At 65.7% G+C, this 110,845-nt stretch carries 107 protein-coding genes, 1 other RNA gene, 3 pseudogenes and 1 riboswitch (2 of these 112 cut by a window edge); of the genes and pseudogenes, 48 read left to right on the forward strand and 63 right to left on the reverse strand.

Annotated elements, in window-relative coordinates; all coding sequences use genetic code 11:
* The 6 genes from I6F28_RS01015 to I6F28_RS01040 all read right to left on the reverse strand — a co-directional run.
* On the reverse strand, positions 1–673 hold the 5' end (the start) of the coding sequence (locus I6F28_RS01015) for a methyl-accepting chemotaxis protein (protein WP_036038279.1). 1,016 nt of this gene lie to the left of the window's left edge; 673 of the gene's 1,689 nt are visible here — the first part of the coding sequence; it begins with the start codon at positions 671–673; its stop codon lies beyond the left edge, outside the window.
* 256 nt (positions 674–929) lie between these two features.
* A complete protein-coding gene (locus tag I6F28_RS01020) occupies positions 930–2,666 on the reverse strand; it encodes a methyl-accepting chemotaxis protein (RefSeq protein ID WP_225139075.1) in 1,737 nt (578 codons plus the stop codon).
* A gap of 200 nt (positions 2,667–2,866) precedes the next feature.
* Complete coding sequence (locus I6F28_RS01025) at positions 2,867–3,112, reverse strand: DUF6894 family protein (protein ID WP_036003604.1); 246 nt, start codon at positions 3,110–3,112, stop codon at positions 2,867–2,869.
* A gap of 162 nt (positions 3,113–3,274) precedes the next feature.
* Complete coding sequence (locus I6F28_RS01030) at positions 3,275–3,862, reverse strand: hypothetical protein (RefSeq protein WP_128263696.1); 588 nt, start codon at positions 3,860–3,862, stop codon at positions 3,275–3,277.
* A gap of 114 nt (positions 3,863–3,976) precedes the next feature.
* Positions 3,977–4,963 (reverse strand): acrylyl-CoA reductase (NADPH), encoded by a 987-nt coding sequence (gene acuI / locus I6F28_RS01035; RefSeq protein ID WP_225139076.1) that lies wholly within the window; start codon positions 4,961–4,963, stop codon positions 3,977–3,979.
* 42 nt (positions 4,964–5,005) lie between these two features.
* Positions 5,006–6,259: an MFS transporter gene (locus I6F28_RS01040; RefSeq protein ID WP_225139077.1), complete on the reverse strand. Its 1,254-nt coding sequence runs from the start codon at positions 6,257–6,259 to the stop codon at positions 5,006–5,008.
* 349 nt (positions 6,260–6,608) lie between these two features.
* On the opposite strand from I6F28_RS01040, the gene nadA reads away from it, so the two are divergent.
* The 3 genes from nadA to nadC are packed head-to-tail and all read left to right on the forward strand — an operon-like array spanning position 6,609 to position 10,220.
* Positions 6,609–7,715: a quinolinate synthase NadA gene (nadA, locus tag I6F28_RS01045; protein ID WP_225139078.1), complete on the forward strand. Its 1,107-nt coding sequence runs from the start codon at positions 6,609–6,611 to the stop codon at positions 7,713–7,715.
* A gap of 11 nt (positions 7,716–7,726) precedes the next feature.
* On the forward strand, positions 7,727–9,331 hold the full coding sequence (locus tag I6F28_RS01050; RefSeq protein WP_225139079.1) for an L-aspartate oxidase: 1,605 nt from the start codon (positions 7,727–7,729) through the stop codon (positions 9,329–9,331).
* A 10-nt stretch (positions 9,332–9,341) separates the two neighbouring features.
* Positions 9,342–10,220, forward strand: a complete 879-nt coding sequence (gene nadC / locus I6F28_RS01055) for a carboxylating nicotinate-nucleotide diphosphorylase (protein ID WP_225139080.1) — start codon at positions 9,342–9,344, stop codon at positions 10,218–10,220.
* A gap of 108 nt (positions 10,221–10,328) precedes the next feature.
* Here the strand turns inward: nadC and I6F28_RS01060 are convergent, their stop codons facing one another.
* From I6F28_RS01060 to rsmH, 21 genes are all read right to left on the reverse strand, one after another.
* The gene (locus I6F28_RS01060) at positions 10,329–11,777 is read right to left on the reverse strand and encodes a cell wall hydrolase (RefSeq protein WP_225139081.1); all 1,449 of its coding nucleotides are present in this window, start codon (positions 11,775–11,777) and stop codon (positions 10,329–10,331) included.
* A 310-nt stretch (positions 11,778–12,087) separates the two neighbouring features.
* Entirely contained in the window at positions 12,088–14,241 is a 2,154-nt protein-coding gene (ligA, locus tag I6F28_RS01065) for an NAD-dependent DNA ligase LigA (protein WP_225139082.1), read from the reverse strand.
* Positions 14,242–14,405: 164 nt separating this feature from the next.
* Complete coding sequence (gene recN / locus I6F28_RS01070; RefSeq protein ID WP_225139083.1) at positions 14,406–16,079, reverse strand: DNA repair protein RecN; 1,674 nt, start codon at positions 16,077–16,079, stop codon at positions 14,406–14,408.
* Between the two features lie 13 nt (positions 16,080–16,092).
* Positions 16,093–16,983 carry an outer membrane protein assembly factor BamD gene (gene bamD, locus I6F28_RS01075; RefSeq protein WP_036003576.1) on the reverse strand — a complete coding sequence of 297 codons (891 nt, stop codon included), beginning with the start codon at positions 16,981–16,983 and terminating at the stop codon, positions 16,093–16,095.
* Between the two features lie 241 nt (positions 16,984–17,224).
* A complete protein-coding gene (gene lpxC, locus I6F28_RS01080) occupies positions 17,225–18,187 on the reverse strand; it encodes a UDP-3-O-acyl-N-acetylglucosamine deacetylase (RefSeq protein WP_109144668.1) in 963 nt (320 codons plus the stop codon).
* 364 nt (positions 18,188–18,551) lie between these two features.
* On the reverse strand, positions 18,552–20,339 hold the full coding sequence (gene ftsZ / locus I6F28_RS01085) for a cell division protein FtsZ (protein ID WP_225139084.1): 1,788 nt from the start codon (positions 20,337–20,339) through the stop codon (positions 18,552–18,554).
* Between the two features lie 87 nt (positions 20,340–20,426).
* A complete protein-coding gene (gene ftsA, locus I6F28_RS01090) occupies positions 20,427–21,749 on the reverse strand; it encodes a cell division protein FtsA (RefSeq protein ID WP_036003557.1) in 1,323 nt (440 codons plus the stop codon).
* A complete protein-coding gene (locus I6F28_RS01095; RefSeq protein WP_036028353.1) occupies positions 21,746–22,774 on the reverse strand; it encodes a cell division protein FtsQ/DivIB in 1,029 nt (342 codons plus the stop codon). The genes ftsA and I6F28_RS01095 overlap by 4 nt, the downstream gene beginning before the upstream one ends.
* A 350-nt stretch (positions 22,775–23,124) precedes the next feature.
* The gene (locus I6F28_RS01100; RefSeq protein WP_225139449.1) at positions 23,125–24,111 is read right to left on the reverse strand and encodes a D-alanine--D-alanine ligase family protein; all 987 of its coding nucleotides are present in this window, start codon (positions 24,109–24,111) and stop codon (positions 23,125–23,127) included.
* 150 nt (positions 24,112–24,261) lie between these two features.
* On the reverse strand, positions 24,262–25,179 hold the full coding sequence (murB, locus tag I6F28_RS01105) for a UDP-N-acetylmuramate dehydrogenase (RefSeq protein ID WP_225112586.1): 918 nt from the start codon (positions 25,177–25,179) through the stop codon (positions 24,262–24,264).
* A 4-nt stretch (positions 25,180–25,183) separates the two neighbouring features.
* On the reverse strand, positions 25,184–26,587 hold the full coding sequence (gene murC, locus I6F28_RS01110; RefSeq protein WP_036003548.1) for a UDP-N-acetylmuramate--L-alanine ligase: 1,404 nt from the start codon (positions 26,585–26,587) through the stop codon (positions 25,184–25,186).
* A gap of 148 nt (positions 26,588–26,735) precedes the next feature.
* On the reverse strand, positions 26,736–27,836 hold the full coding sequence (gene murG / locus I6F28_RS01115; protein ID WP_074447533.1) for an undecaprenyldiphospho-muramoylpentapeptide beta-N-acetylglucosaminyltransferase: 1,101 nt from the start codon (positions 27,834–27,836) through the stop codon (positions 26,736–26,738).
* Between the two features lie 116 nt (positions 27,837–27,952).
* A complete protein-coding gene (ftsW, locus tag I6F28_RS01120) occupies positions 27,953–29,104 on the reverse strand; it encodes a putative lipid II flippase FtsW (RefSeq protein ID WP_036003534.1) in 1,152 nt (383 codons plus the stop codon).
* 101 nt (positions 29,105–29,205) lie between these two features.
* On the reverse strand, positions 29,206–29,499 hold the full coding sequence (locus I6F28_RS01125) for a hypothetical protein (RefSeq protein ID WP_036003531.1): 294 nt from the start codon (positions 29,497–29,499) through the stop codon (positions 29,206–29,208).
* Positions 29,500–29,529: 30 nt separating this feature from the next.
* Complete coding sequence (gene murD / locus I6F28_RS01130) at positions 29,530–30,930, reverse strand: UDP-N-acetylmuramoyl-L-alanine--D-glutamate ligase (RefSeq protein WP_057026926.1); 1,401 nt, start codon at positions 30,928–30,930, stop codon at positions 29,530–29,532.
* A 7-nt stretch (positions 30,931–30,937) separates the two neighbouring features.
* The gene (gene mraY / locus I6F28_RS01135; RefSeq protein WP_036003524.1) at positions 30,938–32,041 is read right to left on the reverse strand and encodes a phospho-N-acetylmuramoyl-pentapeptide-transferase; all 1,104 of its coding nucleotides are present in this window, start codon (positions 32,039–32,041) and stop codon (positions 30,938–30,940) included.
* Between the two features lie 139 nt (positions 32,042–32,180).
* Entirely contained in the window at positions 32,181–33,563 is a 1,383-nt protein-coding gene (locus tag I6F28_RS01140) for a UDP-N-acetylmuramoyl-tripeptide--D-alanyl-D-alanine ligase (RefSeq protein WP_225139085.1), read from the reverse strand.
* A complete protein-coding gene (locus I6F28_RS01145) occupies positions 33,560–35,032 on the reverse strand; it encodes a UDP-N-acetylmuramoyl-L-alanyl-D-glutamate--2,6-diaminopimelate ligase (RefSeq protein ID WP_225139086.1) in 1,473 nt (490 codons plus the stop codon). Before I6F28_RS01145 ends, I6F28_RS01140 begins: the two co-directional genes overlap by 4 nt.
* A gap of 86 nt (positions 35,033–35,118) precedes the next feature.
* The gene (locus I6F28_RS01150) at positions 35,119–36,885 is read right to left on the reverse strand and encodes a peptidoglycan D,D-transpeptidase FtsI family protein (RefSeq protein WP_225128327.1); all 1,767 of its coding nucleotides are present in this window, start codon (positions 36,883–36,885) and stop codon (positions 35,119–35,121) included.
* Positions 36,882–37,274 (reverse strand): cell division protein FtsL, encoded by a 393-nt coding sequence (gene ftsL / locus I6F28_RS01155; protein ID WP_036028375.1) that lies wholly within the window; start codon positions 37,272–37,274, stop codon positions 36,882–36,884. Before ftsL ends, I6F28_RS01150 begins: the two co-directional genes overlap by 4 nt.
* Before the next feature lie 3 nt (positions 37,275–37,277).
* On the reverse strand, positions 37,278–38,267 hold the full coding sequence (rsmH, locus tag I6F28_RS01160) for a 16S rRNA (cytosine(1402)-N(4))-methyltransferase RsmH (protein WP_225128329.1): 990 nt from the start codon (positions 38,265–38,267) through the stop codon (positions 37,278–37,280).
* A 517-nt stretch (positions 38,268–38,784) separates the two neighbouring features.
* On the opposite strand from rsmH, the gene I6F28_RS01165 reads away from it, so the two are divergent.
* Positions 38,785–39,567 (forward strand): N-acetylmuramoyl-L-alanine amidase, encoded by a 783-nt coding sequence (locus I6F28_RS01165; RefSeq protein WP_425248852.1) that lies wholly within the window; start codon positions 38,785–38,787, stop codon positions 39,565–39,567.
* A 123-nt stretch (positions 39,568–39,690) separates the two neighbouring features.
* Here the strand turns inward: I6F28_RS01165 and I6F28_RS01170 are convergent, their stop codons facing one another.
* Both I6F28_RS01170 and I6F28_RS01175 read right to left on the reverse strand, forming a co-directional pair.
* Positions 39,691–40,920 (reverse strand): RNA polymerase sigma factor, encoded by a 1,230-nt coding sequence (locus I6F28_RS01170; RefSeq protein WP_225128333.1) that lies wholly within the window; start codon positions 40,918–40,920, stop codon positions 39,691–39,693.
* A gap of 139 nt (positions 40,921–41,059) precedes the next feature.
* The gene (locus I6F28_RS01175; RefSeq protein WP_225139087.1) at positions 41,060–41,413 is read right to left on the reverse strand and encodes a YciI family protein; all 354 of its coding nucleotides are present in this window, start codon (positions 41,411–41,413) and stop codon (positions 41,060–41,062) included.
* A gap of 149 nt (positions 41,414–41,562) precedes the next feature.
* Here I6F28_RS01175 and rnpB point away from each other — a divergent pair.
* Positions 41,563–41,993, forward strand: an RNA gene (gene rnpB / locus I6F28_RS01180) — RNase P RNA component class A.
* Between the two features lie 202 nt (positions 41,994–42,195).
* Here rnpB and I6F28_RS01185 read toward each other — a convergent pair.
* Entirely contained in the window at positions 42,196–42,909 is a 714-nt protein-coding gene (locus I6F28_RS01185; RefSeq protein WP_036028380.1) for an alpha/beta fold hydrolase, read from the reverse strand.
* Between the two features lie 67 nt (positions 42,910–42,976).
* Positions 42,977–43,417: a DUF983 domain-containing protein gene (locus I6F28_RS01190; protein WP_518513069.1), complete on the reverse strand. Its 441-nt coding sequence runs from the start codon at positions 43,415–43,417 to the stop codon at positions 42,977–42,979.
* Between the two features lie 79 nt (positions 43,418–43,496).
* Here I6F28_RS01190 and I6F28_RS01195 point away from each other — a divergent pair, with 79 nt between their 5' ends.
* Both I6F28_RS01195 and I6F28_RS01200 read left to right on the forward strand, forming a co-directional pair.
* On the forward strand, positions 43,497–44,867 hold the full coding sequence (locus I6F28_RS01195; protein WP_225128338.1) for an aminotransferase-like domain-containing protein: 1,371 nt from the start codon (positions 43,497–43,499) through the stop codon (positions 44,865–44,867).
* 364 nt (positions 44,868–45,231) lie between these two features.
* Positions 45,232–45,975 carry a sulfite exporter TauE/SafE family protein gene (locus tag I6F28_RS01200; RefSeq protein WP_036038352.1) on the forward strand — a complete coding sequence of 248 codons (744 nt, stop codon included), beginning with the start codon at positions 45,232–45,234 and terminating at the stop codon, positions 45,973–45,975.
* A 31-nt stretch (positions 45,976–46,006) separates the two neighbouring features.
* Here I6F28_RS01200 and I6F28_RS01205 read toward each other — a convergent pair whose 3' ends face one another.
* From I6F28_RS01205 to I6F28_RS01220, 4 genes are all read right to left on the reverse strand, one after another.
* Positions 46,007–47,401: an MATE family efflux transporter gene (locus I6F28_RS01205; RefSeq protein ID WP_225139088.1), complete on the reverse strand. Its 1,395-nt coding sequence runs from the start codon at positions 47,399–47,401 to the stop codon at positions 46,007–46,009.
* A 55-nt stretch (positions 47,402–47,456) separates the two neighbouring features.
* Positions 47,457–49,256, reverse strand: a complete 1,800-nt coding sequence (locus tag I6F28_RS01210) for an ABC transporter ATP-binding protein (protein ID WP_225139089.1) — start codon at positions 49,254–49,256, stop codon at positions 47,457–47,459.
* 350 nt (positions 49,257–49,606) lie between these two features.
* Positions 49,607–51,193: a DHA2 family efflux MFS transporter permease subunit gene (locus tag I6F28_RS01215; protein WP_225139090.1), complete on the reverse strand. Its 1,587-nt coding sequence runs from the start codon at positions 51,191–51,193 to the stop codon at positions 49,607–49,609.
* A 90-nt stretch (positions 51,194–51,283) separates the two neighbouring features.
* On the reverse strand, positions 51,284–52,597 hold the full coding sequence (locus tag I6F28_RS01220; RefSeq protein ID WP_225139091.1) for an HlyD family secretion protein: 1,314 nt from the start codon (positions 52,595–52,597) through the stop codon (positions 51,284–51,286).
* Positions 52,598–52,787: 190 nt separating this feature from the next.
* Between I6F28_RS01220 and I6F28_RS01225 the strand changes: the two genes are divergently transcribed.
* Together I6F28_RS01225 and I6F28_RS01230 are read left to right on the forward strand one after the other, a co-directional pair.
* A complete protein-coding gene (locus I6F28_RS01225) occupies positions 52,788–53,423 on the forward strand; it encodes a TetR/AcrR family transcriptional regulator (protein WP_057026938.1) in 636 nt (211 codons plus the stop codon).
* A 41-nt stretch (positions 53,424–53,464) separates the two neighbouring features.
* Entirely contained in the window at positions 53,465–53,806 is a 342-nt protein-coding gene (locus I6F28_RS01230) for a DUF6665 family protein (protein WP_225139092.1), read from the forward strand.
* 18 nt (positions 53,807–53,824) lie between these two features.
* Here the strand turns inward: I6F28_RS01230 and I6F28_RS01235 are convergent, their stop codons facing one another.
* Entirely contained in the window at positions 53,825–54,406 is a 582-nt protein-coding gene (locus tag I6F28_RS01235; protein ID WP_225112566.1) for a histidine phosphatase family protein, read from the reverse strand.
* 100 nt (positions 54,407–54,506) lie between these two features.
* A complete protein-coding gene (locus I6F28_RS01240; RefSeq protein WP_225139093.1) occupies positions 54,507–55,724 on the reverse strand; it encodes an extensin family protein in 1,218 nt (405 codons plus the stop codon).
* A gap of 95 nt (positions 55,725–55,819) precedes the next feature.
* On the opposite strand from I6F28_RS01240, the gene I6F28_RS01245 reads away from it, so the two are divergent.
* The gene (locus I6F28_RS01245) at positions 55,820–55,999 is read left to right on the forward strand and encodes a hypothetical protein (RefSeq protein WP_225139094.1); all 180 of its coding nucleotides are present in this window, start codon (positions 55,820–55,822) and stop codon (positions 55,997–55,999) included.
* A gap of 198 nt (positions 56,000–56,197) precedes the next feature.
* Here I6F28_RS01245 and I6F28_RS01250 read toward each other — a convergent pair whose 3' ends face one another.
* Positions 56,198–57,097: a DUF2147 domain-containing protein gene (locus I6F28_RS01250; RefSeq protein WP_225139095.1), complete on the reverse strand. Its 900-nt coding sequence runs from the start codon at positions 57,095–57,097 to the stop codon at positions 56,198–56,200.
* Between the two features lie 195 nt (positions 57,098–57,292).
* Between I6F28_RS01250 and I6F28_RS01255 the strand changes: the two genes are divergently transcribed.
* The gene (locus tag I6F28_RS01255; RefSeq protein ID WP_225128356.1) at positions 57,293–58,063 is read left to right on the forward strand and encodes a DUF2147 domain-containing protein; all 771 of its coding nucleotides are present in this window, start codon (positions 57,293–57,295) and stop codon (positions 58,061–58,063) included.
* Between the two features lie 273 nt (positions 58,064–58,336).
* Positions 58,337–59,668 carry a FecR family protein gene (locus I6F28_RS01260; RefSeq protein WP_225139450.1) on the forward strand — a complete coding sequence of 444 codons (1,332 nt, stop codon included), beginning with the start codon at positions 58,337–58,339 and terminating at the stop codon, positions 59,666–59,668.
* Between the two features lie 186 nt (positions 59,669–59,854).
* Here the strand turns inward: I6F28_RS01260 and I6F28_RS01265 are convergent, their stop codons facing one another.
* Positions 59,855–60,436: an NUDIX hydrolase gene (locus I6F28_RS01265; RefSeq protein ID WP_225139096.1), complete on the reverse strand. Its 582-nt coding sequence runs from the start codon at positions 60,434–60,436 to the stop codon at positions 59,855–59,857.
* 68 nt (positions 60,437–60,504) lie between these two features.
* Positions 60,505–61,368 carry an archaetidylserine decarboxylase gene (gene asd, locus I6F28_RS01270; protein WP_225139097.1) on the reverse strand — a complete coding sequence of 288 codons (864 nt, stop codon included), beginning with the start codon at positions 61,366–61,368 and terminating at the stop codon, positions 60,505–60,507.
* A gap of 35 nt (positions 61,369–61,403) precedes the next feature.
* Between asd and I6F28_RS01275 the strand changes: the two genes are divergently transcribed.
* Positions 61,404–63,068, forward strand: coding sequence for an aminotransferase class III-fold pyridoxal phosphate-dependent enzyme (locus tag I6F28_RS01275; RefSeq protein ID WP_225139098.1), 1,665 nt, complete (start codon positions 61,404–61,406; stop codon positions 63,066–63,068).
* Between the two features lie 306 nt (positions 63,069–63,374).
* Here I6F28_RS01275 and I6F28_RS01280 read toward each other — a convergent pair whose 3' ends face one another.
* The 3 genes from I6F28_RS01280 to I6F28_RS01290 form a co-directional block, all read right to left on the reverse strand.
* Positions 63,375–64,034 (reverse strand): hypothetical protein, encoded by a 660-nt coding sequence (locus I6F28_RS01280; RefSeq protein ID WP_225139451.1) that lies wholly within the window; start codon positions 64,032–64,034, stop codon positions 63,375–63,377.
* A gap of 120 nt (positions 64,035–64,154) precedes the next feature.
* Complete coding sequence (locus I6F28_RS01285; RefSeq protein ID WP_036003432.1) at positions 64,155–64,844, reverse strand: class I SAM-dependent methyltransferase; 690 nt, start codon at positions 64,842–64,844, stop codon at positions 64,155–64,157.
* A 33-nt stretch (positions 64,845–64,877) separates the two neighbouring features.
* Positions 64,878–65,930, reverse strand: a complete 1,053-nt coding sequence (locus tag I6F28_RS01290) for a glycosyltransferase family 4 protein (RefSeq protein WP_225139099.1) — start codon at positions 65,928–65,930, stop codon at positions 64,878–64,880.
* A 273-nt stretch (positions 65,931–66,203) separates the two neighbouring features.
* Between I6F28_RS01290 and I6F28_RS01295 the strand changes: the two genes are divergently transcribed.
* Both I6F28_RS01295 and I6F28_RS01300 read left to right on the forward strand, forming a co-directional pair.
* Positions 66,204–66,932 carry a L,D-transpeptidase gene (locus I6F28_RS01295; protein ID WP_225139100.1) on the forward strand — a complete coding sequence of 243 codons (729 nt, stop codon included), beginning with the start codon at positions 66,204–66,206 and terminating at the stop codon, positions 66,930–66,932.
* A gap of 97 nt (positions 66,933–67,029) precedes the next feature.
* Positions 67,030–67,461 carry a c-type cytochrome gene (locus I6F28_RS01300; RefSeq protein ID WP_036003413.1) on the forward strand — a complete coding sequence of 144 codons (432 nt, stop codon included), beginning with the start codon at positions 67,030–67,032 and terminating at the stop codon, positions 67,459–67,461.
* Positions 67,462–67,500: 39 nt separating this feature from the next.
* On the opposite strand, the gene I6F28_RS01305 is transcribed toward I6F28_RS01300, so the two are convergent.
* Positions 67,501–67,779, reverse strand: coding sequence for a hypothetical protein (locus I6F28_RS01305; protein WP_109144694.1), 279 nt, complete (start codon positions 67,777–67,779; stop codon positions 67,501–67,503).
* Positions 67,776–68,570: a DUF899 domain-containing protein gene (locus I6F28_RS01310; protein ID WP_225128364.1), complete on the reverse strand. Its 795-nt coding sequence runs from the start codon at positions 68,568–68,570 to the stop codon at positions 67,776–67,778. Before I6F28_RS01310 ends, I6F28_RS01305 begins: the two co-directional genes overlap by 4 nt.
* A 90-nt stretch (positions 68,571–68,660) precedes the next feature.
* Here I6F28_RS01310 and I6F28_RS01315 point away from each other — a divergent pair, with 90 nt between their 5' ends.
* The 7 genes and pseudogenes from I6F28_RS01315 (at position 68,661) to I6F28_RS01345 (ending at position 77,190) form a co-directional block, all read left to right on the forward strand.
* A complete protein-coding gene (locus tag I6F28_RS01315) occupies positions 68,661–69,881 on the forward strand; it encodes a helix-turn-helix domain-containing protein (RefSeq protein ID WP_225128366.1) in 1,221 nt (406 codons plus the stop codon).
* A 29-nt stretch (positions 69,882–69,910) separates the two neighbouring features.
* Entirely contained in the window at positions 69,911–70,549 is a 639-nt protein-coding gene (locus tag I6F28_RS01320; protein ID WP_057026952.1) for a Vgb family protein, read from the forward strand.
* Between the two features lie 241 nt (positions 70,550–70,790).
* On the forward strand, positions 70,791–72,359 hold the full coding sequence (locus I6F28_RS01325; RefSeq protein ID WP_225128367.1) for a DUF4403 family protein: 1,569 nt from the start codon (positions 70,791–70,793) through the stop codon (positions 72,357–72,359).
* A gap of 314 nt (positions 72,360–72,673) precedes the next feature.
* On the forward strand, positions 72,674–73,783 hold the full coding sequence (locus I6F28_RS01330; protein ID WP_225128368.1) for an ABC transporter ATP-binding protein: 1,110 nt from the start codon (positions 72,674–72,676) through the stop codon (positions 73,781–73,783).
* A 65-nt stretch (positions 73,784–73,848) separates the two neighbouring features.
* Positions 73,849–74,898: an ABC transporter substrate-binding protein gene (locus tag I6F28_RS01335; protein WP_225128369.1), complete on the forward strand. Its 1,050-nt coding sequence runs from the start codon at positions 73,849–73,851 to the stop codon at positions 74,896–74,898.
* A 207-nt stretch (positions 74,899–75,105) separates the two neighbouring features.
* Positions 75,106–76,367 (forward strand): annotated as a pseudogene (locus tag I6F28_RS01340) (ABC transporter permease).
* A pseudogene (locus I6F28_RS01345) lies at positions 76,364–77,190 on the forward strand (ABC transporter permease). Before I6F28_RS01340 ends, I6F28_RS01345 begins: the two co-directional pseudogenes overlap by 4 nt.
* Positions 77,191–77,269: 79 nt before the next feature.
* On the opposite strand, the gene I6F28_RS01350 reads toward I6F28_RS01345, so the two are convergent.
* The gene (locus tag I6F28_RS01350) at positions 77,270–77,797 is read right to left on the reverse strand and encodes a PRC-barrel domain-containing protein (RefSeq protein WP_225128371.1); all 528 of its coding nucleotides are present in this window, start codon (positions 77,795–77,797) and stop codon (positions 77,270–77,272) included.
* A gap of 211 nt (positions 77,798–78,008) precedes the next feature.
* Positions 78,009–78,548 carry a hypothetical protein gene (locus I6F28_RS01355; protein ID WP_225139101.1) on the reverse strand — a complete coding sequence of 180 codons (540 nt, stop codon included), beginning with the start codon at positions 78,546–78,548 and terminating at the stop codon, positions 78,009–78,011.
* A gap of 179 nt (positions 78,549–78,727) precedes the next feature.
* Between I6F28_RS01355 and I6F28_RS01360 the strand changes: the two genes are divergently transcribed.
* Positions 78,728–79,498, forward strand: a complete 771-nt coding sequence (locus I6F28_RS01360; protein ID WP_225139102.1) for a response regulator — start codon at positions 78,728–78,730, stop codon at positions 79,496–79,498.
* Between the two features lie 11 nt (positions 79,499–79,509).
* Positions 79,510–80,831 (forward strand): annotated as a pseudogene (locus I6F28_RS01365) (HAMP domain-containing sensor histidine kinase).
* On the opposite strand, the gene I6F28_RS01370 reads toward I6F28_RS01365, so the two are convergent.
* Positions 80,832–81,032, reverse strand: coding sequence for a hypothetical protein (locus I6F28_RS01370; protein WP_036013259.1), 201 nt, complete (start codon positions 81,030–81,032; stop codon positions 80,832–80,834).
* A gap of 230 nt (positions 81,033–81,262) precedes the next feature.
* Between I6F28_RS01370 and I6F28_RS01375 the strand changes: the two genes are divergently transcribed.
* The 6 genes from I6F28_RS01375 (at position 81,263) to thiC (ending at position 86,921) form a co-directional block, all read left to right on the forward strand.
* Positions 81,263–81,826, forward strand: coding sequence for a lytic transglycosylase domain-containing protein (locus I6F28_RS01375; RefSeq protein ID WP_225139103.1), 564 nt, complete (start codon positions 81,263–81,265; stop codon positions 81,824–81,826).
* 170 nt (positions 81,827–81,996) lie between these two features.
* Positions 81,997–82,125, forward strand: a riboswitch (TPP riboswitch).
* Positions 82,113–83,123 carry an FAD-dependent oxidoreductase gene (locus I6F28_RS01380; protein WP_225139104.1) on the forward strand — a complete coding sequence of 337 codons (1,011 nt, stop codon included), beginning with the start codon at positions 82,113–82,115 and terminating at the stop codon, positions 83,121–83,123. It overlaps the preceding riboswitch by 13 nt.
* Positions 83,114–83,311 (forward strand): sulfur carrier protein ThiS, encoded by a 198-nt coding sequence (thiS, locus tag I6F28_RS01385; RefSeq protein ID WP_225139105.1) that lies wholly within the window; start codon positions 83,114–83,116, stop codon positions 83,309–83,311. Before I6F28_RS01380 ends, thiS begins: the two co-directional genes overlap by 10 nt.
* Before the next feature lie 169 nt (positions 83,312–83,480).
* Entirely contained in the window at positions 83,481–84,263 is a 783-nt protein-coding gene (locus I6F28_RS01390) for a thiazole synthase (protein ID WP_109145910.1), read from the forward strand.
* Entirely contained in the window at positions 84,250–84,858 is a 609-nt protein-coding gene (locus tag I6F28_RS01395) for a thiamine phosphate synthase (RefSeq protein ID WP_036013245.1), read from the forward strand. Before I6F28_RS01390 ends, I6F28_RS01395 begins: the two co-directional genes overlap by 14 nt.
* 164 nt (positions 84,859–85,022) lie before the next feature.
* Complete coding sequence (thiC, locus tag I6F28_RS01400; protein WP_225139106.1) at positions 85,023–86,921, forward strand: phosphomethylpyrimidine synthase ThiC; 1,899 nt, start codon at positions 85,023–85,025, stop codon at positions 86,919–86,921.
* 102 nt (positions 86,922–87,023) lie between these two features.
* On the opposite strand, the gene I6F28_RS01405 is transcribed toward thiC, so the two are convergent.
* Entirely contained in the window at positions 87,024–87,509 is a 486-nt protein-coding gene (locus tag I6F28_RS01405) for a DUF4262 domain-containing protein (RefSeq protein ID WP_225139107.1), read from the reverse strand.
* Between the two features lie 97 nt (positions 87,510–87,606).
* Between I6F28_RS01405 and I6F28_RS01410 the strand changes: the two genes are divergently transcribed.
* Together I6F28_RS01410 and I6F28_RS01415 are read left to right on the forward strand one after the other, a co-directional pair.
* Positions 87,607–88,116, forward strand: a complete 510-nt coding sequence (locus I6F28_RS01410) for a mismatch-specific DNA-glycosylase (RefSeq protein ID WP_225139108.1) — start codon at positions 87,607–87,609, stop codon at positions 88,114–88,116.
* 214 nt (positions 88,117–88,330) lie between these two features.
* Positions 88,331–88,978, forward strand: coding sequence for a glutathione S-transferase family protein (locus I6F28_RS01415; RefSeq protein WP_225139109.1), 648 nt, complete (start codon positions 88,331–88,333; stop codon positions 88,976–88,978).
* A 15-nt stretch (positions 88,979–88,993) separates the two neighbouring features.
* Here I6F28_RS01415 and I6F28_RS01420 read toward each other — a convergent pair whose 3' ends face one another.
* Complete coding sequence (locus tag I6F28_RS01420; RefSeq protein WP_225139110.1) at positions 88,994–89,539, reverse strand: HD domain-containing protein; 546 nt, start codon at positions 89,537–89,539, stop codon at positions 88,994–88,996.
* A gap of 248 nt (positions 89,540–89,787) precedes the next feature.
* Here I6F28_RS01420 and I6F28_RS01425 point away from each other — a divergent pair, with 248 nt between their 5' ends.
* Entirely contained in the window at positions 89,788–90,483 is a 696-nt protein-coding gene (locus I6F28_RS01425; protein ID WP_225139111.1) for a glutathione S-transferase family protein, read from the forward strand.
* 144 nt (positions 90,484–90,627) lie between these two features.
* On the opposite strand, the gene I6F28_RS01430 is transcribed toward I6F28_RS01425, so the two are convergent.
* A complete protein-coding gene (locus tag I6F28_RS01430; protein ID WP_036013234.1) occupies positions 90,628–91,062 on the reverse strand; it encodes a hypothetical protein in 435 nt (144 codons plus the stop codon).
* Between the two features lie 483 nt (positions 91,063–91,545).
* Between I6F28_RS01430 and I6F28_RS01435 the strand changes: the two genes are divergently transcribed.
* The 3 genes from I6F28_RS01435 (at position 91,546) to I6F28_RS01445 (ending at position 92,850) form a co-directional block, all read left to right on the forward strand.
* Positions 91,546–91,929 carry a RidA family protein gene (locus I6F28_RS01435; RefSeq protein WP_036013230.1) on the forward strand — a complete coding sequence of 128 codons (384 nt, stop codon included), beginning with the start codon at positions 91,546–91,548 and terminating at the stop codon, positions 91,927–91,929.
* A 171-nt stretch (positions 91,930–92,100) separates the two neighbouring features.
* Positions 92,101–92,361, forward strand: a complete 261-nt coding sequence (locus I6F28_RS01440; protein ID WP_057026969.1) for a hypothetical protein — start codon at positions 92,101–92,103, stop codon at positions 92,359–92,361.
* Positions 92,362–92,598: 237 nt separating this feature from the next.
* Positions 92,599–92,850, forward strand: a complete 252-nt coding sequence (locus I6F28_RS01445) for a hypothetical protein (RefSeq protein ID WP_036013225.1) — start codon at positions 92,599–92,601, stop codon at positions 92,848–92,850.
* 79 nt (positions 92,851–92,929) lie between these two features.
* Here I6F28_RS01445 and I6F28_RS01450 read toward each other — a convergent pair whose 3' ends face one another.
* Positions 92,930–93,415 carry a J domain-containing protein gene (locus I6F28_RS01450; RefSeq protein ID WP_225139112.1) on the reverse strand — a complete coding sequence of 162 codons (486 nt, stop codon included), beginning with the start codon at positions 93,413–93,415 and terminating at the stop codon, positions 92,930–92,932.
* A gap of 111 nt (positions 93,416–93,526) precedes the next feature.
* Here I6F28_RS01450 and I6F28_RS01455 point away from each other — a divergent pair, with 111 nt between their 5' ends.
* The 3 genes from I6F28_RS01455 (at position 93,527) to I6F28_RS01465 (ending at position 95,421) form a co-directional block, all read left to right on the forward strand.
* Positions 93,527–94,294 carry an SDR family NAD(P)-dependent oxidoreductase gene (locus I6F28_RS01455; protein WP_225139113.1) on the forward strand — a complete coding sequence of 256 codons (768 nt, stop codon included), beginning with the start codon at positions 93,527–93,529 and terminating at the stop codon, positions 94,292–94,294.
* Positions 94,295–94,475: 181 nt separating this feature from the next.
* Positions 94,476–94,724, forward strand: coding sequence for a helix-turn-helix domain-containing protein (locus I6F28_RS01460; RefSeq protein WP_225115104.1), 249 nt, complete (start codon positions 94,476–94,478; stop codon positions 94,722–94,724).
* A gap of 172 nt (positions 94,725–94,896) precedes the next feature.
* Complete coding sequence (locus I6F28_RS01465; RefSeq protein ID WP_036013214.1) at positions 94,897–95,421, forward strand: collagen-like triple helix repeat-containing protein; 525 nt, start codon at positions 94,897–94,899, stop codon at positions 95,419–95,421.
* Here I6F28_RS01465 and I6F28_RS01470 read toward each other — a convergent pair.
* Positions 95,418–95,633: a hypothetical protein gene (locus I6F28_RS01470; protein ID WP_036013212.1), complete on the reverse strand. Its 216-nt coding sequence runs from the start codon at positions 95,631–95,633 to the stop codon at positions 95,418–95,420. The genes I6F28_RS01465 and I6F28_RS01470 overlap by 4 nt on opposite strands.
* A gap of 93 nt (positions 95,634–95,726) precedes the next feature.
* Positions 95,727–95,996 (reverse strand): DUF2277 domain-containing protein, encoded by a 270-nt coding sequence (locus tag I6F28_RS01475; RefSeq protein WP_036013210.1) that lies wholly within the window; start codon positions 95,994–95,996, stop codon positions 95,727–95,729.
* A 254-nt stretch (positions 95,997–96,250) separates the two neighbouring features.
* Between I6F28_RS01475 and I6F28_RS01480 the strand changes: the two genes are divergently transcribed.
* Together I6F28_RS01480 and I6F28_RS01485 are read left to right on the forward strand one after the other, a co-directional pair.
* Positions 96,251–96,604, forward strand: coding sequence for a hypothetical protein (locus I6F28_RS01480; protein WP_036013289.1), 354 nt, complete (start codon positions 96,251–96,253; stop codon positions 96,602–96,604).
* Positions 96,605–96,681: 77 nt separating this feature from the next.
* Complete coding sequence (locus I6F28_RS01485) at positions 96,682–97,284, forward strand: MSMEG_1061 family FMN-dependent PPOX-type flavoprotein (RefSeq protein ID WP_225139114.1); 603 nt, start codon at positions 96,682–96,684, stop codon at positions 97,282–97,284.
* Positions 97,285–97,379: 95 nt separating this feature from the next.
* Here the strand turns inward: I6F28_RS01485 and bfr are convergent, their stop codons facing one another.
* From bfr to I6F28_RS01500, 3 genes are all read right to left on the reverse strand, one after another.
* Complete coding sequence (gene bfr / locus I6F28_RS01490; protein ID WP_036013205.1) at positions 97,380–97,868, reverse strand: bacterioferritin; 489 nt, start codon at positions 97,866–97,868, stop codon at positions 97,380–97,382.
* A gap of 133 nt (positions 97,869–98,001) precedes the next feature.
* Positions 98,002–98,274, reverse strand: a complete 273-nt coding sequence (locus I6F28_RS01495) for a (2Fe-2S)-binding protein (protein WP_036013202.1) — start codon at positions 98,272–98,274, stop codon at positions 98,002–98,004.
* Positions 98,275–98,434: 160 nt separating this feature from the next.
* On the reverse strand, positions 98,435–98,749 hold the full coding sequence (locus tag I6F28_RS01500; RefSeq protein WP_225126036.1) for a hypothetical protein: 315 nt from the start codon (positions 98,747–98,749) through the stop codon (positions 98,435–98,437).
* Between the two features lie 125 nt (positions 98,750–98,874).
* On the opposite strand from I6F28_RS01500, the gene I6F28_RS01505 reads away from it, so the two are divergent.
* Positions 98,875–99,195 (forward strand): hypothetical protein, encoded by a 321-nt coding sequence (locus I6F28_RS01505; RefSeq protein WP_057026972.1) that lies wholly within the window; start codon positions 98,875–98,877, stop codon positions 99,193–99,195.
* 211 nt (positions 99,196–99,406) lie between these two features.
* On the forward strand, positions 99,407–99,688 hold the full coding sequence (locus I6F28_RS01510; RefSeq protein WP_036013199.1) for a hypothetical protein: 282 nt from the start codon (positions 99,407–99,409) through the stop codon (positions 99,686–99,688).
* Between the two features lie 178 nt (positions 99,689–99,866).
* Here the strand turns inward: I6F28_RS01510 and I6F28_RS01515 are convergent, their stop codons facing one another.
* Together I6F28_RS01515 and ettA are read right to left on the reverse strand one after the other, a co-directional pair.
* On the reverse strand, positions 99,867–101,093 hold the full coding sequence (locus tag I6F28_RS01515; protein ID WP_225126037.1) for a lytic murein transglycosylase: 1,227 nt from the start codon (positions 101,091–101,093) through the stop codon (positions 99,867–99,869).
* A gap of 7 nt (positions 101,094–101,100) precedes the next feature.
* Positions 101,101–102,750 carry an energy-dependent translational throttle protein EttA gene (gene ettA / locus I6F28_RS01520; protein WP_225126038.1) on the reverse strand — a complete coding sequence of 550 codons (1,650 nt, stop codon included), beginning with the start codon at positions 102,748–102,750 and terminating at the stop codon, positions 101,101–101,103.
* A gap of 236 nt (positions 102,751–102,986) precedes the next feature.
* Here ettA and I6F28_RS01525 point away from each other — a divergent pair, with 236 nt between their 5' ends.
* Complete coding sequence (locus tag I6F28_RS01525) at positions 102,987–103,202, forward strand: hypothetical protein (protein ID WP_036013194.1); 216 nt, start codon at positions 102,987–102,989, stop codon at positions 103,200–103,202.
* A gap of 130 nt (positions 103,203–103,332) precedes the next feature.
* Positions 103,333–104,295, forward strand: coding sequence for a D-2-hydroxyacid dehydrogenase family protein (locus I6F28_RS01530; RefSeq protein ID WP_225134538.1), 963 nt, complete (start codon positions 103,333–103,335; stop codon positions 104,293–104,295).
* Positions 104,296–104,350: 55 nt separating this feature from the next.
* Here I6F28_RS01530 and I6F28_RS01535 read toward each other — a convergent pair whose 3' ends face one another.
* Positions 104,351–105,547 carry a L,D-transpeptidase family protein gene (locus I6F28_RS01535; RefSeq protein ID WP_225139452.1) on the reverse strand — a complete coding sequence of 399 codons (1,197 nt, stop codon included), beginning with the start codon at positions 105,545–105,547 and terminating at the stop codon, positions 104,351–104,353.
* Between the two features lie 367 nt (positions 105,548–105,914).
* Between I6F28_RS01535 and I6F28_RS01540 the strand changes: the two genes are divergently transcribed.
* Positions 105,915–106,685: a hypothetical protein gene (locus tag I6F28_RS01540; RefSeq protein WP_225139115.1), complete on the forward strand. Its 771-nt coding sequence runs from the start codon at positions 105,915–105,917 to the stop codon at positions 106,683–106,685.
* A 179-nt stretch (positions 106,686–106,864) separates the two neighbouring features.
* Here I6F28_RS01540 and sseA read toward each other — a convergent pair whose 3' ends face one another.
* The 3 genes from sseA to I6F28_RS01555 all read right to left on the reverse strand — a co-directional run bounded on the left by sseA (position 106,865) and on the right by I6F28_RS01555 (position 109,579).
* Positions 106,865–107,722: a 3-mercaptopyruvate sulfurtransferase gene (gene sseA, locus I6F28_RS01545; RefSeq protein ID WP_225139116.1), complete on the reverse strand. Its 858-nt coding sequence runs from the start codon at positions 107,720–107,722 to the stop codon at positions 106,865–106,867.
* A gap of 138 nt (positions 107,723–107,860) precedes the next feature.
* Positions 107,861–108,274, reverse strand: coding sequence for a rhodanese-like domain-containing protein (locus I6F28_RS01550; RefSeq protein ID WP_028179894.1), 414 nt, complete (start codon positions 108,272–108,274; stop codon positions 107,861–107,863).
* Positions 108,275–108,403: 129 nt separating this feature from the next.
* Positions 108,404–109,579: a vWA domain-containing protein gene (locus I6F28_RS01555; protein ID WP_036028524.1), complete on the reverse strand. Its 1,176-nt coding sequence runs from the start codon at positions 109,577–109,579 to the stop codon at positions 108,404–108,406.
* Positions 109,580–109,702: 123 nt separating this feature from the next.
* Between I6F28_RS01555 and I6F28_RS01560 the strand changes: the two genes are divergently transcribed.
* Complete coding sequence (locus I6F28_RS01560) at positions 109,703–109,948, forward strand: GlsB/YeaQ/YmgE family stress response membrane protein (protein WP_008559660.1); 246 nt, start codon at positions 109,703–109,705, stop codon at positions 109,946–109,948.
* Between the two features lie 107 nt (positions 109,949–110,055).
* Positions 110,056–110,845, forward strand: partial view of an AAA family ATPase gene (locus I6F28_RS01565; protein WP_225139117.1) — the 5' portion only. The gene runs 53 nt beyond the window's last position; 790 of the gene's 843 nt are visible here — the first part of the coding sequence; its start codon is at positions 110,056–110,058; its stop codon lies beyond the right edge, outside the window.

Consider the following 110,845-nt stretch of genomic DNA (forward strand, 5'->3'; position numbering starts at 1 on the left):
GGCGGATGATCGAAGCGATGCCACGCGAGACGTCGCGCACGAGATAGTAGGCGGCGCCGATCGCGATCACGACGGAGGCCACGATGATCCCGACCAGCACACGGAAGATCGTAGCGTAGCTGTCGGCGGCCTGCTTCGTCTCCAGCTCGGCGCCCTGATTGTTCATTTCGATGCCCTTCTGGAGCAGCGGATCGGCGGCCTGAGCCATCTTCGCGACCTTGGTCTGCAACATCTCGTTGGCATCGGTCGGGAAGCGGCCGACACTCTTGCGCGACAGCGCCATTACATCCTGCACGCCGTTCAGGTACTCGGCCCAGGCCTTGGTCCATTGCTCGTAGAGCGAACGCTCCTCTGCGCGCGTGATCAGCGGCTCGTAGATCTTGCGGGTCTTCTCGATCCGTTCGCGCAAACCTGCCAGGCGCTTCTCGGCAGCCTCCTTGCCTTCGGCAGTATCCTGCATCAGGTGCAGACGCAGCGCGACGCGGAGCTCGTTGATGTCAGCACGCATCGAGCCGAGCGCACGCACGCTCGGCAACCAGCCCTGCGCGATCTCGACCGTATGGGCGTTGATGTTCTGCATCGTGCCGATCGCCATCACGCCGACGCCGGCGAGCGAGAGCACGAGGACCGACAGCACGGTCAGCAGCTTGAAGACGATCGACAATTTCGACATCACGACAATCCCGATGATTACCCGGCAACGCGCACATCATCTGCGCCGCAGACGTCACGACGGACGACCCGGGCGAAGGTCAGTTCAACAATGCTGGCTGGTTCTTTTCCCGAAGGATTGCGCGCATAATCGCAAACAGGCGTTAACAGGAGGCTACGTAAAAATACGGCTCGTGCGCAGCGATCGTGGTTCGCTGCAACTCTCTGTTGCAGCCGCACCGGCATCTCCCGTTACGATGCGGACGCAAAGGCACGTGTCAGGCCGCGCGGACGGTATCGAGGAACTTTCCGACTTCGAGCTTCAGCCGGTTGCTGTCGCCTGACAGCGATTGCGCGGCGCCCAACACCTGCGAGGATGCCGAACCGGTCTCACTCGCGCCGCGCTGCACGTCGGTGATGTTGGACGACACCTGATGGGTGCCCGTCGCCGCCTGCTGCACGTTGCGGGAGATCTCCTGCGTTGCGGCCCCCTGCTCTTCCACCGCGGCTGCGATGGTCGAGGAGATCTCCGACAGCTTCTCGATGGTGTGGCTGATGTCCTTGATCGCGCCGACCGAATGCTCGGTGGCGGTCTGGATGCCGGCGATCTGCTGGCCGATCTCGCCGGTCGCCTTCGCCGTCTGCTCGGCAAGCGCCTTGACCTCCGAAGCGACGACGGCAAAGCCGCGGCCTGCCTCGCCGGCGCGCGCGGCCTCGATGGTTGCATTGAGCGCCAGGAGATTGGTCTGGCCGGCGATGGTGTTGATCAGCTCGACCACGTCGCCGATCCGCGCCGCAGCAGCGGAGAGCTCCCCGACGCGATCGGTCGTGGTGCGAGCCTGGTTCACCGCATCGCCGGCGACGCGGGCGGATTCCTGCACCTGCCGGCTGATCTCGGTGATCGACGACGACAGCTCTTCGGTCGCCGACGCGACCGACTGCACGTTGGTGGACGCTTCCTCGGAAGCGGCAGCAACCATGGTCGTGAGCTCCTGGCCGCGCGCCGCGGTCGCGGTCAGCGTCGAGGCGGAAGCTTCCAGCTCGGTCGCGGCCGAGGACACGGTATCGACGATCTCACCGATCGCGGCTTCGAAGCTGTCAGCCAGCTTGTGCATCTCGGCCTTGCGCTGCGCGGACGCAATCTGGTCCTGCCTGATCTTGGCTTCGGCGTCCTCGCGCGCCTTCTGCTCCGACACGACCTTGAACTTTTCGACGGCCGCCGCGACGCCGCCGACCTCGTCCTTGCGGCCGAGACCGGGCAGAACCACGGAGAAATCGCCGCCGGCGAGCTTGTCCATGGCGACCGTGAGCGCACGGATCGGCCGCGCGATGGTCAGGAACGACATCAGCCAGGAGCCGACGAGGACGAGCATGGCGAGTGCGCCGACCAGGATCGCAAGCTGCTCGCTCGATCTCATTTGTGCCGCGGCCGCGGCATTCTTCTCCTCGGATTTGTGCCTTGCGTAGTCGGCGATCTGGCTGATCAGCACGTCGAGCTCGCCGGCAATCGGCAGGGTCACCTCGCGTGCGATGCGAACGACGTCTTCATTGAGCTTCGCAGCGCGGGCCGCTCCGTCTGCACCGCTGGCGGCCAGGGCTTCGCCGCGCACGCCGGCGATCTGCTGCGCGGCCTTTTCGTAATTCGCAGCCAGCGATCTCAGTTTCTCCATCCGAGCGCGGTTCTCCGCCTCGTGAGAAAGCTTCAGCATTTCATCGACCAGCGCATTCGTCGATTTTTGCCGCTCGCCCAGATTCTGGACGGCCTTCTGAATGTCAGCCGGGCTATTGGCAAGACGAAGGTCTCGTACCGCGAGCTGCATGCCGCGAACCGCAGCCTCGGCCTTGACTGCGTCGCGCGCGATCTGCTGCTGCGCAAGCGCGCTCTGGCTGCTCTCGCGAATTCCCGCATTGCCGAGCATCTGGCTTGCAATCATGGCCCCAACCAGGAGCACACCGAGCGCCGACGCAATCGCCAGCTTGGTCCCGATCCTCAGATTCTGAACTAGGCTCAACATGGGCATGCTTCCCCCGAAGGAACGCGCAGCCGAGTCATTGTCGGCTTCCCCTGACTGCGCCATTGCCCAAAAAATGAGCTTCTCACATTCCGATTTGGTTAACGAAATCCCTCGCAGAAATACTGACTTTGCACGCTAAATGATTGAGCGCGAAAGGAAACGATCCCGTCATAGTTGTAAATTGCAGCTTCAAGTCGGAGCTAGGACGCTTTACATCCGATGGCCTCGCCGACGAGGCTGATTCGAAAGACCGGCTGCTTGTCCTCATCGAGCAGCTCCATGCACCATTCGGCGTTCGGCTTCAGGCCGCGCGCGATGCCGCTGAGCAGATTGGCGCACACCTCGGTCATCTCGGTCCAGGCGGCTGCGCGATCCTCGAACTCGTACGGCAGGTCGGCGGCGCCGGAATAACGGCCGGTGCTGATGCGGAAGAAATAGAGCGACATGATTGAACCCTTGCGTGGGACCGCCCCCCGGCGCGCGCAAACTGCGGCCCGAACAGCTACCAAGGCATGAAAGCCGCCGTCCGTATGACTACGGCGCAGGCGGCTTGATGTTCGATGATGCCTTCGACGATCAATGGCGCGGGTTGTCTCGCGCAGGCGAGCTCACTGCGTGGAGCGGCGCAGCTCCAGCGGTCCCTCGTTCTTCGCCGGCTCGGACTTCACCGGCTCGAGCCGGCTGCCCTCGACACGCGGCGTCTCGACGCGCGCGGCAACCTCGGTGTTCGACGCGGCGACCGTACCGGTGTGCTCCGGTCGGTGCAGCGAGCGCGGCCGCGCTGCAGCGCGCGCCATCAGCATTTGGTTGCCGCCCTGGTGACGGAAGTCGCAATAGGCGAAGCCCATGCCCGACACCGAGCCGCGGAAGCTGCGATCGTCGGTCTTTTCGAGGTTGAAACAGGGCTCGAACGGAATGCCCTTGATCGAGGCGCAAACATTCTGGCCGCGGATCTGGAGCGTATTGCCGGGAAGTCGGAGGTGCTTGACCGGGCCCGAGCCCGAGAATTGCACCGCACCGGCCGCGCCGAGATCGTCGAGGATGCGGCCTGCACCGCGGGTGCCGTCGAAACAGGTGAAGGCGAACACCTTGCCAGCCACGAAGCGGCGCGCCTCGTCGGCATTCATGCTTCCAGCGATGGCCGGCGCAAACGTCGCTGCCGCCGTGACAGCCCCCAACACAATACGCGCAAGCATGCTCAACTCCGAACCAACCCCCGCAGCGGGCGATGCCTTTATCTCTTTACCCGCTGCTTACCATACGAACCATGGCGAGATTGAAGCAGCTTGGTTGGTAAAGTCTGAACGCCGTCAGACAATTTTTACCACGACGCGGCCGCGAACCTGGCCGGCGAGGATTTTCGCGCCCCAGCCCTGAACCTCGCCGAGCGAAATTTCCTCTGTGATTTCAGTCAGTTTGGTCCGATCCAGATCGGAGGCCAACCGCTGCCAGGCGGCCTTCCTTGGCTCGATCGGGCACATCACCGAATCGATGCCGAGAAGGCACACTCCGCGCAAAATAAACGGCGCCACCGAGGACGGCAGGTCCATGCCGGCGGCCAGGCCGCAGGCCGCGATCGCGCCGCCATATTTCGTCATCGAGAGCAGGTTGGCGAGGGTGGTCGAGCCGACGCTGTCGACGCCGGCGGCCCAGCGCTCCTTGGCGAGGGGTTTTGCAGGGGCCGACAATTCATTGCGATCGATGATCTCGGCAGCCCCCAGCTGCTTCAGGTAGTCGGCCTCGGAGGCCCGCCCGGTCGAAGCGATGACGTGGTAGCCGAGCTTCGAGAGCACGGCGATCGCGACCGAGCCGACGCCGCCGGCAGCGCCCGTCACCACGACCGGGCCGCTCTTCGGCGAGATGCCATGCTTCTCCAGCGCCAGCACCGAGAGCATCGCCGTGAAGCCGGCGGTGCCGATCGCCATGGCATCGCGCGCCGATAGCCCTTGCGGAAGAGCGACCAGCCAGTCGCCCTTCACCCGCGCCTTCTCCGCATAGGCGCCGAGATGGGTCTCGCCCATGCCCCAGCCGGTGCAGACGACCTTGTCGCCCGCCTTCCACTGCGGATGCGAGGAGGCTTCGACCGTGCCGGCGAAATCGATACCGGCGATCATCGGGAAGCGGCGCACCACCGGCGCCTTGCCGGTGAGCGCAAGGCCGTCCTTGTAGTTCAGCGTCGACCATTCGACGCGGACGGTGACGTCGCCCTCCATCAGCTCGGTTTCGTCGAACTGCGCGAGCTGCGCGGTGGTGCCCTTGTCCGCCTTGTCGATCCTGACAGCCTTGAATGTGGCCACGACTGAACTCCCTGACTTTGTTTGTCGCGGATGTTTAGCCGATCAGGCCGGCTGCGCAACCACCCGCTGGACCGGTTTCTCGACGATTGGAAGATTGATCAGCGCCGAGAGCACGCCGAACAGGATCGAGAGCCACCAGATCGGCGTGTAGGACCCGAACTTTTCGAACACGATGCCCCCGAGCCAGACGCCGAGGAAGCCGCCTACCTGATGGCTGACGAAGGCAAAGCCGTAGAGCGTCGCGAGCCAGCGCGTTCCGAACATCAGCGCCACCAACGCCGAGGTCGGCGGCACCGTCGACAGCCAGGTCAGGCCGGAGATTGCACCGAACGCGATCGCCGAGAACGGCGTGATCGGGAACGAGATGAAAGCGAGGATCGCCAGCGCGCGCGTGAAGTAGATGGCCGAGAGGATGTAGCGCTTGGGAAGGTAGTTCTGGAGATACCCCACGCTCAGCGATCCGATGATGTTGAACAGGCCGATCGCCGCGATCACCCAGCCGCCGGTTTGTGCGGTGATGCCGCGATCGACCAGGAACGCCGGCAGATGCACGGTGATGAAGGCGAGCTGGAAGCCGCAGGTGAAGAAGCCGAGCACCAGGAGCACGTAGGAGCGATGACCGAAAGCTTCGGCAAGCGCCTTGGTGATGGTCTGGTCATGCGCGGGCGTTGCGCTGTTCACGCTTGTCACCGGCGGCGTCGAGAGCGCCAGCGACAGCGGGATGATCAGCAGCATCAGGAAGCCGAATACGGAGAGCGCCTGCTGCCAGCCGAAATTGTCGATCAAGGCGACACCGATCGGTGCGAACAGGAACTGTCCGAACGAACCCGCCGCCGTGCCGGCGCCGAGCGCGATGCCGCGCTTCTCCGCGGGCAAGAGCTTGGTGAAGGCCGACAGAACCAGATTGAACGAACAGCCGGCGAGGCCAAAGCCGATCATCACCCCGGCGCCGATGTTGAGCGACAGCGGCGTCGAGGAATAGCGCATCAACAGCAGCCCGCCGGCATAGAGCAGCGCGCCGACGCACATCACCCGGAACAGGCCGAAGCGATCCGCGACCGCACCGGCGAACGGCTGGCCCAGTCCCCACAACAGATTCTGCACGGCGATGGCGAGGCCGAACACGTCACGGCCCCAGCTGAATTCGTGACTCATTGGCTGCACGAAGAAGCCGAGCGCCGAGCGCGGACCGAAGCCGAGCATGCCGATGGCACAACCGCAGAGGATGATGACGGCCGGGGTACGCCAGTTGGAGGAACGCGAGGCCGGAGCGAGCTCGCCGATCTGTGTCGACATGGTTGTCCTCGTCTGTCCTTGGCGGAGCCGCAAATCAGCAGCCGCGGGACAGCCCGTTTAATGCATATGCATGAAAATCCCAAGGCCAAAACGATTGCATTCCACGAAGAGCTGACGCGGGAGCATTGCGTTTCAATCTGACCTCGCCTGGCAGGCGCGCAGTGACGGGAATGTGTGCGGGCAGGCCCTAGCGGCAAGCAGCGACGCGTGCTATGTTCGATCTACTCAGGTTGAGCATATGCCGACCGCAGCGACGTTCGCCCGGCCTCCTAGGCCGGATTTCTCGGGTCCCATATATTCTCAAACTGAGCATAATGCCACGCATAATGGCCACACTTGGGAGGCTTCAATGCCGATCACTGCAATTTACGGTCCCGACGACTTTGCCAACCGGCCGCAAGGCCAACCCACCGCCTCCCCGCGCGCCGCGCCGGTGCGTCCGGGACCGACATGGCTGATGCCCTCCCTGGAATGGACGCCGGCGGTCGAACGCGCCACTGCGCCGCTCTATGACCGCGTCAAGCACGTGATCCCGTCGATCGAATGGCCGCTGATGGCGCCGACGATTCACGCGATCAACGAGCTCAAGCGCGCGCGGGGCGCGGTCATCCTCGCCCACAACTACCAGGCTCCGGAGATCTTCCACTGCGTCGCCGATATCGGCGGCGACTCGCTCCAGCTCGCGGTCGAAGCCACCAAGGTGAAGGCCGACATCATCGTCCAATGCGGCGTGCACTTCATGGCGGAGACCTCGAAGCTGCTCAATCCGGACAAGACCGTCTTGATCCCGGATTCGCGCGCGGGCTGCTCGCTCGCCGCCAGCATCACCGGTGCGGACGTGCGGCTGCTGCGGGAGAAATTCCCCGGCGTGCCTGTTGTTGCCTATGTCAACACCTCGGCGGAGGTGAAGGCCGAGGTCGACATCTGCTGCACGTCCTCGAACGCGGTGCAGGTGGTCGAGAGCCTGAACGCCCCGACCGTGATCTTCCTGCCCGACCGATACCTCGCCACTTACGTGGCGTCCAAGACCGACGTGAAGATCATCGCCTGGAAAGGCGCCTGTGAGGTGCATGAGCGCTTCACGGGCGAAGAGCTGCGGAGCTTTCGCGAGGCCGATCCGTCCGTGCAGATCATCGCGCATCCGGAATGCCCGCCGGACGTGCTGGCGGAAGCCGACTTCACCGGTTCGACCGCGCACATGATCAACTGGGTGCGGGCAAAGCGGCCGCGGCGGCTCGTCATGATCACGGAATGCTCGATGGCCGATAATGTCCGGGCCGAGCTGCCCGACGTGGAGATGCTTCGCCCCTGCAATCTCTGCCCGCACATGAAGCGCATCACGCTCGCCAACATCCTGGAAAGCCTGCTGACGCTTGGCGAGGAGGTGACGATCGACCCCGCGCTCGCGGAACGCGCGCGGCACTCGGTCGAGCGCATGATCAATCTGAGAAATTGAGGGCGAGTAACATGCAACACGACATCCACGACCTCGCCAGCACCGACGACGTCGTCATCGTCGGCGGCGGCCTTGCCGGACTGTTCTGCGCGCTGAAGCTCGCGCCGCGGCCGGTGGCCTTGATCTCGGCGGCACCGCTCGGGCGCGGCGCGTCCTCGGCATGGGCGCAAGGCGGCATCGCGGCGGCCGTCGCCGAAGGCGATACGCCGGAGGCACACGCTGCCGACACCGTCGCGGTCGGCGGCGGCCTCGTCGACGAAGCCGTTGCGCTCGGCATTGCGCGGGAGGCTGCGCCGCGCATCCACGATCTTCTCGCCTATGGCGTGCCGTTCGACCGCGATCTCGACGGCAGGCTTGCGGTCGGACGCGAAGCTGCGCATTCCGCGAGTCGCATCGTGCATGTGCGCGGCGATGGCGCCGGCGCCGCGATCATCGCGGCCTTGAGCGAGGCCGTGCGCCGCACGCCCTCGATCCGCCTGATGGAAGGCTTCGTCGCCGAAGCACTGTTGACCGAGGACGGCGCGGTCACCGGGCTTCAATTGCGCGAGGCCGGCAATCCCGCGGCACGGCCGCTCGTGCTCACCTCGCGCGCGGTCGTGCTTGCGACCGGTGGGCTCGGCCATCTCTACGCCGTCACCACCAACCCGTCGGAAGCGAGCGGCTCGGGCCTTGCGATCGCCGCCCGCGCCGGCGCCGTGATTGCTGATCCTGAATTCGTTCAGTTCCACCCGACCGCCATCATGGTCGGCCGCGACCCGGCACCGCTCGCCACCGAAGCCCTGCGCGGCGAAGGTGCAACGCTGATCAATGGCAACGGCGAGCGCTTCATGAGCGCCCGCCACCCGCTCGCGGAGCTCGCGCCCCGCGATATCGTGGCCCGCGGCGTGTTCGCCGAGATCGCGGCCGGGCGCGGCGCCTTCCTCGATGCGCGACAGGCGCTGGGCGCGCGTTTCGCGACGAGTTTTCCGACCGTGCATGCGAGCTGCATCGCTGCCGGCATCGATCCCGCGACGCAACCGATTCCGATCGCGCCAGCCGCGCATTACCACATGGGCGGCATCGCGGTTGACGCACGCGGCCGCAGCTCGATCGACGGTCTCTGGGCCGCCGGAGAAGTCTCCTCCACGGGCGCGCATGGCGCCAACCGGCTTGCCTCGAATTCCCTGCTCGAAGCCGTCGTCTATGCCGCCCGCATTGCCGACGACATCGCCGGCCGCACTGTGCCCCCGCCGGCACGCCTTCCCGAGTCTTTGGTGACACCACGCGCCGGCACGCCGGATGCTGCGGAGGTGAAGCGGCTGCGCGCAATGATGAGCGCGCATGTCGGCGTGATCCGCGACGGTGATGGGCTTGCGCAAGCCGTGCGCCATTTCGTCAGGCTCGAGCGCGAGGCCGGACGCAGCGTCCTCGGCAACATGGCGATTTCGGCCCTGCTCGTCGCCGCTGCGGCCTGGACGCGGCGCGAAAGCCGCGGTGCGCATTACCGTTCCGATCACTCGGCCGAGAACCCAGCGCTGGCGCAGAGAACGATGACCACGCTCGCCGCGGCGCGCGAGGTCGCGGAGAGCCTCGACGAGCGCCCGCGGCCACGCCTTGTGCAATCCATGATCGCCTGAAGGAGGCCCCATGATCACCCCGACCTCACTGCTCTATCCCGATGCCTTCCTTTCGCCGCTGGCCATCGAGACCGCCGTTGAGCGCGCGCTCGACGAGGATCTCGGCCGCGCCGGCGACATCACCTCGCTGGCGACGATCCCGGAGGCGACGCGCGCGCAAGCCATCCTGGTCGCGCGCCAGTCCGGCGTGATCGCCGGATTGCCGCTGGCGCTCGCGACCTTGCAGAAGCTTTCGCCCGAGATCGAGGTGCGCGCACATGTCCGCGATGCCGCGTGGGTTGCGCGCGGCCAGCACGTGCTGACGATCTCGGGCCCGGCGCGCGCCATTCTCACGGCGGAGCGCACCGCGCTGAACTTCGTCGGCCGGCTGTCGGGCATCGCCACGCTCACCGCGGACTATGTCGCCCGCACCGAAGGCACCAGGATGCGCATCTGCTGCACGCGCAAGACCACGCCGGGATTGCGGGCGCTGGAGAAATACGCGGTGCGCTGCGGCGGCGGCTTCAACCACCGCTTCGGGCTCGACGATGCGATCCTGATCAAGGACAACCACATTGCGGTGGCCGGCGGCATCCGCCCGGTGCTGGAGCGCGCCCGCGCCCATGCCGGCCATCTCGTCAAGATCGAGATCGAGGTCGACACGCTGGCGCAGCTGCGCGAGGTGCTCGAGAGCGGGATGGCCGATGCGGTGCTGCTCGATAATATGGACCTTGCGGCGCTGCGCGAGGCGGTGAGGCTCAACGCGGGCCGCCTCGCGCTGGAGGCGTCCGGCGGCGTCACGCTGGACTCGATCGCCGCCATCGCGGCCACCGGCGTCGACTATGCGTCGGCCGGCGCCCTGACGCATTCTGCGCCGAATTTCGATTGTGCGCTGGACATCGAGGCGTGATGGCACCTCTCGCGTCATGGCCGGGCTTGTCCCGGCCATCAACGTCATGCGTTACGAAGAACGTGGATGCCCGGGACAAGCCCGGGCATGACGATCAACTTGTAGGCGCTACCGCCGCTCGCCCAACTCCGCGGAGCTCTTGGCTTCCTGCGCGAGCGCGGCGGAGAGCGCGGCGGTTTGCGCCGGCGTGCCCCAGCTCGGCAACTCGCTGCCGTCGCCCCAGTTGCGCGGCCGATAGAAGGTGTGCACGCCGGTCTTGTACAGCTTCTTCATCTCGGCGACCCAGGACGGGCGCACCCAGTAGGCGTGATAGTGCGTGGACTTGCCGACCTCGGGCAGCCAGATCTGTCCGTCGAGCATCGCCTTGGAGATCTTCTTGGCGCGCTCCCACATTTCGGGCTCGCGGATCACGTCGGCATTGTTGTCGCAGGCGAAGGTGAACTGGCAGGCCAGGTGACGGTGCTTGTTCTGGTAGACCGCGCCGCACACGGTGTCGGGATATTTGCCGGAGAAGACGCGGTTCATCACCACTTGCGCCACCGCAATCTGGCCGCGCACGGCTTCGCCGCGGGCCTCGAAATAGACGGCTTCGGCAAGACACTTCTCGGACTTGGCGCGCGACTTGTCGTCGAGCGCGAGTCGCTCCGCCGGCGACTTGCCGCGCTGGTTGTCGGCGTTGACCTCGCCCTTCGGCGCGACGCTCTCGCCGCTCTCGATGTCCTTGGCGATCTCCGCCGTCGGCGGGGTCAGCGAGGCCGTCACCTTCATGTCGGGGTCGGGCATCACGATCAGCGGCTCGGCGCCGGGCTGCCAGCTCTCGATGGTCTCGATCTGGCCGCCCAGCGAGGAGCTGCCGAAGAAAAGGCTCGATGTCTTGACGCTGAAAGGATCGCGCGCGGGAGCAGCCGGCGCCGTGGCGTGCTTCAGCGCTTCCAGCGGCTGCACCGCGAACGCGCGCGCAGCCTCGCTCGCCTGCGGCGGATTGGAATATTGCGGCAGCGGCGGCGCGCGCATCGCCTCCTGCAGCTCGGGATCGAGCGGGGCCGCGGATTCCGGCGACATCGCCGGCGGCAATGCGGCGGTCTTGGCGCCGAACACCGAGCTGTTCGAGGTAGCGGGATCTTCCTTGGCCGGTGCTGCAGCCGGCGCGGCCGTCTCAGGCGACTGCGTCGGCGCGACGATTGCGAGGCGATCGCCCTTCAGGGCGCGATCGACCTTGGGAAAGTCGGATGCGTGGTAGCGCGGCGGTGCCTGAAGCGCCGGATTGCGGCGGATCGCGCCGGTGACGTCGCCGCCGTCGAGGCTCGCGAGCCGAACCATCGCGCTCTGCGGAACCGAGGTGCCGATGGGGCGGGAAAAACTGTAGGTGGCAAGCTGGATCGAGGACGCAGCGGAGAACACCTGCTTCTGCCACCGCTCGGCGACGCCGGGTTGGCGCGCCAGCAACGAGGCAATGTCCTGATAGCCGGTCTCTCTCGGCATCAATGCGAAGATGCAGAGACCGATGCCGAAGGACGCGAACCGCGCGCCCTTCGGATGGTTACGCAACACAGACATCGATACGCTCACGCTACGCTTACGCTGGTTCGATCGAACTCAGTACATCCGTGCAATTCGATCTTTATTGTGAGTATCTAATTTAGGTTGCCGGGGCGTTAATCGGCGTTGCGCAGGCGGCACACTCAAGCGAATGCAGGTGTTTTCACGGGGCGACGTCGCGCATTGGTAAATGCGGCCTCACGTGAAGCGGTAAACATCGGGTCAACGCGAATGGTGAAGGAACTCTTGCGCCCCCGCGTACCATCACGGGAAGCTGTTGGGGGAGCGCCTGTGCGATGACGACGGTTGCGAGGGGCCAACGCGCCCCTCACTCGGCGATCAGCTTCAACCACTCGTCTTCGGTCAGCACCTTGACGCCGTGCTTGTTGGCGTCCGCGAGCTTCGAGCCGGCGCCGGGGCCCGCGACGACGAGATCGGTCTTTTTCGAAACCGAGCCCGACACCTTGGCCCCGAGCCGCTCGGCCGTCGCCTTGGCTTCATCCCGTGTCATCTTCTCCAGCGAGCCCGTGAACACCACGGTCTTGCCGGCGACGGCCGAATTGCTCTTCGGCTTCTCGGCGTCGACGATCTCGACCTCCTTGGTCAGGCGTTCGACAATGCCGCGATTGTGACTCTCGCCGAAATAATCGGCGATGCTCTTGATCACGGTGTCGCCGATCTGGTCGAGCGCGTCCATGTCCGCGATCGCCTCCTCGTCGCCCTTGGCAACCTTGAGGCAGGCATCATGGAAGGCGTCCCACGAGCCGTAGCCGCGCGCCAGCGCCAGCGCCGTGGTCTCGCCGACATGGCGCATGCCGAGCGCGAAGATGAAGCGCTCCAGCGCGATTCTGCGCCGGCTCTCGATGGCGCCGAACAGGTTGCGCACGGAGGTCGCGCCGTAGCCTTCGATCTCCTCGAGCTTGAGTTTTGCGTTGCGCTTCTCCAGCGTGAAGATGTCGGCGGGCTCCTTCACCCAGCCCTCGTCGAAGAAGTACTGGAGCTGCTTCTCGCCGAGGCCGTCGATGTCGAAGGCCCGCCGCGACACGAACAGCTTCAGATGCTCGATCTTCTGATAGGGACATGCGAACTCGCCAGTGCAGCGGGCGCGCGAGCCCTCCTCGCCCGTCGCCGTCTCCTCGCGCACGACGTCGGTGTGCAGCGGACACGGGCACTTCTTCGGGAAGTGGAATTCCCTGGCGGTCTTCGGCCGCTTGTCGAGGACGACGTCGACCACCTGCGGGATGACGTCGCCGGCGCGCTGAATCACCACGGTGTCACCGATCCTGATCTCGCGCCCCTCGCGCAGCACCTCGCCCTTGTTGCCGATGCCCTTGATGTAGTCCTCGTTGTGCAGCGTGACGTTCTGCACGATGACGCCTCCGACGCCCACCGGCTCGAGCTTGCCGACCGGCGTGAACGAGCCGGTGCGGCCGACCTGGATCTCGATGTCCCGCAGCACCGTCATGGCGCGCTCGGCCGGGAATTTGTGCGCGATGCCCCAGCGCGGCGTGCGCGAGACGAAGCCGAGCCGCTCCTGCCAGTCGATGCGATCGATCTTGTAGACGACGCCGTCGATGTCGTAGTCGAGCCGCGCGCGCTGCTCCTCGATCGCATGATGAAAGGCGAGCAGTTCCTCGACCGAGTGACAGAGCTTGGTGAGCGGATTGGTCTTGAAACCGCAGCGCTCGAACCAGCCGATCATGCCGCTCTGCGTGTCTTCCGGCATCGCGCTCATCTGCCCCCAGGCATAGGCGAAGAACCCGAGCGGACGGGAGGCGGTGATGGTCGGGTCCTTCTGGCGGAGCGAACCCGCGGCCGAATTGCGCGGATTGGCGAAGATGGTGTCGCCTGCCGCCTTCTGCCGTTCGTTGAGCGCCAGGAACGCCTTCTTGGTCATGTAGACTTCGCCGCGCACCTCGCAGATGTCGGGGATGTTGCGGCCCTTCAGCTTCTGCGGCACGTCTTCGAGCGTGCGGATGTTGGCGGTGACGTCCTCGCCAACCGCACCGTCGCCGCGCGTCGCGGCGGTGACGAGCTCGCCACCCTCGTAGCGCAGCGACATCGAGAGGCCGTCGATCTTCGGCTCGGCGGAGAAGCCGATCTTGTCGTCGTCGAGCTTCAGGAAGCGCACGATGCGGCCGACGAAGTCGCGCACGTCCTCCTCCGCAAAGGCGTTGTCGAGCGACAGCATGGGCACGGCATGCGGGACTTTCTTGAAGCGCCCTGACGGCGCGGCGCCGACCTTCTGCGAGGGCGAGTCCGCGGTGACGAACTCGGGAAAACGCGCCTCGATCGCGTTGAGGCGCTGGCGCAGCGCGTCGTATTCGGCGTCGGTGACGGTGGGCGCGTCCTCCTGATAGTAGCGATCGTTGTGCCCCTCGATCTCGAGGGCGAGCCGCTTATGCTCGACCTTGGCCTGCGCCTTGGTGAGCTCGGCGACGTCGCGTAGCGGTGTTGCTTTGGATTTTGCTGCTCTGGCCATGGCGCTTGGATACGACGGAGCGGGCGGGAGGGTAAAGCCTTGTGGAAATCTCGTGCCCCGGGCGCAGCGCAGCGCTCCTTCAGCGGTGCGCTGCAGAGCCGGGGCCCATGTCGCGGCAGGCATTCTGGGTCCCGGCTCGCGCTACGCGCGTCCGGGACACAAGCCTAAGCCGTCGCCGCCTTGAGCAGCCGTTCCGCCGCAGCCCTCGCCTCGGCCGTGATCTCGGCGCCGGCGAGCATGCGGGCGATCTCCTCGCGGCGGTGGTCGGCGGCGAGCGCATTGACGCGGGTGGCGACGCGCTTGCCCTTGTCGAGGGCGTCCTTGGAGATGAGCAGGTGCTGGTCGGCGCGGGCGGCGACCTGCGGGGCGTGGGTCACGGCCATGACCTGGACCTTGCCGGCAAGCCGCGCCAGGCGCCCGCCGATGGCGTCCGCGACCGCGCCGCCGACGCCGGTGTCGATCTCGTCGAAGACGAGCGTCGGCGCCGAGCCGCGGTCGGACAGCACGACCTTGAGCGCGAGCAGGAAGCGCGACAGCTCGCCGCCGGAAGCGACCTTCATCAAGGGCCCCGGTCTGGTGCCCGGATTGGTCTGCACCCAGAACTCGACGCGATCGAAACCTTGCGGCCCGGGCGCAGCCTCGTCGGTCTCGACCTGGGTCATGAACCTCGCGCGTTCGAGCTTGAGCGGGGCAAGCTCGGCATTGACCGCCTTGTTGAGCTTCTCGGCCGACTTCTGCCGCGCCAGCGACAGCTTCTTGGCGGCCGCCGCATAGCGGCTGTCCGCCTCGATCGCGGCCTGCTCCAGCTTCTTCAAGCGCGAGGCGCCGGCATCGATCAGGACGACGTCGGCGGCGTATTTGGCGGCCAGCGCGGCGAGGCCGTCAACCGGGGTCGAATATTTGCGAGACGCCGCACGCAAAGCAAAAAGCCGTTCCTCGATGCGCTCGAGCTCGGCCGGATCGAAATCAGTTGCGGCCAGCGCCGCCTGGAGATGCTGATCGGCCTCCTCCAGCGCGTTGATCGCCGCGTCGATTGCCTTTACCGCGGGCTCGACCAGCGCCGGCGAGTTGACGCCGCGGCGCTCCAGCCGGCGCACCGCCGCCGAGAGCGCGGCAACCGGCGAATGATTGCCGCCGACCGCCTCCTGCGCCTCGCGCAGGTCGGAGGCGATCTTCTCGCCCTGCATCATGGTGGTGCGGCGGGAAGCCAATGCGGTTTCCTCGCCGTCCTTGGGCGCGAGCTGCTTCAGCTCGTCGGAGGCGTGGCGCAGATAATCGGCCTCGCGCGCCGCGCGCTCCATGGCGGCGCGATGCTCCTCCAGCGCGGTGTTGGCGGTGCGGCGCGCATCCCAGAACGCTTCGACGGCCGCGACGTCCTTCTCGAGGCCGGCAAAAGCGTCGAGCAGGCGGCGGTGGGTGGCGGCATCGACCAGCGCGCGCTCGTCGTGCTGGCCGTGGATCTCGACCAGGGCGGTGCCGACCGCCTTCAGCGTCTGCACGCTGATCGATTGGTCGTTGATGAAGGCGCGGGTGCGGCCGTCGGCGAGCTGCACGCGCCGGAGAATCATCTCGCCGGTGTCGTCGAGGCCATTCTCGGCCAGTATCTTCGTCGCAGGGTGATTCTTCGGGACATCGAACACGGCCGTGACCTGCCCCTGCTCCGCGCCGTGACGCACGAGGCCGGCGTCGCCGCGGCCGCCGAGCGCCAGCGCAAAGGCATCGAGCAGGATGGATTTGCCCGCACCGGTCTCGCCGGTCAAAACCGCGAGGCCGGAGGCGAATTCGATATCGAGCCGTTCGATCAGGACGATGTCACGGATCGACAGACGCGCCAGCATGGAACCAAATTTCCTAGCCGAGACCCATCTTCTTGAAGGTCCGGCTGATCCAGGACCCCTGATTCTCGCTCGGCTCGAGACCGCCGGATTTTACAAGATTATAGGCGTCCTTGTACCAGCGGCTGTCAGGAAAATTGTGCCCAAGCACCGCCGCCGCGGTCTGCGCTTCGCCAACGATGCCGATCGCCATATAGGCCTCGGTGAGCCGGAACAGCGCCTCCTCGACATGGCGAGTGGTCTGGTACTGCGTCACGACGGTCTTGTAACGATTGATGGCGGCCGTGTAGTCGCGCTTCTGGGCGTAGTAGCGGCCGACATTCATTTCCTTGCCGGCGAGCTGGTCGCGCGCGCCCTCGATCTTGGCCTTGGCCGAGGTCGCATATTCCGAGTTCGGATATTTGCGCACCACCTCTTCCAGCGCAGCGATCGCCTTTTCGGTGCGGGTCTGGTCGCGGCTGATGTCCGGGATCTGGTCGTAATGGGAGGCGGCGATCAGGTATTGCGCATAGGCCGCATCCGGGCTGCCGGGATGCAGCGTGACGTAGCGGGTGGCGGCACCGATGCAACCGTCATAATCGCCGCCCTGATAGGACGCATAGGCCGACATCAGCAGCGACTTGCGGGCCCAGTCGGAATAAGGATGCTGGCGGTCGACCTCTTCGAACTTCTTGTTCGCCGCCTTCATGTCCTTCTTCTCGTTCATGAGGTACAGGCCCTCATTGTAGATCTTGTCGGCGGGCTCCTCGACGAAGGTGTCATCCTTGGCGGTGAACTTGTCCCAGAGCGCGCCCGTGCCGCATCCGGCGAGCGGCAGCGCAAGAACGATGAAGGTGACGGCCTGAATCAGCCCGCGGGCTCGCGACGAGACCGAAAAAAATCCGCGCGTCATACGCTGTGCCGACATGAGTTTAAGCCCTGACGCCCTATGATGCGGTGTCCGCCAGCCCACGAACCCCTCATGGGCGCGAAATGTAACCGTGGTGCCTGCCACGCGACCACGCCGATGTATCCGAAAACGATCGTTAACGAACCGGATAGGGAGGCATTTCGCCCGGATTAAGGCGAACCTGCCGCAATGCTAGCCGATCATGGTTACCAGGAGTTTCCCGGGGCCGCCAACCACGTTCCGAAGGCGACAGGCCGCGTCAGGACACATCCGGTCCGAAGGCCGCAGCGACCCGGCCGCCGACGATGCCACGACCGACCTCGCCCACGGCACGCGTGGTGCGGCGGGCAGCCTCGCCCTCGACCACCCGCCAGGCGGTCCGGTCGGCGAGCAGCGCCGTCAAGACGGCGTGGTTGAGCTTATGACCGCCACGCACCGAGCGGTAGGCGCCAAGCAGCGGCAGGCCGGCCAGCGAGAGGTCGCCGATCACGTCCAGCACCTTGTGACGGGCGCATTCATCGGCGTAGCGCAGGCCCTCGGTGTTGAGCAGCCGCTCGTCGTCGAACACGACGGTGTTGTCGAAGGAGGCGCCGAGGGCATAGCCGGCGCTCCAGAGCCGCGCGACGTCGCACATCAGGCCGAAGGTCCGGGCCCGGCCGACTTCACGGCGGAAACCTTCCGGATTGAGGTCGAAGGCGTAAGCCTGCTGGCCGATGACGGGATTGGTGAAATCGATCTCGACCTCGACGCGGAACCCGTTGGTGTGGGGCCTGACCTCGCCGAAGGAGTCGCCGATCTTGACCGAGATCGGCTTCAGAACCTGGATGAAACGGCGCTGCGCCGGCTGGGTGACGATGCCGGCCTGGTCGATTGCCGCGATGAAGGCGGCGGCGCTGCCGTCCATGATCGGGACTTCGGGACCGTCGATCTCGATGGTGGCGTTGTCGACACCCATTCCCCGCAGTGCAGCAAGCACATGCTCGGCAGTGGACACCAGCGGACCGTTGCGGTCGCCGAGGACCGTGGCAAAGTCAGTCGCAATCACTTGCTCGGCGGTGGCCTGAACTTCGCGGTCACTTCCCTCAAGTCCGGTCCGGACAAAAATAAAACCCGCGTCGACAGGCGCAGGCCCAAGCGTGAGAGTGACGGGAAGACCGGAATGAACGCCCACGCCTGCCACAGAGGCTTGCGCACGAAGCGTTGTTTGCCGGCTAAATTTCATCAGGAACCCGCCCCACTAAGACCCACTGCGACTTATACGAGACCTGCTTGGCCGGCCAGAGCCGACGCTTCCGAATCTCCGTATCCCCAAGTCACGGCAAACCATAGTTGCAGCCTCAAACAGCGCCAACTCACGCTTTTTTACCGATTGTTACCCCAAACCTGCCGTATTCGCGCCAAGGCTTAACCAAATTGCGCCGGGTTTCGGGACCGCTATCGGCAGTTCTACTGAACCACCGAAGCCGTAATTAATCATTTAAAATCAGTTGTTTGGCTGCTCAATCCGGACATGCCCGGGACAAAAGGAAAGGTCCCGGCGAGCTCCTCGCCGGGACCTTTTTTCGTCTGCCTTATTGTAACAATCCTCAGGTCGCCTGCCGCCGCAGGAAGGCCGGGATATCAAGATGGTCGTCACCCTGTGGCGCCGGCGCAACAGCCGCGGGGCGGCCATGGACGTCCAGGCCCTGCGGCGCGGGACGGCGGGCATACTCCGATACCGGCTCGTTGGACGCGATCTGCTGCGCCACGGTCTTCTGCGGCCGGCGTTCGGGCAGCGGCGGCATGGCGGGACCGGCGGTGCGGGCCGCGACCGGTGGCTCGCTTTCCTCGTCGCGACGGCCGAGGCCGACATTGGCGAGGCGCTGCAGCAGCGACAGGCGGGTCTTCTGCGGGGTCTCCTCCTCAGCCTCGCCGCGGGCCTGCCGAATCTCGGCTTGCGCCGGCATCGGCAGCTCCTCGATTCGCGGCATGCGCGGCGCGCGGGCCGGACGCTCGGCCTGCGGCGGGATGAAGGTATCAGGCGTCATCGGCTCCTGCACCGCGACCGGGGCCATGTCGGCCTCCGGGAACAGGGTCGGCTTCTGCGCGATCGGGCGCACGGTGACGTCGCCATAGGTCTGCGGCGCGGGCGGCTGCGGCACCTCGGAAACGGCAGCGGCGATCGCGGCGAGCGCAGCACGCTCGACGTTCGGACGGGGCGCGGCGGCAATCGGAGCCGGCGCGGCGGCCGGGGTTTGAGCTTCCAGCTTCTGGGCACGCTCGGCCAGACGCTGATTGTCGGCACGCAGCCGGGCGGTCAGGTCGGCGAGACGGCTCTCGGCGGCGGCGGCCGGGGCGGCAGCCTGCTGCATCTGCGGTGCGGGGTTGGCGACGGGCGCAGAGGTGGCCTGGCTGTTGCGGGCGATCGCGGCCTGCTCGATGCCGGTGGCGACCACCGAGACGCGGATCAGACCGTCGAGCGCTTCGTCGAAGGTGGCGCCGACGATGATGTTGGCGTCCTGGTCGACTTCCTCGCGGATGCGGGTCGCGGCCTCATCGACCTCGAACAAAGTGAGGTCCTTGCCGCCGGTGATGGAGATGAGGAGGCCCTTGGCGCCCTTCATCGACGAGTCGTCGATCAGCGGGTTGGCGATCGCGGCTTCCGCGGCGGTCAGCGCCCGCTTGTCGCCGGAGGCTTCGCCGGTGCCCATCATCGCCTTGCCCATCTCGCGCATGACGGCGCGGACGTCGGCGAAGTCGAGGTTGATCAGGCCTTCCTTGACCATCAAATCGGTGATGCAGGCGACGCCCGAATAGAGCACCTGGTCGGCCATCGCGAAGGCATCGGCGAAGGTGGTCTTCTCGTTGGCGACCCGGAACAGGTTCTGGTTCGGGATGATCAGGAGCGTATCCACGACCTTGTGCAGCTCGGCGATGCCGGCTTCGGCCGTGCGCATGCGGCGCTGGCCCTCGAAGTGGAACGGCTTGGTCACCACGCCGACGGTGAGGATGCCCATGTCGCGCGCGGTCTTGGCGATGACGGGAGCTGCACCCGTGCCGGTGCCGCCGCCCATGCCGGCGGTGACGAACACCATGTTGGCGCCCGAGAGATGGTCGCGCAACTCGTCGATCACCTCTTCCGCGGCCGCGGCGCCGACGTTCGGCTGCGAGCCGGCGCCGAGGCCTTGCGTGACGGCCGTGCCCATCTGCACGATGCGCTGCGCTTTCGACATCGTCAGCGCCTGCGCGTCGGTGTTGGCGACCACGAAGTCGACGCCCTGCAGGCCCGCCGTGATCATGTTGTTGACGGCGTTGCCGCCGGCGCCACCGACGCCGAACACGGTGATCCGGGGCTTCAGTTCGTGAATATCAGGAACATTGATGCTGATGGTCATGGTTGCCTCTCGATCACGCGCGCGTGGGTTCGCCCCGGCCGGTGGCCGCGGGAGTTGGTGAAAATCGAAGATTGCGGAAAGCGGTCATCAGAAGCCCTCGCGTAGCCATCGTCCGACCTTTCCGAAATATCCGCCGGTCCCTGTCTTGATCTGCTGCCGCGTATGCCGCGGTTCGACATGTTCGAGGTGAACATATTGCGGGTAGACCAGAAGTCCGGCCGGCACCGCGAACGCGGCGTTCTTCGCCTCGTTGGGAAGCCGGCCGAAACCGAGCGGACGACCGACCCGCACGGGCCGGCCGAGAATCCGGGTGCCGAGATCGACGAGGCCGGTCAGCTGCGAGGCCCCGCCCGAGAGCACGACGCGGCCGTTCGGCTCTGCGGCGAAGGGCGAATCCTTCAGCTTGTCCCGAACCATTTCGAAGACTTCCTCGGCACGGTGCTTGACGATGTTCGCGATGGTGGCGCGGGAGACGATCTGCGGCAGATCCTGCTCGTCACCGGCTGTCGGCACAGACATCAGCTCACGCGAGTCCGATCCGCCGGTGATGACGGTGCCGTATAAGGTCTTGATTCGCTCGGCATCGGCAATGGTCGCCGAGAGTCCGCGCGCAAGATCCATCGTGATGTGTTGCCCGCCGACCGCAAAACCCGCCGCATGCACGAAGCGGCCGCCCGAATAAACGGCAATCGTGGTGGTGCCGGCGCCCATCTCGACGACAGCGGCGCCGAGATCGGCCTCGTCGTCGGTCAGCACCGAGAGTCCGGCCACATAGGGGCTCGCTGCCATGGCTTCGACATTGATGTGGCAGCGCTCCACCGCCAGCATCAGGTTCCGCGCCACGGTGGCGTCGCAGGTGACGACGTTCATGTCGACGCCGAATTGGTGCGCGACCATGCCGCGGGGATCGCGGATGCCTTTGACACCGTCGAGCGTGTAGCCGACCGGCAGGGCGTGCAGCACGGTGCGGCCTTCGCCGGTGGCGTGGCGCATGCCGGTGGAGGTGACGCGGCTGACATCGGCCGGCGTCACGGCGCCGCCACGAATGTCGGCGGCAGCCTCGACCAGCTGGCCGGCGAGCCGGCCGCCGGAGACCGACAACAGCACGGACTCGACCCGCACCTTGGCCATCTTCTCCGCAAGCCCGACGGCCTGGCGCACCGCCTGCTCGCATTCGCCGAGATCGATCACCGCGCCGGCCTTCATGCCGCGCGCCTGGATCTGGCTGTAGCCGATCAATTCCACCGCATGGGTGCGGCCGCGCAGCGCATCGCTCGGCGGCGACGGCTTCAGCCGCGCGATCATGCAGGCGATCTTGCTGGTGCCGATGTCGAGGCAGGCGACGATGCCGCCGCGCTTGTGCGGCATCGGGCGCGTCTTCGGCGTCTGGGTGCGATCGAGACCGGTCATGCGGAATCCCCGGCCTTCTTTTTCTTCTTGTCCTTGAACAGCTCCTCGCGCGCCTTGGCGGCGTCCTCGGAGAGCTGCACCACCAGCCGGTCCGGCAGGCGCATGTCGACGGCGACGATATCGCGCGAGAACAGCCTGTCCTCCTTGTCGAGCTTCGACAGCATCGCAAGCGCGTTGCCGACGTCCTGCTCGGGCAGGCGAATGTCGAGACCGTCCTTGAGCCGCAGGTTCCAGCGCCGCTCGCCGACGTAGATCGCGGCCTTGGTCACCGAATGGACCTGCGGGTAGCGCGCCAGCAGCGCCAGGAAATCGCGGGCCTGGGTCTCGGCGCCCTTGCCGACCACGAGCGGCAGCGACAGGAAGCGGCGCGAGACATAGGGCTCGAGCACGGCGCCGTCGTCGGCGATGACGGAGAGCCGGCCGGCCTCCTGCCACAGCGCGAACGCCTTGCGCTCGGTGAGCTCGATCATGAGCTGGCCCGGATAGAGCTTCAGCACGGTCGCATCCGCGATCCAGGGATTGGCCTTGAGCTTGTCGCGCACCGCCTCGGCATCGAGGAACAGCAGCGAGGAGCGGCCGCTGACGCCGCCGATCGCGAGGATCTCGTCCTGGGTCAGCTGCTTGCGGCCGTTGATGACGACGGAGGTGATGCGGAAGCCGGCGGAATTGGCCAGCGCATTGCGGGCATCGCTGACCGCGGTGACGAAATCCTGGAGGTGGCCGCCCTTGACAATGCCGAAGCCGCAGCTGCCGATCAACAGCAGCACGGTCATGCTGAGGCCGACCCGGCGCGGCAGATAGCGCTCGACCAGCGCGACCAGGCGCGGCGGCGGCTCGCGCTCGACGGCGGCCTTGGCCTGGGCTTTGGCTTTGGCCTTGTCCCTGGCGGCAGCGCGCGCCTCTTCGCGCTTGACCTGCGCCCACTCGCGCAGAAGCACGACCGCTCCGATAGCGGCCGCCTTCAGGTCAGCTTGGGGCCTCAGCGATCCGAAAAGCGATCGGGTGAGGCGTCCTGCACCATCCATTGCACGAGCTCGTCAACAGTTTGCCCGCGACATCGCGCGGATCCTGGCGAACATGACGTCTCGGACTTGCCGGGCCGGGTGCTGGTCTTCAGCAGAAGAAAACCTCTCCCCTTCAAAGCGTTCGCTGGAGGTGACATCACCCGCGACAGCTCACGCGCCGGCAGCCAAAGCGCCATATGCGCCGCCAGCGTTAACCTTCGGACGTCCTGGTAAACAAAAGGTAAAATTCGTTAACGACCTGCGCATTTTGCCTCGCGATATCTGGCATTTGCGCCGCCATGTCCGGCATTTTACCGGTTTTGGCTACCAAACCGGCCCGTTTCGCCGGTCCGGCCGTTAACCAGTCCTGACTATTTCCGCACGCGCTGGCAGGCGAGCTCGACCAGGCCGCGCAGGAAGTCGACGAACTCGATGCCTTCGGCTTTCAGCGCCTTGGGGTAGAGCGAGGACTTGGTCAGCCCGGGCAGCGTGTTGGTTTCGAGATAGACGAGGCCCTTGTCCGAGACGATGAAGTCAGAGCGGGAGTAGCCGGTGCAGGACATTGCGCAATGGGCCAGCATCGCCTGCTCCTTAAGCGCGGCGGTGATCTCGGGTGCGAAGCGGCCGGGGCAGATCTCCTGGGTCGATTTCAGAAGATATTTCGCCGCGTAGTCGAAATTGCCCTCGCCCGGAATGATCTCGATCGGCGGCAGCGAGATGATCGAGCCGTCGGTGCGCTCCAGCACACCGCAGGTCGCCTCCACGCCGACGATGTAGGGTTCGATGACGTACTCTTCATGCTTCGCTGCGTTGCGGACAGCGACGAGGTCCTGCTTGGCATTGACGAAGATCAGGCCGTAGCTCGACCCGTCGCGCGCGGGCTTTGCGATCAGCCTTTCATACTCGGCGAAAGCCTCGTCGATATCATCGAGCGCAAGATTTTCCGGCGGCGTCACGCCGCCGAGCGCGGCGAAGCGCTTGGCTGCGATCTTGTCGAAGGCCAGATGCGACGACGCCGAGCCCGAGCCGGTGAAGGGCACGCCGCGCGCCTCGCACATCACCTGCAATTCGCCGTTCTCGGCCCGCCCGCCGTGCAGGCCGAGCACCAGCACGCGATCCTCAGCCTTGGCCCGGTCGAGCGCCTGCGCGAGCGGGACGCCGCGCGTGCCCGGCTTGAATTCGTCCTCGAACGGGCGGGCATGCTCGAGCAGCTGCTTCGACTGCACGACGTGCACCTTGTCCTCGACGTCCCACCACCAGAGGTCAGCCTCGGGCAGCGCCTGATGCAGCGCCTGGGCTGTGGCAACCGAGACGAGACGCTCGCGGTTGGAGCCGCCGAAGAGGATGGTGATGCGCATGTTCATAGTCTCTCTCGTTCCGTCATTCCGGGGCGCGACGTAGTCGCGAACTACGGTGCGCAATTGCGCACCTGAGAATCCATTCATCCACGAACTCCGCCGCCCTATGGATTCCGGGCTCTCGCTTCGCGAGCCCCGGAATGACGGTGATCATGAAACCCCGATCCGCTTGATTTCCCAGTGTAGCTCGATTCCGGAATTCGCCTTCACGCGTGCACGTACCGTCTCGCCCAGCGTCTCGATGTCGTGCGCGGTGGCCTCGCCCGTGTTGATCAGGAAGTTGCAATGCATCTCCGAGACCTGCGCGCCGCCGACGCGCAGGCCGCGGCAGCCGGCGGCGTCGATCAGCTTCCAGGCGGAATGGCCGGGCGGATTCTTGAAGGTCGAGCCGCCGGTTTTCTCGCGGATCGGCTGCGCGGTCTCGCGATGGCTCTGCACCTCCGCCATGCGCGCGCGGATCGCCTCCGCGTCCCTGATCTCGCCGCGAAAGCGCGCGGAGGTGAAGATGATGGAGGGATCGACGCCGCTGGAGCGGTAGACGAACTTCATCTCGGCGTTGGAGAAGACGTGCTTGGTGCCGTCGCGCCCGATGCCCCTCGCCTCGATCAGCACGTCCTTGGTCTCGTCGCCATTGGCGCCGGCATTCATGCGCAACGCACCACCGATCGTGCCGGGAATGCCGAAATAGAATTCGAGCCCACTGATATTGGCGGAGGCCGCAACTTCGGCCACGCGCTTGTCGAGCGCAGCCGTGCCGGCCGTGACGATGTCGCCGCTCGCAGTCGCCTCGCCGAAGGCGCGCGGCGCGAGACGAATGACGACGCCGGCAATGCCGCCGTCGCGCACGATCAGATTGGAGCCGACCCCGATGACGTAGACGGGAATGGCGGAGGCGAGATGCGCCAGGAAGTAAGCGAGATCGTCCTCGTCCGCCGGCGTGAACAGCACCTGCGCGGGACCGCCGACGCGAAACCAGGTGAGCTCGGCCAGCGACTGGTTCGCCAACAGCCGCCCGCGAAGCTCGGGCATCGCGGCTTTGAGTGAAGGGGTGATGTCGGGAAATCCCACCGCGCTACCCCAGCGCCTTCAACTGGTCCGGCAGCGCATACGCCCATTGCGTGATGTTGCCGGCGCCGAGACACACAACGAGATCGCCGCTCTTGGCGATGCCATGAACGATTTTGGCTAGTTCGCCGGCATTGGGCAGCGGGATCACCTCGCGATGGCCGTGGGCGCGCAGGCCGGCGACGAAATGATCGCGGTCGATGCCTTCGATCGGCGCCTCGCCGGCAGCATAGACGTCGGCGACGACGACCGCATCGGCATCGTTGAAGCAGGTGCAGAACTCCTCGAACAGCGATTGCAGGCGGGTGTAGCGATGCGGCTGCACCACCGCGATCACCTTGCCGGTGTAAGAATCGCGCGCGGCCTTCAGCACGGCTGCGATCTCCACGGGGTGATGGCCGTAATCATCGATCACGGTGACGCCGTTCCACTCCCCGGTCTTGGTGAAGCGGCGCTTGACGCCGCCGAAGCCGGCCAGCGCCTTGCGGATCGCCTCGTCCGACACGCCGAACTCGTGCGCGACCGCGATCGCCGCCGTCGCATTCGAGGCATTGTGCCGGCCCGGCATCGGCAGCGCGAGATCGGCGATCTCGTGCGTGGTGCCGTTCTTGCGGTCGCGGATCACGACCTTGAACTTCGAGCCGCCGCCGCCGGCGGTGAGATCGACCAGCCGCGCATCGGCCTGCGGATTCTCGCCATAAGTGATGATGCGGCGGTCCTCGATCTTGCCGACGAGGCTCTGCACGACGGGATGATCGATGCACATCACGGCAAAGCCGTAGAACGGCAGGTTCTCGACGAAGTGACGAAACGCGTCCTGCACCGCCTCGAAGGTCTTGAAGTGATCGAGATGCTCGGGGTCGACATTGGTGACGATCGCGACATCGGTCGGCAGCTTCAGGAACGTGCCGTCGCTCTCGTCGGCCTCGACCACCATCCAGTCGCCTGCGCCAAGCCGCGCGTTGGAGCCGTAGGCGTTGATGATGCCGCCGTTGATCACGGTCGGATCGAGCCCGCCGGCGTCGAGCAGCGTGGCGACCATCGTCGTCGTGGTGGTCTTGCCGTGGGTGCCGGCGATGGCGACGCAGCTCTTCAACCGCATCAGCTCGGCCAGCATCTCGGCGCGGCGCACCACGGGAATGCGCCTCTCGCGCGCCGCCATCAGTTCCGGATTGTCGCGCTTGATCGCGGAAGACACGACCACGACCTCGGCGCCGTCGATATTCTCGGCCTTGTGGCCGACCGAGACTTTCGCGCCCTTCTTGCGCAGACGGTCGAGATTGTAATTGTCGGCGGCGTCCGAGCCCTGCACGGCATAGCCGAGATTGGCCAGCACCTCGGCGATGCCACTCATGCCGATCCCGCCGATCCCGACGAAGTGGATGGGTCCGATCTCGCGCGGCAGTCTCATATGGTTTCCTTGGGGTCATCGTCCGCGAAGGCGGATGATCCAGTACTCCGCGACGCCAGAGATTCAAATCAACTGCGTCGGATACTGGATGCCCCGCTTTCGCGGGGCATGACAAGTGGCTTTTTGGCCATTCGGGCCGGAACAGGCGTCAGATTCCCGCGGTCTTCACCACGAGATCCGCCAGCCGCTCGGCCGCATCGAGCCGCCCCGCCCCCTTCGCCGCCGCCGCCATGGCGGCAAGCCGTGCCGGCTCGGCGGCGAAGCCGGAAATTTCGGATGCCAGCCGGTCGGAGCTGAACTCGGTCTGCGGGATGCGGATCGCGCCGTCGACCTTGGCCAGCACGCCGGCATTGGCGAACTGGTCCTGGTCGATCGAGCCCGGCAACGGCACCAGGATGGAGGGGCGACCGATCGCGGCGAGCTCGGCCACGGTCCCCGCACCGGAGCGCGATACCACGAGATGATTGGAGGCAAGCCGCGCCGGCAGATCCGTGAAGAACGGCGCGAGCTCGGCCTTGATCTTGAGCTTGTCGTAGACGGCGCGCACGCGGCTCATGTCCTCTTCGCGCACCTGCTGGGTGAGGACGAGACGGCTCCACAGCGCAGGCTCGAGCCGCTCGATCGCGCTAGGCACGATGTCGGCCATGATGCGCGCGCCCTGGCTGCCGCCGACGACGAGCAGACGCAGCGGACCGTTCGGCTCGGGCGCGGCATACTTCACCGCGGCGGCCGCGAGGATCGCCGGACGCATCGGCGTGCCGACGGTCGTCGTCTTGCCTGCCAGCGCAGGATCGCGATCGAGCACACCGGGCAAGGACGTCGCGATGGCGCGCACGCGGCTCGACAGGAACCGGTTGGCGCGGCCGAGCACGGCGTTGGCGTCGTGGATGATGCCGGGCACGCCGGCGAATTTCGCCGCGACCAGCGGCGGCAGCGTCGGATAGCCCCCGAAGCCGACGACGGCGACGGGCTTCAGCCGCTTGATCAGCGCGTAGGCGGACAGCGTGCCGGCGGCAAGCGTGAGGCCGGCATAGGCCAGCTGAAGCGGATTGCGGCCGCGCGCGGTCTCGCTTCTGACGACGTCGATCATGTCCTTGCTGAATAGCCCGCTATAGCGCAGCGCGCGCTCGTCGGTGACGAGGCGGACGCGATAGCCGCGCCGGATCAATTCGACGCCGAGCGCCTCGGCCGGGAACAGATGGCCGCCGGTGCCGCCCGCGGCGAGAAGAATCAGGGGGGACGTGTCCATAATGAGGGAGTTTTACAGGGTCTTTCTCGTCATTGCGAGCGAAGCGAAGTAATCCAGACCACCTCCGCGGAGACAGCCTGGATTGCTTCGTCGCTTCGCTCCTCGCAAATGACGGCTCACGCGTAACTGCGCATCGCCTCGGCGTGGCCGCTCGCCTCGACCTCGGTGCGCGGGCGCAGCCGCGTCAGCGCCAGCATCATGCCTATGCCATAGGCGAGCGAGACCATCGAGGAGCCGCCATAGGAGATGAAGGGCAGCGTCATGCCCTTGGCGGGGATGAGCTGCAGGTTCACCGACATGTTGATCGCCGCCTGCACGCCGAACAGGATCGCGAGCCCGGAGGCCGCAAAGCGCGAGAACATGTCCTCGTTGGCATAGGCGCGCGACAGCGTGCGCATGACGACGAAGGCGAACAGCGCCAGCATCGCAAGGCACAGGATGATGCCGAACTCTTCGCCCGCGACCGCGAAGACGAAGTCGGTGTGGCTGTCCGGCAGGCTGCGCTTGGCGATGCCCTCGCCCGGTCCGAGCCCGAACCAGCCGCCGTTGTAGAAAGCCTCCATGGCGGTATCGACCTGGAAGGTGTCGCCGGAGGCCGGGTTCATGAAGCGCTTGATGCGCCCCGCGACGTGCGGAACGAACAGATAGGCGCTGAACAGGCCGGCCGCGCCGAGACCTGCGAGGCCGAACACCCAGATCATCCGCATGCCCGCGATGAAGAACAGCGAGCCCCACACCATCAGGACCAGCATGGTCTGGCCGAAATCCGGCTCCATCACCAATAGCGCGACCAGCATCAGCAGCAGCACCACCGCCATCGAGGTCGCCGGCATCTCCGGGCGCCTCGTCGATTCCGCGAACAGCCAGGCCGCGATCACGACGAAGGACGGCTTTGCGATCTCGGAGGCCTGGATGTTGACGCCGAGCAGCGTGATCCAGCGGCGCGAGCCCTTCACCTCCGGGCCGAAGGCGAGCGTGAGCACGATCAGGACGATGCTCGCGGCGAAGATGATCAGCGCCGAGCGGCGGATCGCGCGCGGCGACAGGAAGGACACCCCGAGCAGCACGATGCAGGACGGCACCAGGAACAGCACGTGGCGGCTGAAGAAATGGAAGGCATCGAGCCCGATGCGGGTCGCAACCGGCGGGCTCGCCGCCAGCGACAGGATCACCCCGGTCAGCATCAGCCCCAGGATGGCGCCCATCAGCGGCTTGTCGACGGTCCACCACCACTCGGAAAAGGGGGTGCGTTCTTCACGGGAGAGCATGGGCGGCCGCTTTCGGACAGAGGTCCGTTCATTGGTCGCCGAGGTTGGTTACCGGGAGGTTAAAGGGACGGGTAACTTTTGAGCGAAGCGTTGGTGCCGGGCTACGAACCGGGAGCCCTGACGAATCGATAGGGTATGCCGCCAAACGCCAGAGTGAGAACGCCATCCTCGGCGAATGAGAACTGGGTTCGTTCAACTTGTGGAGCTGAGGGCTGGTCGGTGACAATCGTCGAGCCCTCCACCCGATATCGAAGATTGATGATTTGTCGCTTGTCGTGCTCACGAATTGTGTAGCGCAGCCCACCGCTCTCATCGAACTCGAGCAGGACATTTCCCAGGCGGGCTAGCGCCAGTTCATCGGTCTCGTCTACAAGCCAGGCGCCTACCAGAGTCATTATGTCATTCAATCGTTGGTGTCGGTGTCCTCACACCACCGGCTCCACACCCGGCAGCGCTTGCACCAGCTCGCGGAACTTGGTGCCGCGGATCTCGAAGTTGCGGTACTGGTCGAAGGAGGCGCAGGCGGGCGACAGCAGCACGACGGCATCGGTGAGGCCAGAGGCTTCCGCATCGCGGGCCGCGTGTTCGACCGCAACGTCCAGGGTCTGGCTGATCTCGTGCCCGACCTGTGTGCCCAGCGTGCCCGAAAACTCCTGCGCGGCTTCGCCGATCAGATAGGCTTTGCGGATGCGCGGGAAGAACCCGGTCAGGCTCGTAATGCCGCCGGCCTTCGGCTTGCCGCCGGCAATCCAGAAGATGTCGGCGAAGGACGACAGCGCATGGGCGGTGGCGTCCGCGTTGGTGCCCTTGGAATCGTTGACGAACAACACGTTGCCGCGGCGCCCGACCTGCTCCATGCGATGCGCCAGCCCCGGAAAGCTGCGCAGGCCGTTCTGCAGCACGTCCTGGCTGATGCCCATCGCGAGCGCGGCAGCAGCCGCGCAGGCCGCGTTTTGCGCGTTGTGCTGGCCGCGCAGCGAGCCGATGCCACCGAGCGCGGCGACCTCGCTGCGGGCGCCGCCCGCGGCGCGCACGATGGTGCCGTGCTCGACGTAAATGCCCGACGCGAGCGGATTCTTGACCGAGATGCGCACGACGTTCTTGCCGGCGCGGTCGAGCCGGTCGGCAATATCGCGGCAATAGCCGTCATCGACGCCGACGATCGAGGTGCCGCCGCCTTGCACGCCGGCCACGAGGCGCTCCTTCACCGCGGCGTAATGCTCGATCGTGCCGTGGCGATCGATATGGTCCTCACTGACGTTGAGCAGGATGCCGACGGAGGGATCGAGCGAGGGCGTAAGGTCGATCTGGTAGGACGACATCTCGATGACGTGGACGCGGCCCATGCGCGGCGGCTCCAGCGACAGGATCGCGGTGCCGATATTGCCGCCCATCTGGGTGTCGTAGCCGGCGACCTTGGTCAGATGCGCAATCAGCGCCGTCGTGGTCGACTTGCCGTTGGTGCCGGTGATGGCGACGAACGGCGCGTCCGGCGCATGGCGGCGCCGCTCACGGCAGAACAGCTCGATGTCGCCGATCACCTCCACCCCTGCCTCGCGCGCCTTCAAGACGCTCCAGTGCGGCACCGGATGGGTGAGCGGCACGCCGGGCGCGAGCACCAACGCGGCGAACTTCGCCCAGGAGACGTTGCGCAAGTCCGCGGTGATGAAGCCGGCCTGCGCGGCCTTGGCGACGTTCTCGGCATTGTCGTCGGCGGCTATCACGTCGGCGCCGCCGGCCTTCAACGCATGGCAGGAGGTGAGCCCCGAGCCGCCGAGGCCGAACACCGCGACCGTCTTGCCGGCGAAGGACGTGACGGGGATCATCGATCGGTCACCGCAGCTTCAGCGTCGAGAGGCCGGCGAGCGCCAGCATCACCGAGATGATCCAGAATCGGATCACGATCTGCGGCTCGGTCCAGCCCTTCTGCTCGAAGTGATGGTGGATCGGCGCCATCGCGAACACGCGCTTGCCCGTGAGCTTGAAGGACACGACCTGCACGATGACCGAAACCGCCTCGAGCACGAACAATCCGCCGATCACCGCGAGCACGATCTCGTGCTTCACCGCGACCGCGATCGCGCCGAGCATGCCGCCGAGCGCGAGCGAGCCGGTGTCGCCCATGAAGATCGAGGCCGGCGGCGCGTTGAACCAGAGGAAGCCGAGGCCGGCGCCGAGCAACGCGCCGCAGAGCACCGCGAGCTCGCCGGTGCCTGCGACATATTTGATCTGGAGGTAGTCGGCGAACACCAAGTTGCCGGTGAGATAGGCGATCATCGCGAAGCTCGCGGTGGCGATCATCACCGGCACGATGGCGAGGCCGTCGAGGCCGTCGGTGAGGTTCACCGCATTGCCGGCGCCGACGATGACGAAGGCGCCGAAGACGACGAAGAACCAGCCAAAATGCAGCACGGTATCCTTCAGGAAGGGAATCGTCAGCGCGGTGGAGGCGGGATCGCGGTTGAGCCGCACCAGCGCATAGCAGGCGACCAGCGCAATCACGGCTTCGATCAGGAGGCGCAGCTTGCCGCCGAACCCGGTCGTGGTCTGCTTGGTCACCTTGAGGTAATCGTCATAGAAGCCGACGAAGCCGAAGCCGAGCGTCACCGCCAGCACGATCCAGACATAGGGGTTGAGCGGATTGGCCCACAGCACGGTGCCGACCGTGAGCCCGGACAGGATCATCAGCCCGCCCATGGTGGGCGTGCCCTTCTTGGAAAGATGCGATTGCGGACCGTCGGTGCGGATCGGCTGGCCCTTGCCCTGACGGATGCGCAAATGATCGATGATCCAGGGGCCGAACAGGAACACGAACAGCGCGCCGGTCACGATGGCGCCACCGGTGCGGAAGGTGATGTAGCGGAAGACGTTCAGGAAGGTGCGAAAGGCACCGAAGCCCGGAAATGTGTTGGAAAGCTCGATCAGCCAGTAAAACATTCAGACGGTCCTATGGCGCCTTTGCACGTCCAGGTGCTTCACGCGCATTCGCTGGTCTTCGTCATGGGCCGCGCGTTTCGGGAAACGGGCGGCTTCCGCCGCAAAGTGTGGGATTCGGGAACGGCGCCTTCCAAGCAGTTTACGCCTTTGCCTGCAAGGCGGCCACCAGCCCCGGCACAAACTTGTTGACCCAGAACATCTTCTTGCTGCCCTTGACAACCACGACGTCGCCTGCCTTCAGCAGGTTTGCGACCTCGGCCGGCTTCAGCGTGGCGGGATCGTCGTGCCAGCCAAGCGCCTTGCCTGGTGGTAGCGTGTCGAACAGGTGGCGCATCAGCGGCCCGACGCAATAGACGCCGTCGATGCCGTCGAGATGGCCGGCGAGGCCGGTGTGATAGCTCGGCGCATCCTCGCCGAGCTCGAGCATGTCGCCGAGAATCGCGATGCGGCGGCCGCCGCTCATGTTGCGCGCCTGCAGGCTCTGCAGCGCCGCGGCCACGCTGGCCGGATTGCCGTTGAAGCTGTCGTCGATCACGGTGATGTCGCCGACCGCCTGCTCGACGCCGCGGCCGGTCATGATGCCGACGCGGTCGAGCTTGACCGCGAGCGTCGCGACGTCGAGATGCGCGGCATGCACGGCGGCGAGCGCGGCCAGCGCATTGTGCACCCGGTGCGGCGCGCCGGGGGTGAGGCTGAAGGCGATCTCCTTCCTGCCGATCGCGGCCACGACCTGCCAGCTCTCGCCGTGCGGCGCGTGCGCGACCTCGTGCACCTCGGCATGCTCGCCGCCGAAGCGCACGACCTTGCCCTTCCACTCGGAAGCCTTGATTCCGGCGGGCAGCACCAGCACGCCGTTCTCGGGCAGTCCGAGCGCGATCGATACCTTCTCGCGCCGGATGGCTTCGAGCGAGCCGAGCTTTTCCAGATGCACCGGCTGGACGTTGACGACGAGCGCGACGGTTGGCTGCGTGAGCTCGCTGAGACGGGCGATCTCGCCTTGCTGGTTCATGCCCATCTCAACGACCCAGAGGCTGGCGTCCCGCCTGGCATTGCACAGCGTCAGCGGCACGCCCCAGAAATTGTTGAAGCTCGAGGGGCTGGCATAGGCGTTCGGATAGGCGGCGAGAAATTCCTTGGTGCTGGTCTTGCCGGCGCTGCCGGTGAGCCCGATCACCGGGCCGCTGAAGCGCGCGCGTGCGGCGCGCGCGAGGCCCCAGAGGCCGTCGATCAGCGTGTCCTTGACCACGATCTGGGGGATGCGGATGCCCGCGATCTCGTGCGGCACGATCATCGCCACTGCGCCTGCGGCTTCCGCCTTGTCGGCGAACTCCCAGCCGTCGCGCGCGCTGGCGAAAGCCGAGATGAAGCCGCCGCTCGGCGTGCCGCTCAGCGCAACGAACAGGCTGCCCGGCTTCACCAGCCGGCTGTCCTGGGTGACGAGATCGATTGCCGTCTCCGGGAACGATCCGGCCACGCCCAGCGCGCGCGCGACCTCGGCAACCGTCCATAATGGCCCGCTCATGCAACCCTCGACTCTAATGCGGCGGCGACCGCCTCGTGATCACTGAAAGGCAGCACCTCGCCGCCGACGATCTGCCCGGTCTCGTGGCCCTTGCCGGCGATGAGCAGCGCATCGCCCTCCTGCAAGTCCTCGATCGCGGCGCGGATCGCCTCGGCGCGGTCGCCGATCTCGCGGGCGCCCATGGCGGCGGCGAGAATCGCGGCGCGGATCGCTTCCGGCTTCTCGCTGCGCGGATTGTCGTCGGTGACGATGACGGCGTCGGCGTTCGCCGCCGCGATCTCGCCCATGATCGGACGCTTGCCGGCATCGCGGTCGCCGCCGGCGCCGAATACGACGACCAGCTTGCGCTTCGCATAAGGCCGCAGCGCCTGCAGCGCCTTCGCGAGCGCATCGGGCTTGTGCGCATAATCGACGAAGATCGGCGCGCCATTGCGCTCGCCGACGCGCTCGAGCCGGCCCTTGGCGCCTTCGAGATGTTCGAGGCTCGCAAACACGTTTTCAGCATCGCTGCCCGTGCCGATGGCGAGGCCGGCCGACACCAGCGCATTCTCGATCTGGAATTCGCCGACCAGCGGCAGCCGGATCGCGTAAGCCCTGCCGCGATGTTCGACCGTAAGCTTTTGCGAGAAGCCTTCGACTACGGCCTCCGTGAGGCGAATGCCCTCGCCGGCGCCATCGCCGTTGCGGCCGACCGCCATGACGCGCAGGCCGCGCGATGTTGCCGCATCGATCGCCTCCGCCGAGCAATCATGATCGGCCGAGATCACCGCAGCGCCATCAGGCGGGACCAACTCGCGGAACAGGCGGAGCTTGGCCGCGAGATAATGCGCAACGGTCGGATGGTAATCCATGTGGTCGCGCGAGAGATTGGTGAAGCCGCCGGCCGAGACGCGCACGCCGTCGAGGCGATATTGGTCGAGCCCGTGCGAAGACGCCTCGAAGGCGAGATGCGTGACGCCCTCGCGCGCGATCTCGTCGAGCTGCCGGTGCAGCGCGACCGGATCCGGCGTGGTCAGCGAGCCATAGACCGTGCGCTTCTGCGATACCAGACCGATGGTGCCGATGCTGGCGGAGGCGTGCCCAAGCCGCTCCCAGATCTGGCGCGTGAACGCGGCGACCGAGGTCTTGCCGCTGGTTCCGGTCACCGCAGCAATCGTCGGGGGCTGTGCCGGGAAAAACCTCGCTGCGGCCAACGCCAACGCGCGGCGCGGATTGGCGCTCGTGATGAACGGCACCTTGCAGGCGGCCGGTGCGTGGTCGCCGACGACGGCCACCGCGCCCGCCGCAATCGCGGCATCGACGAAGCGGGCGCCGTCGGTCTTGCTGCCTGCGAGCGCGAAGAAGAGATTGCCCGGCTGGACCACGCGGCTGTCGAGCGCAACGCCGCTCACCTCGAGCGCCGCAGCGGCGGGCTCGATCGCGGCATCATTGCCCTTGACATCCTGACCCAAGAGGTCGCGCAGCTTCATGGTGTTCCAGTCGACATGCCGTGCCGGAAAGCCGAATCCTCCGGGGAAAATCCCGACTCAGCAGCGGCGATGGCCCACCCGGTTGATTACTGGGTTGTCCTGGATGCTGCAAGAATAAGGCGCTCCGCAGGCGGCAGCTCGAACCGCGGCTCGACCCCCAGAAGCGGCGCGATCCGCTCGATCACCTTGCCGCCGGTCGGCACCGCGTTCCAGCCCGAGGTGATGAAACCATGCGTTTCCGGCAGTGCCTGCGGCTCGTCCAGCATGATCAGGACGTGATATTTGGGATCATCGCAGGGCAGGATGGCGGTGAAGGAATTGAGCACGCGCTTCTTGGCGTAGCGGCCGTTGACGACCTTCTCGGACGTGCCGGTCTTGCCGCCGACGTAATAGCCCTTGACGTCCGCCTTTCTCGCCGAACCGACTTCGGCATTGAGCCGCATCAGGAACCGCATCTTGTCGCTGGTCTCCGGCTTGATGACGCGCTTGGCCATCGCCTGGGCTTCGGATTCGCTGCGCTTCAGGAACGTCGGCGGAATCAGATAGCCGCCGTTCACCAGCGCGTTGATGCCCATCACCGCCTGCAGCGGTGCCACCGACAGGCCCTGGCCGAACGCGGCGGTGACCGTGTTCAGCTCGCTCCAGCGCCGCGGCAGCAGCGGCGCCGCGCTCTCCGGCAATTCGGTGCGCAGCCGCGTCGTCTGGCCCAGCTTGGCGAGGAATGCCTTGTGCGCCTCGACCCCCTGGTTGAGCGCAATCCGCGCCGCGCCGATGTTGGAGGAATAGGTGAACACTTCCTTGGTGTTGATGAAGCGCCCGACCGGATGGCTGTCGTGGATCGTGAACTTGCCGTAATGCAGGTTTCCGCGCGCGTCCCACATCGAGTTCAGATTGATCTTGCCGGAATCGAGCCCCATCGCCAGCGTAAACGCCTTGAAGGTCGAGCCCATCTCGTAGACGCCGGTGGTGAGGCGGTTGATGCGATCGGGGTCGTGCGCTTCCTTCGGATTGTTGGGATCGAAGTCCGGCAGCGAGACCATCGCCACGATCTCGCCGGTCTTGACGTTGGAGACGATGCCTGAGGCGGCCTTGGCGCGGAACTTGTCCTTGGCCTTCAACAGCTCGTCGCGCAGCGCATGCTCGACCCGCAGATCGACCGCGAGCTCGATCGGCTTCTGCAACCGGTCGGTGGCAAAGCCGGCGCGGTGGAGGTCGGCGAGCCCTTGATTGTCGAGCCACTTCTCGAGGCCGGCGATGCCCTGGTTGTCGATATTGACGAGACCGATGAGGTGAGCGACCTCGTTGCCGGTCGGATAGACGCGCTTGTTCTCGCGCAGGAATCCGATACCAGGAATGCCGAGCTTGTGGACGGCCTGCTGCTGCGCCGGCGTGACCTCGCGCTTGAGCCAGACGAAGCCCTTGCGTGTCCTCAGGCGCTCGCGCACCTCGGCCTCGTCGAGGTCGGGAATGGTCGCGGTGAGGAGCTCGATCGCCTCGTCCTTGTCGATGATGCGGCGCGGCTCGCCGAACAGGCTCGCCGCCTTGACGTCGGTCGCAAGGATGGCGCCGTTGCGATCGACGATGTCGGGCCGCGCGGTCGCAACCACCTCTTGCGCTGCGGCGCGGCGCGCGCTGTGGGCGTCGGCGCCGATCGCGAACATCACGAGCCGCCCGCCGATCAGGGCATAGACCGAAGCGAAGGCGAGCATGGCGAGGCCGACACGCGCGCGCGCCTTCGCGGCGCGATCGACGTTGCGCCCGTAGAGCAGGCTTCGGATCAGCCGCCGCCGCCACGGCTCAGTCGGCTTTTCGGCCAGCTTTTGGGCGGGTTTTGCAGGCGTTGCCGGGCTCATTGCTTGTCCTCGCGCTGAGGCACGGAGCCCGTCACCGCATCAGGGTCGCTCGCGGCTTCGATGGTCTTGAGCATGGCCCCGATCGGATCGGGCTCGCCCGGCCTGAACATCCGGGGCGGACGCTCCGGCAGGCTCTTCAGCGAATCATATTGCGTGCCGTTGACCGGCTTGAGGTGCAGATGCCGGTCGGACAGGCCCTGCAGCCGATGCGGCGCATCGAGCTTGGCCCATTCGGCCCGCAGCCCTGCGATCGCATCGCGCTGCTCGCGGATTTCCGCACGCAGCCGCAGCACCTTCTCGGTACGCGCCGTGGAGTCCATCTTGATCCGGTAGACATGAGCGGCTGCGAAGATCAGCGCCCCGATGACGAGGAGGTGAATGATGCGCATGCGCTAGCCGCCCCTCATCACGTCGGCGAGCTTCGGCCAGGACGATGCCTCATTGGTCTCATGCGCCGGCGCCGAGCTGCGCTCGGCCGCGCGCAGCTTTGCCGAGCGCGCGCGCGGATTGTGCGCAACTTCGTCCTCGCCGGCGACGACCGGTCGCCGCGTCAGCAGCTGGAAGCTCGGCGCAATTTGCGCGACTTCCGGCAGATGCCGCGAGCCACCGCCGGTCTTCGAACGCTCGGAGAGGAAATTTTTGACGATGCGGTCTTCCAGCGAATGGAACGAGACGACGACGAGGCGGCCGCCGGGCTTGAGCACGCGCTCGGCCGCAGCGAGCGCGGTCTGGAGCTCCTCGAGCTCTTCGTTGACGAAGATGCGCAGCGCCTGGAACGTCCGTGTCGCCGGGTGAATGTCGCCGGGCTTCGATCGCACCACCCTGCCGACGAGATCGGCGAGCGCGCGCGTGGTCGTGAACGGAGTTTCCTGCCGGTCCGCCACGATGGCGCGGGCGATGCGACGCGAATGCCGCTCCTCGCCGAAGAGATAGATGATGTCGGCGAGATCGCCTTCCGAGGCGCGCGCGACGATTTCGGCCGCGGTCGGACCTGTCTGTCCCATCCGCATGTCGAGCGGACCGTCGAGGCGGAAGGAGAAGCCGCGGCCGGCCTGGTCGAGCTGCATCGAGGACACGCCGACATCCATTACGACGCCGTCGACGCCATCGACGCCTTGCGCCGCGCAGACTTCGGCGAGGTTGGAGAAGCGGTCCTCGACCAGCGTCAGCCGGCCCGCGGCGCGTTCGACCAGCTCGGCACCGCCGGCAATCGCGGTGCGGTCGCGATCGATGGCAATCAATCGGGTTCCCGGCACGTCCAGGATCGCGCGGCTATAGCCGCCGGCGCCAAAAGTGGCATCGACGTAGACGCCGCCCTCGCGCGGGGCGAGATGCGCGATGGCCTCACGGCCAAGAACGGGGATGTGCGGAACCGAACTCATGCGCGACGCCTGCCGGCCGCCGGCCGAGATACCCAAGCGGAATCGAGGCCGAACAAGCCCATAACGCCTCGAATCATTGCGCGTCGCGGCGGTTCCACGACAAAGCCCTCGTCCAGCATGGTTACCGAGCCCGATCGTCCCGGGCCACAAACCCAGTGTTCCCAGCGGAATTTGTCGGGCAGCCATGGGATTTCGAGCCAAAATACGCTTTGGCCGCCTCCGGACGCGGGTCGGCTCTTCATCCCTCAGTAACGGCCCTTAGCGTTAAGAAAGCGTTGCTCGGTTCGTGACAAGTGGAAAAGGTGACGATGGAGTGATGCGTCATCCACACACATTGCCAAAATGAATCCGTTAACCGCGCCGCGCAATTGCGCGCGATGGAGGGTAAAGGAATAGTAAAGAGAAGGGCTTGCCCCACTCTCCGTCCATTGAGCTGCTCATGCCCTCGGGTTCGTCCACGCCTGGATCTGATTCGAAGCGTCACCGCGTTCTCCCGGTTCCCAAGACCGTGGCGGGCCTGCGCACCTTCGAGCCCGATTCCTCGATCGTCTCCGACATCATCCCCTCCCCGAACCATGGCGAGCGCAGCAAGGGACGGCAGCCGGACATGATCGTGCTGCACTACACCGGTATGCCCGATGTCGAAGGCGCGCTGGCGCGCCTCTGCACCGCCGGCACCGAAGTGTCGGCGCATTATGTCGTGCTGGAGGACGGCCGCATCGTGCAATGCGTGCCTGAGGCCAAGCGTGCCTGGCACGCGGGCGTCTCCTCCTGGGCCGGCGAGGACGACATCAACTCCTGTTCGATCGGCATCGAGATCATCAATCGCGGCCATGACTGGGGCTATCCTGAGTTTCCGCTGCGCCAGATTGCCGCCGTGATCGCGCTGTGCCGCGGCATCATGCTCCGCCGCAAGGTGCCGGCGCACCGGGTGCTCGGCCATTCCGACGTCGCGCCCGCCCGCAAGAAGGATCCCGGCGAGAAATTTCCGTGGCATTCGCTGGCCAATTCCGGCGTCGGCCACTGGGTGACGCCCGCGCCGATTGTCCGCGGCGAGACTCTCATGCTCGGCACCATCAGCGACGCGGTGCTGAGCATGCAGCAGGCGCTGGCAAGATACGGCTATGGCGTGCCCCTGAACGGCAAGTACGACGCTGCGACGATGGAAGTCGTCACCGCCTTCCAGCGCCATTTCCGCCCGGCGCGGCTGGACGGCGTCGCCGATCACTCGACGCTGTCGACCTTACAGGCGCTGCTGTCGAGCCTGCCGGCGGAAGGAACGCCGGTGGCGTCGACATAGCAGACGTCTTCCGAGAATGTGACCTCTTGCTCCGTCATGCCCGGGCTTGTCCCGGGCATCCACGTCCTGCCTCCACGCATGACGAACGTGGATGGCCGGGACAAGCCCGGCCATGACGGAAACTCAATCCATCTCCCTCATCCTTCGCGCATAGAGCCTTCGCAACGGCTCGAGCTGCGTCGCCACCGTCGCCGCACGATAGGCCTCGCGCGCCTCCTCCGTCCTGCCGAGCCGCCGCAACAGATCCGCGCGCACGGCGGGCAACAGCTCATAGCCGCGAAGCCCGCCGCGCGCGGCGATCGCATCGACGAGATCGAGCGCTCGTGCCGGCCCATCGACCATCGACAGCGCCGCGGCGTGATTGAGCTCGATCACGGGCGACGGATTGATGCGCAGCAGCACCTCGTACAGCCCCGCAATCTGCGGCCAGTCGGTTTCCTCGAAGCTCGGCGCACGCGCATGCAGCGCCGCGATCGCGGCCTGCACCGCATAGGGTTGTGGCCGGCCCGGCACGCGCAGCGCGTGCTCCACCAGCCGCAGCCCCTCGTCGATCTGCGCGCGGTGCCACAGCGAGCGGTCCTGCTCTTCGAGCAGGACGATGTCGCCGGCCGGCGTCTGTCGCCCGGCGCGGCGCGCGTCGTGCAGCAGCATCAGGGCCAGCAGGCCCTTGATGCCGGCGCGGTCGGGCATCAGCCGGTTCAGCAGGCGGCCAAGCCGGATGGCTTCGCTCGCCAGATCAGGCCGCATCAAGTCCGCGCCCTCGGTTGCGACATAGCCTTCGGTGAAGACGAGATAGACCACGGCGAGCACGCCATCGAGCCGCGGCGCCAGCATCTCGCGTTCCGGCACCTCATAGGGGATGCCGGCAAGCCTGATCTTCTGCTTGGCACGGACGAGCCGCTGCGCCATCGCCTCCTCGCCGACGAGGAAGGCGCGTGCCACCTGCGCCGTCGACAGTCCGCACACGGTGCGCAGCGTCAGTGCGACCTGGACCTCGGGCGCGAACGCGGGATGGCAGCAGGTGAAGATCAGCCGCAGCATGTCGTCGTCGAGCGTTGCGGTCGGCTCGTCCGGGCCCAGCGCGTTGAGCTCGAGCTCGTGCACCATCGCCTGCTGCTTGCCGCGGAAGACAGCCTGACGGCGGATGCGATCGATCGCCTTATGCTTGGCGACGTTGACGAGCCAGGCGCGCGGATTGTCGGGGACCTCACACGCCCAGCGTTCCAGCGCGACCGCGAACGCATCCTGCAGCGCGTCCTCGGCGAGATCGAAATCGCCGACGAGACGGATCAGCGTGGCTAGCGCCCGCCCCGCCTCGTCGCGGAAGATTTTGTCGATCTCGCCAGGGGTCATGTCACGCGATCACCCCCCCTCTCGTCATTCCGGGGCGCGGCAAAGCCGCGAGCCCGGAATCCATAACCACGATTCGGGGATATGGATTCCGGGCCTGCGCCTTGCGGCGCATCCCGGAATGACGAAGGTGAGAGAGCCGTCACTTCTCATAGACCCAGATCGGCCGCACCTCGATCGAGCCGATGCGTGCGCTCGGAATCCGCGCCGCGATCTCGATGGCGGCGTTGAGATCCTTGGCTTCGATCAGGTAATAGCCGCCGAGTTGCTCGCGCGTTTCCGCGAACGGACCATCGGTCGTCAGCGTCTTTCCGTCGCGCACGCGCACCGTTGTCGCGCTCGTGGTCGGCTGCAAGCGGTCGCCGGCCTTGAAATTGCCGTTCTGGATGATCTCTTGCGTGAAGGATTGATAGTCGGCCAGGATCTTCTGGCTGGTCGCCGCGTCGATCTTCGCGTACTCGACCTCGTTCTGATAGATCATCAGCAGATATTGCATTGCTTCACTCCTGTGTTCGGCTGTGTTGCCGACAACCAGTCGAACGGGCGGCGCGCCAAACGACATCTTCAGGATAAAATATTTCGGGCGAGCCGTGCGCGGCGATATCGGCTTGACGAAACCGTCATAAATGCCCCATGCGTTATCAGTCAGTCGGCCGGACGGCCGCTCCGGCAGGTGCCGAAAGGCCGCCGGGGAGGAAAGTCCGGGCTCCCTTGACATGCGGTGCCGGATAACGTCCGGCGGGGGTGACCCCAGGGAAAGTGCCACAGAGAATGAACCGCCCGCCTTCGCCCTTCGGGGCTTCGGCGCGGTAAGGGTGAAAAGGTGCGGTAAGAGCGCACCGCGGGTCCGGCAACGGAGCCGGCATGGCAAACCCCACCGGGAGCAAAACCGAATAGGGACGGCTTAAGCGGGCTGTTCGCGAAAGCGATAACGCCGCGGGGCGATGTCAGGCCCGCCGTCCGGGTAGGTTGCTCGAGGCCGTGTGCAAACATGGTCCCAGAGGAATGGCCGTCACGTATCGTTCGCGCAAGCGGACGGTGCCCTACAGAACCCGGCTTACAGGCCGGCTGATGTGCGACGAGGGGTTCGGTGCCAACGCATCGGACCCCTCACCATTTTGGCCGATCACCTCGCCAGCCAACCGCCGTCATTCCGGGGCTCGCGAAGCGAGAGCCCGGAATCCATCAGGCGGCCGGCGCGGAGGAGAAATGGATTCTCAGATGCGCAATTGCGCATCGTAGCTCGTGCTGCGCACGCCCCGGAATGACGGCTGCGACCTATGCGACGATCTCGTCCAACACCGCCATCAACGCCTCGGGCGCCGTCACATTCGGCGCGTGGCTGGCGTCGAGCTCGACATAGCGCCAGCCCTTCTCGCTCTTCGTGCGCCTGGCAAACTGCCCGAACACATCGCCGGGCGGAAGGCGCGTGCAATAGATATAGCTGCGCGGCATCGCCGGCTCGCCATGTTCGAGCCTCAGGCGCGTCTCGAAGCACTTGATCGGCATCGGGACGCGGCGCGCATTGAGCCAGTCGAGATCGGCCGGCGAGGTGTCCGGCGGCGGCGGGTTCGGCGGGATGCGATAGCCGTCGCCCGAGCTGACTGCCTTGCGCATCGGCTCGCGCCCGCCCTCGTTGAGGTCGAACAGCGACTGGCCGTCACGCGGCACGAAGGCGTCGAGATAGATCAGTTCCGTTACGCGCTCGCGCGCACGGTCGGCGACGCCGGTCGCAACCATGCCGCCATAGCTGTGCCCGAGCAGCACGATGTCGCTGAGATCCTCGAACGCGATGACGTTGAGGATGTCCTGGATATGGGTGTCGAGATCGACCGAAGGATTGGCCAGATGCGCGCGCTCTCCGAGGCCCGTATAGGTCGGCGCCACCAGGCGGTGGCCGGCCTGCGCCATCAGCGGGTGCATCTTCTTCCAGGCCCATCCGCCGGACCATGCGCCATGACAGAGCAGGAAGGTCTTCGCGCGCGGGGCCATGGCGTTTCCATCGTTCTTGCTTGGTACGATGGAGTGTAGCGGCCGGCCGCGCAATGTAAACGCCGCCTCAGGTGGCGCGCGTGTCTACCTTGGCCAACACCGGCGCAAGCTCGCCCGCCTCGCGCCGCAGCTTGCCCGCCTCGAAACCATGCATGCCGAGTTGCCATTGCAGGCCGACGATGGCGCCCTTGGTCGGTTGCAGCAGCGCGAGTGAGGCGAACAGCGTCACCGGCAGCCACACCGCGAGCTGCAGCCATTCCGGCGGCGCGTAGGCGGTCTCGACCGCGAGGATTGCCGGCACCACGAGATGGCCCACCACGACCATCACGAGATAGGCAGGAAAGTCGTCTGCGCGCTGGTGGAAGAGCTCCTCGCCGCAATGGTCGCAAGCCTGCGTCACTTTCAGGAAGCGGCCGAACATGTGCCCTTCTCCGCAATTCGGGCATTTGCCGCTGAAACCGCGCCACATCGCCTTGGCCAGAGAGACCGCCGCCGGAGAGACAGACATGACCACACCTCTTCCTTTTCGATGATCCATACAATAGTATCTTGCATCCATACATTCAAAGGTTATGGGGCCAAATTGCATGGAATGGATCCCTGCAATCTCGGAGCTTTCGGGCCCGCGCTACCAGCGCATCGTCGACGCCATGGAGGCCGACATTGCCGCCGGCAGGCTGGTGCGTGGTCAGCAGCTGCCGACGCAGCGCGCCCTGGCAAAGGCCCTCGGCATCGACCTCACCACGGTGACGCGCGCCTACACCGAGGCGCGGCGCCGCGGCATCATGGAAGCCAGGGTCGGACAGGGCTCGTTCGTCTCGGAGACCAGCGCGCGGCGCGCGGTTGACCTGCCGCACCCGGTCGCGATCGACCTGTCGATGAACGTGCCGCCGCACCCGCTGGAGGCGCAGCTCGACGAGCGCATCATCGCCGGGCTCGAAGCCCTCCGCGCGCAATCGGGCCTGACGGCGTATCTCAACTACCAGCCGCCCGGCGGCAGCGCGCATGAGCGCGAGGTCGCGGCGCGCTGGATGCGCACCCGCGTTCCGCATGCACAGGCCGACCGGCTGGTGATCTTTCCCGGCGCTCAGACGATCCTCTTCAACCTGCTCGCCCATCTTGCGCGGCCCGGCGACACCGTGCTGACCGAAGCGCTCACCTTCCCCGGCATCAAGGCCGCCGCGGCACTGCTCGGTGTCAAGCTCGTCGGTGTCCCCATGGATGAGGACGGCATCCTGCCGGATGCGCTGGCAAAGGCGTGCCGCGTGCATACGCCGAAAGCCGTCTATCTCATTCCGACGCTGCACAATCCGACCACGGCGACGCTTTCCGCCGAGCGGCGCGGCACTATTGCGAAGATCATCCGCGATGCCGGCACCATCCTGATCGAGGACGATGCCTACGGGCTGCTCGACCGCTCGGCCTCGCCGATCGCGAACCTCATTCCGGAGCGGACTTATCTTGCAACGACGCTGTCAAAATGCATCGCGCCGGCGCTGCGTGTTGCCTATCTGGTGACGCCCGACAGCGGCGCCCAGCGGGACATGCGCACCTCCTTGCAGGCGACCGTGCAAATGCCGGCGCCCTTGATGGTCGCGCTGGTGACGCATTGGATCGAAAACGGCATCGCCGATCGCATCATCAGCGCCATCCGCAACGAAGCGGTCGGGCGCCAGCAGCTCGCGCAACGCGCGCTGAAAGGCTTTCAGTTCCTCGCCAGGCCCGCGGCGCATCATCTCTGGCTGCGGCTGCCGGAAGGACGCCCCGACGTCGCGGCACATCTGCTGCGGAACGGGCTTGCGGTCGTCGCCGGCGATGCCTTCACCGTCGACGGGGCACCGCCGCATGCGGCACGCGTCTCGCTCGGCGCGGCCCGAAACAGATCGGAATTGACGGAAGCGCTGCGTATCCTGGTCGGCGCGCTGCACAAGCCTGCCGATACGAGGCAGATCGTCTAAAGCGGAAATGGTTTCCTTCACCTCTCCCGCTTGCGAGAGAGCATAGGCCGCCTTCGGCGGCCGTCCTCCAAGAACGCCGAGGCGAAGCCTCGGCTTTGCCGAAGGCGCGGGTGAGGGCTTTCTCCTCTTGGGGATTGTCCCGTTGTGGAGACACCCTCTCCCAACCCTCTCCCGCAAGCGGGAGAGGGAGCGCACCTCCCTCGTAGCAATCGAGCTATATTCATCGCACTTTAGATCACCGACGGTGAAGCGCCCGCAGAGCACGCTTGCATGCGGCATGGATTGACCTCGATGGCGGCAGGCATGTTTATGCGAGCCGTGCGATCAACCGTTCGGGGTCGCCGCGTGCGACAAGGACAATCCGTTGGAAACGCTCACCTACGTCCTGCTGCTGCTCGGCGCGCTCGCCGGCGGCTTCGTCTCGGGACTGGCCGGCTTCGGCACGGCGCTGATGGCACTCGGCATCTGGCTCTACGTGCTGCCGCCCTCGCTCGCGGTGCCCCTGGTGCTGATCTGCTCGGTCATCGCGCAGACCTCGACGCTGCCCTCGATGTGGAAGAATTTCGATCTCTCGCTGGTCTGGCCGTTCCTGATCGGTGGACTGATTGGCGTGCCGCTCGGGACCATGATGGTCGCCTCCGCGGACCCGGAGGTGTTCAGGCTGAGCGTCGGCGTGCTGATCCTGATCTTTTCGAGCGCACTGTATCTGAACAAGAGGCCGCTCGCGATCAAGATCGGCGGCCGGATCGCAGACGGTGCGATCGGCTTTGCCGGCGGCATTCTGGGCGGACTTGCCGGATTGTCCGGCCCGCTGCCGATCCTGTGGGCCAACATCCGCGGCTGGAACAAGCACGAGCGGCGCGGCATCTTCCAACTCTTTAACTTCACGGTGCTCGCCACCGCGCTGGTGTTGCAGACGGCATCAGGTCTCGTCGCCCTCAAGGTGGTCTGGCTCGCGGCCGTCGCGTTTCCGGGCACGCTGATCGGCGCATGGGCGGGCGCGCGCGTCTACCATGCGCTGAACGACAAGCATTTCGGCGATGTCGTGCTCGGCCTCTTGTTTCTGTCGGGCCTGACGCTCGTCTGGAACAGCCTTGGCGCGCATTAAAGCGCCGCGAACTCGCGGGAGGTCACTTTCGCTACGCGGGAGCGGAAGGCGCGACCGGCTTGGCTTCCTCCGTCTCCGCGGCCTGGTCCCGCGGCGCGAAGCGCTTGCCGAACTCGCGGCGCAGCAGCCAAAGGCTCAAGCCGGCCTGCAGCGTCGTCGCCGCGATCGAAAGATGCCAGACGTGCTCGATGCGGAATCCGGGTCGCGTCGACAGCCAGAGCACCGGCAGCGAATAGGTGAGCACGCGCGTCATCGAGCTCAGCAGCACAGGCCTGGTGTTGCCGAGGCCCTGGAACATGCTGGAGCAGGTGAAGATGAGGCCCTGCGCCACCATGTTGAGCGAGATGATCCGCAGGAACAGAAAGGCGACCTCCATCGTCTCCCGGTCGTTGGAGAATCCGGCCAGCAGCAGCTCCGGCTTCAGCTGCGCGAGGATCATGAAGCCGACCGCCACGATGGAGGTGATCAGCACCGATTTGACGAAAGTCTCTCGCACCCGCGCGGCGTCGCCAGCGCCGAAATTCTGCCCGGCGATCGGCCCGGCCGCCAGTGCAACCGCGAGCCCCGGCATCTGGATGAGGGCGAGGACGCGCTGACCGATACCGAAGCCTGCCTGTGCCGCCGCGCCGAAGTCGCGCAGCACGTAGTAGACTACCGCCATGAAGATGAACATCATTGCGAACTCGCCGCCGGCCGGCAGACCGACATTGAGGATGCGCTTGAGGTGGCGTGGTTGCGGACGCCACTGCACCGGATTGAATGCAACGTAGCGCTCGACCTTGCGAAAATACGCCAGCAGCATCAGGACGCCGGCGCCCACCGCGATCGTGCTCGCCAGTCCGGCGCCGGCGACACCGAGCGGATAACCGGTGCCCCAGCCGGAGATCAGGACCGGCGCCAGTGCAATGTTGATGATGACGGCAAGGACCCGCACCAACATGGCGGGGCGCACGATGCCGGTCGCGCTGAGCGCGGAGGCAATGACTTGCATGACGAATTCCAGCGCGAGCGCCGGCATGAACCACAACAGATAAGTGGTCCCCGCCTCGATCGTGGCCTGGTCAGCGGCGATCGAACGCATGTAAAGACGCGACAGCACCGCTCCCGTGACCAGGGTCAGCAGGCCGAACAGCACCGACAGCGCGACCGCCTGATTGAAGATCAGATTGGCGTCCCGCCGGTCCTTGCGTCCCACCGCATGCGCAATCAGCGCCACTGTCCCGACGCCGAGCACCTGTATCAGGCCGTTGACGAGAAAGCCGGCATTTCCCGCGGCGGCCACGCCTGCCACTGCGGCATCACCCAGCCCCGACACGAAGTAGAGATCGACCAGCTGGCAGATCATGATCGAGATCATGCCGGCCATGATCGGAGGCGCCATGCTCAGGATGTGGCTAGCGATGGAGCCGCGCGTCAGGTCTTTCATCTCATTCCATCCCTCGACGCCGTGACGGCGGGACTTCGCCCCGCCGCCGCGCGCCTCACTCCGCTGCTGCGATCTGTCCGAGCTCCACCACCTGACGCTCGAACAGGCCGCGATAGATGCCCCCTTGCTTGGCTGCGAGCACCGTATGCGTGCCCTGCTCGACGATCTCGCCGCGGTCGAACACCAGGATGCGATCGAGGCTCCTCACCGTCGACAGCCGGTGCGCGATCACGATCGAGGTGCGCCCCTTCATCAGCCGCTCCATCGCCTCCTGGATCAGCGCCTCCGATTCCGAATCGAGGCTCGAGGTCGCCTCGTCCAGGATCAGCACCGGCGCATCCGCCAGGAAGGCGCGCGCCAGCGCGACGCGCTGCCGCTCGCCGCCCGACAGCTTGACGCCGCGCTCGCCGACCAGCGTGCCGTAGCCCTTCGGCAGGCGCAGGATGAAGTCATGCGCGTTGGCGAGGCGGGCCGCCTGCTCGATCGCTTCAAGGCTGGCACCGGGCCGGCCATAGGCGATGTTCTCGGCGAGCGTGCGGTGAAACAGGATCGGCTCCTGCTGCACGATCGCGATCTGGCTGCGCAGCGATTGCTGCGTGGCGAGCGCGATATCCTGCCCGTCGATCAGCACGCGGCCGCCGGTGACGTCGTAGAGCCGCTGCACCAGCTTGACGAAGGTGGTCTTGCCGGAGCCGGAGCGGCCGACCAGGCCGACCCGCTCGCCGGCGCGGATCCTGACCGACAAGCCGTCGTACAGCGGCACGCGATGGCCGCCATAGCGGAACGTGACGTCGTCGAACACGATCTCGCCGCCCTCGATCGCGATCGGCCGCGCGTCGGCCGCATCGGCAATGCCGATCGGCTCGTCATGGATCGCCACCAGCTCGTCCATGTCGTTGACCGAGCGCTGGAGGTTGTTGATGTGCATGCCGACGTCGCGCAAATAGGCGTGGATGATGTAGTAGCTGGTCAGCACATAAGTGACGTCGCCGGGCGAGGCGTGACCTGACATCCACAGCAGCACCGATCCGCCGATCACGGACGCGCGCAGGCACAGCAGCAGCGAGAGCTGCGACATCGCCGTGTAATTATAGCGGTACCAGGTCCGCCGCACGCGCACGCGCCAGCGGTTGATGACACCGGCGAGCCGCGTGTCCTCGCGCGACTCCGCGCCGAAGGATTTCACCACGGCATTGCAGGTCAGCGCATCCGCCAACGTGCCGCCGACCTTGGTGTCCCAGGCATTGGAGACGCGGGCCGCCGGCGCGATGTAGCGGGTCGAGAGCACCACCGTGATCGTGACGTAGAAGATCGCCCCGATCGCGATCACCACGCCGAGCGAGGCCCAGTGCATCCCGATCAGGATCATCGAGCCCACCAGCACCAGCAGCGAGGGCGCCAGCGCCATCAGGATGGTGTCGTTGAGCAGGTCGAGCGCCCACATGCCGCGAGTGATCTTCCGCACCGTGGAGCCGGCAAAGGAGTTCGCATGCCAGTCGGTCGAGAAGCGCTGCACGCGGGTGAATGCCTCTTGTGCGACGTCCGACATGGTTTTGAGCGTGAACGGCACGATCTCCTGCAACCCTGCGAGCCGCAGCACCACCGAGGCCGCGCCCAGCGCCACGATGGCGCCGAACGCGACCAGCGCGGCATGGCGCGCATCGGGATCGGACGGTCCGCGGGTCAACGCATCGACCAAATGTCCGGAGAAGACCGGCATGAACAGGTCGGCGACGGTTGCGCCCAACAGGCCGCCGGCCACGACGAGGCCGCGCACCGGCTGCTTCAGCCAGTGCCGGAAGACGAAGGGCAGCACCACGCGAATGGCGGCGGGCTTCTTTGACAGAGCGGTCATGGCATCATCCGGCCGCTTCGCGCGGGCCGGCTCCATCGATGGACGCAGGCCGGCCGCGAAGGCCGCGACGGCGTCACGTAAGACTGACTTTGACTTGGGAAACGAAGCGATCGGGACGCTTGGCCAAAACCTTGGCCCAATCGAAGCTGGCGGAAGAGGCCTCTAACAGGCCGCGTACATACCGAGCCAGAACGTGATCGAGGTCATCATCGAGCGCGGGCGTACGATCTGCGATTGCGACGACATCATGCAAATCTCTCCCCGGTTCGAATGAATGAGGTGCGCTTTATAGATGTGTCGCCAGCCGATTGCAACGGGGCTCGCGCGAGATCACGCACGAGTGTTGCAAATTAGTGCGCGTCGCCGGCCGCGCCGAACGGGGCAGCCGGCTTGTTCAGCAGCGCGACCAGCAGGCTGAGACCGAGATAGAACAGCGCCAGCATGAGGAAGACATCGCCGAAGCTCATCACCACGGCCTGACGATGCACGATCTGGCTGAGCTGCTTCATCGCCATCAGCGCGGAATCGCCGAGCCCCTGGAACTTCTGCATCAACATGGTCAGGGTTTCAGTCGCGGTCGCGTTGCCCCAGGTCACCCGCTCCTGCAGGCGGACGATGTGCAGGTCGGTGCGTTCGTTGAGCACGGTGTTGATGACGGCGAGGCCGACCGCGCCGCCGAGATTGCGCATCAGGTTGAACAGTCCGCTCGCGTTCTTCACCTTCTCGGGCGCGAGCGTGCCGAGCGCGATGTTGTTGGTCGGCACCATCGCGAACATCATGCCGATGCCGCGCAGGATCTGCGGCACCAGCAGCTCGTAGAAATCGTATTCGCGCGTGATAAAGGTCATCTGGTAGGAGCCGATCGCGAACACGATGAGGCCGAATGCGATCATGTAGCGCATGTCGACCTTCGCCATGAGCCGGCCGACCAGCGGCGCGACCAGGAACATGGTGATGCCGGAGACGAACATGGTCTCGCCGATCATCAGCGCGCTGTAGCCGCGCACTTCGGCGAGATAGCGCGGGTAGATGTAGGTCAGGCCGTAGAGGCCGATGCCGATGCAGAATTGCAGCGTGCATCCGACGGCGAAATTGCGGTCGGAGAAGGTGCGCAGATTGACGATCGGCTCGGCCGCCGTGAACACGCGCCAGAAGAAGGCGATGGCCGAGAGACCGCTGATCCAGGCGCAGATCGCGACCGACGTGTCCTGCATCCATTGATGTTGCGATCCTTCCTCCAGCACGTATTCCAGCGTGCCGAGGAAGCTCGCCATGAACAGCAGGCCCCACCAGTCGAAGCGGTCGAGCAATTCGAAATGCGGCTCGTCGAAATCGACCAGCGCCAGCACACCTAATGTAATGCCGATGCCGGGCACGACGTTGATGAAGAACAGCCAGTTCCACGACATCAGGTCGGTGATGTAGCCGCCGACCGTCGGCCCGATGGTCGGGGCCAGCGTCGCGACGAGGCCGATGATGGGTCCGACGATGTGGAATTTGGTGCGCGGGAAGACGGTGTAGGCCGAAGCGAACACGGTCGGGATCATGCCGGCGCCGAGAAAGCCCTGCAGCGCACGCCAGAGGATCATCTCCTCGATCGTCGTGGCGAAGCCGCAAAGCAGGCTTGCGGCGGTGAAGCCCGCCGCCGAGATCGCGAACAGCAGCCGCGTGCCGAAGGCGCGCGACAGGAAACCCGACAGCGGGATCGCGATCACCTCGGCGATCAGATAGGCGGTCTGAACCCAGGACACCTCGCTGGAGCTCGCCGACAGCCCGGCCTGGATTTCGCTCAACGAGGCCGAGACGATCTGGATGTCCAGGATCGACATGAACATCCCGAACACCATGATGATGAACGCGAACAGCCGCTTCGGCGCAATGCGCTCCGAAGCGGGATCCGCCATCATGGCAGGTGAAGCGGTGGTGGCGGTGGCCATGTGTCAGCTCGGACTCATCTCACCTCTCCCGCAAGCGGGAGAGGGAGCGCACCTGCATTCGGGGCAGCAGCGCGGCTCATGTCATCGCCCCTACTGCGGATGGACCGCGGTGGGATGGTCGAGGTCGACCTCGCTGTCGGCGTCGGCGGCGCCCTTGTTGGTGTCGACGGTGGCGTAGACCGACATGCCGGCGCGGAGCAGGTTCTGCTTCGCCACCGATTTGGGCACGCGGATGCGCACCGGCACGCGCTGCACGATCTTGGTGAAATTGCCGGTGGCGTTGTCGGGCGGCAGCAGCGTGAACACCGAGCCCGCGCCCGCCGCGATGCTGTCGACCACGCCGGAGAACTTGCGCATGCCATAGGCATCGACCTTGATCGTCACCGGCTGTCCCGGGCGGATGCGCTTGAGCTGGGTCTCCTTGAAATTCGCGTCGATATAGACCTCGTCCAGCGGCACGATGTTGCCGAGGCGCTGGCCGACCGCGACGAAGTCGCCGGTGTTGACCAGGCGGTTCGAGAACGTGCCATTGACCGGTGCGCGCACCGCGGTGAAGCCGAGGTCGCGCTCGGCCTTGGCCAGCGTGGTCTTGAGCTCGGCAAGCTGGGCCTGCGCTTCGGCCTGCTGCGCCCTGGCGACGTCGACATTGCTGACGGCAACCTCAAAGGCGGCCTTTGCAGCCTTGACCGCGGCGGCGCCCTGGTCGCGTCCGGCCTCCGAGCTTTCGAAGGTGGCGCGCGAGGCAAAGCCCTTGCTGCTCAGCGCCTGCTGGCGCTCGTAATCGAGGTCGGCGCGCTTGAGGCCCGCTTCCGCCGAGACGAGCTGCGCCTTGGCCTGGGCGACCTGGCTATCGAGTGCGGCGACCTGGCGGCCGATGCGATCGATGGTGGTCTGCTGGGTCGCGATCTTGGTCGCGGCGGCTTGGACCGCGATCCTGTAATCGCCGTCGTCGATGCGGAAGATGATGTCGCCGGCCTGGACGGGCGTGTTGTCGCCGGCGAGGATCGCGGAGATGTGGCCGGCAACGCGCGCGCCGAGCATGGTGTTGTTGGCGCGGACATAGGCATCGTCGGTCGAGATGTAGAAGCGGCCGACCAGCGTGTAATAGCCGGCATAGCCCGCAACGGCGAGCGCGAGCGCGAGGCCGACGCCGGTCAGCACGAATTTGCGCTTGCCGGATTTGGGCGCAGCGGCGGCGGGCGCTTCCGCCCCGGGTGCCGGCGGCTTGTCGGTCACCGGACTCTCCGGCGCCTCGCGGGTCGGACGCTTCGCCTCCTCGGCGACATGAGGGCGCAGTTGCTCGGCAGGGAGTGCGGATGCCTCGGAGCCAGGATCGCCGCCCGCCTGGCCCTCCACCGCTTCCTGGCGAAGGACGCGAGCCGTCTGGTCTCTCGATGCGGCCATCCAGGCCTCCCCACAAACGCAACCGAGGGCGCCCTCTGTTGCGGGCGATCTCCTCGCTGGATCTCAAATACCATTGACCGAACGGTTCGGTCAATATAGAGATTATGTCCTGCAGACTTACTGCCGCGAATCCTTCGTTGGCGTTTCATGGCCCTGATCCGAACCAAAAAGCTTCCGAGACCCTAAACCAATGGTTGTAGCTGCCGGCGAACAATTGCACGTCGTCCCGGACGAGGACAATTCCAAGCGCCGCCAGATTCTGGACGGTGCCCGCAAGGTGTTCATGGATCTTGGCTTCGACGGCGCCAGCATGGGCGAGATCGCCCGCGCCGCGCAGGTCTCCAAGGGCACGCTCTACGTCTATTTCGCCGACAAATTCGCGCTGTTCGAAGCCATCGTCGAACAGGAGGCGCTCCAGCATGGCCAGGTCGTGTTCAGTTTCGATCCCGAGCGCGAGGCCGAGACCACGCTGAAGGAGTTCGGCCTCGCCTATCTTCACCTGGTCTGCCGCCCCGGTGGCGGATCCGCGATCCGCACCGTGATGGCGATCGCCGAGCGCATGCCTGATGTCGGCCGCCGTTACTATGCGCGCGTGCTGGACAAGAGCATCAAAAGCCTCTCCGCTTACCTGAAGGCCCGTGTCGCCTCGGGCGATCTCGCGATCGACGATTGCGATCTCGCCGCCTCGCAGTTCATGGAGCTCAGCAAGGCCTCGCTGTTCCTGCCCTTCGTGTTCCAGGCGGCGCCCGCGCCGTCGGAACAGCGCATGAGTGCGGTGGTCGAGAGCGCAACGCGGATGTTCCTGGCGGCGTATAAGGCGAAGTAGCCGCGCGTTGCGCCTGCGGGCCGGGCGGCTATATTGCGGCCATGTCTCGTGATCTTCGCCCGCCGGTCGACATCCTCCACTACGAGATCGTCCAGGAACAGGCTTCCGCGCTTGGACGGATGGGCCGCGCCCTCGAACAGAGCCTGTCGCGCTTGCGCGAGTTCGACGCCGCCCACGCAGCGACCGATGTGCCGGAAGCGATGCAACCGGCCAGGCGCAAGCTGGTGCTGGAAGCCGGCCAGGCGCTTTGGATGTTCGTGGTGCAACGCGAGGCGTCCGGATTGCGCGACAGCCGCCACATCATGCGCACCTACAACGTCCCGGGTGAAGTGCAGCGCTGCATGGGATTGGCACCCGCGCCGCGGAAGCCGACCGCCGGATGAACTCCGGCTCCGCTGAGCTCAAGTCCCGACTTCTTCCATTGCGCGCCACCCGTGCAGGACGCGCCGCCCCTCCCGCGCGAACGCAAAGCAGTTGCCGCCGCCGGCGGGCTGATCGTGGATGCGGGCGATGGGATGGCCCGCAATGTGGCAGAACAGCAGCGTGCCGACTGCGCCGTGGCCGACGAACAGGACGTCGCCGGGACGATGTCGCGCCAGCACCGCCTCAGCCTCGCGCACGATCCGCGCCTGTGCATCCGCGGCACGCTCCCAGCCGCGCACGCTGAGATGAGGCGCGGCGAAGAACTGGTCGGCGACGGCTTCGAACTCGGCCGGCTTCAGGAAGCCGGTCGCCGAACGGTCGTTCTCGTGCATGGCTTCGCGGATCTCGATCATCAGTCCGAGACGAGCGGCAATGATGTCGGCGGTCTCGATCGCCTTCCGCTCGCCGCTGGAGACGATCTGCGTCGTGCTTGCGAGCCAGCCTGCATTCGCCAAAGCTTCGGTGCGCGCGCGACCCACCGCGCTCAGGCCCCATTGCGGCACCGGCACATCGGGATCGATTTGCACCTGCGGGTGGGTGAGATAGCGGACGATAGACATTGCCTTTGACGCGATCGTAGCCCGCATGGAGCGAAGCGGAATGCGGGGACAGTTTTTCCCGGATTGCGCTTCGCTCCATCCGGGCTACTGGCAAATCGGGCTATTCGTCGATGTAGTCGTCGTCTTCCCGCTTGTGCATCGTGCTCTTGCGAGCACCGAGCGAACCGGTCACCGACGGCTCGCGCCCGCTCGCATAGGGTCTGCGCGATTGCGCGCGCGAGGCGACCTCTTCGCCCGACACCGCGGCCGGCTGGCAGATCAGGCGGCGGCTGGCGCGGCGCATCAGATCGACATGGATGTGATCGTAGTGAAAGACGTTGGAGCCCGGCGCCAGCACGGTCGTGAAGTGCGCGCAGGCCCCAGCCTGCACGTCGCGCAGGAAGCCCTGCTCTTCCGGCATGCCGCGCCAGCCGTCCTTGATGGTGATGCGGCGGCCGTCGGCGAGCACGAAGGCGGAAATGTCGAGGGCGTTGCCGAAGGCGTGCTCCGAAATATGGGCCCGCGAATTGCCGTTCATCCCGCGGCAGGAATAGGCGGAGATCTGCTTGATCTCGGCGACGCGCACGCCGAACCAGCGCATCGCCGACGGCTGCACCGTGTCGGCGAGCCAGCGGTCGAGCTCGGACACGATCGGACAGGCGAGCGTCGCGGTCGGCTTGATCGCGACGGGACCGACGCTCGTGACGGGATTACCCTGCGCAGGACCAAGACGCGGCAGCGGCTGCTGCGCCGGCGCCTGCGAGTAAGGCGCCGGACGAGCCGGATAGCTCGGTGTGTTCATGTAGCGCGCCGCCCCCGCGGCATCGGTGCCCTCCGGCGGCAGATCGATCTCGTCCTCCTGCGCGGCCACGCCGGGTGCGTTGAGCGACATCGGCCCGGACGACGTGCCGTAGCCGGCGGGCTGGCGCACCGCGCTCTCGGGATAGTTCGAGCGCTGCGGATAGGACGATGCCGGATAGGACGATGTTGGATAGCCTTGGCTCTGCGGATAATTCGACTGCGGCTGCACCGGCCAACGCGGCTGGTTGCCGATGCTGCCGGGCGGGCGCAGCGCCTCGTCGGCAAAGCCATAGGTGCCGGAGGCTTCGCCGAGGGCTGCGACCTTGAGCGGAAACTCGGCGCCGCAGCTGCCAGGCCCGGAGATCGGGTCGATGCGGACGATGTCCGCACTTTCCTTGACTGCGCCCGATTTCAGGCATGCGGCTTCTGCCTCGGCCCGCCAGGGTTCGCGTTCGGCCTGGAAGAAGCCGCGACCGCAACCCGCTAGCGAAACAAGGACGATGGAGCCGACGAGATACAAACGAACTCCGCGCGTCATGCACGCACGTTCGATGAATTTACTTAAAGACTCTTCAACGTGTTGATTTCAGTGTTCTTTAACCATACCGGGCGCGGCGGCACCGGTTGCTGCCGATGACGAGCGACAGCGAGCCTGACTTTTTCGAAAAGAGACTTTCTGTTAACCATAAGGGCTGCGCGCCAAGCAGCGGGCACCGAGGGAGCGACCTCATGACGTTCGCCGGCAGATTGAGCGTGATCACCGCCTACCTCGCCATGGCCTTCGTCGGCGCCATCGTGCTCGGGATGATTTAGACTCAAAGCACACAGTGACTCTCTTCCCTTCTCCCCTTGTGGGAGAAGGTGGCGCGCGAAAGCGCGACGGATGAGGGGTTCTATCCTCGCGGCACAGTGCTTGTGGAGACAACCCCTCACCCAAGTGAATTCGTGTCGACCAGCGGAGCTGCCCTCTCCCACAAGGGGCGAGGGCACAACAATGCGCATCGCCACGAGCTACGACGGCGCGCTCCATTGAGGTGACGTCGTGATCAGCTCCTCCCGTGGCGCATCGACCCGCGTCCAGTCGTTGCCGGAGCACCAGAAGCGGCCGAGCGCGCAGGCTTCGACGTGCAGCTTGCCGGAGCTCTTCAGCGTCATCGTGGCGTAGTAGGTGTTGCCGCTGGAGCGGCTGTAGATGCTGCCGGTCCAGACATTGTGCTTCTTCGGCTTCATGTTGACGAGCACGCTCTCGCCGCGGCTCGACGCTTCACTGAGCGCGTAACCGCACAACGCAGCTCCACAGCGCTCGATGCGGACCGTGCCCTTGGCGCCGGCGCTCTCCCATTCGCCGAGCAGCGCGTGGCCCGGGTCAGTGCTGATCTGCGCCACCGCTGCGGTCTGATTGATCTCGGTGCTCGGAACGATGACCGGCGGCTCGATGCGCGGCGGTTCGAGCGCGGCGGTCTTCGGCTGATCGGTGCGCTCCAGATCAACCCGCGGCGGACCGGGCCTCAACGTCTCCAGTCTCGAAATCTCCAAGCTTGGCGCCGGCGGCGGTGCAACGGGCTGCGACGTCGCCGCGGCAAGCACGGGAGGCGCCGGTGCCGGCACCACCACAGCCGCTTGGGGCGGCTTGACCGCTGCCGTCGGACAAGCCGGCTGCGGCGCCTGGACCATCAGCGTGGGCGCCGGCTGCGCGGCTCGTGCCATGCCGACATCGTCCGTCGACCTGAGGCTACGCCTGGAAGCCACCGTGATACAGGACGCAGATCGGCAATTGCGCGGCGCCTCGACATGGAACCGGTTGCCGCCGATCGAGAACGTGTAGGCGCCGGCCTGCGCCGTCGGCGCGATCGCCAGCAACGCGATCGATGTGGCAAGACAGGTGGCAAGCCAGGTTGCAAGCCGCTGCATCTGCGTTTCCCTCGGTGTCGCGACGACGTTACGCAGCGCAGGCGAGGCTGAATGTGCGCTGCATCACCCAGGCGTTGTTCGCTCGTTGTGACGCCCATCACAGAACGCCCGACCGCCGCGGCTTAGGGTCGAACCACGCTTCATTCACCAGCGACACCAGTCCATATCGGGACCGCGCTATTTTCGGAGGTTGTCATGAACAAGCTCTCCATCGCCGCCACCGCCCTCTTCCTGGCTTCGACCGCCGCCGCGCATGCCGGCAATTCGATCTCGTTCCAGATCGAGGGCCAGCACATCCGCATCGAGACGCCGCGCAACTGCGCTTCGCTCAATTGCGTGACCATCGTCGCGCCGGGCCTGTCGGACAAGCCGATCAAGCTGAACAACATCAACCTCAAGGGTCTTGGCGGCTCCAAGGACGATGACGACGACACCACGCCGGCTCCGGCGCCCACGACGGCGCAACCCACGCCGGCTCCCGTGCAGCAGCAGCCCGTGCCGCAAGCGACTGCGCCGGCAGCGCCAGCCGCGCCCGCTGCCCCAGCCGCGACCGCTGCCGCCGCTCCTTCTGTCGGCTTCGACAGCTCGCAGCCTGCTCCTGTTGCTGCGCCTGCCCCTGTTGCCGCTCCCGTCGCCGCGGCTCCCGCGCCGGCTCCGGTGGCTGCCGCGCCCGTGGCCGCAGCGAACTCGCCGATCGGCATCTGGGCGACCGAAGAGAACAAGGGCAATGTCCGCGTCGAGCAGTGTGGCGCCAATCTCTGCGGCTATGCCGAGAAGACCAATGAGCGCATCCTGATCAACATGAAGCCCGAAGGATCGAAGTGGAGCGGCCGCATTCGCGATCCCAACTCCGGCCGCAACTACGACTCCACGATCTCGATGAAAGGTCCGAATACGATGCGCGTGCAAGGCTGCGCCTTCGGCGGCATGTTCTGCGGCGGCCAGACCTGGAAGCGCGTGAGCTGACCCGCGGAGCGCATCGCGAAAAGTAGACAACTCTTCGTCATGCCCGGGCTTGTCCCGGGCATCCACGTTCTTCGTACCGCAATCAAGACGTGGATGGCCGTGCCTTCGCCGCGCCGTAGCGGCTTCGTCCGTGCAGGCGGGACAAGCCCGGCCATGACGGAAGGATAGCTAGCCCCTGCCCCGACGACAGACGTTCATCCACCATTCAGCCACACCCCGTTGAAATCGCCCGATCTCGCCTCACGCTCTCACCGGGACTCCTTCGTGACATCAATGCTGGCTTGGCGCCGCCTCGTATTCGCGCTCGCCCTGCTGGCCTTGCCGCTGGCAGGCGCTGGTGTAGCGTGCGCATCCGAGACGATCGAGTTCGCACAGGCGCAACCGCAAGCCCAGCCAACGCCCGCGCCTTCGCCGACGGCGACGCCGGCACCGTCTGCAGACGCACAGCCCCCCGCCGTCGAGCCGATCGGCAACGTCGCGACCGTGACGGGGATCGCGACCGTGATCCGCGACAAGAATTCCTATCCGCTGCGCGTGCGCGACGATATCTATCTCAACGACATCGTGCAGACCTCGTCGAACTCCGCGCTCGGCATCACCTTCAACGACGCCACCACGTTCAACCTCTCGGCCAGCGCGAAGATCACCATCGACAATTACGTCTATGACGACGGCGGCAAGCAGAATTCGGCGATCTTCGACGTCGGCAAGGGCACGGTTGCCTTCGTGGCGGCCGCGGTGGCGAAGACGGGCGACATGAAGATCACGACGCCGACGGCAACGCTCGGCATCCGCGGCACCACCGGGGTCGTCGACGTGCCCGAAGGGGCGGCGGCGAACCGGGCGCGCAACGTCAACATCAAGCTCTATCCCGACGCCGACGGCCGGGTCGGCCACATCGATGTCGAGGAACGCGCGAGCGGCGCGCGGCTCGGCGCGCTGACGCAAGCCGCGAGCGGCTTTGCGATCCGAGCGGGCGCAGCCACGGCCGGCGGCATGCGCTTTGCTGCCGTGCCGATCATAATTCCCGCGCCGCAGATCGCGCGCGACCGCGGCTTCGTCGGCCAGGTGCATCTGGCGCAGACCGCGGGCCGGCAGATCGTCATCGAGCAGCGCGACTTCCGTCGCGCCAATCCGGCTGCGCTCAGCCGCATTCCGCGGCCGGCACAACCGCCGCAGCAGCAACAATTGCGGCCGACGACAACCCCAGGCCGGCAGCCGCAACGACCGAACGTCCAGCCGCGACAGGACAATCGTCCGGGTCAGCAGCAGCCGGGCACGCCGAGCCGGCAGGGACTACAGCAAGGCATGCAACCGCAGCCCAGCCAGCCGCAAGGTGCCGGCCGTCCACGCGCACCACAGATCCTGCCGCAGCGTGATGGACAGATTCAGCCCGGAGGAATCGTGCCGCCGCAACCGGGCGGGACACAGCAAGCAGATCCGCAGCAGCCATTGCCGCGCACAGGATTGCAACCGGGCCAGCCTGCGGCTCAACAACCAGGTATGCAGCGCCCCGGCGGCTTCCAGCCACGCCTCCCCGCCGCGCAACGTCCCGCAGCGCCGCACAGACCCGCGCCCGCTCCGAAGGAGAAGGAGCGGCGGTAGTCTTCCTTCTCCCCTTGTGGGAGAAGGTGGCGCGAAGCGCCGGATGAGGGGTTCTGTCCACTCGCCGGACCCGCTCGTGAGGATAGAGACCCCTCACCCGTCTCGCCGCTATTGCGGCGAGCCACCCTCTCCCACAAGGGGAGAGGGTGCACCTTCAATGCCGCACTGAAATTGCGCGTAAATAACTCACGCCTCGCCGCGCAGCCAGGCCTTCACCTTCCGCAACAGGCCATGCCGCAATTCATCGACGGAAGCTGCTTCCGCTTGTGTCAGCGTCTGCAATGATGCATGGATGTCGTCTTTCGCCAACGGCGACACCGGCTCGGAAACCTGCTCCGGGGCGAACAGAGGCGCCAGCCCTGCCGCCGCGAGCGCGATCGGTCCGATCTGAGTCAGGAAGACGCGTTCGTATTCGCGCGACAGACGGGCGATCGCGTCGTCCAGCGTCAGCCAGTCGACCGCCTTGATGTCGTTCATCAGTTTGCGGACCGGCCCGCCGTCGGCCTCCATCCGCCAGTAATGCACGACCTTGGAGCGCCCGCCGGACTGATAGACCAGCGTGCCCAGAAATTCGTGCACGGCCACGTCGTGGCCGGTCTCCTCCAGCACCTCGCGGTGCGCGGCTTCCTTCGGGGTCTCGCCGTCGTCGAGCTTGCCCTTGGGCAGGACCCATTCATTGCGCTTGCGCTGGCGCACGACTGCAACCAGCGGCACCGGCCCGCGCCGCAACACAATACCACCCGCCGCCATGACCGGCGCCCGCGCCATCGCCACATCCGTATGAACCGAATCGTCCCCGCCCGACGATATAGGCGGCGGGGACGGCGGATTGAAGGCTACTTTCTTCTGAGCACCGCTTGACCGGCGTGAATGCGCGTGCCTTCGGCAATGCCGTCGCAGAACGAGAAATCGCCGGGCGCGAGGATGATGATGGTCGAGCCGTGCTCGAACCAGCCGAGCTCCTCGCCTTTGCTCACGTTGACGTCGCAGGGAAAATTGACCGGGCCGCGGGTCTGCGCGTTCAGCACCATGTCGAGAAAGTGCAGGCGGATGCTCGCGACCAGGATCGCCGCCACCGGGACCAGCGTCACGGCTTCGCCGGTCGACAAATGCGTGCGGATCACCGCGCGCTCGTTCTTGCAGAACAGGCGCTCGACGCGCTTGAGCGCGATCGGGTTGACGTTCCAGACATCGCCGTGGATCAGCGTGACCCGCTCGATATGCGCGTCATAAGGCGCATGGAAGCGGTGATACATGCTCGAGGTCAGCCGCAGCGTGACGAAGGAGCCGTTGCGGTGCTGCTCGACCAGCGCGGAATCGCCGACGAGATCGAGCAGCGAATAGGGCGCGCCCTTGACCTGGAACAGCTCGGTGTCAGCGATTTTTCCGTGAGCGCCGACGATGCCGTCCGAGGGGCTCGCCACCACGGCCGGATCAGAATCGAACGGCCTCAGGCCCGGCTTCAACTCCCGGGTGAAGCAGTCGTGCAGACTCCTGAACTGCGTCTTGCGCGCCTCCGACAGATCGAGATCGGAGAACAGCTTCCACAGCGCGATCGAGAAGTCCCTCACCAGGGGATTCTCGATCTTGGAGAACCAGCCCATGAAACGAGTGAGGGCCGCGCGGGGGATGCGGTTGGTCAACAGGAAGTTGAGGTCTTCCTGCTGGGTGAACGAGGCGATGAGGGCTTTGACTGTCATGAATCTGTCAGCTCACAGGTTTAGCGCTTGTTGTCATGGAAACGACACTCCCGATTCTCTCGATGTCCGTGGCCGCCGCAGCGTCCGCTGCCGCCGTCCTCTCGAAGATCAAGGCGCGGGTCGAACTGTCCCGCGCCAAGCACCGCTCGCTCGCCGGGCACTCGAAGATGTCGCGTCGGGTGGCGCGGCTGCTGCCGTTCTACGAGTTCGAGGGTGATCAATACTTCGCCTGCGACGGCGCGCCGGCGAACATCGCAGCGCAACGCAAGGACGCCTTTTTCCGTCTCGCCAGGCTTTACGCCGAGCGCTACCCCCGGGGTCGCGCGATGACGAAGGAAGCGGCGGAGACGATCTCCGACCTGAACTTCACCGAAAGCTACCGCGTGCCGTTCCAGTTCTCGCGTCTCGTCCGCGAGCATCTGGGCACGTCGACCTTCATGGAATCTTCGCGCGGCGTCACCGTCACCGACGTCGACGGCAACACCGCTTACGACCTCACGGGCTCCTACGGCGTCAACATCTTCGGCAACGACTTCTACAAGGAGTGCATCGAGGGCGCCGAGAAGCGCGCGCACGCGCTTGGACCCGTGCTCGGGCCCTACCATCCCGTCATCCTCGAGAATGTGCAGCGGCTCTGCCAAATCTCCGGCCTCGACGAAGTCTCGTTCCACATGTCCGGCACCGAAGCCGTGATGCAGGCGGTGCGGCTGGCGCGTTACCACACCAAGCGCACGCATCTGGTTCGTTTCGCCGGCGCCTATCACGGCTGGTGGGGCGACGTGCAGCCGGGCGTCGGCAATCCCATTCCTGCGCACGAGACCTATACCCTCGCCGAGATGTCGGAGAAGACGCTGCATGTCCTGCGCACGCGCAAGGACATCGCCTGCGTGCTGGTCAACCCGCTGCAGGGGCTGCATCCTAACGCAAACGCGCCCGGCGATTCCTCGCTCGTCGATTCCTCGCGCGGAGGCCATTTCGATCGCGCGGCCTACACCGAATGGCTGAAGAAGCTGCGCGAAGTTTGCAGCGAACGCGGCATCGTCCTGATCTTCGACGAGGTGTTCGTCGGCTTCCGCCTCGCCGCCGGCGGCGCCCAGGAATATTTCGGCGTCAAGGCCGACATGGTGACCTACGGCAAGAGTCTCGCCGGCGGCCTGCCGGTCGGCGTGGTCTGCGGCAAGCGCGAACTGATGCGCCGCTTCCGCGACGACCGCCCCGCCGACATCTGCTTCGCCCGCGGCACCTTCAACTCGCACCCCTACGTCATGACGGCGATGGACGAGTTCTTGAGCCGCCTCGCCAGCCCGAACTTCCGCGCCGTCTATGATAGGCTGGAGGAGACCTGGAACGGGCGCGTGACGAAGCTCAACCAGATGATGCAGGATGCCGACCTGCCGGTGCGCTTCGCCAACTTCTCCTCGATCTGGACGGTGAAATACACCACGCCGTCCCGCTACAATTGGATGCTGCAATATTACCTGCGCGCCGAAGGCCTGGCGTTGAGCTGGGTCGGCACCGGACGGCTGATCTTCAGCCTCAACTACACCGATGCCGACTTCACCGAAGTCGCCGACCGCTTCGTCCGCGCCGCGCAGAAGATGAAGGCCGACGGCTTCTGGTGGCACGATGGCGTGCTCACCAACAAGCAGATCAAGCGGCAGATCCTGAAAGAGATGCTGGCCAAGCGCTTCGGGCGCTGAGGCTTTCTGACACTTGGCCCCGATCACCGCTCGCCCTTCTCCCTCGCCCCGCTTGCGGGGAGAGGGTCGGGGTGAGGGGGACTCTCCGCGCGTGCGGTGAGCGTTGACGCACGACAATCTGGCAGCACCCCCGCGGATAGCCCCCCTCACCCGAATTTGCGCTCCGCGCAAATTCGGCCTCTCCCCGCACGCGGGGAGAGGTGAAGGAAGCACCGCGTTCGCAGTCCCGAACACGTGGATGCCCGGCACAAGGCCGGGCATGACGTAGCCATCAGACATCGGAGCGTGTCGCGTGCGCCGCGCGCTTCAAGCGTGCTGCTCTTCGAGCACGGGCTCGTCGATGAAGCCCAGCGTGTGCTCGGGATTGAGGTGCAGGCCGGGATCCATCAGCTCGCCGCGCATCAAAGCGAGCGGAGCACCGCGATAGAGCATCAAATCGTGGAAGGGATCGGTCACGATCTTGGTCATCCAGACGAGGCCGGTCTCGACGTCGCGGATGAAGAACAGATGCACGGTGCGGAACAGCAGGCCGCCGCCGCCGACCACGAGCCAGATCTTCGCCACCTGCCGCATGAAGTCGGTCGCGCTCTGCCAGGGCGTGAAGATGCCGAACAGGGTGGGATCGACGACCAGCACCAGCGGCGACAGCGCCCAGATCGCCATCAGCACCACCTTGCGCTGCAGATTGTAGCCGACCTTGATCTCTTCCTTGTACTCGTGCGTCGCCTGATTGATGTGGTCGTAGGTGTGCGGCTCGAAGAAGAAATGGCCGGCCTGGCGCGAGGTCATCGACACCAGCCAGCCGACCAGCGCGGAGACGACGGGATCGATGAACAGCCAGACATAGGCGAAGAGGAAGCTCAGCGCGCTGATGAAGTGCAGGCTCTGATTGATGCGGCTGTGGTGATAGTAGCGATGGTCGTCCCAGCGCTGGATCCGCAGCTGCTCGAGATAGTTCTTGATCATGCTCATCCCCAAAATGCTTTCGGGTTCAGGATTTACAGAGATTCGATGTAGGCCGTGTGACATCATCATTTTGCCATGTGACGATGTGCAGCGGCGCGATGACGCACGCGACGCGTGAGCTCAAGCCGCCTTGGCGACGTCGACCTTGCGGAAGCGCACCAGCGAGAAGTGTCCCAGCGGCGGAATCAAGCGGCGCTCGGCGAGCTCGATGCCGTGCGCGCCGGCGAGCCATTTGGCGTAGCGCGACCAGGCGAACTCGGCGGTGCGGAAGCCGAGCGGACGCACCACCGGCTGCAGCTTCTGCTCGATGAAGCGGCGCATGCCGGTGTCGGCGCTGACGCGGGTGAGGATGATCAATTCGCCGCCCGGACGCAGCACGCGGGCGAATTCGTCAAGCGCCTTCTCCGGGTTCGGCACGGCGGTGACGACGTATTGCGCCATCACGACGTCGAAGGAATTATCGGGGAATTCGAGCTTCTCGGCGTCCATCACCGCGAGGCCCTCGACGTTCTTCAGCTTCTGCTCCGTCACGCGGCGGCGCGCCTTGTCCAACATCGCTTCCGAGATGTCGGTGCCGAAGATGCGCAGGTTCGGCGCGTAGAGCGGCAGCGAGATGCCGGTGCCGACGCCGACCTCGAGCACGCGGCCGCCGATCTTGTTGGTAGCCGCGATCGCCGCCTGCCGGCCCTTGGCGAACACGCCGCCGAACACGAGATCGTAGACCGGCGCCCAGCGGTCATAGGCCTGCTCGACCGTGCCGCGCGTGAGGTCGAGCTGCTGGGTGCCGTCAAGGTTCATGATCTTAGCCATCGATGAGGTTCTCGCTGTGGTTCGAATAAACGGTCAGCCGCGCACCGGCCGCCGCGCCATGCGAGGCGAGGCGCGCAAGGAGCGGCTGGGCTGCAGTGAGGTGAGGTTGCCGACGAACTGGCGCGCGCTGTTCTCCCAGGAGCGCTCCAGCGCGAAGTTGCGGCAGGTCTCGCGTGACATCGTGAGCGCGCGCAGGCAGGCGGTGCGCAGATCGTGGTCGATCGCGCCGATCGGGTGATCGGCAATGACGTCCTTCGGGCCCGTGACCGGAAACGCCGCAACCGGCGTGCCGCAGGCGAGCGCCTCGAGCTGCACCACGCCGAAGGTGTCGGTCAGGCTCGGAAACACGAATACGTCGGCCGCGGCGAGATGCGCGGTGAGATCCGCCCCCTTCTTCTCGCCGAGGAAGACTGCGTCCGGATATTTCTTCTCCAGCGCCGCCTTCTGCGGGCCGTCGCCGACCACGACCTTGGTGCCGGGCAGGTCGAGCGAGAGGAACGCTTCGAGATTCTTCTCCACCGCCACGCGCCCCATCGTCATGAAGATCGGGCGCGGCAGGTCGAGCTGTGCCGGAGCGTCGGGATGAAACAGCCCGGTGTCGACGCCGCGCGTCCAGAAGCCGAGCCGCTTGAAGCCGCGCTCGGACAGCTCCTGCCGCAGCGAGGGCGTCGCAACCATGGTCATGGCGGCGGCATCGTGGAAGTGGCGCAGCACCGCATAGCCGAGGCCCGCCGGGATGCCGGTCCGCACCGAGACGTATTCCGGAAAGCGCGTCGTGTAGGAGGTGGTGAAGGCGAGCCGGTTGCGGCGGCAATAGGCGCGCGCCGCCCAGCCGATCGGGCCCTCGGTCGCGATATGCAGCGCCTCCGGCGCGGCCTTCTCGATCCGCCGCGCGATCTCCTTCGCCGAAGGCAGCGCAAAGCGCAGGCCCCGATAGGTCGGCAGCGGCCAGGACGGAAAGCCGTCGGGGGTGAGGAAGTCGATCTCGACGTCGAGGGTCTTGGCCGCATTCGCCAGGGAGGTCAGGGTGCGGACCACACCGTTGACCTGGGGATGCCAGGCGTCCGTCGCGATTAATACCCGCATGGGAAAATCCCGAGAGTTTGATGATTCTCAGGCATCGACCATCAACGAAGGATATTTCAGGCGTGTGACGTCACAGAAGTGTCGGCGCGCTGTTTTGTTCGTTAACGAGCCGGCGGGGCCACGAAACTGTCATGAAACAATTCTTGCCGCCGTGAAACCGTTTTCGGTTTTCCGCGCAAATGTCCCGAAACGTTTTGCCGTTAGGAATTCAGGCAACGGAGCACCGCAACGGTGCCGCGGTGAGCAAAACACCGAGCAAACAGGGGCGATCACATGTTCAATCTGGACACGTTCAAGACGTTTTCGCGCGCCGTTGCACTCAGTGCCGTCGCGGTTTCCGCAATCGCATTTGCTGGCGCAGCCAAGGCCGCGCCGGTGCAGATCTTCCCGTTCTTCCAGCCGCTGCCGCCGATGACCGCGCCGCAGCCGCTGCAGCCGTATCAGCCGACGTATCAGCCCTATCAGGCGCCGACCTACCAGACCGAGCCGTCCGAGGATCAGGACGCGGTAGAGCTGCCGGCCCGCTTCCGCCGCCAGACCGTCTCTTACGCGACGCGCGAAGCGCCGGGCACGATCATCATCGATACGCCCAACACCTATCTCTATTACGTGCTCGGCAATGGCCAGGCATTGCGCTACGGCATCGGCGTCGGCCGCGACGGCTTCACCTGGTCCGGAATCCAGTCGGTGAGCCGCAAGGCCGAGTGGCCGGCCTGGACGCCGCCGCCGGAAATGATCGCCCGCCAGCCCTATCTGCCGCGCCACATGGCCGGCGGCCCCGGCAATCCGCTTGGCGCGCGCGCCATGTATCTCGGCGGCACCATCTACCGTATCCACGGCACCAACGCCCCCGAAACGATCGGCAAGCGCGTGTCCTCCGGCTGCATCCGCATGACCAACGAGGACGTCACCGACCTCTATTCCCGCGTCAACGTCGGCACCAAGGTGATCGTGCTGCCGATGACCGAGCGCCGTGCAGACCTCGGCGCCGCGAGCCGCTGAAGCGACAGGACAACGTAACGCGAACGGCCCCGGAACCCACCGGGGCCGTTTTCGTTTGCCCTGACATCCCGTTGCGCCTGTTGCGGCGCAATCCCCGATGGAGGCGCAAATGCGACCACGAAGGCAACCCTCGCCAAGCCCATGGCTGCACGCCCTCGCCGGCGCCGGAGCACTGACGCTGCTCGTGTCCGCGCCCGCCTCGCTCGCGCAGCAACCCGCGCCTGACGACGCCGGCAAGCAGGCTTTCAACAATTCCTGCCGCACCTGCCATTCCATGAAGGAAGGCGACAATCGCCTCGGTCCCAATCTCAACAAGATCGTCGGACGCAAGGCCGGCTCGCTGCCGGACTACAATTACTCCTCGTCCATGAAAGAAGCCGGCTTCGCCTGGGACCAGGACAAGCTCACCCGCTTCATGGTCAAGCCGGACGAGGTCGTGTCCGGCCACAAGATGCAGCCCTATGGCGGCATCTCGAAGGACGAAGCGGGTAAGGTGGTTGCGTATCTGCAAGCGGCGGGTGGGCAATAGATCGCAACGCGCTCTTTCCGCTGTGCGATTGCGGTGCGCTTACCGGCTGACTGCGCCCCGCCACTCCGCTATCAGCCTCAGCCACGCCGCGGCGTGGAACGCGCTCATCAAGAGATACATCGGCACCATCCCGCCGAGCAGAGAGCCCTGCCCGGCGCCGCACAGCATCTCCGCGGGCCCACCCCCGGGCAAAGCCGTCAGTACGGCCATGATGGCGAAGGTCGGCGTGGCCGCCAGCCCCAGCCATCTGGCGAGGTGGCGCGCGGCCGCGACGCCGTCGGGACTGGCGCTGGGGACCGCGCTGACCGGACCGGTCATTTCCGCTCTCCCGCGGCCTCCTCGCGGAAGGCTTTCTCGCCGGCGTCCGAGATCTCCACCCATCGCTTGTCGGGCGCGGCGCCTTCGGTGTAGCTGTCGTGCCAATTCCACCATTTGTAGGTCGGGGTCTGCGGATAGCCCTTCGGCGAGTCCTCCCACACCTCCTGGCGGCCGAGCGGGGTGATGTCGAGATAGTTCCAGGTCCCACCCATCTGCTCGTCGCCGCGGCTCTTGACGAAATAGGTGCGGAAGATGCGTGTCCCGTCTCGGTAGAACACATTCGTCCCGTGCCATTCGTCGACGCCGAAATCGGCATCGAAGCTGTCGGTGATGGTGACCCAGGGCATGATCCAGCCCATCCGCTGCTTCAGCCTGACGATGTCGGCTTGCGGCGCGCGCGAGGCGAACACCAGCGTGGTGTCGCGGGCATTCAAGTGCGAGACATGGGCGACCTGGTCGGCCACCATGGAGCAGCCGCGGCAGGCGTGATCGGGCCAGCCGAACACACCGGGCTCGAAGAAGGCGCGATAGACGATCAGTTGCCGCCGGCCCTGGAACAGGTCGTGCAGACTGAGCTTGCCGCCGGGCCCCTCGAACGCATAGGTTTTGTCGACCGCCATCCACGGCATGCGGCGCCGCTCGGCCGCCAGGGCGTCGCGGGCACGGGTATGCGCCTTCTCCTTCACGAGCAGCTGCAGACGGGCCGCCTCCCAGTCCTGCGGCGACACCACCGGTGGGGTCTGCATGGCGGTGTGTCCGTTGGTTCCTGCCTTTTCTGCTGATGTCATCATGACTCTCCAAAGCTTTTGCTCGACGTCCTGCCAACGACTTCTGGCACCAAGCGGTTGCGCGGTGGGAGTAACAAGTGTGGCGGGATTGACATGGAATCGCTGATCACTGCCGCTGCGCGCGCCTTAGAGGCCGGTGATCCGCTCGGCGCCCTGAACCGCGTCGCGCTGCGCAACGATGCGCCGTCGCTGGCGCTGCGCGGCATCGCGATGGCGCAGCTCGGAGATCTCGCCAAGGCCAAGTCGCTGCTGCGCACCGCCGCGCGTGCCTTCGGTCCGCGCGAGGCGGTGGCACGCGCAAGATGCCTGGTGGCCGAAGCCGAGATCGCGCTGGTCTCACGCGATCTGAACTGGCCGGTGAAGACGCTCGCCGCGGCACGCGCGACGCTCGAACAGCACGGCGATCTCGTCAATGCCGCCCATGCGGGCCATGTCGAGGCGCGCCGCCTGCTTCTGGTCGGTCGCCTCGACGAGGCCGAGCGCACGCTCGCCGAAGTCCGTCCCGCGATGCTCCCGCCCGCATCGCAGGTCGTCCGCGAGCTCGTGCTCGCCGGCATCGCCATCAGGCGGCTCAGAACGAACGACGCGCGCACGGCGCTCGGCCGCGCGGCTCACGCGGCGCGCCTTGCAGACATTCCGGCGCTCGTGGCCGAGGTCGACAGCGCGAGCCTGATCCTCGACACGCCGGCAGCGCGCCTGATCGCCCGCGGCAGCGAACATCCGCTCTTGCTGGGAGAGGTCGAACGTCTGGCGACCTCGACGGCGCTGGTCGTGGATACCTTTCATCACGTCGTGCGCAGGCAAGGCGCCGCGGTCTCGCTCGGAACGCGTCCCGTGCTGTTCGCGCTCGCGCGTCTCCTGGCCCAGGCATGGCCTGCGGATGTCTCGCGCGAGACGCTGATATCCGGCGCCTTTCAAGCCAGGCACGCCGACGAATCGCACCGCGCGCGCCTGCGCGTCGAGATCGGACGGCTCCGCAGCAAGCTCGCGCCGCTGGCCGATATCAGCGCGACGAAGCAGGGCTTCGTGCTGGCGCCGCGGAAGACGCGCGACGTCCTCGTGCTGGCGCGGCCCGTTGAGGAGAAGCACGCCGCCGTCCTCGCCTTTCTTACCGACGGCGAGCCATGGTCGAGCTCGGCGCTCGCGCTTGCGCTTCGCATCAGTCCGCGCACCGTGCAGCGCGCGCTCGAGGACCTGGCGCGGTCGGGCAAGGTGCAGTCGTTCGGACACGGACGGGCGCGCCGCTGGATGACGCCGCCCGTTCCGGGTTTCCCGACAGGCTTGTTACTCCCCACGCCGCTCCTGAAGACGTAGGATGGGCGCAAGCATGAGGGATCGAGCACATGAAACGTTCAGCCGCCGAGATCGTCACGGAGTATGGACCCTTTCCAGGCGTCGAGGCCGTGCATGGCGTCACCTATGACGGCACGCGCGTCTGGTTCGCTTCCGGCGACAAGTTGAACGCGCTCGATCCGGCCGACGGCAGGATCGCGCGCTCCATCGACGTCGCCGCGCATGCGGGAACGGCGTTCGACGGACGGCACCTGTTCCAGATCGCCGAGGACCGCATCCAGAAGATCGATGCGGCCTCGGGCAAGGTGCTCGGCACCATTCCGGCGCCCGGCGGCGGCGGCGATTCCGGCCTTGCCTGGGCCGAGGGTTCGCTCTGGGTCGGACAATATCGCGAGCGCAAGATCCATCAGATCGATCCCGAAACGGGCAAGATCCTCCGCACCATCGAGAGCAAGCGCTTCGTGACCGGGGTGACCTGGGTGGACGGCGAGCTCTGGCACGGCACCTGGGAGAACGAACAGAGCGATTTGCGTCGGATCGATCCGGAAACGGGACAAGTGATCGAGCAGATCGACATGCCCGCCGGCACGATCGTGTCGGGCCTGGAATCGGACGGCGGTGACCGTTTCTTCTGCGGCGGTGGCAATCGCGGCAAGGTGAGAGCGGTCCGGCGCCCGCGGCAAAGCTAGAGCACGATCCGGAAAAGTGCGAAGCGGTTTTCCGAAAAGATCATGCGCAAACAACAACCTAAAGCGCGATGACGATTCATCCTAATCGCATCGCGCGTTAGTCCTTGCGCTTGGCGTGACGGCACGCCGACGGCGCGTTCACAATCCGTAACCTGTTCGCCCCAATTCCACCCAACGGGTGCGCTCTAGCGCCCTCCTCGCCCGCCCTGTAGAATCCCCGTCGGGGCGACTTGGGGGATTGATGCGTCTGACGTGGAATCTGAAGACTATCCTGATCGGTGTCGCGGTGCTCGCGGCGTCGTTCTTCATCAGCCTGAAGGCGATGGACTGGCTGGCGCCGCGCGCGACGAATTCGGCGCCGCCGGTCGCACAGCTGCCGCCGCTGCCGCCGGCCTCGAAGAGCTCCATCGTGATCGCGCCGGTCGCCATCGCGCTGTCGGCGATCCGCGAGCAGGCCGAGAGGGCCGCGCCGCGCAATTTCGCCGGCAAGGCCGACAACCCGATCTCGCAGATCCTGGAGAATGCCGATATCGGCTGGTCCGCCGCCCGGGGCCCGATGGCGGCAGCCGGCGACAAGGACGTGCTGACGATCTCGACCCCGCTCACCGGCAAGCTCAACGTGACCGGCTCTCTGTCGTCGAAGGCCACAGGCGCGCTTGGCGATGCGCTTGGCAGCGTGCTCGGCGGCGACGCCGCGAAGCGGATCGGCGCGGTCAACATCAAGAACCTGAACGCGAGCGCGGAGATCAAGGGCAACGTCGTCGTCACCTCGCGCCCGAAGCTCGCCGCCGCCTGGTATCTGGAGCCCAATCTCGGCGCCCAGGTCAATCTCGGTGACACCAACCTCAACGTCGCCGGCGCCAAGGTCAACGTGCCCGCGCAGGTCAAGCCGCTGATCGACAAGACCGTCGGCGAGCAGGTCAACGCCGTCTCCGAGCGCATCCGCAACGATCCCAGCCTGCGCGAGAATGCCAAGGCGCAATGGATCAAGGCCTGCCGCTCGATCCCGCTGCAAGGATCCAGCGCCTCGGCGGCGCTGCCGCCGCTCTGGCTCGAGATGAAGCCGGTGCGCGCGATCGCGGCGCAGCCGCGCGTCGATGCGCAGGCCGTGACCTTATTGCTCGGCCTCGAAGCCGAGACACGCGTGACCTCGACGCCGACCAAGCCGGACTGTCCGTTCCCCGACAAGATCTCGATCGTGCCGCCGACCGGCACCGGCGTGAACATCGGGGTGCCGATCGACGTGCCCTTCACCGAGATCAACAAGCTGATCGCAGCGCAGATGGTCGGCCGCACCTATCCGGAGGACGGCTCCGGCCCGGTCGACGTCACCGTCAAGAGCGCCAACGTCATCCCGTCGGGTGACCAGCTGCTGATCTCGCTTCTGGTGCGCGCCAAGGAGAAGAAGAGCTGGTTCGGCCTCGGCGCCGAGGCGAATGTGCACATCTGGGGCCGGCCGGTGCTCGACCAGGCGCAACAGACGCTGCGGCTCACCGACATCCAGCTCGCGGTGGAATCCGAGGCCGCGTTCGGCCTGTTGGGCGCCGCTGCACGCGCAGTCGTCCCGCAGATGCAGCAGGCGCTGCTGCAGAGGGCAACGCTCGATCTGAAGCCGATCGCCGCCAACGCGCGCGAGAAGATCGCGGCCGCAATCGCCGACTACCAGAAGAGCGAGGACGGCCTCAAGGTCGAGGCCAGGATCGAGAGCCTCACTCTCGCCGACATCGCCTTCGATTCCAAGACCCTGCGCGTGGTCGCCGAAGCCGGCGGCTCGCTGAACGTATTCGTGACGAAGCTGTCGGGGATGTAGCGCGTCCCTGCGCATGTGAGAGCTCTTCCCTGCGGCCATCCTTCGAGACGCCCGCTTGGGCGGGCTCCTCAGGATGAGGGCGGAGTGCGCGGCAGCTGTTGCAACGAGCACGGACGCCGATGAGCCTCATCCTGAGGAGGCGCGCAAGCGCCGTCTCGAAGGACGAGGCGTGCGTGCAGGCGCCGCCACCCGTCAGAGGCGGTTGTCCCGCCACTCGCCGGACCCGCACAATTCCTCGTCGCTTGCGCCGCTGGCATTCTCGCTGCAGGATGCTAATCTCGCACGCGCATTGTAGGGGACAACGCGAGGACAACATGGAAGCCGGCATGGTCACGCCTGCGCCGGCGCTGGTGCGTTTTTCCGGCATTCAAAAGACCTATGATGGCGAGCATCTCGTGGTGAAGAACCTCGACCTCGACATCAGGAAGGGCGAATTCATCACCCTGCTCGGCCCGTCGGGATCGGGCAAGACGACCACGCTGATGATGCTGGCCGGCTTCGAGGTGCCGACCCATGGCGAGATCTACCTCAGCGAGCGGCCGATCAAGAACGTGCCGCCGCACAGGCGCGACATCGGCATGGTGTTCCAGAACTACGCGTTGTTTCCGCACCTGACGATCGCGGAAAACATCGCCTTCCCGCTATCGGTTCGCAAGTCGAGCAAGGCGGAAACGCAAGAGCGCGTCAGCGCAGCGCTGCGCATGATCAAGATGGAAACTTTGGCGCACCGGCGGCCCGGGCAATTGTCCGGCGGTCAGCAGCAGCGGGTGGCGCTGGCCCGCGCGCTGGTGTTCAATCCGCAGCTCGTGCTGATGGACGAGCCCCTGGGCGCGCTGGACAAGCGGCTGCGGGAGCAGATGCAGCTGGAGATCAAGCAGCTGCACGAGACGATGGGCATCACGGTCGTCTATGTCACCCACGACCAGAGCGAAGCGCTCACGATGTCGGACCGCATCGCCGTATTCAACGACGGCATCGTGCAGCAGATCGACCGCCCCGACGCGCTGTATGAGCATCCCGTGAACAGCTTCGTCGCCCATTTCATCGGCGAGAACAATGTGCTCGCCGGCACCGTGGAAACCGTCGAAAGGGATTATTGCCGCGTGGCGCTGGCCGGTGGCGGCACAGTCGCCGCACGGGCGGTCAACGTGTCAGGCGCGGGCGCATCGACCTCTCTGTCGGTGCGGCCGGAGCGTGTCGCAATAATTCCCAATGGCAATTCCAGTGAGGGACCGAACCGGCTGCCGGCAAAAGTGCAGAACACCATCTATCTCGGCGACCACGCGCTGGCCGTGCTGGATGTGGCCGGCAACGCCGAGTTCATGGTCAAGCTTCAGCCGGGAGCGCATCACGGCCTAAGACCTGGCGAAAGCGTGTTCATCACCTTCCGCCCGGAAGACTGCCTCGCCCTCGATCCCGTCTGATCTGCCGGCGACGAAACTGAAACAATCAATGTCAACGCAACTCACATGAAGAAGGAACGAAGACCATGCTGAAGCGCAAGATTGCTCTGGGTTTCGCCGCGGCATTGGGCGCCGGTGTCGCGCTGACCAATGTCGCAGAAGCGCGTGACCTCACTGTCGTCTCGTGGGGCGGCGCGTATCAGGAGGCCCAGAAGAAGGTCTATTTCGAGCCGTTCAAGAAAGCATCCGGCATCGCGATGAACGACGAATCCTGGGACGGCGGCGTCGGCGTGCTGCGCGCCAAGGTGCAGGGAGGCGCCGCCACCTGGGACGTCGTCCAGGTCGAGAGCGATGAGCTCGCGGTCGGCTGCGAGGAAGGCCTGTTCGAGAAACTGGACTATTCCAAGATCGGCGGCGAGGCCGCCTACATCCCGCCGTCGGTCAATCCTTGCGGGGTCGGCGCCATCCTCTACGATTTCGTCCTCGGCTACGACAAGGACAAGCTGAAGGAGGCCCCGAAAGGCTGGGCCGACTTCTTCGACACCAAGAAGATTCCGGGCAAGCGCGCGCTGCGCCAGGGCCCGAAGACCACGCTGGAGATCGCCCTCATGGCCGACGGCGTCGCACCGAAGGACGTCTACAAGGTGCTGGCGACCGACGAAGGCATCGAGCGCGCCTTCAAGAAGCTCGACACCATCAAGGGCGACCTCGTCTGGTGGAAGGCCGGCGCGCAGCCGCCGCAATTGCTCGCCTCCGGCGAGGTGGCGATGACCTCGGTCTACAATGGCCGCATCGACACCGCGAACAAGAACGAGAAGAAGAACTTCGGCATGGTGTGGGGCGGCGCGCTCTTCACCCTCGACAGCTGGGTCATCCTGAAGGGGAGCCCGAACAAGGATGCGGCCTACAAGTTCCTGGACTTCGTCGGAAAGGCGGAGAACCAGTCCAAGCTGTCGGAGAACATTGCCTATGGCACTTCGAACAAGGATGCCGCCGGCCGGCTCGCGCCCGCCGTCCTGAAGGACCTGCCGACGGCGCCTGACAACATCAAGAACGCGGTCGAGATCAACGTGGCTTTCTGGCTCGAGAACATCGACCGCCTGACCGAGCGCTTCAACAAATGGGCCGCGAAATAGCGGGAGCAGCTAGACGTGCGCGCGGACAACTCGCCCGTGGCGCATCCTTCGAGACGCCCGCCTACGGCGGGCCCTCAGGATGAGGTCTGAGTCTGTGGCAGCGACGTTACTGGCACCAATGTCAATGAGCCTCATCCTGAGGAGACCGCGAAGCGGTCGCCTCGAAGGACGAGGCGCTTGCTCAGGCTGCTCCAAGAGGCTTTCTCCATGACAGCAGCGCCCGCGCTCGGCGCCGATAACAAGACTGAGGTGCCGCTCAAACGCCGATTGAGGCGTGCGGAGCGGACACGCCAGGTCAAGGCATTGGCGCTGGTCCTGCCGCTTCTGCTGTTTCTGCTCTTCACCTTCGCAGGTCCCATCGCCGGCATGCTGTGGCGCTCGGTCGAGGACTGGGAGGTGCGTCAGGTCCTGCCGCAAACGGTCGCTGCTCTTGCCAGTTGGGACGGCAAGGACTTGCCGGATGAAAACGCCTATGCGGCGCTTGCAAGCGACATCCTGGCGGCGCGCGCCGCCGGCACCCTTGCGATTGCGGCCAAACGGCTCAACTACGCGCTGAACGGCTTCCGCACGATCCTGACCAGCACAGGACGCAATCTGAAGGCGGTGCCTGAGCCCGGTACGGCCAGGGAGACGCTGGGCAGGATCAGCCCCGCCTGGCGCGAACGCGCCACCTGGACCACGATCAAGGACGCCGGCGGCCCGATCACCGGCTTCTACCTGCTCGCCGCGCTCGACCTGACGCGAAACGCCGACGGCGCGATCGTCGCCGCACCACCGGATCAGGCCATCTACCGCGACATTTTCCTCCGCACCTTCCTCATCAGCCTCGCTGTCACGGCCCTCTGCCTGATTCTCGGCTTTCCGGTCGCCTACCTCCTGGCGACGCTGCCGCCCGGCCGGTCGAACCTCTTGATGATCTTCGTGCTGCTGCCGTTCTGGACGTCGCTCCTGGTTCGCACCTGCGCCTGGATCGTCCTGTTGCAGAGCAAGGGCGTCGTGAACGATAGTCTGCTCTGGCTCGGCATCATCGACGCACCCTTGCGCCTGATCTACAACCGCTTCGGCGTCTGCGTTGCCATGACCCACGTTCTGCTGCCGTTCATGATCCTGCCGCTGTACAGCAGCATGAAGGCGATCTCGCCCGCCTACATGCGTGCCGCCGCTTCGCTCGGTGCACCGCCCCTCACCGCCTTCCTGCGGATCTACCTGCCGCAGACCCTGCCTGGCATCGGCGCGGGAAGCCTGCTCGTCTTCATCCTGGCGCTCGGCTACTACATCACGCCGGCCCTCGTCGGCGGCGCCGCCGACCAGATGATCAGCTACTTCATCGCCCTCTACACGACCGAGACGGCCAATTGGGGCCTTGCTTCGGCGCTGGGCGCGGTGCTGCTGCTCGCCACCGTTCTGCTCGCTCTCGTCTACGGCAAGCTGGTGCAGGCCAGCAGGTCACGGGAGGCATGAAGAATTGACCGACAACTCCTTGCGCACGCCCAGCCAGCGCATCGCGTGGACCGCGACCATCGTTGTCTCCACCCTCGTGTTCATCTTCCTGATCGCGCCGATCCTGGCGATCATGCCGCTGTCGTTCAGTTCTGGCTCGTACCTCACCTATCCGCTGCCGAGCCTTTCCTTGCGCTGGTACGACGACTTCATCAATTCGCCGCGATGGATGAACTCGCTCAAGAACAGCATGATCATCGGCATCGCCTCGACGCTGTTGTCCATGGTGCTCGGCACGCTGGCGGCGCTCGGGCTGGCGCAGTGGAAGAGCCGGTTCAAGCCGCTCGTGCTGGCCTTCGTGCTGTCGCCGGTGGTCGTGCCCGGGGTCATCACCGCGGTCGGCCTGTCTTCTTCTTCGCGCCGATCGGGCTGACCGGCAGCTATCTCGGTCTGATCCTGGCCCACACCGCGCTGGCGACGCCCTTCGTGGTGATCACGGTCGGGGCGACGCTGCAGAGCTTTGACACCAACCTGGCACGCGCCGCCGCCTCGCTCGGCGCCTCGCCAATCTACGCGTTCCGTCGCGTGATCCTGCCGCTGATCCTGCCGGGTCTGGCATCAGGCGCGCTGTTCGCGTTCGCAACCAGCTTCGACGAGGTGGTGATCGTGCTGTTCATGGCGGGCCCCGAGCAGCGCACCCTGCCGCGCGAGATGTTCAGCGGCATCCGCGAGAACATCAGCCCGACCATCACGGCAGCGGCCGTGATCTTGACGACCGTCTCGGTCATCTTGCTCGCCACCCTGGAAGCCCTGCGCCGACGCAATGAACGGCTCAAGGGCAGCGGGGGTTGAGGACGCAGGAAGTTAAAGACACGACAGCGCGCCCGGTGAAAACCAGGCGCGCTTCGTTCAGGCAGTTACGCGAGCCGCATTACTCCGCGTACTTGAACTGCGGCATGTTCTTCAGCTCGTCCTTGCTGGCATTGAACACGGCGTGGTCCGGGTACCATTTCGACGCGGACGACGTCGATGCGGTCGCTGCGGGCCTGTCGGTACCGGTCGCAGCGCCGGTCGTCGTGCCTGCGGGCCGGGCGCCGGTGTTCGCGCCGGTGCCGGTATAGGCGACGGGCTCGTTGACGAACTTCAGCTTCTCGTAGGGCACGGCGACCAGATGCTCGCCCATGCCGAGGAAGCCGCCGACTCCGATCACGGCGATCTTGATGTCACCGTTCTTGTCCATCAGCAGGTCGTTGATCGTGCCGATGTTCTCGTTGGCCTCGTTGTAGACTTTCAGGCCATCCATCTTCGAGGTACGCCACTGGCCGGAAGCCGTCGTGGTCGTTGCGGTGGCCGCAGGGGCCGCCTTGTCGGTGGTGGCGGCGGGCGGCGTTTGCGCGAATGCGACGGTCGCAAGTAGCGCGGTACCGGCGAGGCCGGTTACGATCGATTTCATCAACATTGTTGTCCTCTCCTTCACAGAAAACTCGTGCGGAGAAAACCGCTCTGATCGGGCGCAGTTCCGTGCGCGCCGCAATTTCGTCGCGCCATGCGCGAACTGTTCCTGCGTCACTCAGGAACATTTTGCGGTGCACGGTTCCCCGCCGAGGATCATGCGCATTAGGGCAAGGCAGGACCGCGGCGAAGACCGCACCGACCCGGCGTCGCCGAGGTCAGCTCTTGTAGTCGATCAGGAGCGCGGCGAAGCTCGAATTGCCGGTTGAGCTGCCATTGGCACCGTAGGAGGATGCTGACGATTGCGATTGCTGCAGCGCCTGGAGGAATTGCTGGAGGATCTCGGCGGTGGTCTGGTCCGTCGAGCTGCTGCTCGTCGAATCCGTCGTCGTCGAATCCGAAGAGCCGTCGTCCGGCGGCGGACCGCCTGGTCCACCCGCGCCGCCCGCGAAGGCCGACTGAAACACGCTTTTCAGCTCCTCGGCCTGTTCGGAGGTCAGCGTCCCGTTCGACACTTCGCTCGAGATGAGGTCCTCGATCCTCGACTGCATCTCGTCCTTGGAGGGAGGCGCGCCGCTCGACTGGCCGCTCGATCGGCTCTGCTGGAGCGCCGTGTCGATATCCGTCAGCGCCGTCGAGAGCGCGGACTGGTCCGACGACGAGATCGTGCCGGCGGAGACTTGCGACTGCAATTCCTGCTGAAGCCGTTGCAGTGGCGATTGATAGCTGCCGGCGGAGGCCGCCGAGATCGAGGTCATGATGGCTCCCTTGGTTTTGCGGGTTTCGCCGCGGACCACGCCACGGTATGGTTAACGGCCTTAACGAGAGCTTCCCGCTCGGCGGTGGGGCGATTGCCGTCCGTTGCTGACCGCCCGGTAGAAACAATTCGAAACAAAAATCTTCGCCTTTTGGCCGGAATTTTGGACAAACAAGGTCCATGGCCATTCCCAATCCCAACATCCTGGTCGTCGAGGACGACCGCGAAACCCGGACGCTGATTGCGAAATATCTGCGCAACAACGCCTGCAACGTCACCGCCGTCGCCGACGGCCGCGAGATGTCGCGCGCCATGGCCGACCACCGCGTCGATCTTATCATCCTGGACGTCATGCTGCCTGGCGACGACGGCCTCAGCCTGTGCCGCAAGGTGCGCGCCGAAAACCAGACGCCGATCATCATGCTGACCGCGCGCGGCGAGGACATCGACCGCATCGTCGGCCTCGAGATGGGCGCGGACGATTATCTGCCGAAGCCGTTCAACCCGCGCGAGCTGCTCGCCCGCATCAACGCGGTGCTGCGTCGCCAGGCGGCCGCGCAAGCGGCGAGCTCGGTCGAAGGTGCCTCCGCGCTCACCTTCGAAGGCTGGCGCATCGATCTGCGCTTGCGCGAGCTCCGCAATCCCGCAGGCGCGCGCGTCGCGGTGACCAGCGCCGAGTTCGACCTGCTGCGCACGTTCTGCGAGCGGCCCGGCCGCGTGCTGTCGCGCGACAGCCTGCTCGACCTCACGCAGGGGCGCAACACCGGCGCGTTCGAGCGCTCCATCGACGTCTTGGTCAGCCGCATCCGCCGCAAGATCGAGCCCAATCCGGCCGATCCCACCCTGATCAAGACGGTGCGCTCCGGCGGCTATCTTTTCACGCCACGAACCGAGGTCGCGAAAACCGAGGCAGCAAGCGCCGAAGCGACCGCAGTGCCCGTGAGCAGCTGAGGGGGACGACGATGAAGCCGTTTTCGTTCTTCCACCTCAAGGGTATCGGCGGGCAGATCGCCGCGCTGGTGCTGGCCTCGACAGTGGCGCTCCATCTCGTCATCACCACCGCCTTCCTGATTATCCGGCAGGACCGCCCTGATGCCCCGCCGGACCGGGCGCATCAACTGGCCGATGCCGCGCTGCTGCTCGAGGCGGCGGAGGCGAGCGAGCGTCCGCGCCTCGTCACCGATCTCGCGCGCGCCTTCCCCGGGCTCGGCATCGAGATGCTGGCGCCCGGCACGGCCAATCTCGCGGAGAGCGACAGCCTGCATCTGCGCTGGATGCGCCGCCATCTCGGCCGCGCCTACAAGACCGGACGGCTGGCTTCAGGCAGCATCGAGCCCCGTATCGGCGTGCAATTGCCCGACGGCACCGTGATCGCGGGCCATGTCGATGGCGCCCCGCGGCCGTTGTTCTCTGGCGCGCCCTGGCTGATGGCACTGATGAGCGCCTTCATCTGCGTCACCGTGCTCGGCCTGTGGGCGGCGCGCGCGCTGACGAGGCCGCTGTCGTCCTTCGCCGCGGCGGCGGAGAATTTCAGCCTCGAGGGCGCCGCCGAGCCGCTGCCCGAGCGCGGCCCGGAGGAGATCCGCGCGGTGGCGCGCGCGCTCAACCGCATGCACGAGCGGATCGTGCGGCTGATGTCGGACCGCACGCGGATGCTGGCGGCGATCAGCCACGATTTGCGCACGCCGATCACGCGGCTGCGCCTGCGCGCCGAGTTCATCGAGGACGAAGCCAACCGCAAGCGCATGCTGATGGATCTCGACCAGATGCGCGCGATGCTGGAATCGGTGCTGTCGCTCTTGCGCGACGACCGCAAGGTCGAGGCGGTGACGCTGGTCGACATCGCCAGCACGCTGCAGCTCGTCGCCGATCAATTCGGCGACATGGGCCAAGTCGTGCACTATGTCGGGCCGGCGTCCGCGACCGCCGCCGCGCGGCCCGACGATCTGCATCGCGGCGTCACCAACCTGGTCGAGAACGCGGTGCGCTTCGGCGCCGAGGTGACGATCCGCCTCGACGTCTCGGACGCCATGCTCGTCATCGACGTCGAGGACGACGGCCCGGCATTTCGGATGCACGCAAGCAGGAGATGCTGGAGCCGTTCGCGCGCGGCGACGACGCGCGCACCATGGACTACTCCACCGGCTTCGGGCTCGGCCTGTCGATCGCGCGCGCAATCGCGCTCGGCCACGGCGGCGAGCTGTCGCTGCATGACCGCGCCCCGCGCGGCCTGATCGTGCGGATGCGATTGCCGGTCTCGCAGGCGCCGTGCCTTGCCGCCTGATCAAGCCGCGAGCGGCGGGTGCTCGATCGCCTCGTGCGGGAAGATCGCCACCGCCTCGAAGCGGTAATTGCAGGCGTGGCAGGTCCAGAGATAGGAGACGCGCCCTTCGCCCGGCTCGATCCAGTCAGGGAACGGGATCGGTGTGCCACATTGTGCACAAGGGTTCTGCTTGGGAATGTCGTCGATGTCTGCAGGGGTCATGGACGTCTCCCGAGTGCTGGCTTTGACTAGCGATTGTTGGGCGAATGCGCGAAATGGACAGACCCGCTGTCACGTAAGGCGCTCCACCAGCTCCGAGCTTAACCCAGGTTTAAGTCGCAAAAGCGACGAGCCGGCGAAAATCGCCGTTGGTGACATTTCGCCACATCATCGCCGTGTTCCCACGGCCTAACGCGCTGGGGCGCGGGTCCGTTCTGCCGAGGAATACTTCGATGAAAATCTTACGAATTGTCGCGCTGCTCGCGGCCGGATTGACGTTGCCGCAGGCAGCTTGCGCCGGGCAAGCCGAATATGCCGAGATGGTGGCCGCCCATGCCCGCGCCAACGGCGTGCCGGAAGCACTGGTGCATCGTGTCATCATGCGTGAGAGCCGCTATCAGCCGCATGTGGTCGGTCGCGGCGGCACTATCGGGCTGATGCAGATCAAGCTCGCGACCGCCCGCGGGGTCGGCTACACCGGCGATGCAGCCGGCCTGCGCGATCCCAACACCAACCTCACCTACGCTGTGAAATACCTCGCCGGCGCCTACCGCGCCGCCAATGGCGATCACGCGCGAGCCGTGCGTTATTTCGCGGGCGGCTATTACTATGCTGCAAAGCGCCAGCGGCAGGAGGCGGTCCAGGTCGCCCATGCGGGCGAGACCATGGGCCAAGGCACTATGGGCCAGCCCTGGCTCGAGCCGAACGGCAATCCGCAGCCGATGTTCGCCGCTCCGACCCACAGGAAGCTCGCCCAGCGCGTCCGTAACGCGCGGGCGCAGGTTCCCGCTCATTGATCTCCGTTATGGCCGGGCTTGACCCGGCCATCCACGTCTTGCATCTGCGCCAAGTACGTGGATGCCCGGGCCTTCGCCTCGCCGAAGCGGCTTCGGCCGCGCAGGCGGGACAAGCCCGGGCATGACGACTGTTACCGCGTTGACCACCCCATCCTGCTGGCATACATTAGCACCGTTCCGAGGGGTGCTCCGAGGAGGAGCTGAGATACCGCTAAATGGGCAATACCGCCCAGGACCGCGGTGACCCTTTGAACCTGATCCGGGTCATGCCGGCGAAGGGACAGGGATGTTGCAGACCATCAAGCGACCGGATTCACCGGTATCCATCATCGGCGCAGGCATCGCGGGCGCCTGGCAGGCCTTGCTGTTCGCGCAGGCCGGCCACGCCGTCACCTTGCACGAGCGCGGTGACGAGGCGATGACGGATGCCACCAGCCATTGGGCCGGCGGCATGCTCGCGCCCTATTGCGAGGCCGAGGTCGCCGAACCCATCATCAGCCGCCTCGGCCTGCGCTCGCTCGATCTCTGGCGGCGCGAGCTGCCCGACACGCCGTTCAACGGCTCGCTGGTCGTCGCCCACCCGCGCGAGCGCAACGATTTCGAGCGGTTTGCGCGCATGACCGCGGATCACCGCCGGCTCGATGCCGCCGGCCTTGCCGCGCTCGAGCCGTCGCTGGAGGGCCGCTTCCGCGACGCGCTGTTCTTCCCCGCCGAGGGCCATGTCGAGCCGCGCCGCGTGCTGCCGCAGCTGCACGAGCGCATCAAGGCTGCCGGCGGCACCATCAAGTTCTGCAGCGACGTCACCGCGAACGAGCTAGACGGCATCGTCATCGACTGCCGCGGCCTTGGTGCCCGCGACGAGCAGAGCGAGCTTCGCGGCGTCAAGGGCGAGATGATCCTGATCGAGACGGACGAGGTGCAGCTGGCGCGCCCGGTGCGGCTGATCCATCCGCGTTGGCCGCTCTACGTGATCCCGCGTGAGAACGGCCTGTTCATGCTGGGCGCGACCTCGATCGAGGCCGAAGACACCGGCGTCAGCGTGCGCTCCGCGCTGGAGCTCTTGGGCGCGGCCTATACCGTGCACCCGGCGTTCGGCGAGGCCCGCATCGTCGAATTCGGCTCGGGGCTGCGCCCCGCTTATCCCGACAATCTGCCGCGCATCGGCATTCGCGATCGTAAGATCAGCGTCAACGGCCTCTACCGCCACGGCTTCCTGATTGCGCCGGCGCTCGCCGAGCTGACGCTCGCCTATGTCGAGCGCGGCCAGATCGACAACGAGGTAATGCAATGCGCGTGATCGTCAATGGTGAGCAGCGCGAGGTCAGCGCAGCCAGCGTCGACGCGCTGCTCGCCGAGCTCGACTACGAAGGCAGCCATTTCGCCATCGCGCTCAATTACGACGTCGTGCCGAAGAGCCGCTGGGCGGAGACGCTGCTGCAAGCCGGCGACGAGATCGAGATCATCACGCCGCGGCAGGGAGGGTGAGCCGAATGACGGAGCGCGCCTTCCATCTGCCGCCCGTTCAGGGTTCTTTCCGTCATTGCGAGGAGCGCAGCGACGAAGCAATCCAGAGTGTCTCCGCGGATGAATCTCTGGATTGCTTCGCTTCGCTCGCAATGACGGCGGAGAGAGCCTTAATCGAGGAAACACCCACATGGTGACCTTCTACGGCAAAACCTTCGCCTCCCGCCTGCTGATCGGCAGCGCGCTCTATCCCTCGCCTGCGATCATGCAAGAGGCGATCCGCGCCTCCGGTGCCAACATCGTCACGGTGTCACTGCGGCGCGAATCCGCCGGCGGCAAGACTGGCGATGCGTTCTGGAAGCTGATCCGCGAGCTCGACGTGTCAGTGCTGCCGAACACCGCGGGATGCCGCACCGTGCGCGAGGCGGTGACGACGGCCAAGCTCGCACGCGAATTGTTCGGCACAAGCTGGATCAAGCTGGAGGTCATCGCCGACAACGACACGCTGCAGCCCGACGTCGTCGGCCTGGTCGAAGCCGCCGGCATCCTGATCAAGGACGGTTTTGAAGTCTTCCCCTATTGCACCGAGGACCTCTCGGTCGCGAGCCGCCTGGTCGAAACGGGGTGCAAGGTGGTGATGCCGTGGGCCGCGCCGATTGGCAGCGCCAAGGGCATCACCAACCGCGATGCGCTAAAACTGTTGCGCGAGCGGCTGCCCGACATCACGCTGGTGGTCGACGCTGGCCTCGGCGCGCCTTCTCACGCCGCGCAGGCGTTCGAGCTCGGCTATGATGCCGTGCTGCTCAACACCGCCATCGCCAAAGCCGCCGATCCCGTCGCAATGGCGAACGCCTTCCGCCTCGGCTGTGAGGCCGGCCGCACCGCTTACGAGGCCGGGCTGATGAACGCCCGCGACTTCGCCTCGCCCTCCACCCCTGTCGTTGGGACCCCGTTCTGGCATGCCGTATCCTGATCGCTTCTATCCCGTGGTTGATAGCCTGGCCTGGGTCGAACGCCTGACCAAGCTCGGCGTCGGCACCATCCAGCTGCGCGCCAAAGAGCTGAACGACGCCGACGCGCTGCAGATCGTCACCGACGCGCTGGCCATCACCAAGGACACGCAGGCCAAGCTGGTGGTGAACGATTATTGGCGCGCAGCGATCGTTGCGGGTGCACAATACCTGCATCTCGGCCAGGAGGATCTTGCAGACGCAGATCTCGGCGCTATCCGCGAGGCCGGCCTCAAGCTCGGCATCTCCACCCATGACGACGCCGAGCTTGAGACCGCGCTGGCGGCGAAGCCCGACTACGTCGCGCTCGGCCCGATCTTCTTCACGACCCTGAAATCGATGCGCTTCGAGCCGCAGGGCATTCCCAAGATCACCGAATGGAAGCAGCGCATCGGCACCATCCCGCTGGTTGCCATCGGCGGCATCAAGTTCGAGCACGCCGCGGAGATTTTTGCCGCCGGCGCGGATTCCATTGCTGTTGTCTCCGACGTCACCCAGAACCCCGACCCCGATGCCCGCGTGCGGCAATGGCTCGACGGTTCAAAGGAGGCGGCATGACCGAAACTCTCTCCACCGTCATTGCGAGGAGCCCTTGCGACGAAGCAATCCAGACTGTCTCCGCGGACGCAGTTCTGGATTGCTTCGCTGCGCTCGCAATGACGAAGAACTTCGTCACCAGCGTCGTCCCGGCGCCCAAGCATACGAATTAACCGGAGGATCCCATGAACATCCGCTCCAACCCCGATAAAACCGTCCCCGCCGTCACCACCGGCCCCCTGCCCTCCTCGCGAAAAATCTTCGCGACCCCCGACGCCGCGCCTGATATCCGCGTGCCCTTGCGCGAGATCATCCTGTCCGAAGGCGCGGGCGAGCCGAACCTGCCGGTCTATGATACCTCGGGCCCTTACACCGATCCCTCCGTCACGATCGACGTCAACGCCGGCTTGGCGCGCAACCGCAAGCAATGGGTGCTGGAGCGCGGCGGCGTCGAGGAATATGAGGGCCGCCAGATCAAGCCGGAGGACAATGGCAGCGTCTCCACGGACAAGGCCGCGCGCGCCTTCTCGGCCTATCACAAGCCGCTGCGCGGCCTCGACGGCCACAAGGTGACGCAGCTCGAGTTCGCCCGCGCCGGCATCATCACCAAGGAGATGATCTACGTCGCCGAACGGGAAAATCTCGGCCGCAAGCAGCAGCTCGAGCGCGCCGAAGCCGCACTCGCCGACGGCGAAAGTTTTGGCGCGTCGGTGCCCGCCTTCATCACCCCCGAGTTCGTCCGCGACGAGATAGCGCGCGGCCGCGCCATCATCCCCTCCAACATCAACCACTCAGAGCTCGAGCCGATGATCATCGGCCGCAACTTCCTGACCAAGATCAACGCCAATATCGGCAACTCGGCGGTGACCTCGTCGGTCGAGGAAGAGGTCGAGAAGATGGTATGGGCGATCCGCTGGGGCGCCGACACCGTGATGGACCTCTCGACTGGCCGCAACATCCACACCACGCGTGAGTGGATTTTGCGCAACTCGCCGGTGCCGATCGGCACCGTGCCGATCTACCAGGCGCTGGAGAAGTGCAACGGCGATCCCGTCAAGCTGACCTGGGAGCTCTACAAGGACACCTTGATCGAGCAGTGCGAGCAGGGCGTCGACTATTTCACCATCCACGCCGGCGTGCGCCTGCAATACATCCACCTCACCGCCAGCCGCGTCACCGGCATCGTCTCCCGCGGCGGCTCGATCATGGCGAAGTGGTGCCTGGCGCATCACAAGGAGAGCTTCCTCTACACCCATTTCGACGAGATCTGCGACCTCATGCGCAAGTATGACGTCTCGTTCTCGCTCGGCGACGGCCTGCGTCCGGGCTCGATCGCCGACGCCAACGACCGCGCGCAGTTTGCGGAGCTGGAGACGCTCGGTGAGCTCACAAAGATCGCATGGGACAAGGGCTGCCAGGTCATGATCGAAGGCCCCGGCCACGTGCCGATGCACAAGATCAAGATCAACATGGACAAGCAGCTCAAGGAGTGCGGCGAGGCGCCGTTCTACACGCTCGGGCCGCTGACCACCGACATCGCGCCGGGCTACGACCACATCACGTCAGGCATTGGAGCAGCCATGATCGGCTGGTTCGGCTGCGCCATGCTCTGCTACGTCACGCCGAAGGAGCATCTCGGCCTGCCCGACCGCAACGACGTCAAGACCGGCGTCATCACCTACAAGATCGCCGCCCACGCCGCCGACCTCGCCAAGGGCCACCCCGCCGCGCAACTGCGCGACGACGCCCTCTCCCGCGCGCGGTTCGAATTCCGCTGGACCGACCAGTTCAACCTCGGCCTCGATCCCGACACCGCGAAAAACTTCCACGACGAGACGCTGCCGAAGGAAGCCCACAAGGTCGCCCATTTCTGCTCGATGTGCGGCCCAAAATTCTGCTCGATGAAGATCACGCAGGACGTGCGGGATTACGCGGCAACGCTGAACGACCCGAACAGCGTGGGGATGTCGATGAGCGGCACCGCCGAGGACGGCATGGCGAAGATGAGCGCGAAGTTCAAGGAGATGGGCGAGAGCTTGTACCTGGATGCGGAGAAGGTGAAGGAGAGCAATCGCGTGTTGTAAGGGACTCGTGCTGCGCTCGTCATGCCCGGGCTTGACCCGGGCAGCCATCCGAAATTGAGAGGCCGGGCAAAATGCCCGGCTTTTTTTTTGCGAAGCATCCCTTCAAGCAACCATTTTCTTTAACAGCGGCTGATCCTTTTTGACATCGGGTGAGCATTCCGCCTCCCAGGGGAAACGCCTATTGACGTCTTGCCAGATGACTTGGAGACACGGGAATGCGAACCGCGACTTCTGGTAAAACCAGATCGCCGTGCCGAGATATTCGCGATAGACACCGAGCGGCACCTGCCAGAATCCGAGCTTGTAGCCGTTCTCCAGCATGTCATCGGCGACATCGCCGTCGACGAATTGATGCCCTGTTGCGACGCGGTCGCGGATAAGGTTGATGATGGCCTGCGCCGTTTCGGCTCTCTGGCCGAAAATGATGAGTTCGGGATGCCCATAGTTCAGATACAGACCGATTGAAAATGCAAACGGCGGGTTGGCGTCGGGTATGCCTGTGATATGACAGCCGTGGTTGCGGACGTTGCGCAAAATGACCTTGTCGGCTTCGTGTTCGGGCTCGGGCCACTCAAACTGATCTTGCATTCTTCCTTCAACCGGCCTGAGGCGCACGGCGCTCGCACACCCCTGACAATATCGACGGCAGATTCAGGAAAGAAGCAAGTCAATAGTCGCATCGAAGATGTCCAACACCATCCACCGCCTCCCCGACCAGCTCCGCCCCAACATCCGCCTCGTTTTCGTCGGCACCGCCGCCTCGACCCGCTCGGCCGAGCTCGGGCACTATTACGCCCATCCCGGCAACCGCTTCTGGCGCGCGCTCCATGAGGCCGGGATCACGCCGCGCCGCTATCAGCCGGGCGAGTTCGCATCGCTGATCGCGCTCGGGATCGGCTTCACCGATCTCTGCAAGACGGGCGCCGGGATGGATCACCAGATCGCGGCGGGGACGTTCGACGTGCCGGGCTTCAGGGCGAAGATGGAAAAGTACCGGCCGCGGACGATTGCCTTCACGAGCAAGAAGGCGGCGAGCTTGTTTTACGGCCGGCCGTCGGCTGCGATTGCGCCGGGGCGGCAGGCGCGCGACGGAAGCTGGCCGGAGACATTCGTGCTGCCCTCGCCATCAGGAGCTGCGTCCGGGCATTGGACGCTGGAGCCGTGGCGGGAGTTAGCCAAGTGGATCGCTGCGTAGGGTGGGTTAGACGTGCGGATGCGCGAAGCGCAGTCCGCCCGTCGTAACCCACCACTTCTGTCGCCGCGGACGCAGACGTGGTGGGTTACGCCTTGCCCCGTCCCGTGGGGATGGACCGCGTATGGAAACGGCTAACCCACCCTACAAGACGAGTGTCGGAATCCGTCTCCGCCAATCGTCCTCCGGACCAAGCGCGACGCACATGGAGCCCCCCATGCCCACCATCACCGCCTTCGAATCCTCCCCCGACCGCGGCAAGGGCCACGCGCGCGACATGCGGGTGCGCTGGGCGCTGGAAGAGGTCGGCCAACCCTACGACGTTCGCCTCCTCTCCTTCGCCGCGATGAAACAGCCGACGCATCGCGCGCTGCATCCGTTCGGGCAGATCCCGACCTATGAAGACGGCGATCTCACTCTGTTCGAGTCCGGCGCGATCGTGCTCCACATCGCCGAACACCACGATGGCTTGCTGCCGAAGGATGCCAACGCGCGCAGCCGCGCCATCGCATGGATGTTCGCCGCGCTAAGCACGGTGGAGCCGCCGATCGTCGAGCTCTCCATGGCGATGCTGTTGGAGCGCGACAGGAGCTGGCACGCCGAGCGCCTGCCCGGCTTGCAGGAGCGTGTGCGCATCAGGCTCGGCGAATTGTCCGGCCACATCAGTAATGCCGACTGGCTCGACGGCGCCTTCAGCGCCGGCGATCTCATGATGGTGACCGTGCTGCGGCGGCTGAATACGTCAGGCCTGCTCGATGAATTTCCTGAGATCGCTGCCTATGTCGCGCGCGGCGAGGCGCGGCCGGCATTCAGGCGGGCGTTCGAGGCGCAGCTCGCGGTGTTCACGGCCGCGCCGCGTTCGTAGGCGGGTCAGCCCGCTTCAGCTCAGCTTGGCCAGCTCGCGGGCGAGGTTGGCACGGGCTTGCCGATCGAACATCGCGGCGAAGGCCGGATCGGGAAAGATGACCTCGCGTGCCGCGAAACGGCGCAGCACGCGGGCGCGGCCGGCCCGATAGTCCTCCTCGGCGACATGGCTGAACTCCCGGCGGATCGCGGCGGCATAGGCATCGTAGCGGGCGGGATCGGCGCCGAGAATGCTGAGGTCGATCGAGATCAGGATCGCCCCGAGACGATCGCCGGGCGGAACGTCGTGCGTTTTGGTCAAGCGGATCAGGCGGCCGACCTCCTGGCGAAGCTCGGCGCGGACGTGCTGCTCGGCGAGCTCCGCGCTGCGCTCCTCGTTGTCCGTCCGCGTCGGATCGTAGACGGCGTCGTGCCACCAGATCGCTTCCGACAGCGTCTCGCGCTCGGCGACCGAGAGACCATCGATCCGCGCGAGCGCCGCCAGGCAATCCTCGATATGCGCGAGATTGTGATAGTGGCGGCCGGGCGCCGCATAGGCAGCGACCAATTCGTCGCGGGTCATGGGCGAAGTCTCACGTCGTCGATCTTGTCCTTGTTGATGGCCATCGTCATCTCCCGGACCAGAGGATCGCGGTCATCCTATTGCGCAAAAGGCAATTCGCAAATGGCGCTCTGACGTAGCCCGGATGAGCGCAAGCGATATCCGGGGACCCCATTCCCGCATGTCGCTGCGCTCATGCGGGCCACGAGGATTGCATCCGTTTCCACTCCCTAGCATGCTGGCCTCCGCCACCCCGGAGGAGCCCGCCCATGCTGACCCTCTACTCCTACCCAGAACTCTTCGGCGTCGCCGACAACAACGGCTACGGCCTCAAGGTCTATGCGTTCCTCAAGCTCGCGGGCGTGCCGTTCGTGCATGAGCACGTCTTCGATGCCTCGGCCGCGCCGCGCGGGCAGCTGCCTTACATCGTCGACGACAGCGAGATCATCGGCGACAGCGAGACCATCATCGCGCACGCGACTAAGAAATACCGCCTCACGATCGACGCCGGCTTGTCATCGGAACAGCGCCGCACCGACCATCTCGTCACGCGCATGCTGGACGATCTCTACTGGGTGATGTCCTATTCGCGCTGGAAGGACGAGCGCTTCTATCCGGCGTTCCGCGACGCCTTCATCGCGCAGCATCCGCAGATCGACCCTACCGGCTTCGAGAAGGCCAAGGCCTACAACGCGCAGCGCTATCACTTCCAGGGCATCGGTCGCTACACGCCCGAGCAGGCCTACGCGCGGGGGCTCGCTGACTTGCAGGTGCTGGCGGACATCGCGCCGGCGCAAGGCTTCGTACACGGCGCGGCGCCGACGAGCGTTGATGCCGGCATCTACGGCTTCATCGCCAACATCTATTACTTTCCGATCCCGACGCCGCTGAAGGCCTTCGTCGATGCGCACGCCAACATCGTCGCGCATTGCGAGCGGGTGCATGCGAGGGTCGAGAAATCGTAGGGTGGGTCAGCTTCGGGCGGCGCGAAGCGCTGTCCGAAGCGTAACCCACCACTGTTCGTCTCCGGAGACGCCAAAGAGGTGGGTTACGCCCCGCGGATTCGCTGCGCGGATCCGCAGGGCTAACCCACCCTACGGCACCGTCTTCTACCGCATCGTGATCGCAAGCCCGCTGAGATCCGCATTCGCCATCAACCCCACCTGCGTGCCCGACAGCTCCAGCACTGCGCCCTTCTGGTTGGTCAGCACGATGGCGCGGGCGCCGGAGCCGACGGCGATGCCGGCACCGGCGGCGCCGTAGACGCCGGCAACGTCGGAGGGACGGTTGATGTTGGAGACGCGGCCGCGCAGCACGGTCTTGGATCCCCCGAACACGAGGCCGTAGTCGAGGCCACCCGTGGAAAGCCCGTAAGAGCGGCCGCGGAAGTTGAGCACGCCCGAGCCGCCGGAGCCGCCGATGATCCAGCCCGCCTTGTAGATCGTCAGCGTCACGAAGCCGCTGTCGGCCTGCGCCGTCGTCGAGAGGCCAGCCAGGGCGACGATGGCGACGCACGCGGCGCGGAGGGTGGATGCGAGCTTCATGGGGGTCTCCGGGGGCTGTTTTTTAAAGGAGGATTCGAATCAGACGGAGCGAATGTACCTGATCGATCGCGGCGGCAACATGATGGGGCGGAGGGCTCAAGGCGAAGCGGCAGGATTCCCCGCAAGCACGGTGCGCTCCCTCTCCCCGTTCTTGCGGGGAGAGGGCTGGGGTGAGGGGCCGCCTCCGCACATGCACTGGCAGTCGGACTCGCGGAGACTCCCCCTCACCCGAAATTTGCTCCGCAAATTCCGGCCTCTCCCCGCACGCGGGGAGAGGCGAAGACCACCAACCGCCAGCATGCCATAATGCCCCTGTTTTGCCCGACGGAGCAACCGAATGCTTCGCGTTTGGCGAATTCTGGAAAACATCAATGATTTCCGTGCGGCGCCTACTGTGCATGGGGTTGTTTTCGCACTTTTGTTTTGAGCATCCCCGCGCCAGCCGCTACGCTCCTGCGTCCGCCCCCGTCCTGAGGTGATCCCATGCCGATCCAGCATTTCGCGCCCCCGCCGCACGTCAAGGCGCCGCCGCTGTCCTTTGCGACGCGGGTTGGCGACCTCCTGTTCGTCTCCGGCATTCCCGGCTTCGATGTATCAGGCGCGTTGCCTGATGGCTTCGAGGCGCAGTTCGCCAATGTCGTCGTCAACATCAAGCGCGTGCTGGGCGAGGCCGGCGCCGGCATGCATGATCTCGTCAAGGTCAACGTGCTCCTGACCCGCGCCTCGGACGTCGCCGCGATGAACGCGCTCTATGCCGGCGCCTTCGGCCCGCCGCCGTACCCGGCGCGCACGACTTGCGTGGTGCAGGCGCTGCCCGATCCGAAGATGCTGATCGAGATCGAGGCGGTCGCTTCGCTGGCCAAGTAGGAGCCTAGTCAGCTGCGTGTGACCTATCGGGCACGCGTCCAAACCAAATGCGTTGGGCACAGCTGACATGTCCGTGAATGGCGGCCCCCCGGCTTGCAAAGGACCTGCTTTTACCGCACGAATTTTTTCGGTCCCATGTCCCACCACCCATGTCCCACCAGGAGATACTTCATGCGTCGCCTTCTCGCGCTCAGTGCCGTTGCCGGCATCGCTAGTTCCGTGTTCGCCGTGCCCGCCTCCGCGAAGGTCGGCTATTACGTGATCCGCTGGGACAACACCGGCATCTGCCAGGTCTGGAACGAGGACCTGCAGTACAAGCCGTTCCAGTTCGGGGTCTCTACCTACAAGGTCGTCAGCAAGCCGTTCCCGACCTTCCAGCAGGCCTCGGACCTGCAGATCAAGATGCGCGCCGAGCGGAAGTGCACGCTCTGAGCCGGACGCGAGAGTAGCGCTTGAAGGGCGGGTCGCGCGGGCGATCCGCCCTTTTGCTTTGAGTGGCCTGAAGCGTTTCCCCGGCCGCCATCAGACCTGTCCCACGCACATTTTTTGAACCTCGGCGGCGGGTGGAACTACTCACATCTTGTCCGGGGCGCGTGCCAAGCGCGTCCCGCACCACCCTCCCCGTCATTGTCGGGAGGCGCATCACATCATTCATTTGAGGAGCTGATCATGCGTCGTATTTCCATGCTGTGCGCTGCCGCCGGTCTTGCCGTCACCGCGTTCGTCGCCGCGAGCCCGGCCGAAGCCAGCTATCATCTGATCCGCTGGCAGGACACCGGCTTCTGCCAGATCTGGGACGAGAGCATCCCGACCACGCCGTGGCCGGCCGGCTATCACCGCGCCAGCGCCAGCGTGCCGACCTTCGTCGATGCACTCATGGTCAAGGACGCCGCGCTCAAGAGCGGCAGCTGCAAGTGGTAAGATAATCGATCGGCGGACGAAGAACCGGGCAAGGACGAGGGCGTCCTTGCCCGGTTTGCTTTTCGAAGGCCCGAGACGCTCACGCGTCCTTGTACGCGCGGGGATGGATCAGGATGTCGCGCGCGGCGGCGAGGTCGATGAAGGCTTCGGCGCTGCCGCCCTGGTCGGGATGCAGGCCCTTGGCGGCGCGGCGATAGGCCTGGTTGATGTCCTCGCAAGTGAGCTGCACCGCGAGCGGCAGGCCGAGCACCTTGCGGGCGCGGTCCTCGCTGGAAAGCTTCTTCGGCGCGGCGTTGCGGCGGCCGAAGCGCGGCGCGGTCAGATCGTGCACGACCTCGAGCACCACACTGATACGGCGCTGGGCCGCCAGCGTCACGCTATGATCGTCATTGTCGACTGCCTGGCGCAGCACCGGCAGCGCCTGCTCGGCAGCTTGGCGCAGCGTGACGTCGCTGCTCATCCGCGCGATCTCGGCCACCAGCCGGCCGGCCTCGGCCCAGTCAGGCGCTTGCGCCGAACGCAGCCGCTCCAGAGCGAGTTTCCAGGTTTCGAGCCGTTCCATCATGCGCGCAACGTTTAGCAATCAGGATCAGTATGCCAAGGCCGCCGTTTCCGACCCCTTAATTTCGCGTTAGCGTTTCGTGAAACTTCGAAACGAAAACGGGAGGAAACTGCCATGGCGCTGCTCGCAAACCACATCGCTGTCGTCACCGGCGCAGGTTCCGGAATCGGCCGGGCGATCGCCACCGGCTATGCGCGGGAGGGCGCGCAGGTCGTGCTGCTCGACGTCAACGCCGAGACGGCGGCGGAGGCCGCGCAGGAGATCCGGACAGCGGGCGGCAAGGCCGAGAGCTTTGCGCTCGACGTCGTCAGGCGCGAGGATTGCTTCGCGCTCGCCAGGCAGATCGCGGACAAAATCGGGCAGGTCTCGATCCTCGTCAACAATGCCGGCATCACCCGCCGCAACGCCTTCACCGCGGAGACCGAGACGGTGGCGAAGGACTGGAACGACATCATCTCGCTCAACCTCACCGGCGTCTTCAACGTGACGCAGGCGTTCCTCGCGCCCTTGCGCGCCAGCAAAGGCCGCATCGTCAATATCGGCTCGATCCAGTCCTTCGTGCATCTGCGCACGCCGAGCTCGGCGGCCTACACCACCTCGAAACACGGCGTGCTCGGCTTCACCAAGGCGCTCGCGGTCGAGCTCGGCAAGGAAGGCGTGCGCGTCAACGCGATCGGCCCCGGCTTCATCGAGACCAACATCAACGCCAACGTGCGCGCGACCAATCCGGCGCTGGTGCAGGCCTTCATCGATCACACCCCACTGGCGCGCACCGGCAAGCCCGAGGACATCGTCGGCCCCGCGGTGTTCCTCGCCTCCGATCTGTCGGCCTATGTCACCGGAACCATCGTGATGGTGGACGGCGGCTATCGCACGGTGTGAGGGACGCGAGGCTCGCACCAATCGCGGCGGCATCTGGGCATTCTCAAGATCAATTCGGTGCAGCCCCTCCAATTAACCTTTCATTAACCAAACCGGACCACCGTAGATTCACGGCTTGGGGGTCGTTGGTTCTCGATCCGCTTCCGACGATGGAAGCGGGCGTTGATCGGGAGGTGTTTTGATGACCACTGTTCATGTCGCCGCGTCCGGGCCGGACGCACAATTCCTTGCCCCGAACCAGATCGTTCCGCTTCTGATCGGTGCCACCGTCGACGAGGTCGAGCGTGAGCTCGTGATCCAGACGCTGGCGCGCTGTGACGGCAACCGCACGCGCGCCTCGCGCGTGCTCGGCCTTTCCGTACGCACGCTGCGCAACAAGATCAGGCTCTATGCCGCCTCCGGCATCGAGGTGCCCGCATGTCAGGATTAGCGCACGACATCAATCGGCCAGCGACGACGCGCTGCGCAGCCACGCGCGATCGATGAGGCGGCCGCTCGCGCCGCCGATTGATGTTGATCAAGCCCGGCACGAAGCGCGGGCGGAATTGCTGCTGTCGTCAAACGCCGCTAAGTAGCTTGCTCCAGGTGAAGGGAGCGGTGGCGTGGCAGACGACCAGGGACGACGGCCGGGGCCTCAGGGGCCTCGCGGGCGGCAAGGCGAGCCGGGACGGCCGGGGCCACAGGGGCATCCGGGCCGGCGCGGCCCCGACGGCGCACGCGGCAAGCCCGGGCCGCAGGGCAAGCCGGGCCCGGTCGGAAAGGCCGGGCCGCCCGGCAAGCCCGGTCCGCAAGGCAAACAGGGCGAAGCCGGTCCGCGTGGGCCAGCCGGCGCACCGGGACCTGCCGGGCCGCAGGGACCGGCGGGGCCGCAAGGCCCGCGCGGCGAGCCGGGTCCGCCCGGCCAATTGCCGTCGATCGAGCAGGTGCTGCCCTGGCTCGACCAGCTCTTCGATGCCTGGGACGAACGCCGCCGCCAACGCGAGCGCGAAGCCGCCGAGCGCGAAGCGCTCGAAGCCGCCGTCCAGGAGACCGACGAGGCAATCGTCGATGACGAGGGCGATGACGTCGACGATCACAGGAAGAAAAAGAAAAAGAAGAAGCAGGGCAAGGATAGCCGACGGGTCTAGTCGGGCCGATCCTCGCGCCGCGGCAGCATGCCCATGCGCTCGAATTGCCAGCGCATGGCGCGATACCAGAAATAGCCGACCGCCGCGCCGCACAGGGCGAGGATGATCACGTTCGCGCTCGAGAACGAGCCGCTCCACCACATCATCCACGCGGTCCACAGCAGCGTGAAGACGATGGCACCTGCTTTCAAAGGAAGAAGGGGGTGGCTCATGTCGTGCTCCGGGCGATCAAAACCCCGGCCGCCACCATCGCAAGCCGAGGCAGCAGATACCGTGAGCCAGATCACGGAGCACGCTGCCTGACCTCACGTACCGAAGCGCAGCCGCGAACGCTCTTTCGCCTTCTCCGCCTCAACCTCGCGGTCGCGCGCCGGCGCGTTCGTATGCAGCGAGGTCAGGAGTTTTCGCGCCGCCTCGGAGACCTCGGCCACCGCACGATCGAACGCCGCCTCGTTGGCCTGCGACGGCTTGTTGAAACCCGACAGCTTTCGCACGAATTGCAGCGCGCTGGCGTGGATCTCATCCTCCGTCGCCGGCGGCTCGAAGTTGAACAGCGTCTTGATGTTGCGGCACATGCACTTTCTCCCGGCGTTTTCCTTAAGACGAAGGTCCGAGCCGAAATCCTACATCCGCCTTCTCGCTTCTGCGACCGACTTGGTGGATGCGCCACAAGCTGATCTCGCAGCGCATCATAAGCGGGGGCGCCGGCATCGCATATTATTTGAGCATGCATTGCAGTGACGGCTCAGGCTTAATCCGTGCCAACGATAGGGAAAGACGCGCAGGACAATCGCGCGCCCATGGCACGATACGCGACGAGGAGGATCGCATGCACAGGCTCGCACTGTGCGTTTGGTTGGTTGCGACGACAGCGCTGGCAAACGTTGCGTTCGCGCGCGACAATGGCCAATACGACCACGTTCCGCCCGACATCCGCGCCTGGTTCAAGAGCGTGATCGCGCCGAACGGGGTTCCCTGCTGCGACATCTCCGATGGCCATCGCACCGAGTATGACGTGCGCAATGGCGCTTATTGGGTGCCGATCGAGGGACAATGGATCGAGGTGCCCGGACGCGCCATCATCCGCGACCAGGGCAATCCGATCGGCCAGGCCGTGGTGTGGTACGTCCACCACCGCGGCTCCATCATCATCAGCTGCTTCGTGCCGGCGGATGCGGTGTAACGCGCCTTGGTGATTTCCATTGGCTGGCGACGGCCCGATCGGGTAGCTTGAAGCCCAGCTGAAGCAGAGGCACGCCGTTGACCAATCTTAGCGCCGAAGACCTCGCCACCATCTATGCCAAGCCGAGCCCGCGCGTGATCGCGAAGGCACGGCCCGCGATCGATGCGCATGCGAAGAAATTCATCGAGATGTCGCCATTCTGCGTGCTCGCGACATCGGGAGCGGACGGCAGCGTCGACGCTTCGCCGCGCGGCGGCGGCATCGGCTTCGTCCGCGTCGCCGGCCCCAACCAGCTGCTGATGCCCGACCGCTCCGGCAACAACCGCATCGACAGTTTCCGCAACGTCGTCGAAGGCTCAGGCTTCGTGCATTTGCTGTTCTTCGTGCCGGGCATCGAGGAGACGCTGCGCGTCGGCGGCCGCGGCACGCTGTCGGCCGACCCGGATCTGCTCGCCTCGATGGTGGAATTCGGCAAGCCGCCGCGCGCGGTGCTGAACGTCGCGGTCAGCGAGGTCTATTTCCATTGCGGCAAGGCGCTGATGCGCTCGAAGCTGTGGGGGTCGGAGAAGGTGCAGCGCTCGGTGATGCCGAGCATCGTCACGGTCATTCACGAGCAGACCGGCCTCGGCGAACCGGCGAGCCAGGAGGCCGTGGAAGAGCTCTACAAGACGCAGCTGTAGCCAAGAGCGGTTCCGCAAAACGAAGCGTCGTGCGGCAACACGTGGATGGCCGGGGTCAAGCCCGGCCATGACGATGGAGGGAGCCAGGCCCGAGCTTAGTGCCCCTCGCCCTCGAGCCCGCCGACATGCTTCTGGGTGTAGAGCTCAAGGCCGATGCGGCCGATCAGATCGAGCTGGGTCTCGAGGAAGTCGATGTGGTGCTCCTCGTCGCTCATCAGCTTCTCGAACAGGTCGCGTGTGACATAGTCCTTGGCGCTGTGACAGTAGGTCGCCGCTTCCTGATAGAGCGCCCGCGCGCTCATCTCGGCGGCGAGATCGCACTCGATGATCTCCTTGACGTTCTGGCCGATGCGCAGGGGATCGAGCACCTGCATGTTCGGAAAGCCGTCGAAGAACAGGATCCGCTCGGTGAGCTTGTCGGCGTGCTCCATCTCCTCGATGGATTCCTTGCGCCAGACCTTGGCCATGTCCAGCAGGCCCCAATTGTCGAGGAAGCGGTAATGCAGCCAGTACTGATTGATCGCAGTCAGCTCGTGACGCAGCGCCTTGTTGAGATAGTCGATGACTTTTGCGTCGCCCTGCATGGTTCACTCCAGCTCTTGCAGTCCAAATCGGTCCCAAACCGAGTTTAGAACGCTTCTAAATCACTTTGCGAGCGAGAGCAACCGGCTACGGGAACCCAGCCGGGGAAAAGCTCAGCCGGAGTTGCGGAAGTTTTCAACAGGCCGCGAGGGCGAACTCGGCGGGTTCGGCGGTCTCGTCGTTGGCGGCCACGGTGTGGCTATGCGGGCAGCCGGCGCAGCAGGACTGCGCACAGGGGCCGAGCGCTTCGTCGATGATACTCTTGATCGTCCGGGCGCAGCGCCCGCATTCGGCGCTGCAGCCGAGACAGCCATAGACCTGCTTGGCATGCCGCACGGCGTCGTCGGACTCGGCGACGGCGGCGCGGATATCATCATCGCTCAGCACATTACAGGAACAAACGATCATGGAAGCGGCAGGCCCTTCGGTGATGCGCCATCATCGATATTTAACAGGCCGGCCGGATGCAAAAGGAAAAACAGGTATTTGAAGCTATTCCAAACTGGCCTGATCAAAGCCTAGAACGGCTCTAAATCAAGCTCTTGCGCTGGATCAAGATTGTAGCCCACTAGTCGCCGCCACCGCCGCCTCCTCCTCCGCCGTCGCCACCGCCTCCGCAGTCGCCGCCGCTACTGCTGCTATCGCTGCTGGAACAGCTTGCGCCGTCGCCAGAGCTCCCCGAACTGCCGCCGGAAAACCAGCTTCCCAGCGAGAAGCCGTCATTCGTCCCGGAATAGGTGCTCTCCCCGCTACTCCCTCCGTGGCTGCCGGCGGTAGCGCGGGAGCGCCGTGCGCGGTTCTGGAGATGTGCGATCCAGCCGTAGCCGACCGCGAAAACGATCCCGGCCGCAATCAAAGCATTAATCATCGCGTTGCCCATCATCGTCTCCCGGTGGGACCCATACCAATTGGTCGTCTCCGGCAAAGGTGCCGTTCATTGATCATTCAAGCGGAATATGGAACCTTGCGGCCCAAAGGTTCCCGCGTGTTCGTCTGAAAGGTCAAGCAATGAAGAAGTCGCTCCTGGCGGTCGCTGCCGTCGCCATTCTGGCCCTGACGGCCGGAACACCGGCCCATGCCCAGCGCGGTGTCGCGGCAGGCGTGGCCGCCGGGATCATCGGCGGCGCCATTGTCGGCGGCGCGCTGGCTTCTCCGTATTATTACGGGCCTAGCTATGGCTACTATGGGCCGGGCTACTACCCGCCGCGCTACTACGCCCCGGGTCCAGGCTATGTTGCCGACGACTATTACGGCGGCTGCGTCTGGCAGAAGCAGCGCTTCTGGGATGGCTATGCCTGGCGCGTCCGTCGCGTCCGAGTCTGCGGCTGAGGCGCGCCAAGCCGGTTCACTACGGATGCGCCGTTCATCTCAGGGCCTGAAAAAGACCGCTTTTTCTCGTCACAGCTCCGTGTGCGTTTACCGTGGATTGACCATTTGCGCGCTTCCTAGCTGCAAGGCCAATTCCATCAGAGTGTGCGTGAACCTTTGAAACCCGGGCGCCTCTAACAGGAGGAACCCATCTCCCAGGAGAGCCAAGAGCATGAACAAGACTTTAGTTGCCGCGCTCACGGTCGCGACGGTCGCCGGTTCGCTGGTGACCGCCGCTCCGTCCGCGAAGGCCCATGACGGCGTCGGCGCCGGTATCGCAGCCGGCCTGATCGGTGGCGCCATCGTCGGCGGCGCCATCGCCTCCAGCCGTCCCGCCTATGGCGGCCCCGTTTACATCGCCGAGCCCCCGCCGCCCGCGCCCTGCTACTGGCGCCGCGAGCGCTATTGGGACGGCTACGGCTGGGTCAGCCGTCCGGTTCGCGTTTGCTACTGATCTGATTGCCTGGCGCATGCGCGCCGCGATCGGAAAGCCCGGCCGAGAGCATTGGCCGGGCTTTTTGTTTGCGCACGCTAAAGCGCGATGCGGTTAGGATGAAGCGTCATCGCGCTTTAGGTTATTGTTTGAGCATGATCTTTTCGGAAAACCGCTTCACACTTTTCCGGATCATGCTCTATCGCGCCGCCTGGATCGAACGCAGCACCTCTTCGCTCGGCCAGCAATCGACCTTGAGGCCCGCCGACTTCTGATAGGCGCCAAGCGCCGCACGGGTCTGCATGCCGGCCTTGCCGTCGATCTTGTCCTTGTAGAGCCCGATCCGCGTCAGCTCGCGCTGCATGGTCTCGACGTCCTTGGTGCGCAATTGCTTCGAGGCGGACCAGGGCGTTGCGAACGGCAGCGGGCTCGTCATGCGGTCGCTGAGATGGCCGACGAACAGCACGTAGAGATCGGAGAAATTGTATTCCTTGATGACGAAGTAATTCTTCGTGGTCAGGAATGACGGGCCGTAGATGCCTTCGGGCTGGAGCAGCGAGGCCGGCTGCGCCTGCTCGGCGGCGCTGAGCTTTTGGCCGCGTACCGGGACAAAACCCTCGCGCAGCCATTGGCCGATCGGCTTCGTCACCTCCGGCACGCCCGTCGTGCAATCGACCTTCGCCGGCGCCTGCACCTCGTAAGCCCAGCGCACGCCGCTCTGCCAGCCCTTGTTGACGAGCTGCTGCGCAGCCGAGGCCAGCGCATCCGGCACCGAGTGCCAGATGTCGATGCGGCCGTCGCCGTCGAAATCGACGCCATGCTTGTAATATTCGGACGGCAGGAACTGGGTGAGGCCGGTCGCGCCGGCCCAGGACGAGCGCATGTCCTTGCGCGTGACGACGCCTTCATCGAGGATCTTGAGCGCGGCAATGAACTCGTTGCGATACTGATCCTTTCGGCGTCCGACATAGGCCTGCGTCGCCAGTACGCGCACCAGATCGTAGGGCAACGTGTGCCGGCCATAGTCTGTCTCGCGGCCCCAGATGGCGAGCATGACGGTCGCCGGCACCCCGGACTTCTTCTCGATCTCGTTCAGCGAGGTACGATGCTTTTGGAGCAGCCGCTGCCCCTCGCCTGCAAGCCGCGCGATCGAGGCTTCCTTGACGTAGTCGGCCGGCACCTGCACGAACTCGGCCTGCGACGGCGCACCCGTTGCCGGCCGCCCGGGCAAGAGCAGATCGGGCAGCTTGTAATCGGGCTCCAGCCCGCGCGTTTGCGCATCGAACGTTGCGCGCGAAACGCCGGCCTGTTGGGCCTCCGGCCACAACGAGGCGATGAACTGGGTGAAAGCGGCGTCGGCAGCACGGACGGGCGACCAGCTGCAGGCGATGACGATCCCCGCAGCGATGAGCGCCCGTCGCATCATGCCGCCATCACCGCGTCAGCTTCTTGTACTTCACGCGGTGCGGGATGATGCTGTCCTGGCCGAGCCGGCGCATCTTGTCCTTCTCGTAGTCCTGGAAATTGCCTTCGAACCATTCGACGTGGCTATCGCCCTCGAAGGCGAGGATGTGCGTCGCGATGCGGTCGAGGAACCAGCGATCGTGGCTGATGATGACCGCGCAGCCGGCAAAATCCTCCAGCGCCTCTTCGAGCGCGCGCAGCGTATCGACGTCGAGGTCGTTGGTCGGCTCGTCGAGCAGCAGGACGTTGGCGCCGGACTTCAGCATTTTCGCCAGATGCACGCGGTTGCGTTCACCGCCCGAGAGCGCGCCGACCTTCTTCTGCTGGTCCGCGCCCTTGAAGTTGAACGACGAGCAATAGCCGCGCGAGTTGACTTCCTTCTTGCCGAGCAGGATCAGTTCGTTGCCGCCAGAGATCTCCTCCCACACGGTCTTCTTGCCGTCGAGCGCGTCGCGCGACTGGTCGACGTAACCGAGATGCACGGTCTCGCCGACCGTGATCGTGCCGGAGTCCGGCTTCTCCTGAGCGGTGATCATCCTGAACAACGTGGTCTTGCCGGCGCCGTTGGGACCGATCACGCCGACGATGCCGCCGGGCGGCAGCTTGAAGGTGAGATCATCGATCAGGAGACGATCGCCAAAGCCTTTGCTGAGCCCCTCGAAATCGACCACGTTGGCGCCGAGCCGCTCGGCCACCGGGATGATGATCTGCGCGGTCTGGGTCTGCTTCTCGCTCGCCTTCTTGAGCAGCTCCTCATAGCGCTGATAGCGCGCCTTCGACTTGGCCTGGCGTGCCTTGGGCGAGGACGCCACCCATTCCTGCTCGCGCGCGAGCGTCTTCTGGTGCGCCGCATCCTCGCGGCCCTCCTGCTCCAGACGCTTCTGCTTCTGCACCAGCCAGGACGAGTAATTGCCCTCGTACGGGATGCCGCGGCCGCGATCGAGCTCGAGGATCCAGCCCGTGACGTTGTCGAGGAAGTAGCGGTCGTGGGTGACGATCAGGATCGCACCGGGATAGTTGCGCAAATGGCCTTCCAGCCACGACACGGATTCCGCGTCGAGATGGTTGGTCGGCTCGTCCAGCAGCAAGAGCTCGGGCTGGTCGAGCAGCAGGCGGCACAGCGCGACGCGGCGGCGCTCACCGCCCGAGAGTTTCGTCACGTCGGCATCGTCGGGCGGACAGCGCAGCGCGTCCATGGCCTGGTCGACCTTGCTGTCGAGATCCCACAGGCCCTGGGCCTCGATCTCGTCCTGCAGCTTGGTCATCTCGTCGGCGGTCTCGTCGGAATAATTGACCGCGAGCTCGTTGTAACGGTCCAGGATCGCCTTCTGCTTGGCGACGCCCTGCATGACGTTTTCGCGCACGGTCAGCTTGGAATCGAGCTGCGGCTCCTGCTCGAGATAGCCGACGCGGGCGCCCTCGGCGACCCAGGCCTCGCCGGTGTATTCCTTGTCGAGACCGGCCATGATCTTGAGCAGGGTCGACTTACCCGAGCCGTTGACGCCGAGCACGCCGATCTTGGCGTCCGGGTAGAAGCTCAGATGGATGTTATCGAGCACCTTCCGGGTCGGGTAGCTCTTGGTCAGGCCCTGCATGAAATAGATGAACTGGCGCGCCATCGGTCCCGTGAAACCTTCGATTTGAGGAAATTTGCTTCGCCAGCGATGTAGCGATCCCGCCCCCAAAGGGCAACGTTTTCCGTCCGTTCACCCACGGATGAATACGGGCAGGAAACCATCCGGCCACCGATCCGGACAATTGAAACCATCTTTTAATAAATCAGGCCAAAGCTCGGTTTCGCGCGGAAACAGCGCCACCCGCTCAGAACGAACGGGGAGCACAGCGAGGCCGCATCATGGCTCTGATCGAGACCCATTCTCTTCCTGTTCCGGCAGGAGCCGGGCGCGACTCCGGGTTCGCCTCGGAGATCAAGGCATTCTGGAAGCGCTTCTTCGTCACCGCCTTCAATCCCTACCGGCCCGAACTGCATTACATGCGCGGCCCCGGCCCCGCCTGGCGCGCCAAGCACGGCATGGATGCACCGTTCCGCCTGAAGCCCCGCGACGTCTGAGCGACGATCCCTATCGGACTTTTGAAGACGCAGGCTGCTTGCGCGCCGGCGCGATTGCGCGCAAACCATGGCCAGGTTCCGATGACGGCGCCCGCCTGGCGCCTTCACCTCTCGCCATGGATGAACGCTGATGAGCCGGCTGCGCTGCGCAATCCTCGACGACTATTTCAATCTCGCCCTCGACGTCGCCGACTGGCCGAAATTGTCGGATCGCGTCGACGTCACCGTGTTCAGCCATCCCTTCGCCTCCGAGCAGGCCGCAGCCAGTGCGCTCACCGACTTCGAAATCATCTGCGCGATGCGCGAGCGCACGGCGTTTCCCAAGAGCCTGTTCGATCGCCTGCCGAAGCTTAAGCTGCTGCTGACCTCGGGCATGCGCAACGCTGCGATCGACATCGAGGCCGCGAAAGCGCGCGGCATCGCCATCGGCGGCACGCAATATTCCCGCGATCCGACGGCGCCGCTCACGATGGGCCTGATCCTGGAATTGACCCGCGGCATCGGCCGAGAGAACGCGCGCATGCATGCGGGCGAGTCCTGGCAGACATTTGCCGGAGTCGAGATCGAAGGGCTGACGCTCGGCGTCGTCGGGCTCGGCAAGCTCGGCAGCAAGATGGCGGGCATTGCGAAGGCGTTCGGCATGAACGTGATCGCCTGGAGCCCGAACCTCACCGCGGAGAAATGTGCGGCGGCCGGCGTCGGCTACGCCTCCAAGGAGGAGCTGTTCGCCAAGGCCGACATCGTCACCATCCACGTGGTGCTGAGCGAGCGCTCGCGTGGCCTCGTCAGCCGCGCGGATCTTGCGCGGATGAAACCGACGGCCTTCCTGGTCAACACCGCGCGCGGGCCGATCGTGGATGAGCAGGCGCTGCTGGAAGTCTTGCAGCAGCGCAAGATCGCAGGTGCAGGCTTGGACGTGTTCTCGGTCGAGCCGCTGCCGGTCGACCATCCCTTCCGCAAGCTCGACAATCTCGTGCTGACGCCGCATCTGGGCTACGCCACCACGGATGGTCTGCGCATCCATTACGGCCAGATGGTCGAGGCGATCGACGCCTTCACCAAAGGCGGCGAGCTGCCGCGGAAGCTGGCCTGAAACGAAAAGGGCGTGCCGACGGCACGCCCTTCGCAATCTCATTGAGTTGAGGCCCTCAGCGCACGGTGACCGGCGCGGGCAGCGGCGGCACAACGGTGGGCTGCGTCCCCGGGACCGGGCCCGCCTGGGCGGACATCGGAGCCGGCCCGGCAGCGCTCTGCGTCGGCGCGGCGGAGGCCGTCGCCGTTCCCGGCGGCGGACCACCCGGCATCACGACAACGCGGGTGCCGACCTTGACGCGCTCGAACAGGTCGGAGACGTCCTCGTTCAGCATGCCGATGCAGCCGGAGGAGACGAACTTGCCGATCGTCGAGGGCTGGTTGGTGCCGTGGATGCGGTAGACGGTCGAACCTAGATACATCGCGCGGGCGCCGAGCGGATTACCCGGGCCGCCGGCCATGAAGCGCGGCAGATAGGGCTGACGCTCGATCATCTCGGTCGGCGGATGCCAATCCGGCCACTCGGCCTTGCGGGTGATCTTCTGCACGCCCGTCCAGGTGAAGCCGTCGCGGCCAACTCGGACGCCGTAGCGGATCGCACGGCCGCCTCCGAGCACGTAATAGAGGTAGGTGTTGGGCGTATCGACCACGAGCGTGCCGGCCGGCTCCTTGGTCTGGAACGCGACCTCCTGACGGCGCAGGTTCGGCGGCAGCTGCACCGGCGCGGCATCGGGCTGCTCCTCGGGCGGCAGCGCGGCCAGGGTCACCGGGCGGCCATCCGTGCCCACGGGCGGCTGTCCGGCCTGGACCGTCCCGGTCGCGGAGGGACCGCCCACAGACTCGGGCGGACGCAGGCCGTCGTTGGCGGGCGATTGCTGAGGCGGACGGTCGGCGTAGATCACCGCCGGCGGACCGGCGGGGCGGCCGTAGCGGGGATCGTCGGGCGACATCACGGGGCCCTGCGGCGCGGCCGAATAGACCGGCGGGGCGCCAGCCGGGCGCCCATAGCGCGGATCATCCGGCGACATCACCGGACCTTGGGGCGGGGCGGCCGAATAGACCGGAGGCGCGCCCATCGGACGACCGTAGCGCGGATCGTCGGCCGGACCGGGCGGGGGCAGCGAGGCATGCGGCATCGCGTCGTCGTCTTCATCCAGCGCGTCGAAACTCGGCATGCGGTCACCGGGCCGATATTCGGCCGGCGCGCCATAGCTTGGCACCTGCTGGATCGGATAGCTCTGAGCCTGAGCGAGCGAGGTTCCCGCCGCAGCGACTGTTGCGGCAGCGCATATCGTCAGAAAGTGTTTGATCATCATCGCTCTTGTATAGTCCCCAAGCCCGACCGGACCGTTAACGGCCAGATGACGGAAGATAGCGGCACATTCAAGACATATCAGGCTTATTTGCGCCGGACTTGCCGATTTGTGATCCGCAAGACTACCGTTGCCCCGTTGCATCACGGGGCTGAAATCGTATCGCGCCTTCGATTGGCGCGATGGTCGACCGCGATTTTAACGGAACGATGCGGAGACGTTGCGATATGGTCGAATCAGCCTGATTCGCCACCTTTTTGAGCTCCGATCCCGCGTGGCGAACGCGGCAAGCAGTACCGTCACCGCGTTCAGATGGCTCTTGAGCCCCGGCCACTCCGCCGCCGGGGCGGAAATTCGCAATCGCTCAATGCTTCCCGGCTTTCGCTTCCTGTTTGCCGCGATCCTGCTGTCAACCTCCATCCTGGTGTTCGGCCTAGGGGCCGCCGCTCTGCTCCGGGCGACCCATCAGCAATATGTCAACAACCCCGGCTGGCGGAACGGGCCGCAGGAGCAAATGTTTGCGCAGGCGCCCGAGCCGGCCCAGCCGGTGCTCGCGGTGCTGCGGACCGAGCCGGAGCCACCTGCCGAGACCACGCCATCGCTGCGCGACCAGGTGCCGACCATCGCTCTGCCCCTGAGCGAGCCCGAACAGGTTGCTGCACTGACGACCGAGACCGACGTCCAGCCCGAGGCCGCCGCGCCCCTGGCTGAAGTGCCGGCCATCGAAGCAGCCAAGCCCGAACCGACCGTGACGGCCGCAGCGCCGGCTTCCATCGATACGCTGACCCCCGCCGACACCACGGCCGGGATTCCCGAGGCCCAGCCTGCCGCAATCGCCAGCGAGCCGGAACCAGCTGACCCGGCCCTCGCCGCCGCGGCGCTCGATGTCGCCTCCGCAAGGCTCGCTGCGCTGAACGCCGCCACAGTGGCGACGGACGCGCCGGCGAAGGTCAAGGCCGAGAGCAGCAAGGCCGAGAGCACCAAGTCGGACAGCAAGGCGACCAAGCGCAAGGCGAAAGCCAAGAAGCGAGCCCGCGTGGTGCGGCGCCCGCCGCCTCAGCAGTTGCAGCAGCAGCTCGATCCGTTCGGTCAGCAGCAGCCGGCCTTCGCGACAACGACGACCGCACGCACGCGGTGATCTTACTTCTTCACCTCTCCCCGCTTGCGGGGAGAGGTCGGAATACGCGCGTCGCGCGGATTCCGGGTGAGGGGGTACAGGTCCCTCGATAATCTCATCCTGCGGAGAGAGGCCCCTCACCCCAACCCTCTCCCCGCAAGAACGGGGCGAGGGAGCGCACCGTCATCGTGGCTGCAACCTCAAGCCGGGCCGGTCGCGATGGCCGGGCCGCCGGCCTGGCCCCATTCCGACCACGAGCCGTCATAAAGCGCGGTGTCGGTGATGCCGAGGCGGTAGAGCGCGAGCGTCAGCACGCCGGCCGAGACGCCGGAGCCGCAGCTCGTCACGATCGGCGCATCCAGCTTGACGCCGGCATTGGTGAAGGCGGCGCGGAGCTTGTCGAGCGGCTTCATCTCGCCGGTCGCGGCGTCGAACAGCAGATTGTAGGGCACGTTGCGGGCGCCGGGGATGTGACCGGAGCGGATGCCCGGGCGCGGCTCGGGCGCGCGGCCTTCGAAGCGATCGGCGGCGCGCGCGTCGATCACCTGCTCGTTGCGGCTTTCGACATTGGCGATCAATTGCTGCATGCTGCGCACGCGGTTTGCGTCATAGCTCGCCGTGAAGGTCGTCGGCTTCGGCTTGACCTCGCCGCTCTCGGTCGCGCGTCCCTCAGTGCGCCACTTCTTCAGGCCGCCATCGAGAACGCGTACGTTGCTGTGGCCATAGGACAGGAACATCCACCACGCACGCGGCGCTGCGACCCAGCCGCCGGCATCATAGAGCACGACGGTGTCCGCGTTGGAGATGCCGAGATTGCCGACGTCGCGGCCGAACTGCTCCGCGCTCGGAAACATGTGCGGCAGCGGGTTGGAATGATCCGACACCGCATCGACGTCGAAGAACACGGCGCCCGGCAGATGCGCGGCGAGATAGTCGTCCTTCGGCAGCGGCAGCACGCCCGGCAGCTTGAAGCTGGCGTCGAGGATCTTGACGTTGGCATCGCCGATGTGAGCGGCGAGCCATTCGGTGGAGACGAGGGGGTCGGTGGCGGTGGTCATTGAAGCATTCTCCGTTGGTCATTCCGGGGCGTGCGAAGCACGAGCCCGGAATCCATCGTGCCTCAGACTCTGTGGATCAATGGATTCCGGGCTCACGCTTCGCGTGCCCCGGAATGACGGGTGGAGAGGGCAAGGCCATCACCCCTTCTTCTTCGGCTCCCACTTCTCCGTGGGCCCGCCGGCATCGCGCCAGGCGGCGTAGCCGCCGGCGATATGGGCGACGGGCTTGAGGCCCATGTCCTGCGCGGTCTTGGCCGCGAGCGCAGAGCGTAAGCCCCCCGCGCAGTGGAACACGAACTTCTTGTCTTCCTGGAAGATCGGTTTTGCGTACGGGCTCTGCGGGTCGATCCAAAATTCGAGCATGCCGCGGGTGCAGGCGAAGGCGCCGGGGATGCGGCCGTCGCGCTCGATCTCGCGGGGATCGCGGATGTCGACGATGACGACGTCGCCGTTCTTGGAGATCTCGATGGCGTCCTTGGCGGTGAGCGTCTCGATCTCGGCATTGGCCTCGTCGATCAGCGCCTTGATGCCGCGGGTGATGGTCTGGGGCACGTGCTTCTCCCTCTTGTTGTCGTTCCGGGCGCGCGTAGCGCGAGCCCGGAATCTATTCCTCTACATGCACTGCGGCCCGATGGATTCCGGGTTCGCCCTTCGGGCGCCCCGGAATGACGACGGTAGGCATCAATGCGTCAATTCCTTCATCGCAGCTTCCAGCCCCTCGATCGTGATCGGATACATACGATTGGCGAAGATGCGCTTGATGATGGTGGTGGATTCCGAATAGTCCCAGTGCTTCTGCTGCACCGGGTTCAGCCACACCGTATGCGGATAGGTGCGGATGATGCGGTCGAGCCAGACCGAGCCGGGCTCCTCGTTGACGTGTTCGACCGAGCCGCCGGGCACCATGATCTCGTAAGGCGACATCGAGGCATCGCCGACGAACACGACCTTGTAGTCGTGCGGGTATTTGTGCAGCACGTCCCAGGTCGGCGTGCGGTCGGTGAAGCGGCGCTTGTTCTGCTTCCACACGCCCTCATAGAGGCAATTGTGGAAGTAGAAATACTCCATGTGCTTGAACTCGCTCTTCGCCGCCGAGAACAGCTCCTCGACCTGCTCGATATGCGCATCCATCGAGCCGCCAATGTCGAAGAACACCAGGAGCTTCACCGCGTTGCGCCGCTCGGGTCGCATGTGCACGTCGAGATAGCCGTGATTGGCGGTCTCGCGGATGGTGGTGTCGAGATCGAGCTCGTCGGGCGCGCCGGTGCGCGCGAATTTGCGCAGGCGGCGCAGCGCCACCTTGATGTTGCGGATGCCGAGCTCGACATTGCCGTCGAGATCCCGAAACTCGCGCTTGTCCCACACCTTCACGGCGCGGTTGTTGCGGTTCTTCTCCTGGCCGATGCGCACGCCCTCGGGATTGTAGCCGTGCGCGCCGAACGGGGAGGTGCCGGCGGTGCCAATCCATTTGGAGCCGCCCTGGTGGCGACCCTTCTGCTCCTCGAGGCGCTTCTTCAGCGTCTCCATGAGCTTGTCCCAGCCCATGGCCTCGATCTGCTTCTTTTCTTCTTCGGTCAGGTATTTCTCGGCGAGCTTCTTCAGCCACTCCTCGGGGATCTCCGCCTTCTCCATGGCGTCGAGCAGGCTTTCCAGCCCCTTGAACACCGTGCCGAAGACGCGGTCGAACTTGTCGAGATTGCGCTCGTCCTTCACCAGCGAGGCGCGCGACAGGTAATAGAAATTCTCGACCGTATAGTCCGCAAGGTCAGCGTCAAGCGCCTCCATCAGCGTGAGGTATTCGCGCAGCGTCACGGGGACCTGCGCATCGCGCAGAGAGGTGAAGAATTGCAGGAACATGGGTGACAGATTGCCCGTCGGGTGGCGAACGTCAAGGGGCGGAGGCCGCTGCGGGACGCTGGACCGGCAGGCTTTTTGCTCTAGAATTGGCGACAATGAGGGGTTGTTTGGGGGACGTTTGCAATGGGAATTCTCGCAGCGCTGATCATCGGCGCCATCGCCGGCTGGCTTGCGGGCAAGATTGTCCACGGGGCGGGATTCGGGCTGGTCGGCAATATCGTCGTCGGCATCATCGGCGCGCTGGTGGCGAGCTGGGTGCTGCCGCAGCTGCACATCCAGCTGGCAACCGGCACGATCGGCGCCATCGTCGACGCCACGATCGGCGCAGTGATTGTGCTCGTCATCCTTTCGCTGATAAAACGGGTCTGAAAGCCTGACCGAACCAGGAACGGCCGCCGCGAGCGGCCGTTCGCATGTCGTGAGCGAGGCCATTGATACTGGCAATGCCTTGCGACGACGACCAACAAGGACGCGCGATGAAATTTACCGGCACCAAGGACTATGTTGCGACCGACGATCTCAAGGTCGCCGTCAACGCTTCGATCGTGCTGGAGCGCCCGCTCCTGGTGAAGGGCGAGCCCGGCACCGGCAAGACGGTGCTGGCCGAGGAAGTAGCGAAGGCGCTGAACGCGCCGCTTCTGACCTGGCACATCAAGTCCACCACCAAGGCGCAGCAGGGCCTCTACGAATACGACGCGGTGTCGCGCCTGCGCGACAGCCAGCTCGGCGATGCGCGCGTATCCGACATCCGGAACTACATCAAGCGCGGCAAGCTGTGGGACGCCTTCACCAGCGAGCAGCGCCCGGTGCTCCTGATCGACGAGATCGACAAGGCCGACATCGAATTCCCCAACGATCTGCTGCTCGAGCTCGACCGCATGGAATTCCATGTCTACGAGACCGGCGAGACGATCAAGGCGAAGCAGCGCCCGATCATGATGATCACCTCCAACAACGAGAAGGAGCTGCCCGACGCGTTCCTGCGCCGCTGCTTCTTCCACTACATCAAGTTCCCCGACGCCGACACGATGGGCCGCATCATCGACGTCCACTTCCCCGGCATCAAGAAGCGCCTGGTCGAAGAGGCGCTGCGCATCTTCTTCGAGGTGCGCGAGGTGCCCGGCCTGAAGAAGAAGCCGTCGACCTCGGAGCTCCTGGACTGGCTCAAGCTGCTGCTCAACGAAGACATGAGCGTCGAGCAGCTGCGGGAGCGCGACCCGCGCAAACTGATCCCGCCGCTGCACGGCGCGCTGCTGAAGAACGAGC

It is taken from the genome of Bradyrhizobium sp. NBAIM14, assembly GCF_020193895.1.
GTDB classification, from domain to species: domain Bacteria; phylum Pseudomonadota; class Alphaproteobacteria; order Rhizobiales; family Xanthobacteraceae; genus Bradyrhizobium; species Bradyrhizobium yuanmingense.

Excerpts from the sequence above, each read along its gene's own strand:
- I6F28_RS01020 (WP_225139075.1), bottom strand. The coding sequence starts at position 2,666 with ATGTTGAGCCTAGTTCAGAATCTGAGGATCGGGACCAAGCTGGCGATT.
- I6F28_RS01025 (WP_036003604.1), bottom strand. The coding sequence starts at position 3,112 with ATGTCGCTCTATTTCTTCCGCATCAGCACCGGCCGTTATTCCGGCGCC.
- I6F28_RS01030 (WP_128263696.1), bottom strand. The coding sequence starts at position 3,862 with ATGCTTGCGCGTATTGTGTTGGGGGCTGTCACGGCGGCAGCGACGTTT.
- I6F28_RS01040 (WP_225139077.1), bottom strand. The coding sequence starts at position 6,259 with ATGTCGACACAGATCGGCGAGCTCGCTCCGGCCTCGCGTTCCTCCAAC.
- nadA (WP_225139078.1), top strand. The coding sequence starts at position 6,609 with ATGCCGATCACTGCAATTTACGGTCCCGACGACTTTGCCAACCGGCCG.
- I6F28_RS01050 (WP_225139079.1), top strand. The coding sequence starts at position 7,727 with ATGCAACACGACATCCACGACCTCGCCAGCACCGACGACGTCGTCATC.
- nadC (WP_225139080.1), top strand. The coding sequence starts at position 9,342 with ATGATCACCCCGACCTCACTGCTCTATCCCGATGCCTTCCTTTCGCCG.
- I6F28_RS01060 (WP_225139081.1), bottom strand. The coding sequence starts at position 11,777 with ATGTCTGTGTTGCGTAACCATCCGAAGGGCGCGCGGTTCGCGTCCTTC.
- ligA (WP_225139082.1), bottom strand. The coding sequence starts at position 14,241 with ATGGCCAGAGCAGCAAAATCCAAAGCAACACCGCTACGCGACGTCGCC.
- recN (WP_225139083.1), bottom strand. The coding sequence starts at position 16,079 with ATGCTGGCGCGTCTGTCGATCCGTGACATCGTCCTGATCGAACGGCTC.
- bamD (WP_036003576.1), bottom strand. The coding sequence starts at position 16,983 with ATGTCGGCACAGCGTATGACGCGCGGATTTTTTTCGGTCTCGTCGCGA.
- lpxC (WP_109144668.1), bottom strand. The coding sequence starts at position 18,187 with ATGAAATTTAGCCGGCAAACAACGCTTCGTGCGCAAGCCTCTGTGGCA.
- ftsZ (WP_225139084.1), bottom strand. The coding sequence starts at position 20,339 with ATGACCATCAGCATCAATGTTCCTGATATTCACGAACTGAAGCCCCGG.
- ftsA (WP_036003557.1), bottom strand. The coding sequence starts at position 21,749 with ATGACCGGTCTCGATCGCACCCAGACGCCGAAGACGCGCCCGATGCCG.
- I6F28_RS01095 (WP_036028353.1), bottom strand. The coding sequence starts at position 22,774 with ATGGATGGTGCAGGACGCCTCACCCGATCGCTTTTCGGATCGCTGAGG.
- I6F28_RS01100 (WP_225139449.1), bottom strand. The coding sequence starts at position 24,111 with ATGCGCATCACCATCCTCTTCGGCGGCTCCAACCGCGAGCGTCTCGTC.
- murC (WP_036003548.1), bottom strand. The coding sequence starts at position 26,587 with ATGAGACTGCCGCGCGAGATCGGACCCATCCACTTCGTCGGGATCGGC.
- murG (WP_074447533.1), bottom strand. The coding sequence starts at position 27,836 with ATGGACACGTCCCCCCTGATTCTTCTCGCCGCGGGCGGCACCGGCGGC.
- ftsW (WP_036003534.1), bottom strand. The coding sequence starts at position 29,104 with ATGCTCTCCCGTGAAGAACGCACCCCCTTTTCCGAGTGGTGGTGGACC.
- I6F28_RS01125 (WP_036003531.1), bottom strand. The coding sequence starts at position 29,499 with ATGACTCTGGTAGGCGCCTGGCTTGTAGACGAGACCGATGAACTGGCG.
- murD (WP_057026926.1), bottom strand. The coding sequence starts at position 30,930 with ATGATCCCCGTCACGTCCTTCGCCGGCAAGACGGTCGCGGTGTTCGGC.
- mraY (WP_036003524.1), bottom strand. The coding sequence starts at position 32,041 with ATGTTTTACTGGCTGATCGAGCTTTCCAACACATTTCCGGGCTTCGGT.
- I6F28_RS01140 (WP_225139085.1), bottom strand. The coding sequence starts at position 33,563 with ATGAGCGGGCCATTATGGACGGTTGCCGAGGTCGCGCGCGCGCTGGGC.
- I6F28_RS01145 (WP_225139086.1), bottom strand. The coding sequence starts at position 35,032 with ATGAAGCTGCGCGACCTCTTGGGTCAGGATGTCAAGGGCAATGATGCC.
- I6F28_RS01150 (WP_225128327.1), bottom strand. The coding sequence starts at position 36,885 with ATGAGCCCGGCAACGCCTGCAAAACCCGCCCAAAAGCTGGCCGAAAAG.
- ftsL (WP_036028375.1), bottom strand. The coding sequence starts at position 37,274 with ATGCGCATCATTCACCTCCTCGTCATCGGGGCGCTGATCTTCGCAGCC.
- rsmH (WP_225128329.1), bottom strand. The coding sequence starts at position 38,267 with ATGAGTTCGGTTCCGCACATCCCCGTTCTTGGCCGTGAGGCCATCGCG.
- I6F28_RS01170 (WP_225128333.1), bottom strand. The coding sequence starts at position 40,920 with ATGACCCCTGGCGAGATCGACAAAATCTTCCGCGACGAGGCGGGGCGG.
- I6F28_RS01175 (WP_225139087.1), bottom strand. The coding sequence starts at position 41,413 with ATGCAATATCTGCTGATGATCTATCAGAACGAGGTCGAGTACGCGAAG.
- I6F28_RS01185 (WP_036028380.1), bottom strand. The coding sequence starts at position 42,909 with ATGGCCCCGCGCGCGAAGACCTTCCTGCTCTGTCATGGCGCATGGTCC.
- I6F28_RS01190 (WP_518513069.1), bottom strand. The coding sequence starts at position 43,417 with ATGTCTGTCTCTCCGGCGGCGGTCTCTCTGGCCAAGGCGATGTGGCGC.
- I6F28_RS01195 (WP_225128338.1), top strand. The coding sequence starts at position 43,497 with ATGGAATGGATCCCTGCAATCTCGGAGCTTTCGGGCCCGCGCTACCAG.
- I6F28_RS01205 (WP_225139088.1), bottom strand. The coding sequence starts at position 47,401 with ATGAAAGACCTGACGCGCGGCTCCATCGCTAGCCACATCCTGAGCATG.
- I6F28_RS01210 (WP_225139089.1), bottom strand. The coding sequence starts at position 49,256 with ATGACCGCTCTGTCAAAGAAGCCCGCCGCCATTCGCGTGGTGCTGCCC.
- I6F28_RS01215 (WP_225139090.1), bottom strand. The coding sequence starts at position 51,193 with ATGGCCACCGCCACCACCGCTTCACCTGCCATGATGGCGGATCCCGCT.
- I6F28_RS01220 (WP_225139091.1), bottom strand. The coding sequence starts at position 52,597 with ATGGCCGCATCGAGAGACCAGACGGCTCGCGTCCTTCGCCAGGAAGCG.
- I6F28_RS01225 (WP_057026938.1), top strand. The coding sequence starts at position 52,788 with ATGGTTGTAGCTGCCGGCGAACAATTGCACGTCGTCCCGGACGAGGAC.
- I6F28_RS01230 (WP_225139092.1), top strand. The coding sequence starts at position 53,465 with ATGTCTCGTGATCTTCGCCCGCCGGTCGACATCCTCCACTACGAGATC.
- I6F28_RS01235 (WP_225112566.1), bottom strand. The coding sequence starts at position 54,406 with ATGTCTATCGTCCGCTATCTCACCCACCCGCAGGTGCAAATCGATCCC.
- I6F28_RS01240 (WP_225139093.1), bottom strand. The coding sequence starts at position 55,724 with ATGACGCGCGGAGTTCGTTTGTATCTCGTCGGCTCCATCGTCCTTGTT.
- I6F28_RS01245 (WP_225139094.1), top strand. The coding sequence starts at position 55,820 with ATGACGAGCGACAGCGAGCCTGACTTTTTCGAAAAGAGACTTTCTGTT.
- I6F28_RS01250 (WP_225139095.1), bottom strand. The coding sequence starts at position 57,097 with ATGCAGCGGCTTGCAACCTGGCTTGCCACCTGTCTTGCCACATCGATC.
- I6F28_RS01255 (WP_225128356.1), top strand. The coding sequence starts at position 57,293 with ATGAACAAGCTCTCCATCGCCGCCACCGCCCTCTTCCTGGCTTCGACC.
- I6F28_RS01260 (WP_225139450.1), top strand. The coding sequence starts at position 58,337 with ATGCTGGCTTGGCGCCGCCTCGTATTCGCGCTCGCCCTGCTGGCCTTG.
- I6F28_RS01265 (WP_225139096.1), bottom strand. The coding sequence starts at position 60,436 with ATGGCGCGGGCGCCGGTCATGGCGGCGGGTGGTATTGTGTTGCGGCGC.
- asd (WP_225139097.1), bottom strand. The coding sequence starts at position 61,368 with ATGACAGTCAAAGCCCTCATCGCCTCGTTCACCCAGCAGGAAGACCTC.
- I6F28_RS01275 (WP_225139098.1), top strand. The coding sequence starts at position 61,404 with ATGGAAACGACACTCCCGATTCTCTCGATGTCCGTGGCCGCCGCAGCG.
- I6F28_RS01280 (WP_225139451.1), bottom strand. The coding sequence starts at position 64,034 with ATGATCAAGAACTATCTCGAGCAGCTGCGGATCCAGCGCTGGGACGAC.
- I6F28_RS01285 (WP_036003432.1), bottom strand. The coding sequence starts at position 64,844 with ATGGCTAAGATCATGAACCTTGACGGCACCCAGCAGCTCGACCTCACG.
- I6F28_RS01290 (WP_225139099.1), bottom strand. The coding sequence starts at position 65,930 with ATGCGGGTATTAATCGCGACGGACGCCTGGCATCCCCAGGTCAACGGT.
- I6F28_RS01295 (WP_225139100.1), top strand. The coding sequence starts at position 66,204 with ATGTTCAATCTGGACACGTTCAAGACGTTTTCGCGCGCCGTTGCACTC.
- I6F28_RS01300 (WP_036003413.1), top strand. The coding sequence starts at position 67,030 with ATGGAGGCGCAAATGCGACCACGAAGGCAACCCTCGCCAAGCCCATGG.
- I6F28_RS01305 (WP_109144694.1), bottom strand. The coding sequence starts at position 67,779 with ATGACCGGTCCGGTCAGCGCGGTCCCCAGCGCCAGTCCCGACGGCGTC.
- I6F28_RS01310 (WP_225128364.1), bottom strand. The coding sequence starts at position 68,570 with ATGATGACATCAGCAGAAAAGGCAGGAACCAACGGACACACCGCCATG.
- I6F28_RS01315 (WP_225128366.1), top strand. The coding sequence starts at position 68,661 with ATGGAATCGCTGATCACTGCCGCTGCGCGCGCCTTAGAGGCCGGTGAT.
- I6F28_RS01320 (WP_057026952.1), top strand. The coding sequence starts at position 69,911 with ATGAAACGTTCAGCCGCCGAGATCGTCACGGAGTATGGACCCTTTCCA.
- I6F28_RS01325 (WP_225128367.1), top strand. The coding sequence starts at position 70,791 with ATGCGTCTGACGTGGAATCTGAAGACTATCCTGATCGGTGTCGCGGTG.
- I6F28_RS01330 (WP_225128368.1), top strand. The coding sequence starts at position 72,674 with ATGGAAGCCGGCATGGTCACGCCTGCGCCGGCGCTGGTGCGTTTTTCC.
- I6F28_RS01335 (WP_225128369.1), top strand. The coding sequence starts at position 73,849 with ATGCTGAAGCGCAAGATTGCTCTGGGTTTCGCCGCGGCATTGGGCGCC.
- I6F28_RS01350 (WP_225128371.1), bottom strand. The coding sequence starts at position 77,797 with ATGTTGATGAAATCGATCGTAACCGGCCTCGCCGGTACCGCGCTACTT.
- I6F28_RS01355 (WP_225139101.1), bottom strand. The coding sequence starts at position 78,548 with ATGACCTCGATCTCGGCGGCCTCCGCCGGCAGCTATCAATCGCCACTG.
- I6F28_RS01360 (WP_225139102.1), top strand. The coding sequence starts at position 78,728 with ATGGCCATTCCCAATCCCAACATCCTGGTCGTCGAGGACGACCGCGAA.
- I6F28_RS01370 (WP_036013259.1), bottom strand. The coding sequence starts at position 81,032 with ATGACCCCTGCAGACATCGACGACATTCCCAAGCAGAACCCTTGTGCA.
- I6F28_RS01375 (WP_225139103.1), top strand. The coding sequence starts at position 81,263 with ATGAAAATCTTACGAATTGTCGCGCTGCTCGCGGCCGGATTGACGTTG.
- I6F28_RS01380 (WP_225139104.1), top strand. The coding sequence starts at position 82,113 with ATGTTGCAGACCATCAAGCGACCGGATTCACCGGTATCCATCATCGGC.
- thiS (WP_225139105.1), top strand. The coding sequence starts at position 83,114 with ATGCGCGTGATCGTCAATGGTGAGCAGCGCGAGGTCAGCGCAGCCAGC.
- I6F28_RS01390 (WP_109145910.1), top strand. The coding sequence starts at position 83,481 with ATGGTGACCTTCTACGGCAAAACCTTCGCCTCCCGCCTGCTGATCGGC.
- I6F28_RS01395 (WP_036013245.1), top strand. The coding sequence starts at position 84,250 with ATGCCGTATCCTGATCGCTTCTATCCCGTGGTTGATAGCCTGGCCTGG.
- thiC (WP_225139106.1), top strand. The coding sequence starts at position 85,023 with ATGAACATCCGCTCCAACCCCGATAAAACCGTCCCCGCCGTCACCACC.
- I6F28_RS01405 (WP_225139107.1), bottom strand. The coding sequence starts at position 87,509 with ATGCAAGATCAGTTTGAGTGGCCCGAGCCCGAACACGAAGCCGACAAG.
- I6F28_RS01410 (WP_225139108.1), top strand. The coding sequence starts at position 87,607 with ATGTCCAACACCATCCACCGCCTCCCCGACCAGCTCCGCCCCAACATC.
- I6F28_RS01415 (WP_225139109.1), top strand. The coding sequence starts at position 88,331 with ATGCCCACCATCACCGCCTTCGAATCCTCCCCCGACCGCGGCAAGGGC.
- I6F28_RS01420 (WP_225139110.1), bottom strand. The coding sequence starts at position 89,539 with ATGACCCGCGACGAATTGGTCGCTGCCTATGCGGCGCCCGGCCGCCAC.
- I6F28_RS01425 (WP_225139111.1), top strand. The coding sequence starts at position 89,788 with ATGCTGACCCTCTACTCCTACCCAGAACTCTTCGGCGTCGCCGACAAC.
- I6F28_RS01430 (WP_036013234.1), bottom strand. The coding sequence starts at position 91,062 with ATGAAGCTCGCATCCACCCTCCGCGCCGCGTGCGTCGCCATCGTCGCC.
- I6F28_RS01435 (WP_036013230.1), top strand. The coding sequence starts at position 91,546 with ATGCCGATCCAGCATTTCGCGCCCCCGCCGCACGTCAAGGCGCCGCCG.
- I6F28_RS01440 (WP_057026969.1), top strand. The coding sequence starts at position 92,101 with ATGCGTCGCCTTCTCGCGCTCAGTGCCGTTGCCGGCATCGCTAGTTCC.
- I6F28_RS01445 (WP_036013225.1), top strand. The coding sequence starts at position 92,599 with ATGCGTCGTATTTCCATGCTGTGCGCTGCCGCCGGTCTTGCCGTCACC.
- I6F28_RS01450 (WP_225139112.1), bottom strand. The coding sequence starts at position 93,415 with ATGATGGAACGGCTCGAAACCTGGAAACTCGCTCTGGAGCGGCTGCGT.
- I6F28_RS01455 (WP_225139113.1), top strand. The coding sequence starts at position 93,527 with ATGGCGCTGCTCGCAAACCACATCGCTGTCGTCACCGGCGCAGGTTCC.
- I6F28_RS01460 (WP_225115104.1), top strand. The coding sequence starts at position 94,476 with ATGACCACTGTTCATGTCGCCGCGTCCGGGCCGGACGCACAATTCCTT.
- I6F28_RS01470 (WP_036013212.1), bottom strand. The coding sequence starts at position 95,633 with ATGAGCCACCCCCTTCTTCCTTTGAAAGCAGGTGCCATCGTCTTCACG.
- I6F28_RS01475 (WP_036013210.1), bottom strand. The coding sequence starts at position 95,996 with ATGTGCCGCAACATCAAGACGCTGTTCAACTTCGAGCCGCCGGCGACG.
- I6F28_RS01480 (WP_036013289.1), top strand. The coding sequence starts at position 96,251 with ATGCACAGGCTCGCACTGTGCGTTTGGTTGGTTGCGACGACAGCGCTG.
- bfr (WP_036013205.1), bottom strand. The coding sequence starts at position 97,868 with ATGCAGGGCGACGCAAAAGTCATCGACTATCTCAACAAGGCGCTGCGT.
- I6F28_RS01495 (WP_036013202.1), bottom strand. The coding sequence starts at position 98,274 with ATGATCGTTTGTTCCTGTAATGTGCTGAGCGATGATGATATCCGCGCC.
- I6F28_RS01500 (WP_225126036.1), bottom strand. The coding sequence starts at position 98,749 with ATGATGGGCAACGCGATGATTAATGCTTTGATTGCGGCCGGGATCGTT.
- I6F28_RS01505 (WP_057026972.1), top strand. The coding sequence starts at position 98,875 with ATGAAGAAGTCGCTCCTGGCGGTCGCTGCCGTCGCCATTCTGGCCCTG.
- I6F28_RS01510 (WP_036013199.1), top strand. The coding sequence starts at position 99,407 with ATGAACAAGACTTTAGTTGCCGCGCTCACGGTCGCGACGGTCGCCGGT.
- I6F28_RS01515 (WP_225126037.1), bottom strand. The coding sequence starts at position 101,093 with ATGATGCGACGGGCGCTCATCGCTGCGGGGATCGTCATCGCCTGCAGC.
- ettA (WP_225126038.1), bottom strand. The coding sequence starts at position 102,750 with ATGGCGCGCCAGTTCATCTATTTCATGCAGGGCCTGACCAAGAGCTAC.
- I6F28_RS01525 (WP_036013194.1), top strand. The coding sequence starts at position 102,987 with ATGGCTCTGATCGAGACCCATTCTCTTCCTGTTCCGGCAGGAGCCGGG.
- I6F28_RS01530 (WP_225134538.1), top strand. The coding sequence starts at position 103,333 with ATGAGCCGGCTGCGCTGCGCAATCCTCGACGACTATTTCAATCTCGCC.
- I6F28_RS01535 (WP_225139452.1), bottom strand. The coding sequence starts at position 105,547 with ATGATCAAACACTTTCTGACGATATGCGCTGCCGCAACAGTCGCTGCG.
- I6F28_RS01540 (WP_225139115.1), top strand. The coding sequence starts at position 105,915 with ATGCTTCCCGGCTTTCGCTTCCTGTTTGCCGCGATCCTGCTGTCAACC.
- sseA (WP_225139116.1), bottom strand. The coding sequence starts at position 107,722 with ATGACCACCGCCACCGACCCCCTCGTCTCCACCGAATGGCTCGCCGCT.
- I6F28_RS01555 (WP_036028524.1), bottom strand. The coding sequence starts at position 109,579 with ATGTTCCTGCAATTCTTCACCTCTCTGCGCGATGCGCAGGTCCCCGTG.
- I6F28_RS01560 (WP_008559660.1), top strand. The coding sequence starts at position 109,703 with ATGGGAATTCTCGCAGCGCTGATCATCGGCGCCATCGCCGGCTGGCTT.